Origin of the sequence: Herbaspirillum sp. NPDC101396 (genome assembly GCF_044767365.1) — a bacterium.
Taxonomy (GTDB): Bacteria; Pseudomonadota; Gammaproteobacteria; order Burkholderiales; family Burkholderiaceae_D; genus Herbaspirillum.
Genome location: NZ_JBIWNT010000004.1, coordinates 284,032 through 396,455 on the forward strand (window position 1 = coordinate 284,032; position 112,424 = coordinate 396,455).

At 61.4% G+C, this 112,424-nt stretch carries 102 protein-coding genes (2 of these 102 only partly in view); 64 read left to right on the forward strand and 38 right to left on the reverse strand.

Annotation, left to right across the window (positions count from 1 at the left end; translation table 11 throughout):
- Positions 1–558: the 5' portion of a methionine ABC transporter permease gene (locus ACIROY_RS15125; protein WP_016835964.1), read on the reverse strand. The gene continues 96 nt to the left of window position 1, outside the view; only the first 558 of its 654 coding nucleotides appear in the window; the start codon lies at positions 556–558; the stop codon falls past the left edge of the window.
- Complete coding sequence (locus tag ACIROY_RS15130) at positions 548–1,597, reverse strand: methionine ABC transporter ATP-binding protein (protein WP_402279554.1); 1,050 nt, start codon at positions 1,595–1,597, stop codon at positions 548–550. The genes ACIROY_RS15125 and ACIROY_RS15130 overlap by 11 nt, the downstream gene beginning before the upstream one ends.
- A 307-nt stretch (positions 1,598–1,904) precedes the next feature.
- Here ACIROY_RS15130 and ACIROY_RS15135 point away from each other — a divergent pair, with 307 nt between their 5' ends.
- Complete coding sequence (locus ACIROY_RS15135) at positions 1,905–2,474, forward strand: methylated-DNA--[protein]-cysteine S-methyltransferase (protein ID WP_402279552.1); 570 nt, start codon at positions 1,905–1,907, stop codon at positions 2,472–2,474.
- Between the two features lie 151 nt (positions 2,475–2,625).
- On the opposite strand, the gene groL is transcribed toward ACIROY_RS15135, so the two are convergent.
- From groL to ACIROY_RS15180, 9 genes are all read right to left on the reverse strand, one after another.
- Entirely contained in the window at positions 2,626–4,278 is a 1,653-nt protein-coding gene (gene groL, locus ACIROY_RS15140; protein ID WP_402279550.1) for a chaperonin GroEL, read from the reverse strand.
- A 117-nt stretch (positions 4,279–4,395) separates the two neighbouring features.
- On the reverse strand, positions 4,396–4,686 hold the full coding sequence (gene groES / locus ACIROY_RS15145; protein ID WP_007882171.1) for a co-chaperone GroES: 291 nt from the start codon (positions 4,684–4,686) through the stop codon (positions 4,396–4,398).
- A gap of 880 nt (positions 4,687–5,566) precedes the next feature.
- A complete protein-coding gene (locus tag ACIROY_RS15150) occupies positions 5,567–6,022 on the reverse strand; it encodes a DUF4437 domain-containing protein (RefSeq protein ID WP_402342237.1) in 456 nt (151 codons plus the stop codon).
- Between the two features lie 117 nt (positions 6,023–6,139).
- Positions 6,140–6,748 carry a heme-binding protein gene (locus tag ACIROY_RS15155; RefSeq protein ID WP_402279545.1) on the reverse strand — a complete coding sequence of 203 codons (609 nt, stop codon included), beginning with the start codon at positions 6,746–6,748 and terminating at the stop codon, positions 6,140–6,142.
- Between the two features lie 522 nt (positions 6,749–7,270).
- The gene (locus tag ACIROY_RS15160; protein ID WP_402279542.1) at positions 7,271–8,191 is read right to left on the reverse strand and encodes a LysR family transcriptional regulator; all 921 of its coding nucleotides are present in this window, start codon (positions 8,189–8,191) and stop codon (positions 7,271–7,273) included.
- Between the two features lie 115 nt (positions 8,192–8,306).
- Entirely contained in the window at positions 8,307–9,053 is a 747-nt protein-coding gene (locus ACIROY_RS15165; RefSeq protein WP_402342239.1) for an SDR family oxidoreductase, read from the reverse strand.
- 404 nt (positions 9,054–9,457) lie between these two features.
- A complete protein-coding gene (locus ACIROY_RS15170; RefSeq protein WP_402279537.1) occupies positions 9,458–9,802 on the reverse strand; it encodes a 4Fe-4S binding protein in 345 nt (114 codons plus the stop codon).
- A gap of 18 nt (positions 9,803–9,820) precedes the next feature.
- Positions 9,821–10,213: a cupin domain-containing protein gene (locus ACIROY_RS15175; RefSeq protein ID WP_116434115.1), complete on the reverse strand. Its 393-nt coding sequence runs from the start codon at positions 10,211–10,213 to the stop codon at positions 9,821–9,823.
- Between the two features lie 49 nt (positions 10,214–10,262).
- Positions 10,263–11,576: an MFS transporter gene (locus tag ACIROY_RS15180; protein WP_402279535.1), complete on the reverse strand. Its 1,314-nt coding sequence runs from the start codon at positions 11,574–11,576 to the stop codon at positions 10,263–10,265.
- A gap of 244 nt (positions 11,577–11,820) precedes the next feature.
- Here ACIROY_RS15180 and ACIROY_RS15185 point away from each other — a divergent pair, with 244 nt between their 5' ends.
- The 3 genes from ACIROY_RS15185 to ACIROY_RS15195 all read left to right on the forward strand — a co-directional run bounded on the left by ACIROY_RS15185 (position 11,821) and on the right by ACIROY_RS15195 (position 14,856).
- A complete protein-coding gene (locus ACIROY_RS15185) occupies positions 11,821–12,441 on the forward strand; it encodes a DJ-1/PfpI family protein (RefSeq protein WP_402279532.1) in 621 nt (206 codons plus the stop codon).
- On the forward strand, positions 12,399–13,100 hold the full coding sequence (locus ACIROY_RS15190; protein ID WP_402342241.1) for a helix-turn-helix domain-containing protein: 702 nt from the start codon (positions 12,399–12,401) through the stop codon (positions 13,098–13,100). The genes ACIROY_RS15185 and ACIROY_RS15190 overlap by 43 nt, the downstream gene beginning before the upstream one ends.
- A gap of 82 nt (positions 13,101–13,182) precedes the next feature.
- Entirely contained in the window at positions 13,183–14,856 is a 1,674-nt protein-coding gene (locus ACIROY_RS15195) for a methyl-accepting chemotaxis protein (RefSeq protein ID WP_402342725.1), read from the forward strand.
- A gap of 88 nt (positions 14,857–14,944) precedes the next feature.
- Here the strand turns inward: ACIROY_RS15195 and ACIROY_RS15200 are convergent, their stop codons facing one another.
- A complete protein-coding gene (locus ACIROY_RS15200) occupies positions 14,945–15,577 on the reverse strand; it encodes a helix-turn-helix domain-containing protein (protein ID WP_402279526.1) in 633 nt (210 codons plus the stop codon).
- A 458-nt stretch (positions 15,578–16,035) separates the two neighbouring features.
- On the opposite strand from ACIROY_RS15200, the gene ACIROY_RS15205 reads away from it, so the two are divergent.
- From ACIROY_RS15205 to ACIROY_RS15215, 3 genes are all read left to right on the forward strand, one after another.
- Complete coding sequence (locus tag ACIROY_RS15205; RefSeq protein WP_402342243.1) at positions 16,036–16,269, forward strand: ParD-like family protein; 234 nt, start codon at positions 16,036–16,038, stop codon at positions 16,267–16,269.
- Positions 16,269–17,063, forward strand: a complete 795-nt coding sequence (gene map / locus ACIROY_RS15210; protein WP_402342728.1) for a type I methionyl aminopeptidase — start codon at positions 16,269–16,271, stop codon at positions 17,061–17,063. Before ACIROY_RS15205 ends, map (ACIROY_RS15210) begins: the two co-directional genes overlap by 1 nt.
- Before the next feature lie 110 nt (positions 17,064–17,173).
- On the forward strand, positions 17,174–17,752 hold the full coding sequence (locus ACIROY_RS15215; RefSeq protein WP_402342245.1) for an HD family hydrolase: 579 nt from the start codon (positions 17,174–17,176) through the stop codon (positions 17,750–17,752).
- Positions 17,753–17,802: 50 nt separating this feature from the next.
- On the opposite strand, the gene ACIROY_RS15220 is transcribed toward ACIROY_RS15215, so the two are convergent.
- Positions 17,803–18,810 (reverse strand): AraC family transcriptional regulator, encoded by a 1,008-nt coding sequence (locus ACIROY_RS15220; protein ID WP_402342731.1) that lies wholly within the window; start codon positions 18,808–18,810, stop codon positions 17,803–17,805.
- Between the two features lie 228 nt (positions 18,811–19,038).
- On the opposite strand from ACIROY_RS15220, the gene ACIROY_RS15225 reads away from it, so the two are divergent.
- The 4 genes from ACIROY_RS15225 (at position 19,039) to ACIROY_RS15240 (ending at position 22,995) form a co-directional block, all read left to right on the forward strand.
- The gene (locus tag ACIROY_RS15225) at positions 19,039–19,995 is read left to right on the forward strand and encodes a 3-keto-5-aminohexanoate cleavage protein (protein ID WP_402342247.1); all 957 of its coding nucleotides are present in this window, start codon (positions 19,039–19,041) and stop codon (positions 19,993–19,995) included.
- A 57-nt stretch (positions 19,996–20,052) separates the two neighbouring features.
- Positions 20,053–21,363, forward strand: coding sequence for an MFS transporter (locus ACIROY_RS15230; protein WP_402279512.1), 1,311 nt, complete (start codon positions 20,053–20,055; stop codon positions 21,361–21,363).
- A gap of 27 nt (positions 21,364–21,390) precedes the next feature.
- On the forward strand, positions 21,391–22,131 hold the full coding sequence (gene fabG, locus ACIROY_RS15235) for a 3-oxoacyl-ACP reductase FabG (RefSeq protein WP_402279509.1): 741 nt from the start codon (positions 21,391–21,393) through the stop codon (positions 22,129–22,131).
- 72 nt (positions 22,132–22,203) lie between these two features.
- Complete coding sequence (locus tag ACIROY_RS15240) at positions 22,204–22,995, forward strand: SDR family oxidoreductase (protein ID WP_402342249.1); 792 nt, start codon at positions 22,204–22,206, stop codon at positions 22,993–22,995.
- 22 nt (positions 22,996–23,017) lie between these two features.
- Here the strand turns inward: ACIROY_RS15240 and ACIROY_RS15245 are convergent, their stop codons facing one another.
- Entirely contained in the window at positions 23,018–23,917 is a 900-nt protein-coding gene (locus tag ACIROY_RS15245) for a LysR family transcriptional regulator (protein WP_402342251.1), read from the reverse strand.
- Between the two features lie 154 nt (positions 23,918–24,071).
- On the opposite strand from ACIROY_RS15245, the gene leuB reads away from it, so the two are divergent.
- The 11 genes from leuB (at position 24,072) to ACIROY_RS15300 (ending at position 35,718) form a co-directional block, all read left to right on the forward strand.
- Complete coding sequence (leuB, locus tag ACIROY_RS15250; protein WP_402342253.1) at positions 24,072–25,151, forward strand: 3-isopropylmalate dehydrogenase; 1,080 nt, start codon at positions 24,072–24,074, stop codon at positions 25,149–25,151.
- A 116-nt stretch (positions 25,152–25,267) separates the two neighbouring features.
- Positions 25,268–26,146, forward strand: coding sequence for an ABC transporter ATP-binding protein (locus ACIROY_RS15255; protein ID WP_402342255.1), 879 nt, complete (start codon positions 25,268–25,270; stop codon positions 26,144–26,146).
- Positions 26,147–26,249: 103 nt separating this feature from the next.
- Positions 26,250–27,023 (forward strand): ABC transporter permease, encoded by a 774-nt coding sequence (locus ACIROY_RS15260; RefSeq protein WP_402342257.1) that lies wholly within the window; start codon positions 26,250–26,252, stop codon positions 27,021–27,023.
- Between the two features lie 66 nt (positions 27,024–27,089).
- Entirely contained in the window at positions 27,090–28,454 is a 1,365-nt protein-coding gene (leuC, locus tag ACIROY_RS15265; protein ID WP_402342259.1) for a 3-isopropylmalate dehydratase large subunit, read from the forward strand.
- A gap of 2 nt (positions 28,455–28,456) precedes the next feature.
- Positions 28,457–29,038 carry a 3-isopropylmalate dehydratase small subunit gene (gene leuD, locus ACIROY_RS15270; RefSeq protein WP_402342261.1) on the forward strand — a complete coding sequence of 194 codons (582 nt, stop codon included), beginning with the start codon at positions 28,457–28,459 and terminating at the stop codon, positions 29,036–29,038.
- A 59-nt stretch (positions 29,039–29,097) separates the two neighbouring features.
- On the forward strand, positions 29,098–30,129 hold the full coding sequence (locus ACIROY_RS15275; RefSeq protein WP_402342263.1) for an ABC transporter substrate-binding protein: 1,032 nt from the start codon (positions 29,098–29,100) through the stop codon (positions 30,127–30,129).
- 51 nt (positions 30,130–30,180) lie between these two features.
- Positions 30,181–30,957, forward strand: coding sequence for an aldolase/citrate lyase family protein (locus tag ACIROY_RS15280; RefSeq protein WP_402342265.1), 777 nt, complete (start codon positions 30,181–30,183; stop codon positions 30,955–30,957).
- Entirely contained in the window at positions 30,957–32,012 is a 1,056-nt protein-coding gene (locus tag ACIROY_RS15285; protein ID WP_402342267.1) for an amidohydrolase family protein, read from the forward strand. Before ACIROY_RS15280 ends, ACIROY_RS15285 begins: the two co-directional genes overlap by 1 nt.
- A 59-nt stretch (positions 32,013–32,071) precedes the next feature.
- Entirely contained in the window at positions 32,072–33,115 is a 1,044-nt protein-coding gene (locus ACIROY_RS15290; RefSeq protein ID WP_402342269.1) for an ABC transporter substrate-binding protein, read from the forward strand.
- Positions 33,116–33,132: 17 nt separating this feature from the next.
- A complete protein-coding gene (locus ACIROY_RS15295; RefSeq protein ID WP_402342271.1) occupies positions 33,133–34,164 on the forward strand; it encodes an amidohydrolase family protein in 1,032 nt (343 codons plus the stop codon).
- A 72-nt stretch (positions 34,165–34,236) separates the two neighbouring features.
- Complete coding sequence (locus ACIROY_RS15300) at positions 34,237–35,718, forward strand: NAD-dependent succinate-semialdehyde dehydrogenase (RefSeq protein ID WP_402342273.1); 1,482 nt, start codon at positions 34,237–34,239, stop codon at positions 35,716–35,718.
- Between the two features lie 85 nt (positions 35,719–35,803).
- Here the strand turns inward: ACIROY_RS15300 and ACIROY_RS15305 are convergent, their stop codons facing one another.
- Positions 35,804–36,553: an SDR family oxidoreductase gene (locus ACIROY_RS15305; RefSeq protein ID WP_402279501.1), complete on the reverse strand. Its 750-nt coding sequence runs from the start codon at positions 36,551–36,553 to the stop codon at positions 35,804–35,806.
- Between the two features lie 180 nt (positions 36,554–36,733).
- On the opposite strand from ACIROY_RS15305, the gene ACIROY_RS15310 reads away from it, so the two are divergent.
- Positions 36,734–37,642, forward strand: a complete 909-nt coding sequence (locus ACIROY_RS15310; protein WP_402342275.1) for a LysR family transcriptional regulator — start codon at positions 36,734–36,736, stop codon at positions 37,640–37,642.
- 65 nt (positions 37,643–37,707) lie between these two features.
- On the opposite strand, the gene ACIROY_RS15315 is transcribed toward ACIROY_RS15310, so the two are convergent.
- The 3 genes from ACIROY_RS15315 to ACIROY_RS15325 all read right to left on the reverse strand — a co-directional run bounded on the left by ACIROY_RS15315 (position 37,708) and on the right by ACIROY_RS15325 (position 40,866).
- Positions 37,708–38,937, reverse strand: coding sequence for an MFS transporter (locus tag ACIROY_RS15315; protein WP_402342277.1), 1,230 nt, complete (start codon positions 38,935–38,937; stop codon positions 37,708–37,710).
- Between the two features lie 105 nt (positions 38,938–39,042).
- The gene (locus tag ACIROY_RS15320) at positions 39,043–39,621 is read right to left on the reverse strand and encodes a TetR/AcrR family transcriptional regulator (RefSeq protein ID WP_402279494.1); all 579 of its coding nucleotides are present in this window, start codon (positions 39,619–39,621) and stop codon (positions 39,043–39,045) included.
- Positions 39,622–39,741: 120 nt separating this feature from the next.
- Complete coding sequence (locus ACIROY_RS15325; RefSeq protein WP_402342279.1) at positions 39,742–40,866, reverse strand: NAD(P)/FAD-dependent oxidoreductase; 1,125 nt, start codon at positions 40,864–40,866, stop codon at positions 39,742–39,744.
- Positions 40,867–41,114: 248 nt separating this feature from the next.
- On the opposite strand from ACIROY_RS15325, the gene ACIROY_RS15330 reads away from it, so the two are divergent.
- Both ACIROY_RS15330 and ACIROY_RS15335 read left to right on the forward strand, forming a co-directional pair.
- Positions 41,115–42,707: a methyl-accepting chemotaxis protein gene (locus ACIROY_RS15330; protein ID WP_402342281.1), complete on the forward strand. Its 1,593-nt coding sequence runs from the start codon at positions 41,115–41,117 to the stop codon at positions 42,705–42,707.
- Between the two features lie 21 nt (positions 42,708–42,728).
- Entirely contained in the window at positions 42,729–44,243 is a 1,515-nt protein-coding gene (locus tag ACIROY_RS15335) for a diguanylate cyclase (RefSeq protein ID WP_402279489.1), read from the forward strand.
- A gap of 57 nt (positions 44,244–44,300) precedes the next feature.
- Here the strand turns inward: ACIROY_RS15335 and ACIROY_RS15340 are convergent, their stop codons facing one another.
- The 4 genes from ACIROY_RS15340 to ACIROY_RS15355 form a co-directional block, all read right to left on the reverse strand.
- On the reverse strand, positions 44,301–44,618 hold the full coding sequence (locus ACIROY_RS15340; protein WP_402279486.1) for a hypothetical protein: 318 nt from the start codon (positions 44,616–44,618) through the stop codon (positions 44,301–44,303).
- 141 nt (positions 44,619–44,759) lie between these two features.
- Entirely contained in the window at positions 44,760–45,716 is a 957-nt protein-coding gene (locus ACIROY_RS15345) for a chemotaxis protein (RefSeq protein ID WP_402279484.1), read from the reverse strand.
- 49 nt (positions 45,717–45,765) lie between these two features.
- Entirely contained in the window at positions 45,766–47,502 is a 1,737-nt protein-coding gene (locus ACIROY_RS15350; RefSeq protein ID WP_402342283.1) for a methyl-accepting chemotaxis protein, read from the reverse strand.
- 304 nt (positions 47,503–47,806) lie between these two features.
- Positions 47,807–48,478, reverse strand: coding sequence for a DUF1120 domain-containing protein (locus ACIROY_RS15355; RefSeq protein ID WP_402342285.1), 672 nt, complete (start codon positions 48,476–48,478; stop codon positions 47,807–47,809).
- 272 nt (positions 48,479–48,750) lie between these two features.
- Between ACIROY_RS15355 and map (ACIROY_RS15360) the strand changes: the two genes are divergently transcribed.
- Both map (ACIROY_RS15360) and ACIROY_RS15365 read left to right on the forward strand, forming a co-directional pair.
- Positions 48,751–49,518: a type I methionyl aminopeptidase gene (gene map, locus ACIROY_RS15360; RefSeq protein ID WP_402279478.1), complete on the forward strand. Its 768-nt coding sequence runs from the start codon at positions 48,751–48,753 to the stop codon at positions 49,516–49,518.
- A 192-nt stretch (positions 49,519–49,710) separates the two neighbouring features.
- Entirely contained in the window at positions 49,711–50,793 is a 1,083-nt protein-coding gene (locus ACIROY_RS15365; protein ID WP_402342287.1) for a calcium:proton antiporter, read from the forward strand.
- A gap of 26 nt (positions 50,794–50,819) precedes the next feature.
- Here the strand turns inward: ACIROY_RS15365 and ACIROY_RS15370 are convergent, their stop codons facing one another.
- Together ACIROY_RS15370 and ACIROY_RS15375 are read right to left on the reverse strand one after the other, a co-directional pair.
- Positions 50,820–51,050 (reverse strand): DUF3820 family protein, encoded by a 231-nt coding sequence (locus ACIROY_RS15370; RefSeq protein ID WP_402279474.1) that lies wholly within the window; start codon positions 51,048–51,050, stop codon positions 50,820–50,822.
- A gap of 13 nt (positions 51,051–51,063) precedes the next feature.
- Complete coding sequence (locus ACIROY_RS15375) at positions 51,064–52,611, reverse strand: diguanylate cyclase (RefSeq protein WP_402279471.1); 1,548 nt, start codon at positions 52,609–52,611, stop codon at positions 51,064–51,066.
- Positions 52,612–52,844: 233 nt separating this feature from the next.
- On the opposite strand from ACIROY_RS15375, the gene ACIROY_RS15380 reads away from it, so the two are divergent.
- Together ACIROY_RS15380 and ppk2 are read left to right on the forward strand one after the other, a co-directional pair.
- Entirely contained in the window at positions 52,845–53,042 is a 198-nt protein-coding gene (locus tag ACIROY_RS15380) for an oxidoreductase-like domain-containing protein (RefSeq protein WP_402342289.1), read from the forward strand.
- 131 nt (positions 53,043–53,173) lie between these two features.
- Positions 53,174–54,082 carry a polyphosphate kinase 2 gene (gene ppk2 / locus ACIROY_RS15385; protein WP_402279468.1) on the forward strand — a complete coding sequence of 303 codons (909 nt, stop codon included), beginning with the start codon at positions 53,174–53,176 and terminating at the stop codon, positions 54,080–54,082.
- A 122-nt stretch (positions 54,083–54,204) separates the two neighbouring features.
- On the opposite strand, the gene ACIROY_RS15390 is transcribed toward ppk2, so the two are convergent.
- A complete protein-coding gene (locus tag ACIROY_RS15390; protein WP_402279466.1) occupies positions 54,205–54,729 on the reverse strand; it encodes a hypothetical protein in 525 nt (174 codons plus the stop codon).
- A 313-nt stretch (positions 54,730–55,042) separates the two neighbouring features.
- On the opposite strand from ACIROY_RS15390, the gene ACIROY_RS15395 reads away from it, so the two are divergent.
- Genes ACIROY_RS15395 through ACIROY_RS15410 form a run of 4 tightly spaced genes read left to right on the forward strand, consistent with a single transcriptional unit; the run spans position 55,043 to position 58,001 of the window.
- On the forward strand, positions 55,043–55,522 hold the full coding sequence (locus tag ACIROY_RS15395; protein WP_402342291.1) for a FecR domain-containing protein: 480 nt from the start codon (positions 55,043–55,045) through the stop codon (positions 55,520–55,522).
- On the forward strand, positions 55,515–56,141 hold the full coding sequence (locus ACIROY_RS15400; protein ID WP_402342293.1) for an OmpA family protein: 627 nt from the start codon (positions 55,515–55,517) through the stop codon (positions 56,139–56,141). The genes ACIROY_RS15395 and ACIROY_RS15400 overlap by 8 nt, the downstream gene beginning before the upstream one ends.
- Before the next feature lie 18 nt (positions 56,142–56,159).
- Positions 56,160–57,158 (forward strand): NAD(P)-dependent oxidoreductase, encoded by a 999-nt coding sequence (locus ACIROY_RS15405; RefSeq protein ID WP_402342295.1) that lies wholly within the window; start codon positions 56,160–56,162, stop codon positions 57,156–57,158.
- A gap of 18 nt (positions 57,159–57,176) precedes the next feature.
- Complete coding sequence (locus ACIROY_RS15410) at positions 57,177–58,001, forward strand: amidohydrolase family protein (RefSeq protein WP_402342297.1); 825 nt, start codon at positions 57,177–57,179, stop codon at positions 57,999–58,001.
- Here ACIROY_RS15410 and ACIROY_RS15415 read toward each other — a convergent pair.
- Positions 57,989–58,933 carry an SDR family oxidoreductase gene (locus ACIROY_RS15415; protein ID WP_402342298.1) on the reverse strand — a complete coding sequence of 315 codons (945 nt, stop codon included), beginning with the start codon at positions 58,931–58,933 and terminating at the stop codon, positions 57,989–57,991. The two genes, ACIROY_RS15410 and ACIROY_RS15415, sit on opposite strands and share 13 nt — an antisense overlap.
- A 248-nt stretch (positions 58,934–59,181) precedes the next feature.
- Here ACIROY_RS15415 and ACIROY_RS15420 point away from each other — a divergent pair, with 248 nt between their 5' ends.
- Positions 59,182–60,315, forward strand: a complete 1,134-nt coding sequence (locus tag ACIROY_RS15420; protein WP_402279455.1) for a metallophosphoesterase — start codon at positions 59,182–59,184, stop codon at positions 60,313–60,315.
- A 352-nt stretch (positions 60,316–60,667) separates the two neighbouring features.
- On the opposite strand, the gene ACIROY_RS15425 is transcribed toward ACIROY_RS15420, so the two are convergent.
- Positions 60,668–61,639: a GlxA family transcriptional regulator gene (locus ACIROY_RS15425; protein WP_402342300.1), complete on the reverse strand. Its 972-nt coding sequence runs from the start codon at positions 61,637–61,639 to the stop codon at positions 60,668–60,670.
- 110 nt (positions 61,640–61,749) lie between these two features.
- Here ACIROY_RS15425 and ACIROY_RS15430 point away from each other — a divergent pair, with 110 nt between their 5' ends.
- Both ACIROY_RS15430 and ACIROY_RS15435 read left to right on the forward strand, forming a co-directional pair.
- Positions 61,750–63,015 (forward strand): MFS transporter, encoded by a 1,266-nt coding sequence (locus ACIROY_RS15430; protein ID WP_402342302.1) that lies wholly within the window; start codon positions 61,750–61,752, stop codon positions 63,013–63,015.
- A 57-nt stretch (positions 63,016–63,072) separates the two neighbouring features.
- Positions 63,073–63,978 (forward strand): LysR substrate-binding domain-containing protein, encoded by a 906-nt coding sequence (locus ACIROY_RS15435; RefSeq protein WP_402342304.1) that lies wholly within the window; start codon positions 63,073–63,075, stop codon positions 63,976–63,978.
- On the opposite strand, the gene ACIROY_RS15440 is transcribed toward ACIROY_RS15435, so the two are convergent.
- The 3 genes from ACIROY_RS15440 to ACIROY_RS15450 are packed head-to-tail and all read right to left on the reverse strand — an operon-like array spanning position 63,975 to position 66,367.
- On the reverse strand, positions 63,975–65,087 hold the full coding sequence (locus ACIROY_RS15440; protein ID WP_402342306.1) for an alkene reductase: 1,113 nt from the start codon (positions 65,085–65,087) through the stop codon (positions 63,975–63,977). The two genes, ACIROY_RS15435 and ACIROY_RS15440, sit on opposite strands and share 4 nt — an antisense overlap.
- A complete protein-coding gene (locus tag ACIROY_RS15445; RefSeq protein ID WP_402342308.1) occupies positions 65,084–65,788 on the reverse strand; it encodes an SDR family oxidoreductase in 705 nt (234 codons plus the stop codon). The genes ACIROY_RS15440 and ACIROY_RS15445 overlap by 4 nt, the downstream gene beginning before the upstream one ends.
- 27 nt (positions 65,789–65,815) lie before the next feature.
- On the reverse strand, positions 65,816–66,367 hold the full coding sequence (locus ACIROY_RS15450) for an ester cyclase (protein ID WP_402342310.1): 552 nt from the start codon (positions 66,365–66,367) through the stop codon (positions 65,816–65,818).
- A 168-nt stretch (positions 66,368–66,535) separates the two neighbouring features.
- Between ACIROY_RS15450 and ACIROY_RS15455 the strand changes: the two genes are divergently transcribed.
- The 3 genes from ACIROY_RS15455 to ACIROY_RS15465 all read left to right on the forward strand — a co-directional run bounded on the left by ACIROY_RS15455 (position 66,536) and on the right by ACIROY_RS15465 (position 69,321).
- Positions 66,536–67,135, forward strand: a complete 600-nt coding sequence (locus tag ACIROY_RS15455) for a TetR/AcrR family transcriptional regulator (protein WP_402342312.1) — start codon at positions 66,536–66,538, stop codon at positions 67,133–67,135.
- Between the two features lie 85 nt (positions 67,136–67,220).
- Positions 67,221–68,249, forward strand: a complete 1,029-nt coding sequence (locus ACIROY_RS15460) for an NADP-dependent oxidoreductase (protein ID WP_402279432.1) — start codon at positions 67,221–67,223, stop codon at positions 68,247–68,249.
- A gap of 55 nt (positions 68,250–68,304) precedes the next feature.
- The gene (locus ACIROY_RS15465; protein ID WP_402279430.1) at positions 68,305–69,321 is read left to right on the forward strand and encodes an LLM class flavin-dependent oxidoreductase; all 1,017 of its coding nucleotides are present in this window, start codon (positions 68,305–68,307) and stop codon (positions 69,319–69,321) included.
- Positions 69,322–69,404: 83 nt separating this feature from the next.
- Here the strand turns inward: ACIROY_RS15465 and ACIROY_RS15470 are convergent, their stop codons facing one another.
- Genes ACIROY_RS15470 through ACIROY_RS15480 form a run of 3 tightly spaced genes read right to left on the reverse strand, consistent with a single transcriptional unit; the run spans position 69,405 to position 72,418 of the window.
- A complete protein-coding gene (locus tag ACIROY_RS15470) occupies positions 69,405–70,241 on the reverse strand; it encodes a GntR family transcriptional regulator (RefSeq protein WP_402279427.1) in 837 nt (278 codons plus the stop codon).
- Positions 70,238–71,455, reverse strand: a complete 1,218-nt coding sequence (locus ACIROY_RS15475) for an amidase (RefSeq protein ID WP_402279425.1) — start codon at positions 71,453–71,455, stop codon at positions 70,238–70,240. Before ACIROY_RS15475 ends, ACIROY_RS15470 begins: the two co-directional genes overlap by 4 nt.
- Before the next feature lie 15 nt (positions 71,456–71,470).
- On the reverse strand, positions 71,471–72,418 hold the full coding sequence (locus ACIROY_RS15480) for a polysaccharide deacetylase family protein (protein WP_402279608.1): 948 nt from the start codon (positions 72,416–72,418) through the stop codon (positions 71,471–71,473).
- 255 nt (positions 72,419–72,673) lie between these two features.
- Here ACIROY_RS15480 and ACIROY_RS15485 point away from each other — a divergent pair, with 255 nt between their 5' ends.
- The 13 genes from ACIROY_RS15485 (at position 72,674) to ACIROY_RS15545 (ending at position 93,066) form a co-directional block, all read left to right on the forward strand.
- Positions 72,674–73,861: an ABC transporter substrate-binding protein gene (locus tag ACIROY_RS15485; RefSeq protein WP_402279423.1), complete on the forward strand. Its 1,188-nt coding sequence runs from the start codon at positions 72,674–72,676 to the stop codon at positions 73,859–73,861.
- 87 nt (positions 73,862–73,948) lie between these two features.
- Positions 73,949–74,827 (forward strand): branched-chain amino acid ABC transporter permease, encoded by an 879-nt coding sequence (locus tag ACIROY_RS15490; protein WP_402342314.1) that lies wholly within the window; start codon positions 73,949–73,951, stop codon positions 74,825–74,827.
- On the forward strand, positions 74,824–77,424 hold the full coding sequence (locus ACIROY_RS15495) for an ATP-binding cassette domain-containing protein (RefSeq protein WP_402342316.1): 2,601 nt from the start codon (positions 74,824–74,826) through the stop codon (positions 77,422–77,424). The genes ACIROY_RS15490 and ACIROY_RS15495 overlap by 4 nt, the downstream gene beginning before the upstream one ends.
- 10 nt (positions 77,425–77,434) lie before the next feature.
- Entirely contained in the window at positions 77,435–77,818 is a 384-nt protein-coding gene (gene hpxZ / locus ACIROY_RS15500; protein WP_402342318.1) for an oxalurate catabolism protein HpxZ, read from the forward strand.
- A gap of 29 nt (positions 77,819–77,847) precedes the next feature.
- Positions 77,848–79,437, forward strand: a complete 1,590-nt coding sequence (locus ACIROY_RS15505) for a gamma-glutamyltransferase family protein (RefSeq protein WP_402279414.1) — start codon at positions 77,848–77,850, stop codon at positions 79,435–79,437.
- A 282-nt stretch (positions 79,438–79,719) separates the two neighbouring features.
- Positions 79,720–81,867, forward strand: a complete 2,148-nt coding sequence (locus tag ACIROY_RS15510; RefSeq protein ID WP_402279412.1) for a diguanylate cyclase domain-containing protein — start codon at positions 79,720–79,722, stop codon at positions 81,865–81,867.
- 283 nt (positions 81,868–82,150) lie between these two features.
- Positions 82,151–82,240, forward strand: a complete 90-nt coding sequence (gene kdpF / locus ACIROY_RS15515) for a K(+)-transporting ATPase subunit F (protein ID WP_402279409.1) — start codon at positions 82,151–82,153, stop codon at positions 82,238–82,240.
- A 1-nt stretch (position 82,241) separates the two neighbouring features.
- Entirely contained in the window at positions 82,242–84,026 is a 1,785-nt protein-coding gene (gene kdpA, locus ACIROY_RS15520) for a potassium-transporting ATPase subunit KdpA (RefSeq protein ID WP_402342320.1), read from the forward strand.
- A 119-nt stretch (positions 84,027–84,145) separates the two neighbouring features.
- Positions 84,146–86,209, forward strand: coding sequence for a potassium-transporting ATPase subunit KdpB (gene kdpB, locus ACIROY_RS15525; RefSeq protein ID WP_402279605.1), 2,064 nt, complete (start codon positions 84,146–84,148; stop codon positions 86,207–86,209).
- A gap of 19 nt (positions 86,210–86,228) precedes the next feature.
- The gene (gene kdpC, locus ACIROY_RS15530) at positions 86,229–86,807 is read left to right on the forward strand and encodes a potassium-transporting ATPase subunit KdpC (protein WP_402342322.1); all 579 of its coding nucleotides are present in this window, start codon (positions 86,229–86,231) and stop codon (positions 86,805–86,807) included.
- A gap of 805 nt (positions 86,808–87,612) precedes the next feature.
- Entirely contained in the window at positions 87,613–90,327 is a 2,715-nt protein-coding gene (locus ACIROY_RS15535; protein WP_402342324.1) for a DUF4118 domain-containing protein, read from the forward strand.
- 5 nt (positions 90,328–90,332) lie between these two features.
- Positions 90,333–91,034, forward strand: coding sequence for a response regulator (locus ACIROY_RS15540; protein WP_402275972.1), 702 nt, complete (start codon positions 90,333–90,335; stop codon positions 91,032–91,034).
- A 115-nt stretch (positions 91,035–91,149) separates the two neighbouring features.
- Positions 91,150–93,066 carry a methyl-accepting chemotaxis protein gene (locus ACIROY_RS15545; RefSeq protein ID WP_402342326.1) on the forward strand — a complete coding sequence of 639 codons (1,917 nt, stop codon included), beginning with the start codon at positions 91,150–91,152 and terminating at the stop codon, positions 93,064–93,066.
- Here the strand turns inward: ACIROY_RS15545 and ACIROY_RS15550 are convergent.
- The 3 genes from ACIROY_RS15550 to ACIROY_RS15560 form a co-directional block, all read right to left on the reverse strand.
- Positions 93,063–93,386 (reverse strand): hypothetical protein, encoded by a 324-nt coding sequence (locus tag ACIROY_RS15550; protein WP_402275977.1) that lies wholly within the window; start codon positions 93,384–93,386, stop codon positions 93,063–93,065. The genes ACIROY_RS15545 and ACIROY_RS15550 overlap by 4 nt on opposite strands.
- Positions 93,387–93,393: 7 nt before the next feature.
- Positions 93,394–94,182 (reverse strand): TorF family putative porin, encoded by a 789-nt coding sequence (locus ACIROY_RS15555; RefSeq protein WP_402342327.1) that lies wholly within the window; start codon positions 94,180–94,182, stop codon positions 93,394–93,396.
- Between the two features lie 113 nt (positions 94,183–94,295).
- Positions 94,296–95,078 carry a GntR family transcriptional regulator gene (locus ACIROY_RS15560; protein WP_402275981.1) on the reverse strand — a complete coding sequence of 261 codons (783 nt, stop codon included), beginning with the start codon at positions 95,076–95,078 and terminating at the stop codon, positions 94,296–94,298.
- A gap of 313 nt (positions 95,079–95,391) precedes the next feature.
- On the opposite strand from ACIROY_RS15560, the gene ACIROY_RS15565 reads away from it, so the two are divergent.
- From ACIROY_RS15565 to ACIROY_RS15595, 7 genes are all read left to right on the forward strand, one after another.
- On the forward strand, positions 95,392–96,444 hold the full coding sequence (locus ACIROY_RS15565) for an ABC transporter substrate-binding protein (protein ID WP_402342329.1): 1,053 nt from the start codon (positions 95,392–95,394) through the stop codon (positions 96,442–96,444).
- A gap of 46 nt (positions 96,445–96,490) precedes the next feature.
- Positions 96,491–97,306 (forward strand): ABC transporter permease, encoded by an 816-nt coding sequence (locus ACIROY_RS15570; protein WP_402275986.1) that lies wholly within the window; start codon positions 96,491–96,493, stop codon positions 97,304–97,306.
- A gap of 20 nt (positions 97,307–97,326) precedes the next feature.
- Positions 97,327–98,118: an ABC transporter ATP-binding protein gene (locus tag ACIROY_RS15575; RefSeq protein ID WP_116434979.1), complete on the forward strand. Its 792-nt coding sequence runs from the start codon at positions 97,327–97,329 to the stop codon at positions 98,116–98,118.
- An 18-nt stretch (positions 98,119–98,136) separates the two neighbouring features.
- Complete coding sequence (locus ACIROY_RS15580; RefSeq protein WP_402275988.1) at positions 98,137–98,865, forward strand: Asp/Glu/hydantoin racemase; 729 nt, start codon at positions 98,137–98,139, stop codon at positions 98,863–98,865.
- A gap of 13 nt (positions 98,866–98,878) precedes the next feature.
- A complete protein-coding gene (hydA, locus tag ACIROY_RS15585) occupies positions 98,879–100,297 on the forward strand; it encodes a dihydropyrimidinase (RefSeq protein ID WP_402342331.1) in 1,419 nt (472 codons plus the stop codon).
- Between the two features lie 252 nt (positions 100,298–100,549).
- Entirely contained in the window at positions 100,550–101,263 is a 714-nt protein-coding gene (locus ACIROY_RS15590) for a hypothetical protein (protein ID WP_402342333.1), read from the forward strand.
- 244 nt (positions 101,264–101,507) lie between these two features.
- Positions 101,508–102,839 (forward strand): hemolysin family protein, encoded by a 1,332-nt coding sequence (locus ACIROY_RS15595; RefSeq protein ID WP_402275996.1) that lies wholly within the window; start codon positions 101,508–101,510, stop codon positions 102,837–102,839.
- A 750-nt stretch (positions 102,840–103,589) separates the two neighbouring features.
- On the opposite strand, the gene ACIROY_RS15600 is transcribed toward ACIROY_RS15595, so the two are convergent.
- Both ACIROY_RS15600 and ACIROY_RS15605 read right to left on the reverse strand, forming a co-directional pair.
- Positions 103,590–104,372, reverse strand: coding sequence for a 3-hydroxybutyrate dehydrogenase (locus ACIROY_RS15600; protein ID WP_402342335.1), 783 nt, complete (start codon positions 104,370–104,372; stop codon positions 103,590–103,592).
- Between the two features lie 47 nt (positions 104,373–104,419).
- On the reverse strand, positions 104,420–105,160 hold the full coding sequence (locus tag ACIROY_RS15605) for an acetoacetate decarboxylase (protein WP_402342337.1): 741 nt from the start codon (positions 105,158–105,160) through the stop codon (positions 104,420–104,422).
- 237 nt (positions 105,161–105,397) lie between these two features.
- Between ACIROY_RS15605 and ACIROY_RS15610 the strand changes: the two genes are divergently transcribed.
- The 5 genes from ACIROY_RS15610 to ACIROY_RS15630 all read left to right on the forward strand — a co-directional run.
- Positions 105,398–106,165, forward strand: coding sequence for a GNAT family N-acetyltransferase (locus ACIROY_RS15610; RefSeq protein ID WP_402276007.1), 768 nt, complete (start codon positions 105,398–105,400; stop codon positions 106,163–106,165).
- Entirely contained in the window at positions 106,162–107,022 is an 861-nt protein-coding gene (locus ACIROY_RS15615) for a UDP-2,3-diacylglucosamine diphosphatase (protein WP_402276010.1), read from the forward strand. Before ACIROY_RS15610 ends, ACIROY_RS15615 begins: the two co-directional genes overlap by 4 nt.
- Complete coding sequence (locus ACIROY_RS15620) at positions 107,004–108,050, forward strand: glycosyltransferase family 4 protein (protein WP_402276013.1); 1,047 nt, start codon at positions 107,004–107,006, stop codon at positions 108,048–108,050. Before ACIROY_RS15615 ends, ACIROY_RS15620 begins: the two co-directional genes overlap by 19 nt.
- A gap of 315 nt (positions 108,051–108,365) precedes the next feature.
- Entirely contained in the window at positions 108,366–110,483 is a 2,118-nt protein-coding gene (locus ACIROY_RS15625) for a methyl-accepting chemotaxis protein (RefSeq protein ID WP_402276015.1), read from the forward strand.
- 535 nt (positions 110,484–111,018) lie between these two features.
- Positions 111,019–112,424, forward strand: the 5' portion of a protein-coding gene (locus ACIROY_RS15630) for a methyl-accepting chemotaxis protein (protein ID WP_402276018.1). 331 nt of this gene lie beyond the right edge of the window; only the first 1,406 of its 1,737 coding nucleotides appear in the window; its start codon is at positions 111,019–111,021; its stop codon lies beyond the right edge, outside the window.

Here is a 112,424-nt window from a genome sequence, read left to right on the forward strand (position 1 = left end):
CGGCAGGAAGCGCTGGTAGCCGTAGCGGATGCCGAGGTCGCCCAGGCCGCCGCCGCCGATCGCACCGGCCATGGCGGAATAACCGACCAGGCTGACGAAGGTGATCGTAAGACCCGCGACGATACCAGCAAACGCTTCAGGCACCAATACCTTGTAAATGATTTGCCACGTGGTCGCGCCCATCGCTTGCGCGGCTTCGACCAGGCCGTGGTCGACTTCGCGCAAGGCGGTCTCGACCAGGCGCGCGATGAACGGCGCCGACGCGATGGTCAGCGGCACGATTGCGGCAGCAGTGCCGATCGAGGTGCCGACGAAGAAGCGCGTGAACGGAATCACGGCCACCAGCAGAATGATGAACGGCGTCGAGCGCACGGCGTTGACCAGCAGGCCGGCGATGCGGTTGAAGGCGACGTTGGGCAGGATGCCTTTGCGTTCGGTCAGATGCAGCGCGATGCCCAGCGGCACGCCGAAGACGGCGCCGAGCAGGCCGGAGATGCCGACCATCATCAGCGTTTCGCCGAACGAGCTGATAAAAAGATCAATCAGTTCAGATGACATGGTTCAGCTCCTCTACCACGACGCCTTGCGCACGCAGGTAATCCATTGCATTGGTAATGTTCTCGGCGGTGCCGTTGGCGAGGATCGCCAGCGAACCGAAGGCCTGGCCCTGGATCTCGTCGATCTGGCCGTGCAGGATATTGAAGTCCAGGTTGAAACGGCGCACCGCTTCCGACAGATGCGGCTGGTCCACGCCCGAGCCGGTGAAGGCGAAACGGAACAGATGGTCGGTACCCGCGCCGGCCTCGGTATTGGCCAGGCGCGCGCGCAGGCGCTCCAGCACGCCCTTGGGCAGTTCGTGGGCGATGACGTCGCCGATCAGGGCGCGCGTGACTTCATGTTTCGGTTCGCGGAACACGTCCAGCACTTCACCCTGTTCGATGACTTCGCCGGCTTCCATCACGGCGACGCGATCGCAGATCACCTTGATGACTTCCATCTGGTGAGTGATGAGGACGATGGTCAGGCCCAGTTCCTTGTTGATCTTGCGCAGCAGCTCGAGAATCGAGCGCGTGGTTTCCGGATCGAGCGCCGAGGTTGCTTCGTCCGACAGCAACACCTTGGGATCGTTGGCGAGCGCGCGGGCGATGCCGACGCGCTGTTTCTGACCGCCGGAAATTTGCGCCGGATAGCGATCCTTCAGGGCGGTCAGGCCGACCAGTTCCAGCAGCGGCTCAACTTTCTTGGCGATCTCTGCCTTGGACAGGCCGGCCAGTTCCAGCGGCAGCGCGATGTTGTTGTACACCGTGCGCGACGACAGCAGGTTGAAGTGCTGGAAAATCATGCCGATGTGGCGACGCGCATCGCGCAGGTCGTCGGCCGACAGCGTGGTCATGTCCTTGCCGTCGAGGATGATCTTGCCCTCGGTCGGACGATTGAGCAGGTTGATGGTGCGCACCAGCGTGCTCTTGCCGGCGCCGCTGCGGCCGATGATGCCGAAGACTTCGCCCTTGCGGATGGACAGGTCGACGTTGCGTACCGCATCGACCGTGCCGCCGCCGTTGGGGAAGCGTTGGGTGACCCCCTGTATTTCGATCATATTGCTTTCGATGTTGCTGAATTGTTGCTTCATGAAAAAGGCAGCAGGGCGGCTAAATAACCAGCCTGCTGCCGATATTTTTATATAGAGCCGTGATTTTATGAGGATTTCGTTGCAGGCGGAACTACATTTTGCATATTCCCTAATGAGAAAAAGGCATAACCAAGCGCTTTTTGGCGCGAATTGCAAAGAAGAAAGCGGATCGGCTCATGCCTGCAATTTCAATTTTGATCATTTACCAAGACCCGCCTGCATGTTTGCGCCAATGCGACTAAGATAGCCGTCCCGACCCGGAAGGAAACCATCGATGGCATATGTCTATACAACCATGAAATCGCCTGTCGGCGAGCTGACCCTGGTCGGCCGTGGCGAGCGACTGGCGGCGATCCTGTGGGAAAACGACAAGCCCACGCGGGTACGGCTGGGCGAGATGAGCCCGGACCCGGACAGCCCGGTCTTGCGCGAGACCGAACGCCAGCTCAACGAGTACTTCGCCGGCAAGCGCAAACAGTTTGAAGTCGAGCTCGATTTCACCGGCACCGATTTCCAGAAGCGGGTGTGGGCGGCGCTGCTGACCATCCCCTTCGGCGAGACCCGCAGCTACAGCGAAATTGCGGTGCAGTTGGGCGACATCAAGGCGGTGCGCGCAGTCGGCGCGGCCAACGGCAAGAATCCCATCTCCATCATCGCCCCCTGTCATCGCGTGATCGGCGCCTCGGGCGAGCTGACCGGCTTCGCCGGCGGACTCAAGGCCAAGGAGCTGCTGCTCACGCTGGAGGGCGCGCATGCCTTGCACAACAAGCCCGGCACCGCGGTCCCGCAAAAGCGCCGCAGCAAGCTGCCCGATCCGAACCAGGGTTTGCTGTTCGCCGATTGATCTGATGATCGTCCAGCGACGCAAACTCTGCGCACAATAAAAAAGGCCTCGATCGCTCGAGGCCTTTTCTTTTGCTGCATGTTGCGTACAGCTGCGTGGAAAGCGTGCTTTCCGGTGCGCCCGCATTCCGGAGAATGCAGGCGCAGCCGAATTACATCATGCCGTCCATACCGCCCATGCCGCCCATACCACCCATGCCGCCTGGCATACCGCCAGCCGACTTGTCTTCCGGCAGTTCTGCAACCAGTGCGTCGGTTGTCAGGATCAGGCCGGCGACCGAAGCGGCGTTTTGCAGTGCCGAACGGGTAACCTTGGCTGGATCCAGAACGCCCAGTTCAACCAGGTCGCCGTAGGTGCCGTTGGCAGCGTTGTAACCGTAGTTGCCAGTGCCTGCCAGGACAGCGTTGATCACGACCGAAGGTTCGTCGCCTGCGTTGAACACGATCTGGCGCAGTGGCTCTTCGACAGCGCGCAGAACGATCTTGATGCCGGCTTCCTGGTCAGGATTGTCGCCCTTCAGGTTCTTGACGTTGGCGCGAGCGCGCAGCAGTGCAACGCCGCCGCCTGGCACAACGCCTTCTTCAACAGCAGCGCGGGTTGCGTGCAGAGCATCTTCAACGCGTGCTTTCTTTTCCTTCATTTCGACTTCGGTGGCTGCGCCAACCTTGATCAGAGCAACGCCGCCTGCCAGCTTGGCAACGCGTTCTTGCAGCTTTTCGCGATCGTAGTCGGAAGTCGCTTCTTCGATTTGCGCGCGGATTTGCTTGACGCGTGCTTCGATAGCGATGGCTTCGCCGTTGCCGTCGATGATGGTGGTGTTTTCCTTGCCGATTTCGATACGCTTGGCTTGGCCCAGTTCAGCCAGAGTGGCTTTTTCCAGGGTCAGGCCGACTTCTTCGGCGATCACTTGGCCGCCGGTCAGGATAGCGATGTCTTCCAGCATTGCCTTGCGACGGTCGCCGAAGCCAGGAGCCTTGACCGCTGCAGTCTTCAGGATGCCGCGGATGTTGTTCACAACCAGCGTTGCCAGTGCTTCGCCTTCGACATCTTCAGCGATGATCAGCAGTGGACGGCCGGCCTTGGCGACTTGTTCCAGGATCGGCAGCAGGTCACGGATGTTCGAAACCTTCTTGTCGAACAGCAGGACGAATGGGTTTTCCAGAGCAACAACTTGCTTTTCTTGGTTGTTGATGAAGTAAGGCGACAGGTAGCCGCGGTCGAATTGCATACCTTCGACGATGTCCAGTTCGTTTTCCAGCGACTTGCCGTCTTCCACGGTGATGACGCCTTCTTTGCCGACTTTGTCCATTGCCTTGGCAATGATGTCGCCGATATCGGAATCCGAGTTAGCCGAGATCGAGCCGACTTGTGCGATTTCCTTGCTTGTCGTTGTTGGCTTTGCCAGCAGCTTGACTTCAGCGACGATGGCGGTGACAGCCTTGTCGATGCCGCGCTTCAGGTCGGTTGGGTTGAAACCGGCTGCAACGTACTTGAAGCCTTCGCGAACGATCGCTTGAGCCAGCACGGTAGCGGTAGTAGTACCGTCGCCTGCGTTGTCGGAAGTCTTGGAGGCAACTTCCTTAACCAGTTGCGCGCCCATGTTTTCCAGCTTGTCTTTCAGTTCGATTTCTTTCGCAACCGACACGCCGTCCTTGGTGACGGTTGGGGCGCCGAAGCTGCGCTCCAGAACCACGTTACGGCCCTTGGGACCCAAGGTTACCTTGACTGCGTTAGCCAGGATGTTGACGCCATTGACGATTTTTGCACGTGCGTCATCGCCGAAAATTACTTGTTTTGCTGCCATGTTGGATTCTCCAAAATTCGTTTGTTATTGCAATTGAATCAGCTTGATCAGCATCGATCAGACTTGTTCGCTGCCGGCGCAGGACGATTTACGTCGCGCCGCGGCAGGGCACGTCGATTATTTTTCGACGACGGCGAACAGGTCTTCTTCACGCATGACCAGCAGTTCCTGGCCGTCGATCTTCACGGCTTGGCCGGAGTACTTACCGAACAGAACGCGGTCGCCGACCTTGACTGCCAGCGGACGGACCTTGCCGTCATCCAGGATCTTGCCGTTGCCGACTGCCAGGATTTCGCCTTGATCCGGCTTTTCAGTTGCTGCGTCAGGCAGCACGATACCGGATGCGGTCTTGGTTTCTTGGTCGAGACGCTTGACGATAACGCGATCGTGCAAAGGACGAAGGCTCATGAAAACTCCTTAAAATTCAATAAGTTATAAATAAATTGCGGCATCGGCTGCAAAGTGTACTTAAGCCCTGCAGCAAGAAATCCGTGCCACATCGGAAAAGTGGGTAGGCCAGGAGGAGTTGTTAGCACTCTCCCCTAACGAGTGCTAAGTATAGGGGTGGGAAGGGGGTTTTTCAAGGGCAGGGATGATTTATATACGTCCAGACGACTGTCGGAATTCATTTAAGTCTGAACTTTTGCCACTTAACTCTGAATTTCTCGTCTCAATAGCCCTGTTTCCAGAAGGTTGATTTGCACCGAGAATTGCCCCACGTTTAGAACACAATTCTGCTGATGACCGTCAGCAGAAGATCGGAGTGATCGAGGTGGCCTTACCAGGCATTATTCGACTCTGGCACATTCGTGACCGGGTCTCATTGCGAGAGATCATCGGGGTTCAGGGATCTCACGCAGCACCGTCAGGCGGCATTCGCGCTGAAGCCAGTGAGCCGGCCTATGCAGATAGGCGTCCCGGGGGCTCTATAGAGAAATACGCACTAAAACTCTCAGCGTAGTTCATCACGCAAGCAGTGCGGTACCTTATAGCAGCTCCACTTGGCGCTGCGATCCTTGGATTCAGAGGGGCGTACGATCGGGGCGAAGCCTTCGTCAGACGCTGGGAGGTGGATCAGTTGGGGAGGGGGCAATTTCGCGAGAAAATCAAAAAAACACATGCAATCGCGTTGCGGCATTCGCCCGGCAATGGAAAGTGGACGAGTCGGAAAGAAAAATTCTACAGGCAAAGGAATACTCACAAGGCAAAATTCCCAAAAAAATAATCTGCCGGGAATTCGCTTGTGAGGTCGGTGACGACATGTGGTCGCCCAATTGTGCGTCGTTGACTATTTGCTCAACACATAGTCAAATTTGCCCGGTTGCACGAGGAAGAACAAGCAGTCGGTGTCCGAGATGCACTCCGTCACATGCGACTCTTCACCGCGTTGAAACCAGTAGGAACCTACCGGAAGCGGAACTGCTTTCCCACCGGCCTGATAGTTGGCGCCGACACCCTTCAGCACCACGGCATAGTAGTCCTCGGTGTGTGTATGCGCAGCGCTCTTGAAGCCGGCCGGTGCGCGAACGAAAGTACCGTGACGTCCGTTTGCCAAATTCCCATAGGCCGGACCCGCCTTGAGCTCCTTGCCATCCGACTTCACGCCGGTATCTACAAACTTGATGTCGCCGGCGGGAACGCTCACCGACGGGCCTTCGTGCGCAGGCTTCTTGTCCGCAGCGCTTGCGACGATGGAAACACCGAAAGCCAGCCCCATTGCAATGATTACTTTTTTCATGTTCATGATAGTGTTTGATATAAAGATGATGTTGAATGATCGTGACAGTCACGGATCATGATTGCCAATCGGCGTCGTGATTGATGAGGGTAAATACCTACCCATCCATCAGTTCACTCCGCGTTACTTATTCAGAAGCCCGGCCACTTTGGCCACACCTGCCTGGGCGCAGACTTCGTCTTTGTCACCACCAGGCGAGCCACCGACACCGAGTCCGGCAATGGTTTCTTCTCCCACCTTGAATGCCACTCCGCCAGGCAACGCCGTGACATTGGGTGTGCTTGCCAGCGACTGAGCCAGCAGAGGTGGATACTTCGACAGAACACCGATATAGCCGCTGGTCGTATCGACATGGAAGATCGGCCCCATCGTCACGACCGTGTAGGCCTTGCGGAAGCTGCTGTCCTTGGTGTGAATCACCGCATGGTCGCCGCGCAGAACAACTTGCGGCGTTCCCGATACATCGACAACCGTCGCAGTCACGTCGTAGCCATTTGCCTTGCATGTGTCCACCGCCGTTTGCGCTGCAATAATTGCCGTGCTCAACGGCAGCGTCTTGCCGCTGACCGATACCTGTGCCTGAGCCGGTGCCTGAGAGATCAGGGCGATAAGTCCCACCATAACGGTCAACGATGCGACCCCTACGCCAAGTTTTTCTTGCAGGCTGGCAGTGTCAAATCGGTTGCCCGATTTGCCGCCGGTGCCGCGTGCAGTTTTGTTTATGATTTTCATATTTCAGTTATCTCGCATGGGTTGATTTGAGCGGCAAAAGAGTCGATACACGAAACACCAACAACGCTTCTTCCTGATCGCCTAAGCTGATCGGTCGTCTTGTTTCGCTTGGTCGCTTTGCCTGAAATGAATCATGCTCTGAATCGATTTAAAACAGAATCATGCAAATGTGAGAATCATTTCCTCAGAAAATGATTAAATTGCGGGGATCTGAAAGGGGCGCAGCTCGTCGTTCTTTCTTGGACTGGCGGCACCTGATTGCATCAAGGAAGGCTGCGCATGCGCCCGCATCCGTAATGGAAAATCCGGGAGGCATAGTCGTGTTTCACCCTATTCCATAGGGTATTGATGCGCGCCATGGGAAACGCACTAGTGCCTAAGCGAGTTAGGGCTCAAATGGCTTGCAACGGCGTCTGTAAGAAATGGAGGGGAATCAACTGCGTCGGAGCAATTCGGCAGGAGGACAAACGTCGCCGGTGGTCCGGGTACACCAGCGATGTCGAGTGTGCATCGGGGGGGAATTCAATCAGAAGGAATGCGCCCGAATTCAGCAAGCAACTCGCGAAGTTGCGGTACAGCATAGTCAATGAATCTGCGCAGCTTTGCCGGCATCGCTTCCCGGGAAAGAAAAACCACATGAACCGGAATCGGCTCAACCTCAAAATCTTGCAAGACGTATTGCAATTTCCCAGCCTTTACCGCGTCGTGCACATCGTGTTCAAGGATGAAGGTCACACCGATGCCTGCGATAGCCGCATCCACTGCGGCATCCGGCGACGAAACCAGTAAGCGCGGTACATCGGAAACTGTGTATGTTTGCCCCGTATCCTGACTGCGGTAACGCCATGGAGAGAGGCTTGGACTATCGAATACGACGCAAGGAAATTTGTTCAAATCCTCCGGCGTCTCGGGCAGGCCATATTTATCCAGAAGCGCCGGGCTGGCTACGGTCACCACCCGCAATGCCCCAACCCTCGTCGCGACCAGACTGCTGTCACGCAGATTCCCGACACGGATTGCCACGTCGGCGTGTACGTCGATCAAGTCAATGACGCGATCGGACTGTACCAGCCGGATTCGAATCTCGGGATAGAGCGCGAGAAACTGATTGATGACCGGCAGCACCCGCAAACGCGCAACCTGCACGGGCGAGGTGACAACCAGTTCTCCCCGTGGGGTCGTGAATTCACCGGCGGCACGCCGCTCCAGTTCGTCCACGTCTTCGAGGATTCGCTTTGCCGCAGCGACATACTCAATGCCCGCTTCGGTCAGCGCGAGCTTCCTTGTTGTTCTGATGATCAGCCTCGTCCCGACCATCGCTTCAAGGTCGCTGACGTTCCTGGTGAGCGTGGGAGCTGATACATTCAATTTTCTGGCAGCGGCCGACAAGCTGCCTTCCTCAACCGAGGCCACCAACATCGCCATCGCTTCTAGTCGGTCCACTTGATGCACCCAGAAAAAATATGAAGAATCAATTCTAACCCCAGGTTGCCCAATTCAAGCCAGGTCCTGTCCGCCGGGACGGGCCTGGCTTGTCGCGACATAGTGTCGCTGCACATTAGAACTGTGTCAGACCACCGTCGACCACCATTTCGGTTCCAGTGGTGTACGACGAATCGTCGCTTGCCAGAAACAACGCTGTCTTGGCCAGCTCCTCAGGGCTGCCGAAACGCTTCAGTGCAACCTTGTCTGTAATGCTGGCGGCGACCTGCGACAGCACGTTGTCGGGCAGGCCGATCTTGCTGTAGAACGGAGTTGCAATTGCGCCCGGGCTGATGGCGTTGACACGGATGCCGAGCGGCGCCAGTTCGGCACCCAGGGTGCGAACCAGGGAGCGCGTTGCTGCCTTCGTGGCGGCCAGAATCGACAGGCCTGGATAACCGATGGTGTTGAGGAAGGAGGTCGTCACGATGACGCTGCCGCCCCGGCTCATCAGCGGAGCCGTCTTTTGGATCGTGAAGAATGTGCCTGTGAAATTCAACGCGAGGTTTTCGTTGATGTAGTCCTCGGTGACGGAAGCGAGAGGAGCGACTGTGGTGGCGCCGGCGTTGGCAAAGACGACGTCGATGTGGCCGAACTGCGCACGGGTTTTTTCGACTGCACGTTCGATATCCGCTACCTTGCGGATGTCGGCCTGGATCAGCAGAGCGTTGCCATTTAGCGCCTTGCCGGCTTCTGCCAGACGTTCGGCGTTCGAGCCAACCAGCACGACATTGGCGCCTTCCGCTTGGAACAGCTTTGCAGTTTCCAGTCCGATGCCTGATGTGCCGCCGGTAATAAATGCCACTTTGTTGCTGAGTTTCATGATTTTTCCTTTGAGTGATAAGTTGGATCGCAATGCAATGGCTGACGATGACGTCACTTCGTCAACTTGTTGTGTTGAATGCCTTGCTTGGAACAAATAGTAGATCTCACCACTTTTAAAGAGAATCCATTAAACCTGATTAATATCTAATCAAAATATGAGGAAGTAACCAAGATGCCGGGATCGCGGTCAATAGCGACTGGTGTGCTTGTCAGGCTGACGGAGGGCTTTGCTTTCGAGATTTTCCGGGAGCCGGTGTTAAGCCGCGCGATAGCTTGAATGCGTACACATCCGGAGCATTGCCGGGTAGGAGGATTGCGGCATCTTGCGTCAGATCTTTCCGAGTGAAAACGGCGCCTGCGAGGCGCCTGTCGTTTCAGAAGAGACCAGGAAGCGCCGCCAATTTATTGCGCTTCCGGGTCGGGGGCCGGTAGCAGGAATTCTCTTTTGTCGGTCACCGTCAGCCATGTTTGCGCATCATCCGGCACTTTTCCCTGTTGCGTAATGAGGGGCCATGTCTTCGCAAACTGGATGTTGATATCGATATAGTCGCGGTCTTTGCCGGCGAGCGTCTCTTTGGCGCGGATTGCTCCTGCGGGGCATACCAGCTCACATATTGCGCAGTTGACACAAACGGATGGATCGATCACCACAAAATTCTGTCCTGCGCGGAAAGCCTGCACAGGGCAGACTTCCACGCATTCCATGAACTTGCAGCGAATACAAGCTTCGGTGACTACATAGCTCATGACATTTCTTTCTGAAAATCAGAAACCGGCGTCAACGTCAAAAAACACATTAGGCTTGCGATACACCGCCAGGATCACGCAGCCTTCGTCGGAGCGGGTTTCGTGCAACGAACCGGGCTTGCGCCATGTGAATTCGCCGGCGCGTGCGATGCCGTCGTGATCATAGAAAGAGCCTTCCAGCACAAAGCTCTGTTCGATCTCCGGATGACGATGGAACGGGAGGGTGGTGCCCGGTTCCCATTTCAGCAGGCAAGTCAGCTCGCCGCTTTCGGCATTTTCGTACAGCGCCTTGATGCGGATGCCTTTGTGTTTGGTCGGCTTCCATTCCAGATCATCCGGCTTGACATAGGTAGACCCGTTAGGCGTTGGGGCCAGTTTTCCCTTCAAGCGGGTTTCGACGACTGCGTTCATTTTCATCTCCTTAAAAAATGCGGCTGTTCCGCGATAAGTTGAGCAACTACTACAACACTTCGTTTCTGGTTTCCCGGGCGGCCAGCGCCGCGACAAGCGTGATGACGGCCAGTACGATCAGCATGATCGAGACGCCGGCGGTCCCTCCGAAATAAGCCATCAATCCCGTCGCCAGCATCGGCGAAAGCCCGCCGCCGATGGCAGCTGCGACTTGAAAGCCGAAGGAGGCGCCGCTGTACCGCACATTGGCACCGAAGAGTTCAGGGAAATACGTCGCTTCCGGTGCAAACATGAGTCCATGGCCCAGGCTCAGCGCCACGATCATCGTGCCGATCACGATGGTCGCGTCTTTCGTATCCAGCATCGTGAAGAGCGGGAAAGCCAATAGCATCGTGATGATCGCTCCCGCTATATACATGGGGCGTCGGCCGATGTAATCGGACATCAGCCCGAACAGGGGAATCGTCACCACTTCGACGATCGCCGCATAGAGAATGCCGTCCAGGATCAGGGACTTCGGCAACGAAAGTGTGTTGGTGGCGTACAGAACGATAAAGACGGTCAATATGTAGACCCAGGACACTTCCGAAATTTTCAGTCCGATCGCCGTCAGGAATGAACGCGGGTTCTTCAGGATGGCGTCCAGAACCGGGCTCTTCGACAGTTCATTTTTTTCTTTCATGCGGAGGAAAACCGGCGACTCTTCCACCTTGCTGCGGATGAAATAGCCCACCACCACCAGCACCAGGCTCAGCAAAAACGGTATCCGCCATCCCCAAGCCATGAAGTCGGCTTCAGGCAACTTCGAGACAATGGAAAAGACTGCGGTAGCAATGAGCAATCCGAGCGGAAAGCCGACCTGAACCAGACTTCCATAAAATCCGCGTCGGTTTGGTGGTGCATGCTCCAATACCATGAGTGCTGCACCGCCCCATTCTCCGCCCAGGCCAATGCCTTGAATGAAGCGCAGGGTGATCAGAAGAACCGGCGCCCATATCCCGACCTGAGCATAGGTGGGGAGGCAGCCGATCAGAACCGTCCCCAGGCCCATGATGAACATCGTCAGCAAGAGCATCGATTTGCGACCGACCCGGTCGCCGAAGTGCCCGAAAATGGCGCCGCCCAGCGGGCGTGCAAAAAAGCCGACGGCATAGCTGCCCAGTGCCGCCAGCGTGCCGATGATTGGCGAGACGTTCGGGAAAAACAACTTGTTGAATACCAGCGCTGCCGCCATGCCATAAATAAGAAAGTCGTACCACTCGATAATCGTCCCAATCGAGCTGGCTGCTGCGATTGTGCCGATCTTCCCTTTTGTTTCTGCCTTTCCTCCGGTCACCGCGTGACTTGTTGTTGGAATTGCCATCTGTGCCTCCTTCGTGTGATTTTTTACGAAGAACCGATTCTCGATACGAGAAACTCTATCTATCAGCAGTGGAAAATATCTTATTGGGAAACAATTGTTGTAACGAAATTCACTGTTGAATACAATAAATCGTACCTATCACCCTTCTTCTCCTGGTTCAGCTAGACAGCTGATGAAACTCAATGTAGCATCAAGTATCCTAACAGTAAACATTTTAATTAAAAGTTTCATAAAGGAGATTGACATGAAAGTTGGCATTTTTATTTATCCAGATGTAGAGCCGATTGATTTGGCAACCTTCGGCGTGTTGTCGATGGCGCGTCGTGTTGATCCTGACATTCAGATCTGCACACTTGCGCCGCAGAGCGGAGAAGTTCGGCTGGCGAACGGGCTGCGGGTGATCGCCGACTACGGTGTCGACGACGCGCCGGCGCTGGATGTGATTGTCGTGACGGGAGGTCCGGGATGGCAGGCGCAGACTGTTGCGAAGAGCACGCTCGATTTCCTGAGGACGCGTGCGGCCGATACGTTGCTGGTCTCGGTGTGCACCGGCGGCATGATCATGGCCGCAGCTGGCGTTCTTGATGGAAAGAGCGCGACGACCAAGGTTGAAGTCATTGGCGCCGAGGTTTCTCCGTTGAGCGTGATGGCGTCGAAATATCCGGAGATTTCGACAGTGCATTCAAGCCTGGTCGATGAAGGAACTATCGTCACCGGCGGCGGTGTGACGCTGTGCATCGACGCGATGATGCATCTGCTCAAGACAAGAATCGACCCGAAAGTGGCGGATGAGACCGCCCGGATCATGGAGTATTCCCGGGCATGGCAGGCCAACATAACTGCGTTGCCGCCGGTTCAAGTCTGATGATGTCGGACGCTCCTCCCGCCGACGCGGCTGCCGGGCTGTCTGACGTAGAAATACGTCTGGGTACGCGCGTGTACGAACTTCGCAATGCGCGCAGTTATACGCTTGAGCAGCTGTCGGTCGAGACCGGATTTACCAAGGGATACCTTTCAAAGATAGAAAATTCGAAAGTCATTCCTCCAATCGGCACGCTGATAAAAATAGCGCAGGCGCTGCATACCGATCTGGCTGAATTGCTCGGTACGGAAGTGCTGGCCGAAAGCACCAGCGGAATCTGCGTCGTGCGCGCATGGGCACGCGAACCCAGCGTGCGCGGCGACAGCTCGTTCGGCTACGACTACATTGCGCTGGCCAACAAGCGGCGCCGCAAGACCATGGATCCCTTCATCATGGTATTTCCCTCCGATCTGTCGCACGACGTGCGATTTGAGCATGAGGGGGAGGAGTTCATTTACATACTCGAGGGGCAAGTCGAGTTCAGCTTTGTGGTTGACGGCAAGGAGCGGCAGTGGGTTCTGTCTCCGGGCGACAGCATCTATTTTGACTCGCAGACACCGCATCGCGGGCGCGGTCTGCAGGCGCAATCCAGGGCGTTGATGGTGACATCGCAGCCGGCGGATTCCGGAGGCGACAGCGCGCTTGGGATGCGGCCAAGGTAAAGAGCATGGCGGTCGGTCGATGTGCTCCATTGAATCGATCGGCCATCGTCAGACGATTCAAATTTTGGAGGAAATGGCTGTCATGAAAAATCTTACGCTAGGCGGGAAGCTGTATTTGATATTGGTGCTGATGTGGGTGGGTTTAGTGTCGTTCGGCGTCTGGTCTGCGTGGAACACGCGCAGCATTTTGACGGAAGAGCGTCGCACCAAGCTTCGCGCCAATGTCGAGATTGCAGAATCTGTAGTCAAGGGCTATGCCGCACGTGTGGATAGCGGCGAGCTCACCATGGTGGAAGCACAGAAGCGTGCCATCGCAAATATCTCAGCCATGCGCTTCAACCCGGAAGGCTATTTCGTCGTGCAGGATCAGGACTTTATCGCGCTGGTCCATGCGAATCAGAAAATTGTGGGGAAGAGCCAGCGGGATTTCAAAGATACCAATGGAAAGTACTTTATCCAGGAGCAGCGGAAACAGATCGATGCCACCGGCGAAGCGCAGGTGGATTATTCCTTCCCGCATCCGGGAGATACCGTTCCTGCACCGAAGATCACCTACGCCAAGCTCTTCAAGCCGTGGGGATGGACAATTTTTACCGGAGCGTATGTCGATAGCATCGAGCTTGTGTTCTATAGCGAACTCAAGGGCATTCTGAGCATCACGATTGCAATCGGCTTGCTGCTGACGGCGCTGACCTATCTGGTCATTCGCAACGTTGCGCGCAGCCTCGGTGGGGAGCCGTCGTACGCCGCCGAGATTGCGTCGAGAATTGCGGATGGCGACCTGGCATTCGAGATCAACGTAAAAGGCGACAACGAAAATAGTATGCTGGGCACCATGCATCGGATGCAGCGGCAATTGTCCGCGACGGTCGGCCAGATCCGCCAAGGCACGGACACGATTGAAGTCGGCGCCGGCGAGATCGCCGCAGGCAATCTTGACCTGTCTTCACGCACCGAGCAACAGGCGAGCTCTTTGGCGGAGACATCCGCCAGCATGGGGGAGCTCACTTCCGCGGTACAACAAAATACCGATAACGCGCGACAAGCGGGCGAGTTGGCCGGCAGTGCATCGCGCATCGCGGAGCGTGGCGGTGATGTGGTGAGCAAGGTGATAGAGACCATGCGTGGAATTAACGATAGTTCGCTCAAGATGGTCGACATCATCAGCGTGATCGACAGCATCGCCTTCCAGACGAACATCCTCGCACTTAATGCCGCCGTCGAAGCGGCGCGCGCCGGTGAACAAGGTCGCGGCTTTGCGGTCGTCGCGACGGAGGTCAGAACGCTGGCGCAACGCAGCGCTCAGGCGGCAAAAGAGATCAAGGGACTCATTGACGACTCCGTCGCGCGTGTCGGCAATGGCTCCGGCCTGGTGGAGAAAGCCGGAGCAACAATGAAGGAGATGATGGTTGCGGTTGACCGGGTGACGGATATCGTCGGCGATATCTCCTCTGCGTCAGAGCGACAAAGCACCTGGATTGGGCAGATCAACGATGCAATGATGCAAATGGACCAGGTCACCCAGCAAAACGCCGCGCTCGTCGAAGAGGCGGCTGCTGCTGCCGCGTCGTTGGAGGGGCAGGCGAAACGCTTGAAGCAGGCAGTCGAAATCTTCAAAACGGAGGATGCAAGATCGATGGCGGCAGCTGTATCTGCAAATGCTTCGACGCCTTCAGGGAATGCGGCTGGCGTGGGTCGCGGAGAACAATCGAAGAACAAATACCCACAGCAGAAATTGGCGCTACCGGCGAGGTAAGGCATGGGCCTGGTTCAATGGCGCGCCCGCTTTTCCCTTGAGCCGGCGCCGTTTTCCTGGGCCCCCTGCCCGGTGGAGATGCCGTGAATTACGGAATGGATGTCGGCTTGGATTTGTAGATGACGACCAGCGCCCGGGACTCGCCGTTCAGGCTGCGTCCGCGATGGGGCGAGCGGGAGTCGAAATAAACGCTGTCTCCTGGTGATAGAACCCAGGTCTTGTTGCGTCCATCGATGATCGCCTCGAATTCCACTTCTCCATCGAGGATGAACATGAACTCTTCGCCTTCATGTTCGAAGCGAATGTCGCGGTCAACCTTGGACGGAAACACCATGATGAACGGCTCCATCTGTTTGTGGTGGCGCTTGTGTGCGAGCGCGACATAGTCGTAGCCAAAAGAGCTGCCGCCTTTGATGACGGATTCCCGTTGCCAGGACCGGACGACACAGACGGTGTCTGTGTCGATGGTCGCGTCTTCCGGCTCAAGCAGGTCTGCAATATCTGTTTCCAACACCTGCGCAATTTTAAGCAAGGTGCCGATGGGGGGAATGACTTTGGAGTTCTCAATCTTCGAAAGGTAGCCTTTCGTGAAGCCTGTGGCCGTTGCCAGGTTTTCCAAGGTGTAGCCGCGGGCGCCGCGCAATCGGGAAATTCGCTTTCCAAGTTGCAGCTCGATTGCCGTAGGAATTTCTTCTTTTACTGAATCCAGTTCGTCCGTCATTCGTCGATTTATCAAAAAATAAATATTGTTTTGAAAGAATGTCTTGCAATGTGTTGTTCGAAAGTGCTGCATGTTTTAGCACCTTTTAAGTGCAATGATACTTCGATTGCGGTCAGCGGCAGTTGTTTCGGGTCAAGAGCGGGAGCGCTTGGAGATGGCGATGCCGACTTTTGATGCAAAAATTTTCTGTCTCGGTTTTAAAGTGTGGCAAAAATGACGGTAGCGGTTTGCGGTCGCGTTGAGATCGCCTGAACTCAGCGCGAGATGAATCTTCAATTCAGATTCGATGGAGTTTGGCTTTAAACAAGCCCAGTTGGGACTTGAGCGGTAGTGCGGGGTCAATGTCGCCGTGTTGAGCGATTTCGAAGTCGGTGATAGTATACGTTTAATATATGTTTAATATACGTTTCACATGCGTTTAATATGCAATTGGTAAGCATTTAATATAAAGAGTCTTCATGGGAATCGTCAAAATCACCGAGCAGATGCACACCAATCTGCGCCTGAGCAGCGGCGCAATGAGCCGTTCCATCAATTCGCAGGCCGAGCACTGGCTGCGCGTGGGCATGATGGCGGAATTGAATCCAGGTCTTTGCTACAACGAGATCTGCCAGAAACTGCGCGAGGCGGAGCAGCAGGCGCGCGTCGAAGACGAGCGCCAGGAAATCACCCTGGCGCTTGCAAAACCATGATGTTCACCGAAGTCGAGATCAAGACGCCCGCCGACATCGCCATGCTGCGCAAGTCCGGCGCGCTGGCGGCAAAGGTCCTGGAGATGATTGCGGAGCACGTGCGCCCCGGCGTCACCACCAACCAGCTGGACAAGTTGTGCCATGACTACATCGTCGACGTGCTCGACGCGGTGCCGGTCAACATCGGCTACAACGGTTATCCGAAGACGATCTGCACCTCGGTCAACCACGTCATCTGCCACGGCATTCCTTCCGACCGCGCCTTGAAGGACGGCGACATCGTCAATATCGACGTCGCCCTGACCAAGGACGGCTGGCACGGTGACACCAGCCGCATGTACTTCATCGGCGAGCCGGGCATCCTTGCCAAACGCCTGGTGACCACAACCTACGAGGCGATGCGCGCCGGCATTCTCGCCGTGAAGCCGGGCGCGACCTTGGGTGACATCGGCTATGCCATCCAATCGGTCGCGCACAAGGAAGGTTTCAGCGTGGTGCGCGAATATTGCGGCCACGGCATCGGCAGGATCTATCACGAAGACTTGCAGATCCTGCATTATGGACAACCGGGGGCCGGCCTGCCGCTGCAAACCGGCATGGTGTTCACCATCGAGCCGATGATCAACGCCGGCAAACGCCATTCGAAAGAAATGCCCGACGGCTGGACCGTCGTCACCAAGGATCATTCCCTGTCTGCGCAATGGGAACACATGGTGGCGGTGACGGAGACCGGGTTTGAAGTGTTGACGCCGTGGCCCGATGGGGTGGGGGAGTATTCAGCGCTTGCCGCATGATGTTCCGTCGCCCGGTTTATCATCGGACGCGTCAATGAAAGGCCCGGATGACCGGGCTTTTTTTTCGCTTTGTATAATCTCGAAGAACGTCATGCACCGCGAGAAAGCTTATGGAATTAACGAGACTGGAAAAGCAACTGGGCTTCTTGAGGGAAATCGACCGCTTGAAAACGGTGGTGCGGCAGTCACCGTTGCTCGACCAAAGCCGCAAGGAAAACTCCGCCGAGCATTCCTGGCACCTGGCCATGTACGCCATGCTGCTGAGCGAGTATGCCAACGGCACCGTGGATGCCAATCGCGTCATCCGCATGCTCCTGTTGCATGACATCGTCGAAATCGACGTCGGTGATTTTCCGATTCATGGCGGATCTTCTGCGGTGGTGCAGGCGGAGCAGGAGGCGAAGGCGGCGGAGCGCCTGTTCGGCTTGCTTCCCGAAGCGCAGGGCGATCAGTTTCTGGCGTTGTGGCAGGAATTCGAACACGCGGAAACCGACGACGCAAAATTCGCCAAGGCGCTGGATCGCTTCCAGCCGCTGCTCATTAATATATTTACCGGCGGCGGCACCTGGACGGAGAACGGCGTTTCATTGGAGCAGGTGCTGTCCCGCTATGGTCCCGTGATCAAGAGAGGTGCCCCGGAATTGTGGTCGGCGTGTGAGGAGTGGGTGGCGCGACACTTCGCTGAGTAAATAAGCATCCTGCAAAGTCGCGTCAATCGGTACAGGCGATCAGCGTCGCCTCACTTCCGCAACTCGCTCGGCGCCTTCCCCGTCCATCGCTTCAAGGCCCGCCTGAAGTTCGCCCCATCGCTGAATCCCAGCAGCATTGCAATATCGTCCGTACTCATCTGCGTGGTGCGCAGGTATTCCTGCGCCAGCGAGCAGCGCACGTCGTCGAAGATGGCGACGAAGGATGTTCCTTCCGCCTCCAGACGCCGGCGCAATGTCCGGCTCGTCATCTTCAGGGCGTCGGCCACGCCTTCCATGTCCGGGAACACGCCGGGTTTGCTCATCAGCACTTGGTACACCTCGCCGGCCACGCCGACCGATACTTTGGATTGTCCGATCAGGCGATCGCACATGTTCTGCAGCAGCTTCGCCGTGAGCTTGTGCGCCAGCTGCGGCTGCTGTCCCAGGATGGCGCTGTCGTAGATGAGCTCGCAGGCCTCCTGGTCGAAATAGCAGGGACAGCCGATGTAGTCGCTATAGATGTCGGCATGCGCCGGCGCCGGGTAGGAAAAGCAGGCCTTGATCGGCGGACAGCTGTGGCCGGCGACGTCTTGCAGGTGCGTGACGTGCTGGGTGAACTGCTGCTCGACGATGAATTCGCGCAGCTCGCGCGACGGGCTGGAAATGAAGGCGTCCGGAAACGACCAGACCGCCCGGTCGGGGTATTCGGTCCAGTCGATTTTCAGCGTCGGCGTGGCCAGGCGATGGTATTTCACGCCCAGCTTGAAATAGTCGCGCAGCGACAGGCACGACATCAACGCGTAGCCGTACATGCCATAGGCCGACAGGTGCAGGCGACCGCCGACCTTGAACGGCGTGGCAGGATCGGTCGACAGCGCGATGGCGTTCTTGCAGACCGTTGCGTACTGGCGCACTGACGTCAGCAGCGCGGCGTCATAAATCTGGTCCGGCCGGACGCCGCTTCCCGCCAGGCTGTCCTCCGCGGAAATGCCTTGTTCCGCCAGCACTTCGACCAGTGCCGCGATCTTGTAGGGCGCGTAAAGAGGCTCGTTGAGCATGGTGATCGGCGACAAAACGACTCCTTGAAGATTGTCCTCAAATGACTTTGTAGTGTCCGTTAAAGACCTTACTTTGGTGACTTTAACTGATTATGATCGCTCCCACAATGAAGGTGAACCGTGCGCGGCATCTTCTTAAAAATACAGGCAGGAGACAGGTCGGCGAGGCGTGTATACCCTCGTTGCCGCGGTTTGCTGTCGATTTTCAATCCGTCGAAGAATGCCAAAATGAGCAAAGTCAGCAACTCCAGCAAATCCAGCAGGAAGGTCATCATCTCGTGCGCCGTCACCGGCGCCACCCATGTTCCCTCCATGTCGGCGTACCTGCCGATCACGCCGGCGCAGATCCGCGACCAGGCGATCGAAGCGGCCGAGGCCGGCGCGGCGATCATCCATCTGCACGCTCGCAATCCCGACGACGGTCGTCCGACGCCGGACCCGGAGGTGTTCGGGCAGTTCGTTCCCGCCATCGTCAAGGCCACCGACGCCGTGATCAACATCACCACCGGCGGCAGCACCCGCATGACGCTGGCCGAGCGCCTTGCCTATCCGCGCCTGCTGCAGCCGGAGATGTGCTCGCTCAACATGGGGTCGATGAATTTTTCCATCCATCCGGTTGCCGCGAAGATCACGGACTGGGCCCACGATTGGGAAAAGGACTATGTCGAGGGCATGGAGGACATGGTCTTCAAGAACACCTTCAGCGACATCAAGAAGATCATGCTTGAACTGGGGGCGCAGGGCACGCGCTTCGAGTTCGAGTGCTATGACGTCAGCCACTTGTACAACCTGGCGCACTTTGTCGAGCAGGGCCTGGTGAAGGCGCCGTTCTTCATCCAGGCGGCGTTCGGCATCCTCGGCGGCATCGGCGCCGATCCGGAAAACATGACCGTCATGCGCGCCACCGCAGACCGCCTGTTCGGTCGCGAAAACTATCACTTCTCGGTGCTTGGCGCCGGACGGCATCAGCTGTCGCTGGTGACCATGGCCGCAATCATGGGCGGCAACGTACGCGTAGGCCTGGAAGACAGCGTCTACATCGCCAAGGGCGTGAAAGCGGAAAGCAATGCGCAGCAGGTGCGCAAGATTCGTCACATCCTCGAAGAGCTGTCGTTCGAGATCGCCACGCCGGCGGAAGCGCGCGAGATGCTGGGCCTCAAGGGCGGCGACAGGATTTCGCTCTGACCCTCGCTCTGACCCTGCTTCATCCACAACAAGAACTGAATATTTTCAGGAGACATCATGACCAATAACGCCATACCAGGCGACGCCGGTTTGCACCGGCTTGCCACACACAAGGCTTTTCTGAAGCTGATTCCCTTGATGTGCGCGATCTACTTCATGTCCTTCCTCGATCGCACCAACGTGGCGCTGGCGAAGATCCATCTGGCCGCCGACGTCGGCATCAGCGCCGCCGCATACGGACTCGGTTCGGGTATTTTCTTCATCGGCTATGCGCTGCTGGAAGTGCCCAGCAACCTGGCCGCGCATCGCTTCGGCCCGCGCCGCTGGATCTCGCGCATCGCGGTGAGCTGGGGCATCCTGTCGACCGCGATGATGTTCGTCTCGGGCGAGTGGTCGTTCTATATCCTGCGCGTCTTGCTCGGCATTGCCGAGGCGGGCCTGTTCCCGGCATTGATGTACATGGTGACGCTGTGGTTCGCGGGCAAGGACAGGCCGGTCGCGATCGGCTGGATCTACACCGCCCCGGCGCTGGCGCTGATGCTGGGCAATCCCATCGGCGGCGCGTTGATGCAGCTCGACGGCTTCGGCGGACTGCATGGCTGGCAATGGATGTTCATGATCGAAGGACTGCCCAGCGTCTTGCTCGGCATCCTGTTGTACTTCAAGCTGCCCGACCGGCCCAGCGACGCCAAGTGGCTGACGCCGGCCGAAGCGGCATCGCTGGAAAAACATGCAGTCATCGATGCGCCCCAGCACGGGAATACTTCCTCCAAGGACTGGATGGCGGCGCTGAAACGTCCAACCACGATTCTCATCGGCCTGATCTATTTCCTCAACCAGGTCGCCTTTGTCGGGCTGTATTTCTTTACGCCGGCCATGGTCAGCCAGATGCACATCAGCTCACCGCTGATCGTCGGCCTGCTCTCGGCCAGCGTCGGCATGGGCTTCCTGATCGGCGTGCTGGTGTTGCCGCGCATCCACCGGCGCGTCAGCAGCGACTCGGTTTATCTGGGTGTGCTGACCGTCGGACTCGTGCTGTGCGCGATTGCCTTCATCGCCACCGCCAGCTTCGGCGGCAAGATCGCCCTGTTCGTCGTGACGGCGTTCTTTGCCGGCGGCGTGCTGCCGTCGTACTGGTCGATCGCCATGAAGCGCATGCAGGGCGTGCAGGCCGCAGCCGGACTGGCCTTCATCAACACCATTGGCTTGCTGGGCGGCTTCGTCGGCCCTTATCTGTTCGGCATGGCCGAGACGGCCACCGGGCGCAGCGACGCCGGCTTCAACGTCATCCTTGGCGCGGCGATCCTTGGCCTGCTGCTGGTGCCGCTGCTGGCGCGCTCGATCAGGAACGAATCCTTCAATAAGTGAAATTGAAATCAAGTCAGAAAGAGTGCAATGAGATTACGTGGAAATGTGGCAATTGTGACCGGCGCCGCGCAAGGCATCGGCAAGGCGACGGCATTGAAGTTCGCACGTGAAGGCGCGACGGTCGTCGTCTGCGACCTCGACGCCGATGCGGTCGCCGCAGCGGTCGAGGAGTGCCGGGCGGCGGGAGGCGAAGCCGAAGGTTTTCAGTTGGACGTGACCTCGCGCGACAGCCTCGACGAGATGGTGGCAGCGGTAAAGCAGAAATACGGCCGCATCGACACCCTGGTCAACAACGCCGGCATCACGCGCGACGCGCGCTTGCAGAAGATGACCGCGCAGCAGTTCGAAGACGTCATCGACGTCAACCTGCGCGCCGTGTTCAACGCCTCGCAAGCGGTGGTCGACACCATGATCGAAGGCGGTGGCGGCGCCATCCTGAACGCCAGTTCGGTGGTCGGCATTTACGGCAACTACGGCCAGACCAACTACGCGGCGACCAAATTCGGCGTGATCGGTTTTACCAAGACCTGGAGCCGCGAGCTCGGGCCGAAGGGCATTCGCGTCAACGCGGTGGCGCCGGGGTTTGTCGAGACCGCGATCCTGTCCACGGTGCCTGACGAGGTCTTGCAGAAAATGCGTGACCAGGTGCCGTTGCGGCGTCTGGGCAAGCCGGAAGAAATCGCCGACATCTACGCTTTCCTGGCCAGCAATGAAGCAAGCTATATTAACGGGGCGGTGATTGAGGTGTCGGGCGGGTTGACGCTGTAACACTTTCACCAGACACTTTTTACATTCGCCGCGTCAGGCAATCGACGACGTGGCTCTCATGCGGGAATCTCCATGAAAACAGTTGATCTATTGAAGCCGGACGCAGGCCTGCGCGTCTTCATCTCCGGCGCCGCCACCGGCATCGGCGCCGCCATTGCGGAAGCCTTCCTCGATACCGGCGCGGCCGTCTACGTCTGCGACATCAATCCGGTCGCCGTCGAGGCAATCAGGAAGAAACACCCAGGCATCCATGCCGGCGTCGTCGATGTCGGCAAGCGCGAAGACGTCGACGCCGTGATGGCGGACGCGGCCGAGAAGCTCGGCGGCCTTGATCTCCTGATCAACAACGCCGGCATCGCCGGACCGACCGGCGCGGTGGAAGATATAGATGCGGACGCCTGGGACCAGACCATCAACACCAATCTGAACAGTCAGTTCTATTTCCTCAAGCGCGCCGTTCCGCTGCTGAAGAACACCTCGGACAATCCGAGCATCATCACGCTGTCCTCGGTGGCCGGACGCCTGGGCTATCAGTTCCGTACGCCCTATGCCTCGACCAAATGGGCCATCGTCGGCCTGATGAAATCGCTGGCGGTCGAACTCGGACCCAGCAACATCCGCGTCAACGCGATTCTTCCCGGCGTGGTGGAGGGCGAGCGCATGGACGGCGTCATCGCCGCCCGTGCGAAGACGCTGGGTTTGAGCTTCGACGAGATGCGCGAAGATTACGTCAAGAAGATTTCACTGCGACGACTGGTGACTACTCAGGACGTCGCGGCGATGGCCTTGTTCCTGGCATCTCCCGCAGCGCGGAATATCTCGGGGCAGGCCATCAGCGTGGACGGCAATCTGGAATATCTGTAGATCGATTTGAACCCGCGGCAACTCAGCTTGCTGCGGGACCGCTGCGCAAATGCTCGACCAGAAGCTGGGTCGGCACGTTCAGCGTGTGGTTGTAGTTATTGAAGCACAAATGCAATTCACGCTCCGCCCATTCTTCTGCGATGGGCCGCGTTTCCACTTCGGAAAAATTCCGGTGCCGCTCCAGCCAGGGCAGCGGCAGAACTGAAATTCCCATCCCCATTTCCACCATGCAGCACACCGCTTCGTTGCCGCTCACCTGCACGCGCCGGTTGATGGTGTGGCCGAGCTTTGCGGCGGCGGCCATCAGCAGTGTGTTCATCGAACTTTCGCTGCGCAGGCAGACGAACTGGTACGGCAGCATGTCGCCGAGCGTCAGCGTCGGTTGCGCCAGCAGCTCATGTCCCCGCGGCAGTACCGCCAGCAGCTTCTCCTTGCTGTAGGGCGCAGTCGACAAGCCGTGCGCCTTGTAGGGATCGCCGAAGATACCGATATCGGCCTGGCCTTCGCTGACCAGTTGGATCGCATGCGGACTCAGGCTGTCAGTCAATTCGATTTCGATACCGGGATGCAGCGCGGAAAACGCCTGCAGTTGTTGCGGGAGGTATTGCGTGACGACCGCAATGCTGGCGGCAATGCGCACCGTGCCGCGCACGCCTTCGGACAAGTCGGACATCTCGGCTTCGAGTTGCTGGATATTGCGCCGGATGGTGTTTGCGTGGCGCAGCAGTACTTCGGCTGCGCGGGTCGGTTCGAGTCCGGTGGGGCGTCGCTCGAACAGCAGGATGTCGAGCGAGGATTCGAGATCGGACATGCGCTTGCTGATTGCCGAAGCGGCGATGTGTTCGCGTGCAGCGGCGCGTGCCAGGCTTTTTGTTTCCATGACGGCGACAAACAGTTGCAGCGTGTAAAGATCGAGTCTCATGGGATCCCGGAGGTGACGTGGAGCGGAGGAGGGCCATCGCGAATTGGAAGCGCCCCATCGTGAAACGTTGATTGCTCCAGTTGAGTGCGCATTTTAGTATTTGCCTGACAAAAAATACAAGGCGAATCACTCGCGTTGAATCATGGAGACTTCAATGAAAGCAGCAAAGATAGCAGTATTGCCGGGCGACGGTGTCGGTCAGGAAGTTGTGCCGGAAGCGGTCAAGGTATTGCAGGCAGCGGCCAAGGGCCGCTTCGAACTCGATCTGGAATACGGCACCATCGGCATGAGCGGTGTGGAAGCCACCGGCAAGCCCTTGCCGGACGCTACGCTGGCGCTGGCCAAGACGGCCGACGCGATCCTGTTCGGCTCCGTGGGCGGTCCCGCCTATGAGCAATGGCTGCGCAAGAACAAGGTCCGTTCCGGTTTGCTGCAGTTGCGTCTGGAACTTGGCCTCAACGCCAACCTGCGTCCGGTGCGCCTGATCCCGGAGCTGGCATCGGCGTCCACACTCAAGCCGGAAGTCATCGACGGCCTCGATCTGCTGATCATCCGGGAACTGTCGAGCGACATCTATTTCGGCGAACCGCGCGGTCCGGTGGCCAATGCCAGCGGCGAGCGCGAATCGGTCAACACCATGCGCTACACCGAATCGGAAGTGCGGGCGATTGCGCACGTCGCCTTCCAGGCCGCGCGAGGTCGCAGCAAGCGCGTGTGCTCTGTGGACAAGGCCAACGTGCTGGAAACCATGCAGCTGTGGCGCGACGTGATGACCGAAGTTGGCGCTGAATATCCCGACATCGAGCTGTCGCACCTCTACATCGATGCTGCCGCCATGGCGCTCTTGCGCGCTCCCACGCGTTTCGATGTGATCGTCACCGGCAACATGTTCGGCGACATCCTGTCCGACGAAGCCGCGATGCTGGTCGGCTCGCTCGGCATGATGCCGTCGGCGTCGCTGTCGCCCAGCGGCAAGGGGCTGTACGAACCCATTCACGGATCGGCGCCGGACATTGCCGGCCGCAACATCGTTAATCCGCTGGCTACAATCCTGTCGGCGGCGATGCTGCTGCGCTACAGCCTTCAGCGCGAGGATGATGCGCAACGTGTGGAAAATGCCGTGCGCAGCGTGGTGAGCTCGGGACTGCGCACCGCCGACATCATGGAACCGGGATGCCGTCAGATCGGCACGCGCGAGATGGGCGATGCGGTGGCGGCAGCCATCGCCAGGTAACGCACCGCAGGTTGTTGCAGGTCCGTAACGATGGCTGGATTTTGCTATCCAGCGCGGCCTCGCCATGGCGCAACCTGCACTCTCCGCAATCTTCGCAATCTTTGCAAGAGATGATCATGACCCATTTCGTCTTACAGGATGCGGCGCCGCCGCGCGTGTCCGACATACCAACCGCAACCGCGCCTGCGGTTTCCGCTACTACCGCTGCGCTGTTGTTCGAGAACGTCAGCTGTACGTTCTCGCGTCCCGGCAAGGAAAGCCAGACCGTGGTCAACAAGGCCACGCTGTCGGTGGCGCCGGGCGAGTTCGTCTCCGTGGTCGGGCCGACCGGCTGCGGCAAATCGACGCTGCTCAACATGGCCGCCGGGTTGCTGTTCCCATCCGCCGGCCGTGTCCTGAGCTTCGGGAAGGACATCACCGGCATCAATCGCAACGCCACCTATCTGTTCCAAGGCGAGGCGCTGATGCCGTGGCGACGCGCCATCGACAATATCTCGGCCGGATTGCAGTTCGCCGGCGTGCCGGCCAAGGAGGCGGACGAACGCGCGCATCTCTGGCTTGAGCGCGTCGGCCTGAGCGGGCACGGCCACAAGTTTCCCTACGAAATGTCGGGCGGCATGCGCAAGCGGGTGGCGATGGCGCAGGCGCTGATTCTTGAGACGCCGGTGATCCTGATGGACGAGCCGTTCAGCGCACTCGATATCCAGACGCGCCAGCTCATGGAGTCCGAGTTGCTCGCACTGTGGCAGGCCAACCGCAAGTCGGTGCTGTTCATCACGCATGACCTGGACGAAGCCATCGCGCTGTCGGATCGCGTGGTGGTGTTGTCGGCCGGACCCGGAACGCGTCCTATCGCCGAATTTCCCATCGACTTGCCGCGTCCGCGGGAAGTTTCCGAGATACGCAACACTGAACGTTTTGTCCAACTGCATACGCAGATCTGGGACGTTCTTCGCAGCGAGGTATTAAAAGGCTATGAACAAAGCAAACGCTGAATTGATGGCGAGCCATCATTTGAACGAAGTGGATGCTGAAGCTGAAACAGCATCGGCCTCCACCCCCACTTTCCTACGTCATGAGCGCGCGCCGCGTGACCTCATGTGGCTTTGGCGCTTGCTGCTGCTGGCTGCGATGCTGGGCATCTGGCAGGGGCTGGTGACGCTGGGCATACTGCCGGTGTTCTTCTTCGGCGATCCGCTACCGGTGTTCGTGCAGATCTGGCACTGGTTCCAGAGCGGTGAAATATGGCCGCATCTGTGGGTCACGCTGATCGAGACGGTGCTGTCCTTCGTGGTCGGCATGGTGACGGCGGTGGCGTGTGGTTTGCTGCTGTCGCTCAACGACTTCCTGGCGCGCCTGCTGGATCCGTTCATCAAGGCTGCCAACGCCGCGCCGCGCGTGATCTTTGCGCCGATCTTCGCCCTCTGGTTCGGACTCGGCATCTGGTCCAAGGTGGCGCTGGGGACGACACTGGTGTTTTTCATCGTCTTCTTCAACGTGTTCCAGGGCGTACGCGAAGTCAGCCCGGTGGTCTTGTCCAATGTCCGCATGCTGGGCGCCAATCGCCGGCAACTGCTGCGCCACCTCTACCTGCCGTCGGCTGCGAGCTGGATGTTCTCCAGCCTGCACAACGCCGTGGGCATGGCCTTCGTCGGAGCGGTGGTGGGCGAGTACCTGGGTTCGGCGCGCGGCATCGGCTACCTGATCCTGGAAGCCGAAGGTACCTTCAACATCAATGCGGTGATCGCCGGGATCTTCGTGCTGACGACCTTCGCGCTGGTCATCGATACCTTCGTCACACGCATCGAGCGCCGCCTGCTGGTCTGGCAGCCCAGCAACGGCAATACCCAAAAAGCGCGTGCGGAAAGCTAGGAGAAATTTGTGTCGGAAATAGTGAAACGAACCTTGTTTGAAAAAATCTGGAGCCGGCATGAGGTCATGCGCGACGATACCGGCCAGAGTCTGCTGTACATCGACCGCAATCTGATCCATGAGGGTTCGCGCAATCCGTTCCAGGTGCTGGCGGCGAAGAAGCTGCCGGTGCGCCGGCCGGACCGAACCTTCGCCACGCCGGACCATTACGCGCCCAGTTCAGGCCGCACGCTGGATGACGTCGACGGCCCGGAACGCCGAAACATGGTGGCCTCGCTGACCGAGAACACCCGGCGCGAAGGCATCGTCATGTTCGGCATGGACGATCCGCGCCACGGCATCACGCACGTGGTGGGGCCGGAGCAGGGCTTGAGCCTGCCGGGCATGACCATCGTCTGCGGCGACAGCCATACCTCGACGCATGGCGCGCTGGGTGCGCTGGCCTTCGGCGTGGGAGCGTCCGACGTGGCGCATGCGCTGGCGACGCAAACAGTGTGGCAACGCATGCCGCGCACCCTGCGGGTGACGATCGACGGTGCGCTCGGTTACGGCGTGACGGCCAAGGACGTGGCGCTGGCGCTGATTGCGCAGATCGGCGCCGCCGGCGCCACCGGCCATGTGATCGAATACGCCGGCAGCACCATCGCCGCGATGTCGATGGAGGGACGCCTGACGCTGTGCAACCTGTCGATCGAAGCCGGCGGACGGGCCGGCATCATCGCGCCCGACGAGACGACGTTTGCCTACGTCAAGGGCCGGCCGTTCGCGCCGCAAGGCGAAGAGTGGACACGGAGTCTGGCGGAATGGCGTGAGTTGCGCAGCGACCCGGGTGCGACCTTCGATACGGAAGTGACGCTCGACGGCGCCGCCATCGCACCCATGGTCACCTGGGGCAACAGCGTGGAAGACGCCTTGCCTATTAGCGGCAGCGTGCCCGATCCGGCCGGCATTGCCGATGCCGAACGCCGCACCGTGGTGGAGAACACCTTGGCCTATATGGGATTGCACGGCCGCGAGTTGCTTGCCGGCGTGAAGATCGACTACGTCTTCATCGGCTCCTGCACCAACGGCCGCATCGAGGATCTGCGCGCTGCAGCCGCCATCGCCCGGGGACGCCACGTCGCACCCTCCGTGCGTGCGCTGGTAGTGCCGGGGTCGGCGCTGGTGAAGGCGGCGGCGGAAGCGGAAGGGCTGGACCGGATTTTCATCAACGCCGGTTTCGAGTGGCGCGAAGCGGCATGTTCGATGTGCCTTGCGACCAACGGCGACGTGGTGCCGCCGGGACTGCGTTGCGCCTCGACCTCGAACCGCAATTTCGTCGGCCGTCAGGGGCCCGATTCGCGCACCCATCTGATGAGCCCGGCGATGGCCGCGGCCGCAGCAGTGACGGGACAATTGACCGATGTCCGCACTCTTTTGCGGGAGGCATGATCATGCAAGCATTCATCCATCTCGACGCCGTAGCCTTGCCGGTGGCGGCGTCGAATGTCAACACCGACCAGATCATTCCGGCGCGCTTCCTGCGCAAGCAGCGCGCGGACGGTTTCGGCCAGTACCTGTTCCATGATTTGCGGTTCGGCGAAGACGGTCGCGAGCTGGCGGAGTTTCCCATGAACCAGGATGTCTATCGGGCACCGGGCGTCATCGTGGCGCGCAAGAACTTCGGCTGCGGATCGTCGCGCGAAATGGCGGTGTGGGCGATTTCCGACTTCGGCGTGCGCGCCATCGTCGCGCCCAGCTTCGCCGACATTTTCTTCAACAACTGCGTGCGCAACGGCATCCTGTGCGTGGTGTTGCCGGAGCAGGATGTCGAGGACATCCTGGCGCTGCTGGAAGCGCAACCGGGAACGCGACTGCAGCTCGATCTGGAAGGCCAGAAGCTCGTCGTCGAAAACGGCGGACAATACAGTTTTCCGGTCGACCCGTTCAACAAGAAGTGCCTGTTGCAAGGCCTCGACAGCATTGATTACACCTTGCGTTTTGCCGACCGTATCGCAGAGTACGAGGCGCGCTGAGTTCAGCAACGCGCAGCAAAGAACTGCGCGGCAACCATCATCCATGGAGACGATTCATCATGAAAAAACTACTATGCATACTGAGCGCCGGCCTGGCGTTGCAGGGAATGGCCAGTGCTTCCCAGGCGCAAGGAATGCTTGAGAAAAGGCACCTCGCGATCGCCACCACCGGTTCGGTGATTTCCTATTACCCGATCGAGATCGCCCTGGCCAAGGGTTACTTCAAGGACGAGGGACTGGACGTCGAGCGCAGCATGTACTCCGGCGGACCGCAGACTTTGCAGGCGCTGCTGGGCGGCAGCGCCGACATGGTGGTCAGCGCCTATTCCAACACGCTGACGATGGCCGCCAAGGGTCAGCGCTTGCAGGCCTTCGTGCTGATGATCAAGTATCCGGCGTTTGTCCTCGCCATCTCCAGGGCGGGGCAGGAGAAGTACACCTCGCTCAAAAGCCTGGCTGGCATGAAGATCGGCGTGACCTCGCCTGGTTCCAGCACCAACATGATCCTGAACACGATTGCCCAGCGTAACGGCGTCGATCCCAAGTCGTATTCGGTGATCGGCGTGGGCGCCATGTCGGGCGCGGTGGCGGCGGTCAAGCAAAACCGCGTCGATGCGCTGGTAGGCATCGATCCTACCATCAGCATGCTGGAAGAAGACAAGCAGATCAAAATCGTCGCCGACATGCGCACCGGCCCCGGCACCCAGGCGGCGATCGGCAGCGCGACGTATCCCGAGGGCTCGGTGATCTCGACCACCGATTTCATCAAGAAGAATCCGAACACCGTGCAAGCCGTGGTGAACGCCATGCTGCGCGCCGAGAAATTCCTCGAAACCGCCACCGCCGCGCAGATCGCCGACGCCTTGCCGAAGTCCTATCAGGTCGGCGAGCGCGACATGTTCCTCAAGGCCATCGAGCATACCCGCACGGTCTATTCGACGGACGGTCGTTACGACCTGGAAGGCGCCAAGGCGGTGCTCGGCGTATTGGCCAATTCGGAGCCGTCGGTGGCGGCTGCGCAAAGCCGTATCGATCTGCAATCGACGTACACCAACAAGTTCGTCGACGCGGCTGTGGTCAAAAAACCTTGAGTATTTTTTATTCCTTTCGTTCTTTATCCATCATCACTCTGGAGATGTGAAATGCAAGCCGGCAACCCATTCAAGGACGCCATCACGGCGCGAGCTCCGCAGCGTCAAATCGGACTGTGGCTCAGCATGGCCAACGGCATCGCGGCCGAAATCTGCGCCACCGCCGGTTTCGACTGGTTCCTGATCGACGGCGAGCATGCGCCCAACGACATCAACACGATCCTGTCGCAGTTGCAGGCGCTCGCCGCTTATCCGGTGGAAGCGGTGGTGCGTCCGCCGATCGGCGATGTGACGATCGTCAAGCGCCTGCTCGATATCGGCGTGCGCACCTTGCTGGTGCCGATGGTCGACAGCGCCGAACAGGCGCATGAACTGGTATCGATGATGCGCTATCCGCCGCAAGGCATCCGCGGCGTCGGCGCACGCATGGCGCGCGCATCGGGTTTCGGCGCCCGCACCAACTATATTGCGACCGCCAATGCCGACATGTGTCTGCTGGTGCAGATCGAGTCGGTGGAAGCACTGGATCAGATCGAGGCGATTGCCGCCGTGGAAGGCGTCGACGGCATGTTCGTCGGACCTTCTGATCTGGCGGCGTCGATGGGCCATCCCGGCAATCTGGCGCATCCGGATGTACGTGCGGCGGTGGACGGCGCGCTGCGTCGGATTAGGGCGGCTGGCAAGCCGACCGGCATCGTGGCGTTCGCGCAGACGGATATCCAGCGCTTCATCGATCTCGACACGACGTTCATCGCCGTGGGCGCGGATGCGGCCATCCTGGCCGACGGCAGCCGGGCGCTGGTCAAACAGTACAAGGACGGCAAGTAATGCAAACAGCCGGCGCCGCGAAGACAACCGCGTCGCCGCATGCGGCAGTGCGGCCGGAATGGCTGGCGCTGCGCCGGGAAGAGATCATTGAGCCGGAGCTGCGCATCGTCGATCCGCATCACCATTTGTGGGACCGTCCCGGCGCGCGCTATCTGCCGCTGGATCTGGTGGAGGACGTCAACAGCGGCCATCGCATTGCCGCGACGGTCTACGTGCAAAGCCGCTCAATGCTGCGTACGCATGGCGAGCCGGCATTTGCTCCGCTGGGAGAAGTGGAGTTCGCCAACGGTGCGGCGGCGATGGGTTCCTCCGGCGTCTACGGCGAGACACGTCTATGTGCGGGCATTGTCGGCGGCGCGGATCTGGCGCTGGGCGACGCCGTGCTGCCGGTGCTGGAAGCCATGCTCACGGTCTCGAGCGGACGCCTGTGCGGCATTCGCAACGCGGTGGCGTGGCATCCCGATCCGGCAGTCGGTTCAACCACGGCCCGCACGGTGCCGGGCATGCTGTGCAATCCCGCGTTCGTGCGCGGCGCGTCGTATCTGGCGCGCTTCGGGCTGGCGCTGGATGTGTGGGCGTATCACACGCAGCTTGACGACGTGTATGCGCTGGCGCGATCGATTCCCGAGGTGACGGTGGTAATCGATCACTTCGGCGGGCCGGTCGGCGTCGGGTCTGACAAGGTGGCGCGCAGCGGGATGCCGGCGCACTGGCGCAAGGCTATGCAGCGCCTCGCCGGCTTGCCGAATACGCGCGTCAAACTGGGCGGAGCCGGCATGCCGGTGCTGGGCTTCGGTTTCGACCGGGAAGAAATGCCGCCGGCGTCGCAAGTACTGGCGCAGGTGATGCGGCCGTATGTGGAAATGTGCGTGGAAGACTTCGGCGCCGCGCGCTGCATGTTTGAAAGCAATTTCCCGGTCGACAAAGGCATGTTCAGTTATCACGTCATATGGAATGCCTTCAAGCGCCTGATGCAGGGGCAGGGCGCATCTCAGGAGGAAAAGAACGCGTTGTTCAGCGCCACGGCGCTGGAGACGTATCGCCTGGCAATCTGAATCACTCATCCATACATCCATAACAATGCGCTCGTCTGAAGCGCTCAGGAGACAAGACCATGACCAAGTTCGCTCAAGGATCTGCATTACGGAAAATGTTGTTGGCGGCAGTCTGCTGCGCCTTCGGCGTCGCCCAGGTCGCGCATGCCGTCGACAACCTGGAAAAGAAACGCGTCGAGGTCGCCACCGTCGGCGCCGTGATGGGTTACCTGCCGGTGGACATCGCCATCACCAAGGGCTATTTCAAGGATGAAGGCCTGGAGGTCGAGCGCAGCATGTTTCCGGGCGGCCCCAAGGTCTTGCAGGCGATGATGGGCGGTACCGCCGACTTCGGCTCCAGCGCCTATTCGAATACGCTGACGATGGCGGCCAAGGGACAGAAGGTCGTGGCCGTCACGCTGATGGCGCGCTATCCGGGTTACGTGGTCGGCATCTCCACCAAGAGTGCGACGAAGTTCAAGACGATCAAGGACATGAAAGGAATGAAGATGGGGGTGACTGCGCCCGGTTCCAGCAACAACCTGGTGCTGAACTACATCGCCTCGGCGGCAGGCGTCGAGACCGGCAGTTTTTCTGCAATCGGCGTCGGCGCTGAAGCACGCGCTGCGGCCGCCGTGCGCCAGGGGCAGGTGGATGGCCTGATCAGCGTCGATCCGGTCATCACCATGCTGACCGAGAGTCGCGACCTCAAAGTAGTGGCCGACATGCGTACCGCCGAAGGCACCCGCGCCGCGCTCGGCACCGATCAGTATCCAGAGGCGGCGATCCTGACCACGGCCGAGTTCATTGCCAAAAATCCCAATACCGTGCAGGCTTTCGTGAATGCCATCGTGCGCGCGGAAAAATTCCTCAAGACGGCGATGCCGGAAGAAGTCGCCGATGCCTTGCCGGTGGCGTACCAGCTCGGCAACCGGCCGGTGTTTTTGCAGGCGTACAAGAACTCGCATGCGACGTTTTCCGAAGACGGACGCTTTGATCCTTCCGGTCCGCCTGCGGTGCTCAATATTCTGTCCGGCTTCGACAAGGAACTGGCCGCCGCGAAAGATCGCATCAACGTGCCGGCGACGTATACCAATCGCTTTGTCGATGCCGTACCCAAGTAACCCCTGAAGGAAACAACGTGCACAACGTCAGCATGCCCCATTGTCCGGTCCGCCCCGAATGGCTGGCGCTGCGCCGGGAAGAAATTCTCGAACCGGCCCTGCCCATCATCGACCCGCATCATCATCTGTGGGACCGGACCGGTAGCCGCTATCTGGTGCACGAGCTGTATGACGATCTCAACAGCGGGCACAACGTGCGCGCCACGGTGTTCATCCAGAATCGCGCGATGCTGCGCGCCGATGGGCCCGCCGAAATGGCGCCGCTGGGGGAGGTCGAGTTCGCCAACGGCGCCGCGGCGTTCGGCGCCAGCGCATTGTATGGCGCGGCGCGCGTGTGCGCGGGCATCGTTGCCGGCGCCGACCTGACCTTGGGTGAGCGCATCGAACCGGTGCTCGAAGCGATGCAGCGCACGGCCGGCGAGCGCTTGCGCGGCGTGCGCAACGCCGTGGTGTGGCATGCGAGTCCCGATGTGCGCTCAAGCACCGTATCGCCGCCGCGCGGCTTGCTCGGCGACGCGGCGTTCCGGCGCGGCACGGCGGTGCTGGAACGCTTCGGCCTGTCGTTGGACATCTGGTCCTATCACACGCAATTGGATGAAATTGCCGATCTGGCGCGCGCCCGGCCGGGCTTGTGCGTGATCGTGAACCACTTCGGCGGTCCCGTCGGCGTCGGACCGCATGCGGCTGATATGGCGGCAACGCTGGCCGACTGGCGCGCCGGGATGCAGCAGCTGGCGAGCTTGCCGAACGTCGTCGTCAAGCTGGGCGGCGGCGGCATGCCGGTGCTGGGCTTCGGCTTCAACCGCGCAGAAACGCCGCCGGCGTCGGTAATGCTGGCCGAAGCGTGGCGTACGTATTTCGAAGTGTGTGTGGAGCTGTTCGGCAGCGAGCGCTGCATGTTCGAAAGCAATTTTCCGGTGGACAAGGGCATGTTCAGCTATGCGGTGCTGTGGAATGCCTTCAAGCGCCTGGCGGCCGGCGCATCCGCGACCGACAGGACAGCGCTGTTCAGCGGCACGGCTGCCCGCGTGTATCGATTGACGGTGTGATCCGCAGCGGATCGCGTCACAATAATTTTCGGCGATTGAGTTCGGTAGTCGCCTCCATCCAAAGGAACTGAAATGAAAGAGTTGCAGGCAACATTGGTGCGCCCCGATCTGATCCGCGCGCACAATCTCATCAACGGAAAATGGCAGCCGGCTGCATCCGGCAAGCAGTTCGCCATTTCCGACCCGGCCACCGGCAAGGTGATCGCGCAGGTGCCTGACAGCGGCCCGGATGACGCGCGCGCCGCCGCCGATGCAGCTGCCGCCGCATTCCCCGCATGGAAACAGGCACTGCCGCGCGAGCGCAGCGATATCCTGCGCAAATGGCATGCGGCGATTCTCGCCAACGGTGAAGACCTGGCGCGCCTGATCTCGCTCGAGCAAGGCAAGCCGGTGGGAGAGGGCCGCGGCGAAGTCGCGTACGGCGCCTCCTACGTCTTGTGGTTTGCTGAAGAGGCGGCGCGCATTTACGGCGATGTGATTCCCCAGCAGCAGCGCGGCAAGCGCATGACGGCGCTGAAGGAGCCGGTCGGCGTGGTGGCGGCGATCACGCCGTGGAATTTCCCGCTGGCGATGATCGCACGCAAGATTGCACCGGCGCTGGCCGCCGGTTGCACGGTCGTGGCCAAGCCGGCCGAAGACACGCCGTTGACGGCGCTGGCGCTGGCCTTGCTGGCGCAGGAAGCCGGCGTGCCGCCTGGCGTGATCAACCTCGTCACCACCTCGCGCGAACAGGCGCCGGGGGCGGTCGGCGACTGGCTGGCCGATGAGCGCGTGCGCAAGATTTCATTTACCGGATCGACGCCGGTCGGCAAATATCTGGCGCGCGAATCCGCCAACACGCTCAAGAAACTGTCGATGGAACTGGGCGGCAATGCGCCCTTCATCGTGTTCGACGACGCCGATCTCGATGCCGCGGTCAGCGGCCTGCTGACCTCGAAGTTCCGCAATGCCGGCCAGACCTGCGTCTGCCCCAACCGCGTCTACGTGCAGTCGGGTGTGTACGAGCGTTTTGCCGAGTTGCTCAGCAAGCGAGTGGCGGCATTGGAGGTAGCGCCGGCAACCGACGAGTCGGCCCAGATCGGTCCGCTCATCAACGACCGCGCGGTGGACAAGGTGGCGCGCCACGTCGATGACGCAGTGACTCATGGCGCGCGCCTGCTAACGGGCGGAAAGCGTCTGCCTGCGCTCGGTCCCAACTTCTTCGAGCCGACCGTGCTCGCCGACGCTACTGCGGACATGCTGCTGTTTCGCGAAGAGACCTTCGGACCGGTGGTGCCGCTGTTCCGCTTCTACGACGAAGCCGAAGGCGTGCGCGCGGCCAACGACACCGCGTTCGGACTGGCCACCTATTTCTACAGCCAGGACGTGCGCCGCATCGATCGCGTCTCGCGTCAGCTTGAAGCGGGCATCGTCGGCATCAACGAAGGCGCGATATCGAGTGCCGCCGCACCGTTCGGCGGCGTCAAGGAATCCGGTTATGGCCGCGAAGGATCGCGCTACGGGCTGGATGACTACACTATCGTCAAATATTTGTGCCAGGGCGGGCTGCAATAAGCCGGGTTCGTTTTCCCTACGGCTTGCGGCCCGGATGGTCTCCGGGCCGCTGCTGTTGCACTAGCTTTTTATTTCATCTTTCCCATCACACCTGCGCCATGCCGCCGTCAACAAACAGTTCAACGCCGTTGACGAAGCTGGCCGCATCCGACGCGAGGAAGGCCACGGCCTTGCCGACTTCCTGCGGTTCACCCAAACGTCCCAGCGGGATTTGCGACGACAGGTAGTCGAACAGGCCCTGGCGCGCTTCATCCGGCACCAGGCCGCCCAGGCCGGGAGTGCGGATCGGACCGGGGCTGACTACGTTGACGCGGATGGCGCGGTCCTTCAGGTCCAGCGCCCATGAGCGGGCGAAGTTGCGCACGGCTGCCTTGCTGGCGCTGTACACGCTGAAGTTGGCGGTGCCCTGGATCGACACGGTCGAGGCGGTCAGGATCACCGATGCGCCGTTGCTCAGCAAAGGCAGCGCCTTCTGCACGGTGAACAGCACGCCGCGCACGTTGGTGCCGAAGATGCGATCGAAATGTTCTTCGGTAATTGCGCCCAGCGGCATCATGTCGCCGCCGCCTGCGTTGGCGAACAGGATGTCGAGCTTGCCGGCGCTCTTGGCGATCTGGGCGTAGACCGCGTCCAGGTCGGCCAGCACTGACGCATCCGCGCGGATGCCGGTGGCAGCGGCGCCAATGGCTGTCACCGCGGCGTCGAGTTCGGCCTGACGGCGACCTGTGATGAAGACGCGGGCGCCCTGCGCGGCCAGTTCCTGCGCCGTTGCCAGGCCGATGCCTGTGGTGCCGCCGGTGACCAGGGCGATCTTGCCGTTGAGTTGCTTGTCCATGATTGTTTCCTTTTGATAAGTGAAATTAAGTTGATCGAACATTTTTCCGTGCGCTTCCGTTTGGTGTTTTGCGGAAGGCATGGGTGTACTTTAGCCACAAGCCTTTATGAGAAAAAGTAGGTAAAATCGAAATGACTATCCATGTGTGTGGATAATGAAATCGACTTAAAGGAATGTGCGATGGATCAGTTGTCGGCGATGCGATGTTTTGCGCGCGTGGTGGAGACGGGGAATTTCACGCGCGCGGCGGATTCGCTGGAGATGCCCAATGCGACCCTGAGCAAGCAGGTGCAGGAACTTGAGGCGCATCTGGGCGTGCGCCTGTTGCAGCGGACCACCCGGCGGGTGACGGTGACGTCCGAAGGACGCGATTACTATGAAAAAGCCACCCGCATCCTGCACGACCTGGAGGACATCGACACCTCGTTCAGCGTCTCCCGCAGCAAGCCGCGCGGGAACCTGCGGATCGATATCGGCAGTTCGACCGCAAGCGACGTGCTGATTCCGGCGCTGCCGGATTTCATGGCACGCTATCCGGACATCCGCATCGACCTCGGCGTGTCGGACCGCTCGGTGGACCTGATCAGCGACAACGTCGACTGCGTCCTCCGCGGCGGACCTTTGGACAGTTCCTCGCTGGTCGCGCGCCATATCGGCAGCGCCGGCTTTGTCACCTGCGCGACGCCGGCGTACCTGAAACAGTTCGGTGTCCCGGCTTATCCGGATGAGTTGAAAAACGGCCATCGCCTGGTCAGCTACGTATCTTCGCAGAACGGCCGCGCCGTGCCGTTCCGCTTCGAGTACAAAGGCGAAAAGACCGAGATCAAGGTCGAACACCGGGTTGGCGTCAACGAGAGCAATGCGCATCTGGCGGCGGGACTGGCGGGGTTGGGGATTATCCAGACCTTCAGCTATGCCGCCGGCGCGGCGCTCAAGGACGGTTCATTGGTGGAGATACTGAAGAAATGGCGTCCGGCGCCTTATCCATTCCACGTCGTGTACCCGCAGAACCGGCATGTGACGCACCGCCTGCGGGTGTTCATCGATTGGCTGGTGGAATGCTTTCCGGAGAAAGTCGGCGTCAGCTAACGCGGACATAAAAAAGCCCGCGCCGGCAAATACGGCGCGGGCTTTCAGTCAACGCGATCGCAGGTTCAGGCCACCGATGCCGCCGTCCGGCGCGTCGCGCTGCGCTTGAGCAGCCATGCAGCGAACACGAAGGCGGCCGCGACCAGGCCCAGGTTCTGCGCCGAACCGTCGGCCACCGTCAGCGCACCGGCGCTGGCGCCGATCGAGAAGCCCAGGTACATGAACGAGGCATTGAGCGACATCGCGATCGGCGCCAGCTTGATGCCCGCGATGCTGATCAGATTGGTCTGCTGCGCCGGATAGAACGCCCAGCCGGAAATGCCCCACACGATCACGCTGAGGAACACCGGCAGCACCGCCAGGTTGGCCGGCAGCAGGTAGGCGATCGCGGTCAGCGTCAGGAAAGCCGCGATCAGGAACATCAGCGCCGGACCGGTCACGCGGCGGAAGCCCACGCGGTCGGCGATCTTGCCGCCGGCCATGACGCCGATCGCAGCCGAGATGCCCCAGGCGAACAAGACGTAGCCGACGTGGGTGCCGTGGATGCCGGTGACCTGATTCAGATACAGCGCGAAATACGTGTACATGGTGTACGCACCGGTGGCCCACAACAGCGTGGTCAGCAGGGCGCGCAGCACGGCCGGGTCACGCGCGGCCAGCACGCGTTCACGCAGGCTGGCGACCGGAAGATTGTTGCCGATGCCGCGCGGCAGTCCCAGCATCAGGCCCAGCGTCGCGATCGCCGCCAGCAGTGCCACGCCGGCGAAGGTCATGCGCCAGCTCAGGGTGTCCGCGATCACGGTCCCCAGCGGCGCGGCCAACGCCACGGCCACGGTAATTCCCCCGCTCACCAGCGCCAGCGCACCGCCGCGTTTTTCCGGCGCGACCAGCGCACCGGCCAGGGCCAGGGCATTGGGCACGTACAAGCCGGCGGCGAAGGCCAGCAGGATGCGCGCGGTCATCAGCGACCAGTAGCCGGTGGCTTGCCAGGCCAGCAGGTTAGCCAAGGTGAAGGCTGTCATCGCACCGATCAGCAGGCCGCGGCGGCTCAGGGTGCCGGTCAGTGCGGTCAGGATCGGCGAGCTGATGGCGTAAGCAGCGGTGAACGCCACCACCAGTTGGCCGGCGACCGCAACACTGACGCCGAGGTCCTTGGCGACCGTCGGCAAGATGCCGGCGATCATGAAGCCTTCGGCGCCGACGGCGAAGGTGCCCAGCGCCATCCAGTACAAGGGCGCATTGCCGGACCCGGAGGCGGGGACCGGAGCCGGAGCAGGAAGAGAAGATGTGTTCATGAAATTCTCGCTATAAGAAATGAATTGAAATGACCGGTCGTCTTAAACTTGGTGAAAAAAATGCCGCTTGCTATGAAGCGGCTTGCTGCAAATATTCGGTATTGCTCAGATCAGGACTTTATTGAAAATCACATCCATGAACTGATTGAAGGCATCCGGGCTGCGCTCCACCCGCACCCGCAAGGTTGCGCCTTCCCACGCATTGAGCACGAAGCCGGCCAGCGTCTTGGGGCTTAGCTGGCTGGCAATGCTGCCATCCTGCTGGCCGGCGGCAATCGCGTATTCGAGCGCCGCGCTCCAGTTGCCGTAAATTTTCAGCAACTGTTCGCGGATCACCGGGCTTTGCTCCGACAATTCCGCAGTCATGTTGCCGATCATGCAGCCATGCTGGAAACCACGGTCGACGAGGCGCTGGTTGAGCGCCGTGAAATAACCGCGCAGACGCTCCAGCGCAGGCAGGCTGTCATCGGACAGTATCTCGCGCAGGGTGCTGCGACGGGAGGCGTAGTCGCTGACGATTTCCGCCGCCAGGGCTTCCTTGCTGGCGAAATGGTTGTAAAACGATCCCTTCGGCACGCCGGCCTCGACCGTGATGTCTTGCACGCTCGAGGCGTTGAAGCCACGTTCCAACAGGAGTTTGAGCGCGGCGTCGAAAATCTGGTCACGGGTATTTGGCTTGGACATGTAGCGATAATATGACCGGTCGTCTTAAAAGTCAACGAGAGCTGCCTGACTGTGGCGAAAACGCCATGCCAGGCCGGTTTGCTGCGTACGGGAGACGCCTTTTTATTGTGTCAGAGGAAACTATTTCACTGCGGCTGCGGCAACTTCCCGCGCAATTGCCAGCGACGAAGTCAGCCCCGGCGACTCGATGCCGAACAGGTTGATCAGTCCCGGGAAACCGTGCTGCACCGGCGTGCTGATGATGAAATCCTGCTCCGGACCGCCGCGCGCCAGCTTCGGTCGCACGCCGGCATAGCTCGGCTGCAGTGCGGCGTCGGCCAAGCCGGGCCAGTAGCGCCGTATCGCGGCGTAGAAACCGTCCGCGCGGCGCGCGTCAACCGCGTAGTCGATGGCGTGCTCGTCTTCAATGTCCAGCCATTCGACGTCGGGACCGAAGCGCGCCTGGCCGGCCAGGTCCAGCGTCAGGTGCACGCCCAGGCCGCCTTCTTCCGGCAGCGGATAGATCAGCCGTGAAAACGGCGTCTTGCCGCTCAGCGAAAAATAATTTCCCTTGGCGAAGTACGGCGTTGGCACGTGTGCCGACGGCAAGCCTTCGAAGCGACGCGCCAGCCGCGGCGCTGACAGCCCTGCGGCATTGATGACCAGGGTCGCGGACAACTGTATTTCTTCGCCGTCGGCGGTTACCGCGTCGAGCGCGATGCCGTCGGGGGTTCTGCGCGCGACGACGACTTCCGTCTGCAGCGCCAGCACTGCGCCGGCGGCTTCGGCGTCGGCCAGCAGCTGCTGCATCAGCGCATGACTGTCGACGATGCCGGTGGAGGGCGATAGCAGCGCCGCCGTGCAGTGCAGGGCCGGCTCCAGTTCGCGCGCATGCGCCGCATCGATGGGCCGCAGATCATGTACGCCGTTCTGCGCGGCATGGGCGGCGACGCCCTGCAAGCGCGCGGCCTGATCGGCGCCGGTTGCCACCAGCAGCTTGCCGCAGCGCCTGTGGGCCACCTGGCGTTCTTCGCAATAGCGGTACAGCAGGGCGCGTCCTTCCACGCACAGCTTCGCTTTGAGAGAGCCGGGCCGGTAGTAGATGCCGGCGTGGATCACCTCGCTGTTGCGCGAGCTGGTGCCGCTGCCGATGGCGTTGCCGGCTTCGACGATGATCACGTCGCGCCCGGCCAGCGCCAACTCGCGCGCAATCGCCAGGCCGACCACGCCGGCGCCGATGACGATGCAATCGATATGGTCGCTCATGTGCGGAAACGCAGAAAATGGATGTTCACGGTGATGTTGCAGGTAAATTGCTTTTTGTCGAAAGACGCTATCGTACTATCGTATTGCGGCGCCGTTCCATCCGCGCCATGACATTCCTGCAAACGGGATTTCCTCCGGTGCGGGGCTGGTCTACAATCGGCCATCGACAAAAAATCAGAATAAACGTCGACGCGAGACCACAACAAGAGACCACAACAACAAGTCGCACTCAGGAAGGGTCGTCAGTCATGTACAGCTTTCTGCCGCTTGCTTATCAAATCGACAAACTCGCCCGCAGATTGGCGGGCAGTTTTCCCGGTGTTTTCTCCGTCGACGAGCGCGAGTTGCTGGTCGTCGGGACGGAGTCCACGCCGGTCCTGCGCAACGGCGCCGATGTGCTCAACCTCAACTTCGGCGCGATCGACAGTTTCTCGGCCGCGACGGGGGGCAGCGCGACGATCTTCGTCCAGCGCGGCAAAGACTTCGTGCGCGTCTCGACGTCGGTTAAAAAGGAAAACGGCGAACGCGCGATCGGCACCTTGCTCGATCATGCCCACGCCGGCTATCGCGACTTGCTGGCCGGGCGCAGCTATACCGGCTTCGCTCAGCTGTTCGGCCGCCAGTACATGACGCGCTACGATCCGGTGCGTGATGCACGGGGACGCGTAGCGGCGGTGCTGTACGTCGGCATCGATGTCAGCAGGCGCTTCCAGGTAGGCATTGGTGCGCGCCTGGGCATGCTGGCCTTCGGCATCGCCGGCGTGGTGCTGGGTGCGTATGTCTGGGCGAGCGTTGCCGCCGTGTCGGCGCTGCCGCCTGCAACCGCGCCTGCGGTGATGGCGGCGCTGCTGCTGCGCCATGGCGCGATCGCGCTGGGCTTGCTGGCGCTGGGCATGGGCGGCTTCTACTGGCTGGCGCAACGCATGGTGACGCGGCCGCTGGTCGACGCCACGGCCGCCGCACAGCAACTGGCGAAGGGCGATCTCACCACCATGATCCACGTAGGCCGGCGCGATGAAATCGGCCAGCTGACGCAAGCCATCAACGGCGTCGCACAAGGGCTGGCAACCATCGTCGGCGCCGTGCGCGCGAGCGCCGAACGCATCAACGTCGCCGCGCACGAAATCGCCGCCGGCAACAACGACCTGTCGGCGCGCGCGGAAGCGCAGGCCGGCGCGCTCGAACAGGTGCGCGCCACCATGGAAAATTTCAGCGCCGGCATCCGCAACAACGCGGGTCACACACAGCAGGCGGGCAATCTGGTCGACAACGCTTCCACGCATGCAGGCGAAGGCGGTAAGGTGGTCGGCTCGGTGGTGGCGACGATGGGCGCGATACGCGCCAGTTCGCACAAGGTCGCCGACATCATCGGCGTGATCGACGGCATCGCCTTCCAGACCAATATCCTCGCGCTCAACGCCGCGGTGGAAGCGGCGCGCGCAGGCGAGCAAGGCCGCGGCTTTGCGGTGGTCGCGACCGAAGTCCGCCAGCTCGCGCAACGCTCGGCCGCCGCCGCCCGCGAGATCAAGGACCTGATCGCCGAATCGGTAACCAACGTCGACCACGGCGACCGGCTCGCGGGGCAGGCCGGCGGCGCCATGTCCGGCATTGAGACGTCCATCGGCAGCGTGGCGGAGATCATGCGTGACATTGCAACCGCCGGCGCCGGCCAGACCGAAGACATCGGCGAAGTCACGCGCGCGGTCGGCGACATCGATCAGATGACACAGCAAAATGCCGCGCTCATCGAACAAGCCGCGACCGCCACCGAGAGCCTGCGCCACGAAGCGGAGAAGCTGGTCGGACAGGTCGGCGCTTTCAAACTGGCGCAGCGCGGCTGATGCCCATTGACCCGGAGACCCATGGCTCATTACAAACGATCATCCACGGCGCTGCTGGCAGCGGCCTTCGTGCTGCTGGCCTGCGCGGCAATCATCGGTCTCGACATCTGGCGCACCTGGCAGGCGCGCGTGATCGAAGAGCGCGAAGCAGGCGTCTCCGTCTCCAACATGGCGCGGGCGCTGGCGCAGCATGCCGACGACACGATCAAGGAAGCCGACACCGTCCTGGTGAGTTTGCTGGAACGCCTCAGTGTCGACGGCACCGGACCGGCGGCGCTGGAACGCTTGCATCGCCTGCTGGCGGTACAGGTCAAAGAGCTGCCGCAACTCAACGGCATCTTCGTCTACGACAGCCAGGGGCGCTGGGTGGTCAATTCGCAGCCGCGGCTGGACAACACGCAAAATAATGGCGACCGCGAGTACTTCATCTATCACCGCGATCATCCCGACGACGGCCCCTACATCGGTCCGCCGGTGCGCAGCCGTTCCACCGGGAAGTGGATCGCCACCGTAACCCGCCGCGTCAACAATGCCGACGGCAGCTTTGGCGGCGTGGTGCTGGCGACGGTGGACATGGCCTACTTCCAGCGGTTCTACGACAGTTTCAACATCGGCAAGTCGGGCGCCATCCTGCTGGCGCTCAACCGCGGCACCATCGTGTTCCGCCGTCCGCTGCGCGAAGACTCGATAGGCAAGAGCATGGCCGACGCCGCCATCTTCCGCGACCATGCGGCGAAGAACGCCAGCGGCCTGGCTGTCATCCGGTCGTCGCAGGACGGCGTGGAACGCATCAACGGCTACCGCCATCTGCAGACTTATCCGCTGTTCGTGTCGGTGGCGCTGTCGCGCGACGAGGTCTTTGCCGAATGGCGCGCCGACGCCTACATGCACATGATCGGCGTGCTGATCCTGGTGACGGGTTTTGCAATCATGGGGCGGCGCATGGTGGCGCAGATCGACCAGCGCTCGATCGCCGAGAATGAATCCAACGAAGCGCGTGCGCAGGTGGAAAAACTGAATCTGACCCTGGAGCGGCTGGCGCTGCAGGATGGACTTACCGGCCTCGCCAACCGGCGCCAGTTCGACGTCGCGCTGGCGCGCGAAATGAGCCGCGCGGTGCGCAGCGGCAAGAGCCTGGCCTTGATCATGATCGACGTCGACCGCTTCAAGCTGTACAACGATTTGTATGGGCACTTGTCGGGCGATGAATGCCTGCGCAAGGTCGGAAAGGCTATCCTTTCCGGCGAACGCCGGCCCGACGACCTGGCGGCGCGCTACGGTGGCGAAGAGTTCGCCATCATCCTGCCCGATTGCGATGCCGCCGGCGCGGCGGCGATCGCCGAACAGATCCGGCAGTCCGTGCGTGCGCAGCAGATCGAGCATGCAGCGAACCCGGACGGCATCGTGACCGTCAGTCTCGGCGTCGGTTGCTTGCCTGAAGTAAAACGGGAAATGTCGGTGCGCGATCTGATCGGTGCAGCGGATCAGTCGCTGTATCGCGCGAAAGGCGAGGGCAGGGATCGCGTCGTGGTGTAGGAAGTTGATGCAGTGGGGCAGTCTGCGGCGAATCCAGGGATCCGCCGCGGCAGGCAATCAGCGGGCGACGCTGGATTTTTCCGGCTTGACGGATTCCTGCTCCATCACTTCACCGGCAACCACCTGCATTTCGTCATCAAGCTCGGCGGCGTCGACCGGCGTCTTGACGGCGTTGCGATTGAGCACATAGATCTCTGCATTGCGCACTTTCGGCGCTTGATCCGGGACGACATTCTGGACCTGGTACATCGCGAGATCATTTTCCCATTTCTTTTCACGGTAAAAAAAGTACAGCAGGAAAACCAGGCCGACGCTCAGGTAGGAGACGACGGCGAGGAACATGTCTTGCTGGAACAGGTTGGTGATGAAATCCATGGCTATCTGTGCTCTCTGAGGATGGGATTGGGGTTGGGCGATAGAGCAATGATAATGAACGACTCCTGTGACCGGTATCGGGGAATTCCCTATTCCTTGCCGGCAGCGCTTTTCGGCGACGCGGCAAGGGCTGGTTGACGACTAATGCATCAGCGTTTTCCTGAGCGTGGCGGCAAGCTCTTCAATGGCGAACTTGGCGACGTAACCGTTGGCGCCGACGCTGCGTACGTGGTCCTCGTTGGCCGAGCCCGACAGCGATGAATGGATCACCACCGGGATGCCCTTGTAGCGCTGGTCCGCCTTGATGTTGCGGGTCAGCGTGAAACCGTCCATCTCCGGCATTTCCAGATCGGTCAGCATCAGCGCCACCTTGTCGGCGATCTGCTTGCCTTCGCGCTGCGCTTCGGCGCCCAGCACCTGCAATTTCTCCCAGGCTTCCTTGCCGCTCTTGGTCATGATGTACGGTACGCCCAGCGTGGTCAGGCCGTCTTCGATCAGCGCGCGCGCCACCTTGGAATCGTCCGCCGCCAGCACGATGGCGCCGGGCTTGACCAGGCTCTTCAGTTCGCCGTCGTGGCCGTTGTCCAACGCCTGTTTGACCGGAGAGGTCAGGTTCAGGATTTGTTCCACGTCCAGCACCTGCACCAGGCGGCTGCCGTCGACGTCGGAATCGAGGCGTGCGATGCTGGTGACGAGGTCGCCGCCGGCGCTGGCCTCGGCCGACAGCACCTGGCTCCAGTCGAGGCGCACGATCTCTTCCACCGATTCCACCGCGAACGCCTGGGTGTGGCGCGCGTATTCGGTGATCAGCAGGATGTTCAGACCGGTCTTGGGTTTGCAACCCGTCACGGCAGGCAAGTCGATGACCGAAATCACCTGACCGCGGATGTTGACCATGCCCAGCATCGGCGACCTGGTGCCGGCGGCCGTGGTGATCGGCACCATCGGCACGATCTCGCGAATCTTGAAGACATTGATGCCGAACAGCTCGCCCGGACCATCGCCGCCGGCATTGCCGAGGCGGAACAGCAGCAATTCGAATTTGTTGCTGGCCGTCAGGTTCGTGCGCTCGTCGATCTCTTTTTGGAATGCATCCATGGATACCTCAGGTGTCAGTTGGGTTGCGGGTTCTACGTGGCGTTTCAGATCAGAATTGTTCCCAGGAGCCAGTCTCATCGTTGGCTGCGACGGGAGGTTTCAGCGCCGGTCGGTTTTCCTTGCGGATCACGGCGGCGGCAACGGGTTTGACCGGTTTGACCGATTTCAGTCCCGGCGCGCGGGCCGGCGTGATGTCGATGGTGCGCGTCGGCGCCGCCGGCTTGCTCAGCGCGGCGCGCTCGTCGAGCTTGAATACGCTGACGACTTCCGACAGGCGGCCGGCCTGCTCCTGCATCGACTGCGCGGCGGCGGCGGCTTGCTCGACCAGCGCGGCGTTCTGTTGCGTGACTTCGTCCATCTGCGTGATGGCGAGGTTGATCTGCTCGATGCCCTGGCTTTGCTCGTGGCTGGCGGCGGTGATTTCGCTGACGATGTCGGTCACGCGGCGCACGCTGTTGACGACTTCTTCCATGGTGGTGCCGGCCTGTTCAACCAGTTTGCTGCCGACGTCGACCTTGGAGACCGAGTCGTCGATGAGAATCTTGATTTCCTTGGCGGCGGCGGCCGAACGCTGCGCCAGGCTGCGCACTTCCGAAGCCACCACGGCGAAGCCGCGGCCCTGTTCGCCGGCGCGTGCCGCTTCGACCGCGGCGTTCAAGGCCAGGATGTTGGTCTGGAAGGCAATGCCGTCGATCACGCCGATGATATCGACGATCTTCTTCGACGAATCGTTGATCGACCCCATGGTGTCGACCACCTGGCCGACTACGTTGCCGCCGGCGACCGCGACTTCCGAGGCCGTCACGGCGAGTTGATTGGCCTGACGGGCGTTGTCGGCGTTCTGCTTGACGGTCGAGGTCAGTTCTTCCATGGCCGAGGCGGTTTCTTCCAAGGAACCGGCCTGTTGTTCGGTACGCGAGGACAAGTCCATGTTGCCGCTGGCGATTTCGTTGGACGCAGTGGCGATGGTGTCGGTGCCGGTGCGCACTTCGCCCACGATCTTGAGGAGATTGTCGTTCATGCCGCGCAGCGCATCGAGCAGCTGTCCGGTTTCGTCCTTGCTCTCGGCGCGGATCGTGGCGGTCAGATCGCCGCCGGCGACGCGCTGGGCCACATTCACGGCGTCGGTCAACGGGCGCGAGATCACGCGGGAAATCCACACCGCCAGTGTCATCGCCGCCGCCATGCAGATCAGCAGCATGGCGATGATCCATGTACGCGCGCTGGCATAGGTGACGTCGGCATCGGCGCTGGACTTCTCTGCGCCTTTCTCGTTGACTTCGACCAGTTTTTCAACCTGGTCGAGCAGGCTGCGATAGACCTTGGTCGATTCTCCCTTGAGCAAGGTGCGGGCGTCTTCATTCTTGTTGGCGCGCGAGATGTCGAGGATTTTCTTGTGTTCACCCAGGAAGATGGCGATGGATTTTTCCACGTCGGGGAAAAGTGCCTTTTCTTCCGGTTCGCTGATCTGCCCGAGATAATCCTTTTGCTGTTTCGCCAGCACGGCAATCTGCTTGTTGGCGTTGTTTTCGATTTCTTCGAATTCTTGCGGCGTCGACGCCAGGATATGTTGCAACTCGAAGCTGCGGATGCGCGACAAGGTCAGCTTCAGCTGCGACAGCGTGCGGATGCTCGGCAGCCAGTTGGTGGCGATTTCGGTCGAGGCCTGGTTGACGCGGCCCAGTTCGCGGATCGCGAATGCACCGAGGGCAGCTTCGAGGGCAACCACAATGAAAAAGACTGAAATCAGTTTTCTTGAGATTTTCAGATCGTAGAACCACTGCATATTTTTCTCCTGCGTAGGGGACGGGGATATTGCATATAGGCATGCCGCCTACGGCGACACGTCTGAATCTGGCCATCAGGCAGGGAACCGGCGCAGTGTCGACGTTCGTGTCTGTCGACGCCGGACCGGTGGAAATTCCGCTATGCCCGATGTATGACCAGACTATCGAATCGACATACTCTCCGGTATCAGTGTTTTCCTGATAGCTGAGAGGCAACAAAAGGGAGGACGGCGGAAAAGGCGGGACGTGAATGAAAAAAGCCCGCTTGCGGGAGCAAGCGGGCCGGATGATGACTGGAAGAAATTACAGGTACTGCACTTCGATCGTGGCCGAGCCGTCGAGGTCGATGTTCTGCGTCAGCGGCAGGTTGGCGCCCTTGTCCAGCACGGCGGTCACGCCCAGGTTGCCGGACATGGTCTTGTACGAACCCGGTGTGGTCGAACCGCTGGTGGCGAACGCCTGGCGGCCGGTGCCGTCGGCGTTGAAGCGGCCGTAGGTCGACTTGGCCCAGGTGCCGTTGTTGGCGGCGTCGGCGACGATGTCCGGTGTGGCGCCGTCGGCGGTGAACGAACCGACGATGGTGCGCACGCTGTAAGCGCCGATGTTCTTGCCACCCGCTGCACCCAGACCGTAGGCATGCTTGTCGCCCAGGTTGGAGTTGATGGCAGTCATCAGGCCGGGGACGACGGTGGACGCCTTGTTGTCGATGGCGCGCACAGCAACTTTGGTTGCCGCGTCGCAAGTGACGGTGAAGGCGATGGTTTTTTCAGCCAGCACGTTCGGCGCGGTGGCGCTCAGGCCCTTGGCGGCGATGGTGCCGTAGTCGACCACGTTGGTGCCGGTGAAGGCCGGAGTACAGGCCGATGGGCGAATCACGCCTTTGACCTTCAGTTCAGCGGTGTCGGCGGCTTGCGCAGCGAAGGACACCAGCAGGGAAGCAGCCAGGGCGGAGAAGAGAGTGATTTGCTTGTTCATGATCGTTTCCTTAAGTAGTCAGAATGAGTTGAAGTTCGTGTGAATTCGTTTTGCCTGAGCGCCTTGTATTTGCTTAAGCAGTGAAGCCATTCTGACGATTTAAGGATCGGATTTATATGAGAAAACTCTCAAAAAACAGCGTGGTGAAAAAACGAGACAACAGGCGCGAGGATCGTGCCGGCACCTGTCTTGCACAGCGGAAACGCTGCGGTTGCCGGCCTGATCGGGGATAATAGAGGCCTTTATTCTCTTTACTCTCAACAAGGAACGTCGTGGCAGTCTCCATCAAAACCGAAAAACAGATCGCCATGATGCGCGTGGCAGGCGGCCTTGCGGCGGACGTACTGGAGATGATCGGCGAATATGTCGTACCCGGCGTGTCGACCGAAGAACTCGACCGCCGCTGCCACGATTACATCCGCAAGGTGCAGAAAGCCACGCCGGCCAACGTCGGCTATCACGGTTTCCCGAAGACCCTGTGCACCTCGATCAACAGCGTGGTCTGCCATGGCATTCCCAGTACCAAGGATGTGCTCAAGGACGGCGACATCGTCAATATCGACGTCACGGTGATCAAGGACGGTTGGCACGGCGACACCAGTCGCATGTATTTTGTCGGAACGCCCAGGCCGGAAGCGGCGCGGCTGGTGCAGACCACGCTCGATGCCATGCTGGCCGGCATTGCCGTGGTGCGGCCGGGCGCTCGCTTGGGCGATGTCGGCCACGCCATTCAGACGCTGGCCGAGGGTGCGGGCTATTCGGTGGTGCGCGAATACTGCGGTCACGGCATCGGCAAGGTGTATCACGAAGAACCGCAGGTGCTGCATTACGGCACGCGCAATTCCGGCCTGCTGCTGCGCGAGGGCATGACCTTCACGATCGAGCCGATGATCAATCTCGGCGCGCGCGCCGTGCAGCAACTGGCCGACGGCTGGACCGTGGTCACGCGCGACGGCTCGCTCTCGGCGCAGTGGGAACACATGATCGCGGTGACCGCCGACGGCGCCGACATCCTGACGCGCTGGCCTTCCGCCAGGTAATTTCCCGTCCGATCGTCGTTCCATCCGAAGCTGCGCTGACAGTTACGGAAGAGGCTGACGCGCGCATCGGTTATCATTTCTTGCCGCGCGGCATTCGCGCCTTGTGCTTCGTGTATTTTTCTGCGCGCCGTCGCTCCGGCCCGCTTGCCCGCAACTTCCATCCACCGTCCTGACAACGATACTTATCCGCCCATGAAAATTTCCCCGTCGCTGCCGCTGTGGTCCATCGTTTCGCCCATCCTTGGCTGGCTGGTGTATGCCGTCAACGGTCTGCAACCCGGCAGCTGGTTCGTCGCCTTGCTGGTGATCGGCCTGATGGCCAGCGTGCTGGCGGCGGTGTATCACGCCGAAGTGGTGGCGCACAAGGTCGGCGAGCCGTTCGGCACGCTGGTGCTGGCGCTGGCGGTGACGCTGATCGAGGTGGCGTTGATCGTGTCGCTGATGCTGGCGGGAGGCGAGGCGACTACGGGACTGGCGCGCGATACGGTGTTTGCGGCGATCATGATCATTCTCAATGGCATCGTCGGCATCTGCCTGCTGGTGGGCGCGAGCCAGCATCGCGAGCAGTCGTTCGGCCAGCACGGTGTCAGCGCTTCGCTGGCGACACTGGCGGCGATTGCCGTATTGACGCTGGTCTTGCCGAACTACACCCTGACCAAGGTCGGACCGTATTACAGCGCCAGCCAGCTGGCGTTCATCGCGGTGATCTCATTGGTGCTGTACGGTACCTTCGTGCTGGTGCAGACGGTGCGCCACCGTGACTATTTCCTGCCTCCGAACGCCGCCGGCGATGCGGAAGCGCATGCCGAGCCGCCATCCAACAAGGTCGCCATTACCGCTGCCGTGCTGCTGCTGGCGTGCCTGGGCGCCGTGGTGCTGCTGGCCAAGGCGCTGGCGCCGACGCTGGAAGCCGGCCTCGACAATCTGGGCGCGCCGAAATCGGTAGTCGGCATCATCATTGCCGCCATCGTGTTGCTGCCGGAAGGACTGGCGGCAGTGCGCGCGGCGCGCGCCAATCGCTTGCAGACCAGCCTCAACCTGGCGATCGGCTCGGCGCTGGCCAGCATCGGGCTAACCATTCCTGCAGTGGCGGTGGTGTCGCTGGCGACCGGCTGGACCTTGTCGCTCGGACTGGACATCAAGTCGACGGTACTGCTGATGCTGTCGTTCATCGTCGCCGCCTTCTCGTTGAGCACAGGTCGCACGACGGTCATGCAGGGCATGGTGCACCTGGTGATTTTTGCGGTGTATCTGTTTACGACGATCGTGCCGTAACTCGTGCTGTAACGCACTCGATCCGATCAGCGTCGCAGATTGGCGGCGTCCTTGCGCAGCGGATCGAGCAGCTGGCGCAATGCGTTGTGGTCCAGCTCGTACATCAGGGCCAGCAAACTGCCCAGTTCGCCGCGCGGAAACCCTTCGCGCGCGAACCAGCCCAGGTAATGGCCGGGCAGGTCGGCCAGCAGCCGGCCCTGGTATTTTCCATACGGCATTTCCATGCTGACCAGCTTGAGCAGAGATTCCTGATCCATCGCAGCGGTCTCGTTATGGAAACGCGCTGTCGATCTTGACGTCGTCACGCCGTTCGACGCAATTGCGTCCCTTGGCCTTGGCGACATACAGCGCGCGGTCGGCTTCTTCCACCAACTCTTCCGGTTCGCCCGATTCCTGCGACGGCTCGATCATGGCCACGCCGGCGCTGACTGTCACGACGGTCAGCGGGCTGGCCGCATGCAGGATGTCCAGCGCGACGATGTCGGCGCGGATGCGTTCGGCAATCAGCGCCGCCGACTCCAGGGTGGTTTGCGGCAGCAGCACCACCAGTTCTTCGCCGCCGTAGCGCGCCACCAGGTCGCCGGTGCGTTGCGGCACCTGCTTGAGCAGCGTGGCGATACGGCGCAGGCAATCGTCGCCGGCGCGGTGGCCGTAGATGTCGTTGTACTGTTTGAACCAGTCGACGTCGAGCATGATCAGCGCCACGCAGTCCTTGTTGCGCAGCGCACGCGCAAACTCCTGACTGAGTGCGATATCGAAATGGCGCCGGTTAGCGAGGCCGGTCAGGCCGTCCTCCAGCGCCAGGTTCTGCAAATGGCGGTTGAGCTGGTCGAGGTTGTCGCGCGCGACGCGCAGCTCGGCTTCGGTTTCCAGACGCAGCTTGATCTGGCGCAGCAGCCAGTTGCCCAGCAGCGCCAGGATCACGATCAGCAGCAGGATGGCGGCGGTGTGGTGCAGCGTGTCGTCGACCCAGCTGTCGAGCACTTCTTCCTTGGACAGCGCAATCGCCACGAACAGCGGGAACTGGCTGAAGTGCCGGTAGGCGTTGATCCTGTCCTTGCCGTCGACGGTGGACGGCGCGGTGTGCGTACCGTGATGGAACTTGGTGACGTAATCGCGGAAGATCGGTACCTTGTTCAGGTTGTAGCCGACGTACTTGTCGAAGAACGGCCGGCGCGCCAGCAGCGTGCCGTCGTTGAGTCCCAGGATGATGAGGCCGTTGTCTCCGATGTTGAAGGTGTTGTAGAAGTTGCGGAAATAGTCGATGTCGATCGCCGCCAGCACTACGCCACGGAAACGGCCGTCGGGGTAATCGAAGCGGCGCGACACGGTCAGGCGCCAGGCGCCGGCCGGGTTCTTGATCAGCGGTCCGATGTAGGGACCGCGTTCGGGATGGTCTCGATGATATTGGAAATACTTGCGGTCGCTGATATTGCCGCTGAATGGCGTGACGTTGGAGTCGACTACCGGATTGCCGTGAGCGTCGAGGATGAATACGCCGGCCAGCTGGCTGACTTCCGCCACGCGCTTTTGCAGCAGGCTGTGCAGGCGCGGTTTCTGGGCGTCGTCGACGCCGTCGGCTTCCAGCCGTTCCACCACGCCGGAGAGGATGATGTCGGCGGCCTTAAGCGTATCGTCGCCATGCTGCGCCAGCGCTCGCGCCATGTTGACGATGTTGGCTTCGGTATCGTTGAGATGTTCCGCGCGCGCCTTCCACGCCTGCCAGCCGTTGACGGACAACAGCGACACGCAGACGATGACGAAAAATACCTTTGCCCGGAATACCAACGGCGCGGTTTCGCCTGGTTCCCGGGACATGATTTTCTTCAATCGCTGCAAGACGGTCATAACGGATGTTGTGTTTATTATCGATGCGAAGGCGTGGGGCGCCGGCACCTTTATGCTACTAGAAATACGCTCGAAATTCGCGGTAGTTTGTTCTTGTCCGGCAAATATTCGGGCCCGGCGCGACATTGTGCAATCGCGCATTGTCGCAGGGAAAGAATACCTCGCGGTTCTATAATCGGACAGTCCTCATTTTCATACCCGCCATGCCGACTTCCCGCGCCGACGATCCGCAACCCACCCCGCCCATCGAACCGGCGCTGGAAGATTGCTGCCAGAGCGGCTGCGATCCCTGCATCTTCGACATTTACCAAGATGCGCTGGAGCGCTACCGCCTTGCGTTGCAGGAGTGGCAGGCGCGCCAGCCGCCGCCAAAGCCTGTTCGGAAACGTTCTCCGCGGTAATGGATTTTTCGTTGTCACCCGAGGGTCATAATCCTCAGGTATGTTCCAACGGTGCCGACCGCAGCCGGTCGCCGCCTATTCAGGCTATTCAGGCTATTCAGGCTATTCAGGCATCCTCTGATGGAGAAAAAATGAACGACGAAGAACTGGTGCGCCGCATTCATCGCGAGCTTGCCGACAGCTACGATGAAGAGCTGGAACTGGAAATCGAAGACCGCACGATCGAGCAACTGGCCGGCGGCGTCGACGCCGTCAGCGAACAGGACAAGGCCGACCGCCGCCTGTATTTCCGCGAGCTGTTCCGCCTGCAGGCCGAACTGGTCAAGTTGCAGGACTGGGTGGTCGCCACCGGGCACAAGGTGGTGATCCTGTTTGAAGGCCGCGATGCGGCAGGCAAAGGCGGCGTCATCAAGCGCATCACCCAGCGCCTCAACCCGCGCGTATGCCGCGTCGCCGCGCTGCCGGCGCCGAACGACCGCGAACGCACGCAATGGTATTTCCAGCGCTATGTATCGCACCTGCCGGCCGCCGGGGAAATCGTGCTGTTCGACCGCAGCTGGTACAACCGCGCCGGCGTCGAGCGCGTGATGGGCTTTTGCAGCGACGATCAGTACGAAGAATTCTTCCGTTCCGCGCCGGAATTCGAACGCATGCTGGTGCGTTCCGGCATCCAGCTGATCAAGTACTGGTTCTCGATTACGGACGAAGAGCAGCACATGCGCTTCCTCAGTCGCATCCACGATCCGCTCAAGCAGTGGAAACTGAGCCCGATGGATCTGGAGTCGCGCCGCCGCTGGGAGGACTACACCCGCGCCAAGGAAGTCATGCTCGAGCGCACCCACATCGCCGAAGCGCCATGGTGGGTGGTGCAGGCCGTCGACAAGAAGAAAGCGCGTCTGAACTGCATCCATCATCTGTTGAACCAGATGCCGTACGGCGAAGTTGAGCACGCGCCGATTTCGTTGCCGGAGCGCGAGCGCCACGACGATTACTTCCGCCGTGAAGTGTCGAGCGAGATCCTGGTGCCGGAAATTTACTGACCGTCATCGCAATCAGTCGCGCATGAAAAACGGGAGCCCAAGGGCTCCCGTTTTTCATTGATGCCGACCAAGCCGACCAAGCCGACCAAGCCGACCATGCCGGTCAGCTCAGAAGTACCGGTTCAGAAATACTTTTTGACGATTTCGCCGAAAGCCTGTTCGGCCGGCATGCCGCCGCGCATCAGCGTGGTGATTTCTTCCGAGTGCTCGCCGATGGTGTCCGGCAGGGTCGCGCGGTTGGCCTTGAAGTATTCGTACTTGTCGCTGTCGACCTGGTCCTTGGCGCGTGTCGCGGCGCTCGGCGCACGCGTGGTGCTGGCGCGCTTGACGCCGCCGGTGCTCAGCGTGCGGGTGGTCTTGCTGCCGCCGACCTTGGCCAGCCTGACCTGATCCAGGGTGAACACGCCGGTGGCGTTGCCCGGCGCGAATTCGCCTTCTTCCGGATGATGCAGGTGATGGTTGCCGTCGAAGGCCATTTTCTTGCCGGCAGTGTTGGTCAATTGATAACGCGGACCGTTGCCGGACGTGACCAGCGCGAACTGGACGCGCTCGCCGTAAATGCCCATCTGGGTGAGGACGCCTGTCAGGTAGGGCGCTTTCAGGGTGTCGATGTTGCCATTCCAGCGTTTGCTTCTTGTCGTAGTCAAAATATGTACTTCCGTAATGATGGCGGCCGCGCGCAAAAGAGATCGTGGGGGAAACGGCAATCCCGGGCGGCCGGCCTTGAAAAAACAGCGTGACCTGCCATTATCCTCTTCTCGCGCCGAGATTGACAGCGCGATGCAGCAATTTTTGCCGCAGGGGATCGCGGCAAAAACGCGAAATCCCCGCCCAGAGCGCCTTTCAGCCTCGCGATTGGTGTACGGCAATGCTTCCATGGGGCAATAACGGCGCTATAATGCGCCAACTCCGCGCTCGCAGAGGCGCCCACAAAGAAACACACCAAAAAAACGGGGAATCATGGGATCGGGAAATCACACATATCGCGTCTTCGTGTCGGCCGCCTTGTTCATCTGTTTAGGCTGCGCCGGCAACGTCGCGCACGCGCAAGTGCAGGACTATGTCCAGGCCGGCATCGTCAAAGTCGTCAGCGGCAACGTCCAACTGCTGCGCCGTGACCAGCCTTCGGCCGCCCGTGTCGGCGACCGCGTCTTTTCCGGCGACCGCGTGGTCACCGCCGAGGGCGGCGCCATCGGCATCACGCTGCGCGACGACACCTTGCTGTCGCTTGGCCCCAAGAGCAACTTCCTGCTGGAACAATACAATTTCGACACCAGCTCGGGCGAAGGCAATGTTGCCGTGCGCGTGGTCAAGGGCACGCTGCGCTACGTCACCGGCCTGATCGGCAAGCATGCGCCGGAACGCCAGCAAGTCCTGACGCCGACGGCCACCATCGGCATTCGCGGCACCGACTTTATCGTGGAGGTGGCCGATGAATAAGTTGACAGAAAATAAGCTGATCGAAAAGCTCACCCGCTTGCTGGCGCCGGGTGCGCTGCTGCTGCTGCTGGCCGCCTGCGCCGGACCGAAGGAACGCTTCGTGTTGTTGCCGCAAGCGGACGGCTCGTCCAGCAGCATCGTAGTCAAGTCCGGCGGCGGGGAGACCGCATTGGCCACGCCGTACGCCTCGGTCGAGACGCAGGCAGGCAAGGCCGGCAAGACGGTCACGCTGAGCGAAGCCGACATCAACAAGCGCTACGCACCGGTGATGGAAAACCTGCCAATGCGTCCGCGCACCTATGTGCTGCAGTTCGAACTCGGGCGTGATCGCCTGACGCCGGCCTCGCGCAAATTCCTCGACCAGGCAATTGATGAGTTCAAGCAGTTCCCGGCTGGTGAATTCCTCGTGATCGGTCACGCCGACAACATCGGCAGCGACGCCTTCAACGACACGCTGTCGGTGCGTCGCGCCAAGCTGGTCGAGAGCGAACTGATACGTGCTAAAGTCAATCTGATCAGCATCGAAGTGATTGGCAAGGGCTCGCGCGAACCGCGCTTCCCGGCCAAGAAAGGCGTGCCGGAGCCGCGCAACCGCTACGTCGAGATCAAGCTGCGCTGAAAAAACAAATTCAGAGACATGGCCGACATCTACCTCGCGTACTCCCCCGAGACGCGTGCGAACTACTATGGCGACAAACCGCTGGCGCTGTTGCAGGCGCTGGGAACGGTACGCCTGAATGACAGCGAAACGCCGCTGACCCCGACCGACCTGGTGCGCGCCGCCGCCGGCTGCGACATCATCGTCGCGCCGCGCATCCCGGCGGCCACCGCCGAGGTCTTCGATCAACTGCCGCAACTGGCCGCCTATTGCCGTGGTGCGGTCGATATCCGTACCATCGACGTCGCCGCCGCCAGTCGTAACGGCGTGCTGGTCACACGCGCCACGCCGGGTTTCGCCGCCTCGGTGGCGGAATGGGTGCTGGCCGCCATGTTCGATCTCAGCCGCGGCATCAGCGACGCTGCGCTGGCTTATCGCAACGGTATCGTGCCCGCCGTGAGGATGGGCCGCGAATTGCGCGGCGCCACGCTGGGCGTGGCCGGCTACGGCACCATCGGCCAATACCTGTGCCGCGTCGCGCAGGCGCTGGGCATGAAGATCGCCGTTGCCGATCCGTATGCAAACATCACCGAGCCGGCGCATGTGGCGACCAGCTTCGACGCCATGCTGGCGCAATCCGATTATGTAGTTTGCCTGGCCCCGGCCACGGCCGAAACGGCGCAGCTGTTCAACGCCGCAGCATTTGCAAAGATGCAGGCATCGGCCTTCTTCATCAACGCGTCGCGCGGCGAGCTGGTCGATGAAGCGGCGCTGCTGCAGGCGCTTAATCATGGCGTCATCGCCGCCGCCGCAATCGACGTCGGCATGGCGCCGGACCAGATGCCATCGCCGCTGCTGGCGCGCCATCCGCGTGTGATCGCCACGCCGCACATCGGCGGCCTGACGCCGCAGGCAGCCGAACACCAGGCCATGGACACGGTCAACCAGGTGGCGGCAATTCTTGCCGGTCGTTTGCCCGAGGGCGCGGTCAATGCCGACCAGGCGCACCGGCTGGCGCGGTTCAGCGCAGCACAATAAGATCAGCGGAGACAGTTCATGACTTCCAACGTGATATCGGGCGGCGCCTGCGACTGCCACATCCACATTTACGATTACACGCGCTTTGAACTGATGCCGACGGCGCCTTCCAGGCCGCCGCAATCGCTGTGGTCCGATTACCGGCGCGAACAGCAGGCGCTCGGCCTGACCCGCGCGGTGATCGTGCAGCCGACCGGCTACGGCTTCGACAACCGCTGCACGCTCGATGCGCTGGGACAGGCGCAGGGCAGTGCGCGCGCCATCGTCACGGTGCCTGCGGAGATTGCCGAAAGCGAACTTGCCGCGCTGGACCGGGCCGGTGTGCGCGGCGTGCGTTTCATGATGGTGGCCAATGGCGGCGGCGTGATGCGCTGGGACATGCTGGAACCGATTGCCGCCAAAATTGCGCCGTTCGGCTGGAACATCAACCTGCAGATCGACGGCCGCGATTTTGAACACTACGAAGACGTGCTGAAGTCCTTGCCGTGCCGCATCGTGATCGACCACAACGGCAAATTCCTCAAGCCGGTGGCGCCCGATCATCCCGCCATGCAAAGCCTGTTGCGCCTGTTGGATACGGGACGTTGCTGGATCAAGTTGTCGGCGCCATACGAGACCTCGCAAACCGGCGCACCGGATTATGCAGACGTCAGCGCGCTGGCCCAAACCTTTGCGCGCGAGTTTCCCGAGCGCTGCCTGTGGGCCAGCAACTGGCCACATCCCGGCCGCAATCCGCAGCCATCCAATCGTGCCTTGCTCGACCTGTTGCCGGCATGGGCGCCGTCGGCCGAAGTGCGCACGCGCATCCTGGTCGACAACCCAGCGGTGCTTTACGGATTCTGAGCGAAGCTGAAAATGGCGGCCGGCGCAATCGCCGTATCTTCATCGAAACTGTCGGGATCATCCAGCGGCCATGCCAGCGACAAGGGCGTCAACTGCACGCCGAAACGTGCGGCGGTGTTTTCCGTAGCATGCGGCGCACAGTTGCGCGTCATCAGGCCGGCCATGGTGGCCGACACGCCGCGCTGCGCTGAAAACTGTTCCACGCTCACACAGCGCAGCGGCACCTGGCGACCATTGACCAGTTGCGCCAGCTCAGCCAGGCTGTAGTCTTCCGGACCGCCCAATTCGTAGACTCCGGCATCGCCTTCGCCCAGCGCGGCGGCTTCGGCGATGGTAGCGACGTCGCCGAGGTTGATGGGGCGGCAACGTTGCTCGCCGTCGCCGGCCAGCAATACCGTTTCGCCCGGCACGCGTTGCTGCAGCGACAACTCGAACGGCAAGGGATGCGGACTGCCGCGCACCACCGGACCGATGCGAAAGATCACGCTGTTGTGCAGCCGCGCCAGCATGCGTTCTGCCAGACCTTTGGCCTTGAGATGCCAGTTGTCCGCTTCGGCGTCGGCGTCGACATGCGAAAAATACACCACGCGCGTGTGGCGCGTACCGACCGCCGCAGCGATGCGCTCGGCTGTATCCACCATGCCTTGCTGATACGCTTTCCAGTCCTCTGAACAGGAGCCGGAGGTGCCGGTCAGCAACACCACCGCATCGGCTTCGGCGATGACCTCAAAGCTGCGTTCGCTGTGAGTCCAGTGGGCCACGGTTTCATCGGCCGTCAGCCGCACCGGTTCGCGCACCAAGGCGGTGACGTGGACGTCGGCATCGCGCAGCAGCAACAGCAACAAGCGGCCGGTGGGACTGTTGGCGCCGGCCACGACGACACGGCGTACCGGTGCAATGGATGTAGCTGATGGAATCTTTGACTTGTTCATGACTTCCCCTGTTCGCAACAATGCAGACATGCAGGTGAAGACGTACGGGCGAGCGGAATATTGTGCACTGGTGAAAATATTTTTTACTGCTTTGCATTGCGCGGTAAAACGATGACAATCCGGTCAGCATTCATGCCGACAACTGAGTTGCAGTCATTCAGCCTGCCGTCAGCTACGTAAAAACCGCCATTGAAAACACCGCATGCATACCAACATGCACGCCAACACATCTCCCTTTGCGAGGCCCCATGCCGTCACGTTTCACCATCGTATTCGTCCTCTCCGTCATGGGCGCGCTGCATGCTCTGATAGGTTGGCGCCTGTTGCCGGCGCTCGGCATTGATGCGGCCTGGCAGGGCGTCGGCGCGCTGTTGCTGGTGCTGTCGTTTGTGCTGATCCCGGCCGGCCTGCTGGCGCGGGGGATCAAGCAGCAACCGCTGTCGGACCGGCTGGCCTGGGTCGGCATGCTGGTCATGGGCCTGTTCTCTTCCCTGTTGCTGCTGACCATCGTGCGCGAGCTGGCCTTGCTGGTGTTGTCCCTGCTGCACGTCGTCACGCCCGAGATTATCGAAAGCTCGGCGCGCGCCGTGATCGGTTGCGCCTTGCTGCTGACCGTGGTGGGTTACATGAACGCACGGCGGCTGGCCGAAGTGGTCAACATCGATGTGCCGATCGCCGACCTGCCGCACGCGTTGCAGGGTTTCACCATCGTGCAGATCAGCGACATCCACGTCGGTCCCACGATCAAGAAGCGCTACCTGCGCGCCATCGTCGACAAGGTCAATGAACTCAAGGCGGACCTGGTGGCGATCACCGGCGACCTGGTCGACGGCAGTGTGCAGCAACTCTCAGAACACACTGCGCCGCTGGCGCAATTGCGTGCACGTCACGGCGCTTATTTCGTCACCGGCAATCATGAGTATTATTCCAACGCGCCGGCCTGGATTGCGGAAGTGCGCCGACTCGGTTTGACCGTGCTGTTGAACGAACACGTGGTGCTCGATCATGGCGGTTCACCGCTGGTGCTGGCGGGGGTCACCGATTTCACCGCGCATCATTTCGATGAGAGCCAGCGTAGTGATCCGCACGCAGCAATTCGCAATGCGCCGGTGAGTGCTGCCAAGGTGTTGTTGGCGCATCAGCCGCGGTCGGCTGCTGCGGCGGCGGATGCGGGGTTTGATTTGCAGTTGTCGGGGCATACGCACGGGGGGCAGTTCTTTCCGTGGAATTTCTTTGTGCCGTTGCAGCAGCCTTATGTTGCGGGGTTGAACCGGTTGCGGAATTTGTGGGTTTATACCAGTCGTGGGACTGGATATTGGGGGCCGCCCAAGCGCTTGTTGGCGCCTTCGGAGATTACTCGGTTGAGGTTGGTTCGGGCGTGAGTGCCTTGTCCGTTTTTTCGTAACTGAAGCTGTTTTTTCTTCGGACTACCGGGGTTGCCGGGGGCGGCCCGGCAGCCGCTCACTTTTCTTGTCTCGCCAAGAAAAGTAAGCAAAAGAAGGCGACCGCGATTCGCCGCCCCGCTTTGCGGGGTGCCCGTTGGCGCCGCGCTCAAATCGGGAAGGGAAACAAACTCGCTGCGCTCAGACAAGTTTCCCTTCTTTTTCCGATTTGAGCACGTCGCCAACGGCGACTCATAAGCGGAATTCCTTTTTCGGCTCGCTTCGCATTGCCTGGGTGGCTCGCCTTCGGCATCGTGATAGTTGCCCTCTGGCTTTTCGCGTTTCTTTTACTTCAAAGATACAGAGCCTCCTGCCTTTTTTGCGCGCGCCTGATCGCCTGCGGCGGATAGCCGAACACGCGCAGGAACGCGCGCCGCATGCGTTCCGGGTCGTCGAAGCCTACTGCTCTGGCGATGCTTTCCAGCGATTCTTCTCCAGCTTCCACCCTTGGCCGCGCGGCTTCGGCGCGCAGTTTTTCGATGGCCTTGGCGGGTGTCTGGCCGGTCTCGGCGCTGAAGGCGCGGTCGAACTGGCGGCGGCTCAGGCAGGCTATTTCGGCCAGACGTTCCGCCGTCAGCGACTCGTGCAGATGGTTACGCGCATAGCTCAAGGTCTCGCGGATTCTTCCCGAGGGCGGGTCCATTTCCAGCAGATTGGAAAACTGCGACTGGCCGCCCGGACGGCGGTGATACACCACCAGTTCCCTTGCCACCGCGCGCGCCAATTCCACCCCGAGGTCTTCTTCGATCAGCGCCAGCGCGAGGTCGATGCCGGCCGAGATGCCGGCGGAGGTCCAGACGTCGCCGTCCTTGATGAAGATCTTGTCGCTGTCGACTTGCACCGACGGATGCATGCGCTGCAAGCGCGTCGCCATGCGCCAGTGCGTGGTGGCGCGCTTTCCCTCCAGCAGGCCGGCCGCCGCCAGCACGAAGGCGCCGGTGCAGACGCTGGCCACGCGGCGCGCCTTGCCTGCTGCATGGCGCGTGTATTCCAGCAAAGTCTCCGACAGCACGCCCTCGCGCGGTCCGGCGCCGCCGGCCACGATCAGCGTGTCGAAGGCGGCGCGATCCAGCGGATGCGTGACGACTGCCGTGCCGGACGCGCTTTCCAGCATGCCGCCTTGCTCCGACATCACGCGCAATTGGTACGGCCTGCTTTTGCCGTCACCTTCATGGAGACGGTTGGCGACGTCGAAGGCGGTCAGCGGACCGGTGAAGTCGAGCAGGCTGCAATCGAGGAACAGCAGGAATCCAATTTTGCGCATGAGAGAGGTGCGTCCAACAAGCAGGTTGTCCAAAAAGGAGGTTTTTATGTCATTTTGGACGCATGGTGGCACGGCACACTGAGGCTGTCAAATTACCTTGGAGTCGCTTCATGAACCCTGCAACACAACCGGACGCGGGCGCGCCCGTCCTGCGCAAGGACAGCCATCGCTGGAAAATCCTCGGTATCGGCGTGCTCGCCAACGCCAGCTTTTCAGCGGCCTTTGCCGGCATTCCGGTGACGGCGATTTTCATGCGCGCCGATTACCGGCTCGACAATACCCAACTCGGCTTGGCGCTGGGCTCGCTCGGATTGGGCGTGGCCGTGAGCGAATTGCCGTGGGGCGTGTTGACCGATCGCTGGGGCGACCGGCGCGTGCTGTTGTGCGGATTGATTTCGACCGCGCTGGCGCTGGCGGTGATGGCCGCCTGCGTCGCGCCCGGCGGCGCCGGCATTCCACCGCTGTGGCTGCTGGCGCTGGGCTTGCTGACGGTCGGCCTGCTCGGCGGCAGCGTCAATGGTTCCAGCGGCCGCGCGGTGATGGGCTGGTTCCGTGAAGGCGAACGCGGCCTGGCGATGAGCATCCGTCAGACCGCGGTGCCGGTCGGCGGCGGCGTCGGCGCGCTGGTACTGCCGTCGCTCGCTGCGGCGTATGGTTTCGCCGCCGTGTATGGCTTGCTGGCATTGTTCTGCCTGCTCAGCGCAGGAATGGCGTGGCTGTGGCTGCATGAGCCACCGGCGACGCCGTCATCCGTGACCGCTGCACCGCCGGATCGCAGCGCCCTGCGCAACATCGAAGTCTGGCGCGTGGCGATGGCGATCGGCATCCTGTGTTTTCCGCAAGTGTCGGTGCTGACCTTCGCCACCATCTTCCTGCACGACATCGGTCACGCGGGATTGGGACTGATCAGTGCGACCATGGCGGCGATCCAGATCGGCGCGGCGGTGATGCGCGTGTGGAGCGGTCGCTGGACTGACCGCCATGGCAATCGCCGTCGCTATCTGCGTGCCTGCAGCGCGCTCAGCGTGGCGTTGTACATCGCGCTCGGTACGGCGGCCGCACTGGCTCCTGCCGTGTGGCCGCAGTGGGTGCTGGCGGCGATCGCGCTGCTGTTGGTGGCGGGCGGTGTGTGCGCGTCGGCCTGGCATGGCGTGGCCTACACCGAGCTGGCGACGCTGGCCGGGCCACGCCAGGTCGGCACGGCGCTGGGACTGGGCAATACCTGCGTGTTCCTGGTGTTCTTCCTGGCGGCGCAGGCGGTGCCGGCCTTGCTGGCGTGGCAATCGTGGCCGGCCGTGTGGCTGGCGGGCGCCGCCGGCGCTTTGATCGCGTGGCCGATTTTCCTGAAGCCGTTGCATCGGAATCGTGCCGGTTGATGTAATAATCGGCGGTTTCAGCCACTACTTTCTTGCGCCATGGATCGTCTGAGCGACATGCGTCTGTTCTTGAGCGCCGCTTCCGCCGGCAGCTTTTCCGCCGCCGGGCGCAAGGCGGGACTGTCGCCGGCGGCTTCCAGCGCGGCCATGCAAAGGCTGGAGCAGTCGCTCGGCGTCAAGCTGTTCGAGCGCACCACGCGCCAGTTGCGGCTCACGGAAGAAGGGCGGCTGTACCAGTATTACTGCCAGCAAGCCATCGACGCCATCACCGAAGCCGAGCATCAGCTGCAGGCCGGCAAGAAACTGGTGCAAGGCACGGTGCGCATCTCGGCTCCATCCGATCTGGGCCGCAATCTGCTGCAGGATTACCTGCTGGAATTTTCACAACAGTATCCCGACGTGCGTTTCGTGCTGGCGCTGACCGATTCGCACGCCAACCTGGTGCTCGACGATGTCGACGTCGCCATCCGCTACGGCAAGCTGGTCGACAGCAGCATGGTGGCGCGCACGCTGGTGCCGAATCGCCGCGTGATCTGCGTGGCGCCGGGCTGCGACGACCATTTCGGTCCGTTGCAGGAATTGTCGCAACTTGCACAGCGACCTGCGCTGGTGCTGACGACCTCGGCCGGGCCGATGAACGTCTGGCAGTTCCAGAGCGGCAAGCGCGTCGAGACCATCCAGCTCGAGCACTATCATGAAACCAACGACGGCGAGATCCTGCGCAAGTGGGCGGTGCAGGGACGCGGCTACGCGTACAAGTCGGCGCTCGACATCGTCGCCGACGTGCGGGCGGATCGCCTGCGCATCGTCTTGCGCGACAAGCTGTCGGCGCCGGCGCCGCTGCATGCCCTGTATCACCGCAACCAGCACCAGCCGCCGCGCGTCAAGCTGCTGCTGGATTTCCTGCAGGAGCGCTTCGCCACGGCGGCGACAGAACTCGACGAGCTGGGTCTCGGACTCTAAGCCGGCGAATAATCGGTATACCCGCGCCGGTCGCCGCCGAACAGCGAGGCGCCGTCGAGATCAGCCAGCGCCAGATTCTCTTGCAAGCGCTTCGGCAAGTCCGGATTGGCGACAAACGGTCGGCCGAAGGCCACCAGGTCGGCCAGTCCATCGGACAGAATTTTCCCCGCACGTTCCTTGTCGTAGCGTCCGGCCACGATGATGCGGCCCGAGTAGGCGGCGCGCAGCCGATGGCGGAAGTCTTCCGGAATCGTCGGCGCATCGTCCCAGTCGGCTTCCGACAAGTGGATGTAGGCGACGTTCTGTTTTTCCAGTTCGGCGGCGGCATGCAAAATCGTATCGACGATTGCCGGATCGGCCATGTCCTTGAATGTGATGTACGGAGCGAGACGCACGCCGACGCGGTGCGCGCCGATTTCCTCCGACACCGCCGCCACCACTTCGCGCAGGAAGCGCACGCGGTTGTCAACGCTGCCGCCGTACTGATCAGTGCGATGATTGGACACGGTGCGCAGGAACTGATCGATCAGGTAGCCGTTGCCGCCGTGCAGTTCGATGCCGTCGAAACCGGCCGCCATCGCATTGGCTGCAGCCTGGCGGAAGTCGCCGACGATGCCGCCGATTTCGTCCACCGTCAGTGCGCGCGGCATGGGCGTATCGACCATGCGGCCGACGCCGTCGTCACCCACGATCCACACTTGCGTGCCGCGCGGCTGGATTGCCGATGGCGCCACCGGCGCAGCGCCGTCATGGAACACCGGATGTGATACCCGGCCGACATGCCACAGCTGCACGAAGATGCGTCCGCCGGTTTTGTGCACGGCATTGGTGACCAGCTTCCAGCCGTCGATCTGTTCCTGTGTATGGATGCCGGGCGTAAACGAATAGCCCTGGCTCTGTTTCGATATCTGTGTCGCCTCAGTCACGATCAGGCCGGCTGCGGCGCGCTGCGCGTAATAGTCGGCCATCATCTGGTTGGGGATGTTGCCCGGCTGCGAGGAGCGTGCGCGTGTCATCGGCGCCATCACAATGCGGTTCGACAAAGCGACCGATCCCAGCTGCAGGGGCGTGAACAGGGCCGAGTCTTTCAGGAGTGCGTGATTGCTCATGATACTAATCCTCCACCTTCGACATCAATCACGGCGCCGCTGACGAAGCCGTTTTCCATTGCAAACATATAAGCCTGTGCCATATCCTGCGGTGTACCCACGCGGCCGACCGGCAAGCCCTTGCCGATACGCGCCATGGCGGCCACGCGCGATTCGGCGCCTGCTTCGCCCCACAATTCGGTATCGACCACGCCCGGACTGACCACGTTGACACGGCGCGGCGCCAATTCCCTGGCGAGACTTTTCGCGGTCGCGTCGACGGCCGCATTGAGGCCGCTCTTGAGCAGGCTGCCGGGACCGAACTTGCGCGACAGCAGGCCCGAGGTCAGTGTGACGGAGGCGTTCGGCGACAGATACGGCAGCGCCGCCTGGATCGCGAACAGCGAGCCGAACAGCTTGACGTTGAAGGCCAGTTCCAGTTCGTCGCGGGTGAGCTCGGTCAGCTTGGGTGAGCCGACGCGTGCACCGGCGGTCAGGATCAGATGGTCGATCTTGCCGATGGCGGCGAATGCTTGCGTGAGTGCAGTGCTATCGGTGACGTCGGCCACGGCAGCGCGGATGTTGTCGCCGGCCTTGGCCGAACGGCCGATCACGGTGACGACGGCGCCGCGCGCTGCCGCTTCTTGCGCGACGGCGCGGCCGATGCCGGAGGTGCCGCCGATGACGACGACTTGCTGTTGTTGCAGTGTGGTGTCGGACATGATGTTCTTTCGGATGGTGGAATGAAATTACTGCGGGATGGCGCCGAGTTGCTGCATCAGCGTCAGGTTGTCTTCCAGATGCCAGTTCTCGGCGATGCGGCCGTCCTGGATCCGGTACAAGTCATGCGCCTGGAAATCGATGGCCTGGCCCTTGCCTTGCAGTTGGCCGAACACACCGGTGAAGTGGCCGCGAAAACGCAAATGCACCGCGACGCGATCGCCGGCCACCGTCATGTCCTGCACTTCCGCGCTGAGGTCGGGTACGGCTTTTCGGAAACCTTCCGACGCCTGCAAAGGACCGTTGACGCCTTGCGGACGTCCGGCAGGCAGGGTGCGGTCGACGAAGGCCGGGCTCAGCGCCTGGCGTGCAAATTGCGCGTCGCCGGTATTCCAGAACGCCGCGTAGCGACGCGCCGCCAGCACCCGCGCGTCGGTGTCGGTACTGGCCGGCGACGTATCGATGGCGACGTGTTGCGGTGCAGGCAGTGATGCTTCGGCCGTTGCGCCGCTACTGATGCCGCCGAAGCCGCCGGCGGCCAGCGCCAGCGTCAGCGCAGATTGCCATTTCTTGTTGTGCATGAGGGTTCTCCCGGTGTCGATAAAGTGATTGCATTGTCGGCCGGGGGGCTTGTTCTGGGAATGCGTCCCGCGCTTGAATCATCTTCTTGATATTTTTGAAAATGGGCAGAAATCCCGGTTTTGGCAGGCTTTAGACGACTGGTCTAATTTTTCGGTAAAATAGCCTGCATGAGAGATACCTACGCCGACACCAAACTCAGCATCCTGCAGGCAGGCCGCCGCCTGATCGCCCAGAAGGGCTTCACCGGCGTGGGTCTCAACGAGTTGCTGAGCGCCGCCGACATTCCCAAGGGCTCGTTCTATCACTACTTCGGTTCGAAGGAGCGGTACGGCCGCGAGCTGATCGAGCAATACGTCGACGAGTACCTGCTGACGCTGGACAAGACATTCGACGCGGACGGCAACGCGAACTCGACCGCACGCGAGCGTCTTTTGACCTACTGGGGCTACTGGCTGGAGACGCAATGCTGCGAAATCGCCGAGCACAAATGCCTGGTGGTCAAGCTCAGCGCTGAAGTGGCCGACCTGTCCGACGACATGCGCGTGGCATTGCACAGCGGCACCGAAGCCTTCATCGCGCGCATTGCCGACGTCATCCGCACGGGCGTGGCCGAAGGTTCGCTGCACACCGTGCTGGAGCCTTACCGCACCGCGCAGATGCTGTACCAGATGTGGCTGGGCGCAAGCCTGCTCAGCAAACTCAGCCGCGACCGCGAGGCGCTGGAGAGCGCCATGGATGTCACCCGGCGCGTGCTGGTGGCGCCCTGATTGCGCACTGATTTCACTGCGCTGAAAAATTCAATTCTTTCGCCGCATGCCACCCGGCAGGCGGCCTCTCCTTCAAAGGAAAACCATGTCCCAATCCGCTACCGTCAATCGCCGCATCGTGCTGGCGTCGCGCCCGACCGGCTCGCCCGCGCCGGAACATTTCCGCCTGGAAGAAACCGCCGTGCCGACGCCGGGGCCGGGCCAGTTCCTGCTGCGCGCCGATTATCTTTCGCTGGATCCCTACATGCGCGGCCGCATGAGCGACGCGCCGTCCTATGCGCCGCACGTTGAAATCGACGCCGTCATGACCGGCGGCACCGTCTCGCGCGTGGTGGCGTCGCAGCATCCCGACTACCAGGAAGGCGATCTCGTCATGGCCTACACCGGCTGGCAGGACTATGCCCTCTCGGACGGCACAGGCGCCACCAAGCTGGACAAGAACATGCCGCGTCCGTCATATGCGCTCGGCCTGTTCGGCATGCCGGGCTTCACCGCCTATGCCGGCCTGCTCGACATCGGCCAGCCGAAGGAGGGCGAGACCGTGGTGGTCGCCGCCGCCACCGGCGCGGTCGGCTCGGTGGTCGGCCAGATCGCCAAACTGAAAGGTTGTCGCGTGGTCGGCATCGCCGGCGGCGCCGAGAAGTGCCGCTACGCCGTGGAAGAACTGGGCTTCGACGCCTGCATCGATCATCGCGGCGACGACCTGCCGCAACAATTGAAAGACGCCTGTCCCAAGGGCATCGACGTGTACTTTGAAAACGTCGGCGGCAAGGTCTTCGAAGCCGTTCTGCCGCTGCTCAACGTGCATGCGCGCGTGCCGCTGTGCGGCCTGATCGCGCAATACAGCGGCGTTGCCCCGAACGCGGCCCTGTTGGGCACGCTGCCGCGCAACCTGCTGACCAAACGCATCCGCATGCAGGGCTTCATCATTTTCGATTACTACCAGCGCGCCGGCTATTTCGCCGAGTTCTTCAAGGACATGAGCGCCTGGGTTGCCGCCGGCAAGATCAAGTACCGCGAAGACGTGGTGCAGGGATTGGAGAACGCGCCGCAAGCCTTCATGGGCCTGCTCGAAGGCAAGAACTTCGGCAAGCTGGTTGTTCAGATCGCCTAGTGCAAATCGCGTAACTATTTTCAGACGCCCATTACGGGAGTCAGCAAGGACCACCATGATTCCGTTTTCCGTACTCGACCTGTCGCCGATCAACCAGGGCAGCACCGCCGCCCAGGCCTTCCACAACAGCAAGGAGCTGGCGCAGAAGGCTGAAGCGCTCGGCTACAACCGCTACTGGCTGGCCGAACATCACAACATGACCGGCATCGCCAGCGCCGCCACGTCGGTGGTGATTTCACACATCGCCGCCAATACCAAGACCATCCGCGTCGGCGCGGGCGGCATCATGCTGCCGAACCATTCGCCGCTGGTGATCGCCGAGCAGTTCGGCACGCTGGAGTCGCTCTATCCCGGCCGCATCGACCTCGGCCTTGGCCGTGCGCCCGGTTCCGACCAGCGCACCGCACGCGCCTTGCGCCGCCACCTCGGCGACAGCGCCGATACCTTCCCGCAGGACGTGGTCGAGCTGCAGGAATATTTCAAGGAAGCCTCGCCGTACCAGTCGGTGCGCGCCGTGCCGGGCTACGGCCTGAACGTACCGCTGTGGCTGCTCGGCTCCAGCATGTTCAGCGCACAGCTGGCGGCGGAAATGGGTTTGCCGTTTGCGTTCGCCTCGCACTTCGCGCCGGGTTTCATGAAGTCGGCCGTCGAAATTTATCGTTCCCGCTTCAAGCCGTCAGACGCCTTGAAGCGTCCGCACGTGATGCTCGGCCTGAACGTGTTCGCCGCCGAGACCGACCGTGAAGGCGAGCGGCTGTTCACGTCCCTGCAGCAGCAATTTGTCAACCTGGTGCGCGGCGTGCCGGGCCAGCTAAATCCACCGCGCGAGAGCATGGAAGACTACTGGCGTCCGGAAGAGAAGTCCCACGTCGAGCGTTCGTTGTCCTGCGCCATCGTCGGTTCGCCCGAGACCGTGCGCGCCGGCTTGCAGAACTTCATCGACGACACCGGCGCCGATGAATTGATGATCACCGCGCAGATCTACGACCATGCAGCGCGTTTGCGGTCGTTCGAGATCGTGGCTGAGGCGCGCGAGGCGTTGACGCCGAAGGTGCCGACGCTGGAGTTTTGACGTAGCAGGGAAGTTGAAGGCAGGAGACACGAAGGCCGGGACCATGAAAATGGCCCGGCCTTTTTTCATTCAATGATGGATCTTCATTCCATCCCGAGCATGCGCGCTAAACTATTGGCCGACTTTTCGCTGACCAGCTGGATGCGTTGCTCCAGCACCAGCAAGTGTTCTTCCATGGCCGCGATGGCGCCGGCGGCGTCGCCTTTTTCGATGAAGTCGACGATGCTGGTGTGTTCGTCGTGTTCGCAGGCGGCGTAGCCGGACGGTTCGTGCAGGGCGACGATCAGGGAGCAGCGCGACACCAGTTCGCTCAGGTAGCGTTGCAGGATGGGATTGCGGCACAGCTCCGCCACGCGCAGGTGGAACGCCGAGGCCAGCCGCGCCCAGTCGGTCTGGGCGTAATTGTGCATGGCTGCATGTTCTTCCTTGAGCTGGCGGCGCAGTTTGGCGAGGTCGGCCTTGGTGGCGTTCTTCACGGCCAGCGCCAGCACAGCGGACTCCAGTGAACGGCGCGCTTCGAAAATCTCGCGGGTTTCTTCCGGCGTCGGCATGGCGACGATGGCGCCGCGGTTCGGGCGCAGTTCGACGATATGCTCATGCGCCAGCTTTTGCAGCGCCTTCTGCACCACCGTACGACCGACGCCGAACAGTTCGCACAAGGCGGCTTCGGGCAGCTTGGTGCCGGGCGTCAGGCGCTGGCTCATGACGCTGGTGAAGACGCTTTGGTAAATGCGCTGGATGATGTCGTCGCCATCGTCCGCATGTGCGGCATCGACGGAGGCGTCGGCCAGCGCGTCGTGACGGACCTTGGGACGGCCGGTGCGTGCTGCTGCGGTCGGTGCGGCCGCTGCTGCCTTAAGGGACTTGAGCGCCGGCTTGCCGGCTTTCTTTGCGGTGCTGCGGAGAGGCATATCGTTCATCGTGTTCTGCGAATTTCCTGCAATTGATTCCACAAGGCCGTCGCCAGCCGTATCAGCGCCAGGTCGCTGCCGGCCGGGCCCAGCAATGATACGCCGATCGGCAGGCCCGCGTCTGTAGAAAACGGCAGGCTGACCTGCGGCAAACCGGCCAGTCCGGCGATGCACGTGATGCGGAAGCTGCGCGTGCGCACCTCGTCGACCTCGGCGCCACTCGCGCTGAGCAGCGGCGCCACGCTTGCCGCCGACGGAATGATCGCCACGCCGTCTTCACCCAGCAAGTCGGATACCTGCTTGCGGATGGTGTCCTGGCGTTGCACCGCCATGGCGGCGTCATGCGTATTGACGTCGGCGGCGAACTGCCAGCGCGCCGCCACCGCAGGGCTGAAGTCGGGCCGATTGGCTGCGATCCACGCGCCGTGGACTTGCCAGCCGTCGTAAGCGGACGCGGTGACATAGGTGCGCCGCCATTCTTCCAGCATGCCGGGAGCCGCCAGCGTATGGCGCGTGCGCGCGCCGTCGAACGCCATGAAGACCTGCTCGACCCGCTCATGGAATACGGTATCGGCCTGCGCCAGCACGTCGGTGAGCAGCAGCGCGCGCCTGAAACTGTGTTTTGCCTGTCGAGGCAATAGAACGCGGCCGACGCGCTCGAACACCTCTGCATCTTGCGCGAACCAGGTCGCGGTATCGAACGCCGGCTGCAGCGGCACCATCGCCTCGCGCGGCAGCAGGCCGTGCGTAGTGCGCAAGCCCCACACGCCGCAATAGCTGGCCGGCACGCGGGTCGAGCCGCCGGTGTCGGTGCCCAGCGCGAAGTCGCACAGGCCGGCCGCGACCGCCGCCACCGAACCGCTGGAAGAACCGCCCGGCACCCGGTCCGGCGCGCGCGTATTGAGCGGGGTGCCGTAGTGGATGTTGTCGCCGTGGATGCTGTAGGCCAGTTCATCAGTGACGGTCTTGCCGACCAGCGTGGCGCCGGCGGCCAGCAGCGTCGTGATGAGCGGGCTGGTTTTCTGCGGCAGCGCATGCGTGGCCAGCCAGACCGGATTGCCCGCGCCGGTGGGATGGCCGGCGACGTCGAACACGTCCTTGGCCGCGAAGCGCAGGCCGCGCAGTTCGCCCTCGGCGGCGCCGGAGACCACGAAGCGGCCGTGCGGCACCCAGGCGCCTGCATAGTTGTCGTGCGATGCATCGTTCCTGGTCTGAGCGTTCATGTGGACGTTCATGCGTCACCCCTGCGCCAGCGCAACCGCCGGTTGCGACTTCAGCACTTCCAGTCCGTCGACGTGGTCGCAGATCGCGCCCGGCGTGGTGAACCAGACCTCGCTGCGGTCGCGCGCGGCGGCGATGTGTTCCAGTGCGCGGCGCAGGTGGCGCAGACGGTAGGGCTGGCCGACCAGGTAAGGATGCAGCGCGATGCCCATCACCAGCGGCTGGCGGCGCGACTGCTCGAGCATTTCGTCGAAGTTGTCGACGATGAGCTGGGCGAAATCCTTGCCGTCCATCTGGCGCGCCACGATCATCGGGATGTCGTTGACCTCCTGCGGATAGGGGATCGACCACAGCGTCTTGCCGCTGCGCGTCTGCATGTGCGTGGGCTGGTCGTCGTGGCACCAGTTGAGGTTGTAGCGGTAGCCGCTTTCCAGCAACAGGTCGGGCGTAGCCAGGCTTTCCGAAATCCAGGGCGACAACCAGCCGGTCGGCGTCCGCCCGCTGTGCTGCTGCATGCGCTCGCGGCAGAATTGCAGCAGCGCCAGTTCGGCGGCTTCGTCGAGCGTGCCCTGTTGATGGGCGTTGGTGTGGCCGTGGCCGATCAGCTCGTCGCCGCGCGCGACGAAGGCTGCGATCAGCTCCGGGCAATGGTCGTAGAGCGCCGTGTTGGCAAGCACCCCGGCCGGCAGGCCGAGGCTGTCGAACAGTTCCAGGCAGCGCCAGGCGCCGACGCGGTTGCCGTATTCGCGCCAGGCGTAATTGAGCACGTCGGGTTCGGCGGCGGCCGGGCCCAGACGCGCGCCCAGGCCTTCACCGAAGGCGAAGTGCTCGATGTTGAAGCCGAGGTACACCGCCAGGCCGGCGCCGTTGGGCCAGCGGTAATGCGGACGCTGCGTGATGGCCGAATAGCCGAAGCGACCGTGCACCGGCAATACGCCGAGGCGGTCAGGTTGATCCGGCTGCATGGCGCTGATCGATGATGGTGCGGCGTGCATCATTTTATTCATCTCTTTCCACTTTCTGCACTTTGTCCGTGCATTATTGATTGCAATATTGAATTTATATTTGCGTCAATAAAAGTGATTTATTGCTTCTAATACGAGATACATATTGTCGGCAAAAACTATTTTTTATTGTGGCAGTTGGCATAGCCCTTGCATAAGTCATGCCGGGAACAAAGCAAAACCAACCACTCATCAATTCAGATCCGGGAGAGCCACATGATCCACTTCACTCGTCGCACCGCAATCGCCGCCGCCCTGGCGACCTTGGCCGCAGCCAGCCTGTCGCCGCTGGCGCTGGCCGCCGACCCCATCAAGATCGGCCTGGTCACGGCCCTGTCCGGCCAGTCGGCGCAATCGGGCGAAGCCATCACGCGCGGCCTGACGGTCGCCATCGACGAGATCAATGCCAAGGGCGGCCTGCTCGGCGGCCGCAAGCTGGAGCTGGTCCGCCGCGACGACGAAGGAAATCCGGCCAAGGGCGTGGTCGCAGCGCGCGAACTGATCTTCAAGGAAAAAGTGGCGATGATCTTCGGGGGCCTTGATACGCCGGTATCCATGGCCATCGTGCCCATCATCAACGCCGAGAAGGTGCCGTTCATGGGCCCCTGGGCCGCCGGCACCGGCGTCACCAAGAACGGCGCCAACCCCAACTACGCTTTCCGCGTCTCGGCAGTGGACGAACTGGTCGACAAGGCCATGCTGACCTACGCGCAGAAGACCTTCAAGGCCAGCAAGGCCGGCCTGATCCTGGTCAACAACCCATGGGGCGAATCGAACGAGAAGGGCATCGTCGCCGCGCTGGCCGAGAAATCCATGAAGCCGGCCGGCATCGAGAAGTTCGAGGCCAGCGACGTCGACATCGTGCCGCAGCTGACGCGTCTGAAAGTAGCCGGCGCCGATACCCTGTTTTTGGTCGGCAACGTCGGCCCGTCGGCGCAGGTGGTGAAGTCGCTCGACCGCATGGGCTGGAAGGTGCCGGTGGTTTCGCACTGGGGCCCGGCCGGCGGACGCTTCACTGAACTGGCCGGACCGAATGCAAAGAACGTCCACTTCGTCCAGACCTTCAGCTTCTTCGGCAAGCTGACGCCGGTCGGCGACAAGGTGGTCAGGGATCTCAAGGCCAAGTATCCGAACATCAAGGGACCGGACGACATCACCCCGGCGGTCGGCGTCGCCAATGCCTACGACGGCATGCAGCTGGCTGCGCTGGCGATCGCCAAGGCGGGCTCCACCAACGGCGATGCGATCCGCGAAGGTTTCTACAAGATCGATCGCTATGAAGGCCTGATCAAGACCTATGTCAAACCGTTCTCGCCGGCCGTGCACGACGCGCTGCAATCCGACGACTATGTGTGGGCGCAGTTCATCGACAACCGCATCCTGCCGGTAGGATTGACACAGTAAGCCGTCCTCGGTTTCGGGGATGACGAACCTGCCCGGGCGACGCAAGCTGCAGCGCCCGGGCGACAAGATTCAATCAGGGAGAACAAGATGTTGCTGTTGTCGGCGCTGATCAGCGGGTTGGGACTGGGAAGCATGTATGGCCTGATGGCGCTGGGTTTTTACATCACCTATGCGGTATCGGGTACGGTCAATTTTGCGCAGGGCAGTTCCATGATGCTGGGTGCGGTCCTGTGCTTCACGTTTTCGCAGACGCTGGGCTGGCCGATGTGGTCGGCCGTGATGCTGGCGCTGGCTGTATGTGCGCTGTACGGTCTGGTGGTGGAAGTGCTGGCGGTACGTCCGTTCGCCAACCGCGGTTCCAACGCCTGGCTGATGTCGACCGTGGCCTTGGGCATCGTGCTCGACAACGTCGTCATGCATACCTTCGGCAAGGAGCCGCGCAGCCTGCAGTCGCCGTTGGCCTTGTCGTCGATTGAAATCGGCGGCGTCGGCCTGGGCGTGTATCCGCTGCAGCTTCTTATTCCGGTAGTCGGTCTGGTGCTGGCGGCGGTGTTGCATCGCATCTCGCGCCGCACGCGCTGGGGCATCGCCATGCTCGCGGTGGTGCAAAATCGCGACGCCGCAAGGCTGATGGGCATTCCCATCGTACGCGCCGTCGCAGTCTCCTTCGCCTTGTCGACGCTGCTGGCGGGCATCGCCGGCGTGCTGATCGCGCCGCTGTTCAACGTCAACGCCGACATGGGTACGCTGTTCGGCCTCAAGGCGTTTGCCGTCGCCATCCTCGGCGGCATCACCAGTGCCTGGGGCGTGATGATCGCCGGCCTGCTGTTCGGCGTGGCGGAAGCGATGATCACCTCCACACTCGGTTCCGGCTACACGCAGATCATCACCTTCGCACTGGTGATCGTGGTGCTGGCCATTCGTCCCAACGGCCTGTTCGGTCGCGCACAGGTGAAAAAAGTATGACGACCATTCCTCCTTCTTCCGTGGTGGCTGCAGCAAAAACGGCAGCAAAAACAGCGGCATCTGCATCGCCGCCGCCGCGCCGCCTGCTCGGGCTGGCCGGACCGTTGCCGCTGGCGGCGGGTCTTGCCGCGCTGGTGGCGGTGTGCTGCCTGGCGCTCACCGTCAACAGTTATTACGTGTTCGTGCTGACCGGCATCGCCTTGATGGCGATCGTCGGCATCGGCCTGAACGTGCTGCTCGGCCTGACCGGACAGGTCTCGTTCGGGCACATCGGCTTCTACGCCATCGGCGCCTATACGGTGGCGATACTGACCACCAAATTCGGCGTCAGCTTCTGGCTGGCGTGGCCGCTGGCGGCGCTGATCGCCGCTGCGCTGGGCGCTTTGCTGGCGCTGCCGGCCCTGCGCGTGAAAGGGCCGTACCTGGCGATGATCACGATTGCCTTCAGCTTCATCGTGCAGCACGCCATCATTGAAATGCGCGGACTCACCGGCGGCCAGAACGGCATCATGGGCATCGCCGCGCCGGGCTTCGGCGGTCTGGTGCAAGGCGAACGCGGCATCGCGCTGCTGGCGATCTGCAGCGCCGCCATTCTGCTTGCAGCGTTCTGCTGGCTGGCGCGCGGCACCTGGGGCGCCGCCATGCGCGCGGTGAAGGACAGCGAGACCGCCTCCGAATCGATCGGCCTCAATCCGCTCGTGATCAAGACCGTGGCCTTCGCCGTGTCGGCCATGCTGGCCGGTCTGGCGGGCGGTTTGTTTGCGCCGTTGTCGACCTTCGTCACGCCGGACACCTTCGGCTTCATGCAATCGATCCTGTTCGTGCTGGTGGTAGTGGTCGGCGGCGCGGGCGCGACGATGGGACCGCTGATCGGCGCCGTCATCGTCGGCGTGCTGCCGGAGTTGTTGTCCAGTCTGGAAGATTACCGGCTGCTGTTTTTCGGCGGCCTGCTGTTGCTGGTGCTGTGGATTGCGCCGGATGGCGTGACCGGCATGCTGCGTCAGCTGGCGGCAAAAATGGGGAGCAAGAAAATCCCCGGTGCAGCGACCGCTACTCCCTCCTATGACGACCTGCCGCAGCGATTGCAGGAGGCGGTGTTGCCGCAGCGTGATCGCCGCACTCTGCGGGCAGAAGGATTGACGATGATCTTCGGCGGCGTGCGCGCGGTCGGCGATCTCAGCTTCGACGTGCCGGCCGCCGCCATCACGAGCCTGATCGGCCCCAACGGCGCAGGAAAAACCACCGCGCTGAACATGCTAAGCGGGTTCTACAAGCCCTCTATCGGCGGCTTCTCGTTGCAAGGTGCCGCGCTTGCAGGCTTGCCGGCCTTCCGCATCGCCCGCCATGGCGTCGCACGCACGTATCAGACCTCGCAACTGTTCGGCTCGCTGACGGTGGAAGACAACGTCGCACTGGCCATGGGCAAGGGCAAGCTCGGCGGCCTGCTCAACGCCGGCAGTTTCGGCGCGGCGGAGATTCGTGCGCGCAGCAGGCAACTGCTGGCGTATTGCGGCTACGAAGGGGCGGTCGATATTGCATCGGCCGATCTGGCCCACGTCGATCGCCGGCTGGTGGAAATCGCCCGCGCGCTGGCAACCGATCCCGAGGTGCTGCTGCTGGATGAGCCGGCCGCCGGCCTGTCGCGCGAAGACAAGGAAAAGCTCGCGCGCCTGCTGCAACGCATCGCCGCAGCCGGCATCAGCGTGGTGCTGGTGGAGCACGACATGTCGCTGGTCATGGACATCTCGCACCGCATCGTGGTGCTGGATGCCGGCCAGCGCCTGGCGCTGGGCACACCGCAGGAGATCCAGGACAATCCGGCGGTGCGCCAGGCTTATCTCGGCGAAGCGATGCAGGCCGAAGCGCGTATTCGCGGCAGCCGTTCCGGCCAGGAGTTGCTCGGCGTCGGCGAACTGATCGCCGGCTATGGCGCCGAACCGGTCCTGCACGGCATCAACCTTCAAGTAAAGCAGGGTGAAATGGTGGCGCTGCTGGGCGCCAACGGCGCCGGCAAATCGACGCTGATGCGTGCGCTGGCGGGACTCCATCGTCCGGTGCGCGGCGGCATCCACGTCGGCGGCGTCAATCTGATGCACCTGCGCGCGGAAGAGATCGTCAAGCACGGCGTGGTGCTGGTGCCGGAAGGTCGCCAGGTGTTCGCCGAGCTGAGCGTGCTCGACAACATCCGCCTCGGCGCCTTCCTGTATCCGCAGGACATGGACCGCCGCGTCGAGGAAATGCTGACACGCTTCCCGCGCCTGCGCGAGCGCTTGCATCATCGCGCCGGCCTGTTGTCGGGCGGCGAGCAGCAGATGCTGGCGGTCGCGCGCGGCCTGATGTCGCGTCCGCGCATCCTGTTGCTGGACGAGCCGTCGCTGGGCCTGGCGCCCAAGGTCATCGCAGAACTGTTCGCCGCGCTCGACGGCCTGCGCGATGAAGACATGACCATCCTGCTGGTCGATCAGATGGCGGCACTGGCGCTGGCCTTGGCCGATCGCGCCTACGTCATCGAAGGCGGACGCGTGGTGGCCGAAGGCACCGCCGCCGAGATCGCCGCCAACGATGCGCTGGCCAAGGCTTATCTGGGCGGGCACTAAGAAAGTATCTATGGAATACGAGATCAACCTGCCCGACGTCGTCGCCGAAGTGACCGCCGCCTTTGAGCGCTATGAGGTGGCGCTGGTCAACAACGACGTCGCCGTCCTCGACGAACTGTTCTGGAACAGTCCGCACACCTTGCGCTACGGTGCGACCGAAAACCTGATCGGTTACGATACCATCCAGGCGTTCCGCAACAGCCGCTCGCCGAAGAACCTGGCGCGCGACTTGCATGCGACCGTGATCACTACGTACGGCCCCGACTACGCCACCGCCAACACCGAGTTCAGCAAGAGCGGTGAAGCGCGCACCGGGCGCCAGAGCCACACCTGGCTGCGCTTGCCGCAAGGATGGCGCATCGTGGCGGCGCACGTGTCGTGGATGGACAATTAATCGAAGACAGACAGTTTCAGGAGCCCTCTATGTTGTACAGCAAGACCTGTATCGGCGGCATGGTGACCGCACCGCATCACCTGGCGGCGCAAGCCGGTGCCGCCGTGCTGCGCGAAGGCGGTAACGCGGTGGAGGCGATGGTCGCCGCCGCTGCCGCCATCGCCGTGGTGTATCCGCACATGAACGGCATCGGCGGCGATGGCTTCTGGGTCATCAGCGAACCGGGCCGCGAACCGGTGGCGATCCAGGCCTGCGGCCAGTCGGCCGCGCTGGCGACCAAGGATTTTTATGCGCAGCACGGCGACGCGGCGATTCCGACGCGCGGTCCGCGCGCGGCGCTGACCGTGGCAGGCGCAGTCGGCGGCTGGGCAGCAGCGCTGGAGGCCGTCAAAGATTGGGACGGCGGCAAGCGCCTGCCATTGTCGCGCTTGCTGGCCGATGCGATTCATCACGCCAGGGCCGGCGTGCCGGTCACACGCTCGCAGGTTGAACTCACGCAGGACAAATGGGAAGAGCTGAAGGACCAGCCCGGTTTCGCCGCCACCTATGCAGCACAAGGCGCACCGTCGCTGGGCGACATCCTGAAACAACCGGCGCTGGCGGCGACCCTGTCGCGCCTGACCGAAGCCGGCCTCGACGATTTCTATCGCGGTGAACTGGCGCAGCAATTCGCCGCCGGTCTCGAACAGGCCGGCAGCCCGTTGCGCGCCGCCGACCTCGCCGCTTATCGCGCGCAGGTCGTCAAGCCGCTGATGGTGCAGATGCAATCCGGCCGTATCTATAATCTGCCGCCGCCGACGCAGGGCGTGTCGGCGCTGATGATCCTGGGCCTGTTCGATCGCCTCGGCGTCAAGCAGGCGGATGGCTTCGAACACATCCACGGCCTGGTGGAAGCCACCAAGCGCGCCTTCATCCTGCGCAACAAGCACGTCACCGATCGTGCCCACATGTCGGTCGATGCCGCCGACTGGCTGTCGCCTGAGGCGCTCGACCGCGAGGCCGCGCAGATCGACATGCAGCGCGCGGCGCCGTGGCCGCATGTGCCCAAGCCGGGCGACACCATCTGGATGGGCGCGGCCGATGCGCAGGGACGCGTGGTCAGTTATATCCAGAGCATTTTCTGGGAGTTCGGCAGCGGCGTGATCGCCGGCGACACCGGTGTGGTGTGGCAAAACCGCGGCGCGAGTTTTACGCTCGACGACGGCGCCAACCAGTTGCAGCCGGGCAAGCTGCCGTTCCATACGCTCAATCCTTCGCTGGCGCGTCTCAACGACGGCCGCACGCTGGCCTACGGCACCATGGGCGGCGAAGGCCAGCCGCAGACGCAGGCCGCAGTGTTCAGCCGCCACATTCTGTTCGGTCAGAACATGCAGGCTGCAGTCAGTGCGCCGCGCTGGTTGCTGGGCCGCACCTGGGGCACGGTGTCGACCAACCTCAAGCTTGAGGGACGCATCCCGGCCGACGTGATCGAGGCGCTCCGGCGCGCCGGCCATGATGTCGAAGTGACGGCCGATTACACCGACATGATGGGTCACGCGGGCGCCGTTTGCGTGCATCCGAACGGCCTGATCGAAGGCGCCACCGATCCGCGCGCCGATGGTATTTGCGCCGGCGTTTGATTCTCTTCCGACGCGCTTCCGACTCCCTCCGACGGACTGCCGGGACGGCCCTTGCGCCCGACCCGGCAGTTTTTGCAACAGATTGCCTGTTTATATGGATAAAAGCTTGTCTGACAGACAAGCTTTCAGTCTTATTCCCGCGTCAAGTATTGCTCCCGATGCAATTGACCAGCTAATATTTCGGTATTCCCAATAAAAGAATCAGAGGGAGCGCCCGGGAGGAAGGCAAGCAAGGCCATTTCCGTTCTTTCGGTGTCACGTCGAACAGCAGCCGGAGCCATCTTGAGCATTAAAAAACTCTCATCGACATTGAGTCTGTCCTCATGGGTCACGATAGGAGTGGTGCTGTCGGTGCTGATCACGACGGCGTCGGTGCTGGCGTTGGTGGATCAATTCACGCGCAGCTATGCGCGTCACGAAGCCGAGGCGCGGCTCAATCAACTGGCCTGGCAAATGCAGGACGCGCTCGACCGCAGCATGGCGGAGCGCTACATCGACGTGAAGCTGCTGTCGCAACGTCCGTCGATCCGCGAGGCCAAGGATCCGGCGCGCATGCGCGCCGTCTTCAACGAATTGCAAAGAAACGTTCCCAATTACGCCTGGATCGGCTTCGCCACGCCGGACGGCAACGTGCTGGCCGCCGCCAACGGTTTGCTGGAAGGCCAGAGCGTCGAGCAGCGGCCGTGGTACCAGAAGGCGCAAAAGGATTTCTTCGTCGGCGACTATCATCCCGCCGTGCTGCTGGAAAAGAAGCTGCCGGTCATGAGCGATCCATGGCGCTTCGTCGACATCGCCACGCCGATCATGGGACCGGACGGCCAGTTCCAGGGCGTACTGGGCGTACACCTGAGCTGGACCTGGGCGCGCGACCTGGCCAAGAAGCTGCTCAACCCGGCCAATGACCGCTACGACGTCGAGATCATGATCGTGCGCGAAGACGGCACCGTGCTGCTCGGTCCGCGCGAACTCGAAGAAAAGAAAATCGCCTCCGACAGCTTCAAGGCCTCGCTGCGCCTGCCGTCGGGATCGATGCGCGAACTCGGCGAAGACGGCCAGCATTACCTGACCGGTTTTGCGCGCACCGGCCTCAACAGCGAATACACCGAAATGAAATGGAGCGTGCTGGTGCGTCAGCCCGAACAGGTCGCCATGTCCGGCTTCAAGGACCTGGAGCGCCAGGTGCTGTTCGTCGGCTGCATCGTAGGCTTGCTGCTGATGACGCTGGCGTTCTTCATGACGCGCCGGCTGGTGGCGCCGATGAATGCGCTGAGCGCCGCATTGGAACGACGCGCCACCGGCGACCACAGCGCCGAGATTCCCATCGTCGGTACCTATTACGAAATCCAGCTGCTCTCGACCACGCTGTCGACCATGGTCCAGCGCGAAGAAAACTACCTGCGCGAAGTGCGCTCGCTCAACGAAGGCCTGGAGCAACGCGTCGAAGACCGCACCCGGCGCCTGCACGAAACCGCCATCGCCCTGCAGCAGTCCCTCGACAACCAGCGCGAAAACCAGATCCGCCTGGAAGAAAGCGAAACCGAACTGCGTGCGATCCTGCAAAACGCCCACGACGCCTTCATCGCCATCGACGAAGACGGCATGGTGCTGGAATGGAATCGCCAGGCCGAGCAACTGCTGGGCTGGGCCCACAAGGAAGCCGTCGGCAAGGAACTGGCCGAACTGATCATTCCGTTTGAGCAGCGCGAGCTGCACCGGCGCGGCATGACCCATTTCCTCAACACCGGCGAAGGCGTGGTGATCAACAACCGCATCGAGATCAACGCGTTGCGCCGCGACGGCAACGAACTGCCGGTCGAAATGACAGTCGGCTATGTGCGCCGCCGCGCCGGCCACCTGTTCATCGCCTTCCTGCATGACATCACCGAGCGCCAGGCCTTCCGCAACTCGCTGCAGGAAATGGCGCTGACCGACATCCTGACCGGCCTGCCGAATCGCCGCGCCTTTACCGAAAAGCTGCCCGAGGCGATGGCGCGCGCCATCCGCGAACCGCAGCAGATGGGTCTGCTGTTCATGGATGTCGACGGTTTCAAGAGCATCAACGACAAGTACGGTCATGAAGCCGGCGACGAACTGCTGGTCAAGTTTGCCGAACGCCTGATCGATGCGGTGCGCGACGTCGACACCGTGGCGCGCCTGGCCGGCGACGAATTCACCGTCATCCTCGAGCGCCTGCACGGCCCGGCCGACGCCATGGGCGTAGCGGAAAAAATCCTGGTGTCGATGCGCCGGCCGTTCATCCTCACGGCCGCGACCGTCAATGTCTCCACCAGTATCGGCATCGCGATCTACGAACCGGGCCAGCACATCGACCAGGACGCGCTGGTGGCGCAGGCCGACAAGGCCATGTACGCCGCCAAACGCGCCGGCAAGAACCGGGTCGAATGGAATACCGAGGAAAGCTCGGTCTGATCTGAACCTTGTTCCCTGCAGTAATATCTTCCTGCATCACCATTCACTTAATTCCTGTCCCGATCAGCACGCGCCGCCCCGAGCGGCGCGTTCTTGTTTACACAAAATTTATACCGTCCTCCGATAGTTTTATCCGGATTTAACGTCCTTCCCCCTATCGTTTGCTCCGTAAGCATTCATCAAGGGAGTAGGACATGGATTTTCTATATATCGGCGGCTTGCTGGCTTGCAGCATCGTCATGTGGGCATTTGTCGTCGCCTGCAAGAAGCTGGAGGACATGCAATGACCGTCATGCAAATACTGGGGCTGGCCGTATCGGTCGGCCTGTTGGCGTATCTCGTTTACGCCCTGATCAAGCCGGAGGCCTTCTGACATGACTGCCTCGATTACCCAACTGGCGATCTATCTGGTCGTCCTGCTCGTGCTGTCGGTGCCGGTGGGCTGGTACATCGCCCGCGTGATGGAAGGCAAGTCTGCCGTCAACCGCGTGTTCGGCGGCATTGAACATTTCTTCTATCGTCTGTGCGGCATCCGTTCCGACGCCGACATGGGCTGGAAGCAATACGCGCTGTCGTTGCTGCTGTTTAATATCGTCGGCATGTTCGTCGTCTACGCGCTGCAACGCCTGCAATTCTGGCTGCCGCTGAATCCGGCCGGCATGGTCAATGTCAGCGCCGACTCCTCGTTCAACACCGCAGTGAGCTTCGTCACCAACACCAACTGGCAGGGCTACGTCGGCGAAAGCACGATGAGCTATCTGACCCAGATGCTGGCGCTGTCGGTGCAGAACTTTGTCTCGGCCGCCACAGGCATCGCCGTCGCCTTTGCGCTGATCCGCGGCTTCGCGCGTCACAGCAGCAAGAGCATCGGCAACTTCTGGATCGACATGACACGCTCCAGCCTGTACGTGCTGCTGCCGTTGTCGGTACTGGTCGCCGTCGTGCTGATGAGCCAGGGCGTGATCCAGAACTTCAAGTCCTATGTCGAAGTGTCGACGCTGGAAACCACTTCCTACACCGTGCCGCGCCTGGATCCGCAAGGCCAGCCGCTCAAGGACGAGAAGGGGGCACCGCTGGTCGATGAGATGAAGACCAGCAAGCAAACCTTGCCGATGGGCCCTGTTGCCTCGCAGGAAGCGATCAAGATGGTTGGCACCAACGGCGGCGGTTTCTTCAACGCCAACTCGGCGCATCCATACGAGAACCCGACGCCGCTGTCCAACTTCGTGCAGATGCTGGCGATCCTGATCATTCCCGCCGCGCTGTGCACCAGCTTCGGCATGCTGGTCGGCGACCGCCGCCAGGGCTGGGCGATCCTGGCTGCGATGACGCTGTTGTTCATCGTCATGACGCTGACCGTGATGTACTTCGAGCAGCAGCCCAATCCCGCGCTGGCCGTCGCGCATGCAACGCAGAGCAACGGCATGATGGAAGGCAAGGAAACTCGTTTCGGCATCATCGCATCGAGCCTGTTTGCGGCGATCACCACGGCGGCATCCTGCGGCGCCGTCAACGCCATGCACGACTCGCTGTCGCCGTTGGGCGGACTGGTGCCGATGCTGCAGATGCAGCTCGGTGAAGTGGTCTACGGCGGCGTCGGCGCAGGTCTGTACGGCATGCTGATCTTTGCGGTGCTGGCGGTGTTCATCGCCGGCCTGATGATCGGCCGCACGCCGGAATACCTGGGCAAGAAGATCGGCGTGTTCGACATGAAGATGATGTCCATCGCCATCCTGATGACGCCGGCGCTGGTGCTGGTGCTGACGGCGATTTCGGTGATGGTGGAAAGCGGCCTGGCCGGCATCGCCAACCCCGGCGCCCATGGCTTCTCGGAAATCCTCTACGCCTTCAGCTCGGCCGCCAACAACAACGGCAGCGCCTTTGCCGGCTTGTCGGCCAACACGCCTTATTACAACGTCATGACCGGTATCGCCATGTGGCTGGGCCGCTTCGGCATCATCGTGCCAGTGCTCGCCATGGCCGGTTCGCTGGCCGGCAAGAAGCGCCTGGCGGCCACATCCGGCACCTTGCCCACGCATGGTCCGCTGTTCGTCGCGCTGCTGATCGGCGCGGTGATCCTGGTCGGCGCACTGACGTATGTCCCGGCGCTGGCGCTGGGTCCGGTGATCGAGCATCTGCAGATGATGGCGATTCACTAATGTCTGAATTGGAGAAAAACATGGCAAATAGTCCTGCCAAAAAAGTTGTTGTCCCTGCCGGTAGCGTACCTGCTGCCGCGACGCCTGCCTCATCGGGTGCGCAATCCGCAACCAAATGGATGTTCGATCCGGCCATCGTCAAACCGGCCGTGATCGACTCGTTCCGCAAACTGTCGCCGCGCGCCCAATGGCGCAATCCGGTGATGTTCGTGGTGTACCTGGGCAGCATCCTGACCACGCTGCTCTATCTGCAGGCGCTCAACGGCAAAGGTGAGGCGCCGTCCGGCTTCATCCTCGCCGTGACGGTGTGGTTATGGTTCACGGTGCTGTTCGCCAACTTCGCCGAAGCATTGGCGGAGGGCCGCAGCAAGGCGCAGGCGGCATCGCTGCGCAGCGCCAAGAAAAGTGTGGTGGCCAAGAAGCTGCAACGCGCCAATCGCAATGATCGCTGTGAACTGGTCGAAGGCAGCTCGCTGCGCAAGGGCGACCTGGTCCTGATCGAAGCGGGTGACTACGTCCCGGCCGACGGCGAAGTGGTCGAAGGCGTCGCCACCGTCGACGAGAGCGCCATCACCGGTGAGTCTGCGCCGGTGATCCGCGAGTCGGGCGGCGACTTTACCGCCGTCACCGGCGGCACCCGCGTGCTGTCGGACTGGATCATCGTGCGCGTCACGGTGAACCCCGGCGAAGCCTTCCTCGATCGCATGATCGCCATGGTGGAAAGCGCCAAGCGCCAGAAGACGCCCAATGAGATCGCGCTGACCCTGCTGCTGGTTGCGCTGACCATCGTGTTCCTGCTGGTGACGGTGACCCTGCTGCCGTTCTCGGTGTTCAGCGTCAACGTCGCACAGAGTGGTGCGCCGGTTACCGTGACCGCGCTGATCGCCTTGCTGGTGTGTCTGATCCCGACCACCATCGGCGGCCTGCTGTCGGCCATCGGCGTGGCCGGCATGAGCCGCATGATGCAGGCCAACGTGATCGCGACCTCGGGCCGTGCGGTGGAAGCCGCCGGCGATGTCGACGTACTGCTGCTGGACAAGACCGGCACCATCACACTCGGCAATCGCCAGGCCTCGGCCTTCCTGCCAGCCAACGGCGTGAGCGAACAAGAGTTGGCCGACATCGCCCAGCTCGCTTCCTTGGCCGATGAAACACCGGAAGGCCGCAGCATCGTGGTGCTGGCCAAGAAGCGCTTCAATCTGCGTGAACGCGAAATGGCCAGCCTCGGCGCGGTCTTCATCCCGTTCACTGCGCAGACGCGTCTGTCCGGTGTCGACATCGGCCATCGCCAGATTCGCAAAGGAGCCGCCGACGCCATCCGCAAGCTGGCCGAGCAAGCCGGTCAACAAGTACCGGGTGAAGTCGCCGCCGCCGTCGACATCGTCGCCCGTCGCGGCAGCACGCCTTTGGTGGTGGCTGAGACCGACGCCTCCAGCGGTTCGATCCGTGTACTCGGCGTGATCGAGTTGAAGGACATCGTCAAGGGCGGCATCAAGGAGCGCTTCTCCGAGCTGCGCCGCATGGGCATCAAGACCATCATGATCACCGGCGACAACCGTCTCACTGCAGCGGCGATCGCAGCGGAGGCGGGCGTCGACGACTTCCTCGCCGAAGCCACGCCGGAAAACAAGCTCTCGCTGATTCGCCAGCACCAGGCCGAGGGCAAGCTGGTGGCGATGACCGGCGACGGCACCAACGATGCGCCGGCACTGGCGCAGGCCGACGTCGCGGTGGCCATGAACACCGGCACGCAGGCGGCGAAAGAGGCCGGCAACATGGTCGACCTGGATTCCAATCCGACCAAGCTGATCGAGATCGTCGAGATCGGCAAGCAGATGCTGATGACGCGCGGCAGCCTGACCACCTTCAGTATCGCCAACGACGTCGCCAAGTATTTCGCGATCATCCCGGCGATGTTCGCGACCACCTATCCGCAACTGGCGGCGCTGGACGTGATGCATCTGAACAATCCGTCGTCGGCGATTTTGTCGGCGGTGATTTTCAATGCGCTGGTGATCGTCGTGTTGATCCCGCTGGCCTTGCGTGGCGTGCGTTATCGGGCGCTGGGCGCGGCTGTGCTGTTGCGTCGCAATCTGTTGATTTACGGTCTGGGCGGTCTGGTCGTGCCGTTTGTCGGCATCAAGCTGATTGACGTGTTGCTTGGCGTCTTTGGCCTGGCTTAATTTTGTTGAAGGAATTGTCATGAAAACTTATCTGCGTCCCGCGGTCTCGCTGTTCATCCTGATGTCGCTCATCCTGGGCGGCTTGTACCCGGCGGTCATCACGCTGGTCGGCCAGGCCTTCTTCCCGGCCCAGGCCAACGGCAGCGTCATTGTGCGCGACGGCGTGCCGGTCGGCTCCGAGCTGATCGGCCAGAACTTCACCGAGCCGAAATACTTCTGGGGCCGTCTGTCCAGTTCGGGCACTTTCCCGTACAACGGCGGGGCTTCGGGCGGCAGCAACTTCGGTCCTCTGAATCCTGCCCTGGTCGATGCGGCCAAGGCGCGTGAGGAGGCGTTGCGCGCAGCTGATCCTGGCGCCGGCCGGGAGATTCCTCTGGACTTGCTGACTTCATCCGGCAGTGGGCTGGATCCGCATATCAGTCCGGCTGCTGCGGAGTATCAGGCGGCACGGGTGGCGAAGGTGCGGGGCTTGTCTTTGGAGCAGGTTCGCGCGCTGGTCAAGGTGCAGACTGAGGCGCCGCAGTGGGGCTTGTTCGGCGAACCGAGGGTCAACGTGTTGAAGCTGAATCTGGCGTTGGATGCGGTCAGCAAAACCTGACATGTTCTGTTTTGTTGTTCTTTGCTTGCTTGCGGTTGTTTTTTGGTAGCTTCTGTCGTTTGTTCTTCTGTAGCTTTGGCTGTTAGTTCTTCGGACGACCAAGCCGGGGGTAGCCCGGCAGCTACTCACTTTTCTTGCTTCGCCAAGAAAAGTAAGCAAAAGAAGGTGACCGCAAGTTCGCAGCCCCTTCGGGGTTCCCGGCGTCGTCAGGCACAAATCGGGAGGGGAAATAAACTCGCTACGCTCAGACAAATTTCCCCTCTTTATCCGATTTGCACCTGCCGCCACCGGCTGCTCGCAAGCGGGAATTCCAGACTGGCTTGCTGCGCATCGCCAGGGGACCGAGATGGAGTGAAGGTCTGTGTTCTTCGCTATCGTCGCAACAACGATGCAATTGGCTACGATTAAAGGTAACAATTGCGATGCCGAAGGCGAGCGACCCTTGGCGATGCGTAGCGAGCCAGTCTGGCCGGTCCGCTTATGAGTCGCCGTTGGTGACGCGCACAAATCGGATAAAGAAGGGAAACTTGTCTGAGCGAAGCGAGTTTGTTTCCCTTCCCGATTTGTGCGTGGCATCAACGGGTACCCCGCGCAGCGGGGCGGCGAATCGCGGTCGCCTTCTTTGGCTTACTTTTCTTTGGCGAAGCAAAGAAAGTGAGTAGCTGCCGGGCTACCCCCGGCAAGGGTTGATCGAAGAGAAAACAGAATCAGCTACAGGCAAAGGCCAGTCGGAACAAAACACAGCACACGACCACACGAACCCAACCCGCTAAAAAAGCCCATTTCCAACTACAATACCCCCACCATGCCCACCCGCCCCAACCCCGACGACCTCCTCGACCGCGTCATGCGCGACGAAGACCGTCAGGCGCGCGGCCGGCTCAAGATCTTCTTCGGCTCCTCCGCCGGCGTGGGCAAAACCTACGCCATGCTGGCCGCCGCCAGAAACCTGCAGGAACAAGGCGAGCAAGTCCTCGCCGGCATCGTCGAAACCCACGGCCGCGCCGATACCGAAGCCATGCTCGAAGGGATCGAACGCCTGCCCCTGCGCAGCATCCAATACCGCGACCGCACGCTGCATGAATTCGACCTCGACGCCGCGCTCGAACGCAAACCGACCTTCATCCTGGTCGACGAACTGGCGCACTCCAATGTCCCCGGCTCGCGCCACGCCAAACGCTGGCAAGACATCGAAGAGCTGCTGCACGCCGGCATCCATGTCTACACCACCGTCAACGTCCAGCACATCGAAAGCCTCAACGACGTGGTCGGCCAGATCACCGGCATCCGCGTGCACGAGACGATTCCGGATCATGTCTTTGACGAGGCCGACGACGTCACGTTGGTGGACTTGCCGCCCGACGAACTGCTGCAACGCCTCAAGGAAGGCAAGGTCTACCTGCCGCAACAGGCCGAGAAAGCCGGGCGTAATTTTTTCCGCAAGGGCAATCTGCTGGCGCTGCGCGAAATCGCCCTGCGCCGCACCGCCGATCGCGTCGACGCCGACATGCGCGAGTACCGCGCCGATCGCTCCATCGTCCAGCTGTGGCAGACCAAGGAACGCATCGTGGTGGCCATCGGTGCGCGCGCCGACGAAGACAAGCTGGTGCGCGCCGCCGCACGGCTGGCGGCCAAGCTGCAGGCAGACTGGCTGGCGGTGCACGTGGATGCGCCGAGCTGGCCGCGGGTGACGCTGGCCGGGCGCGAACGCATATTGAAGAACCTCAAGCTGGCGCAATCATTGGGCGCGGAAACCGCCAGCATCACCGGCGAAGACGTGGCGCAGGCGCTGGTGCAGTTCGCGCGCAGCCGCAATGCAGGCAAGCTGGTGATCGGCCAGTCGCACGGCGGCGGCTGGACGCAGTGGAAACGATGGTGGCGCAAGAATCTGGCCGAACGTATCGCCGCAAACGGACAGGACATCGACGTCTATACCGTGGCGCGTCCGGTGGAATCGAAGCGCGACGACAGCGTCAGGCCTCCGGTGGAAGAAGCACGCGACGACAGCGGCCGTCTGCGCCGCCGCCGCGGCTATCTGTGGGCCACCGTCAGCTGCGCCGTGACCACGGGGCTGGCCTGGTGGCTGATCGCCTATCTGCATCCGGCCAACGTGATCATGCTGTACCTGGTCGGCGTGATGATCGTCGCGGTGCGCTACGGGCGCTCGGCGTCGGCACTGGCGTCGATCATGAGCGTGCTGGCGTTCGATTTCTTTTTCGTGGCGCCGCGCTTTTCCATCAGCGTCTCGGACGCGCAATATCTGATTACCCTGCTGGTGATGCTGGCGGTGTCGCTGTTCATCAGTTCATTGGCCTCGCGCATGCGGCATCAGGCCAACGTCGCCATGCTGCGCGAGGCGCGCGCCGGCAACCTGTACATGCTCGGCAAGGAACTGGCGGCGGTGCTGACGCTGGAGCAGATCCTGGAAATCGGCCGCCGCCATCTCGGCGCGGTGTTCGGCGCCAAGACGGCGTTCTGTTTGCCCGATAGCGGCGAAAACGTGCGCGTGGCCGCGCCGGAAGAACACGACGCCCATGCCCTGCAAGATGTCGACCTGGGCGTGGCGCAATGGGTCTACGACAACGACCAGGCGGCGGGGCGCGGCACCGCCACCTTGCCGGCGGCGCAGGCGCTGTACCTGCCGCTGAACGCGACCATGCGCACGCGCGGCGTGCTGGCGTTCGTGGCCGAAGATCCGCTTCAGCTGGCCTTGCCGGAGAATCGGCAAATGCTGGAAATCTTCTGCTCGCAGATCGCCATGGCGATCGAGCGCTTGCACTACGCCGAGGTGGCGCAGGATGCGCTGGTGACGATGGAGTCGGAGCGCCTGCGCAACTCCCTGCTGTCGGCCATCTCGCATGACCTGCGTACGCCCCTGACCTCGCTGGTGGGCAGCGCCGAAGCGCTGGCGCGGCAGCCGTCGCTGGGCGCCGACGAGCGCGAGATGGCCGTCACCATCAGCGAGCAATCGCAACGCATGTCGGGACTGGTGGAAAACCTGCTCGACATGGCGCGCCTGCAATCGGGCGGCATTACGCTCAACCGCCAATGGAATTCGATCGAAGAAGTGGTCGGCACCGCCTTGCGCCTGCTCAACAAGACGCTCGGCGAACGCCGCGTGGAGACGCATCTGCCGGCCGACTTGCCGCTGGTGCGTTTCGACGCGGTGCTGATCGAGCGCGTGTTCGCCAATCTGATCGAGAACGCCGTCAAGTACGCACCGGCCGGCGAGATCATCATGGTCGATGCAAGAGCCAATGCAGGCATGATGGAAATCAGCGTGATCGACCGCGGTCCGGGCTTCCCGCAAGGCATGGAAGAGCGCGCGTTTGAAAAATTCACACGCGGCGATACGGAATCAAGCACGCCAGGGGTCGGCCTGGGATTGGCGATTTGCCGCGCGATTATTGATGCCCACGGTGGTGCGATACGCGCGCTGCCCGGCGACGGCGGCCGCGGCGCGCGCGTCTGCTTCACTTTGCCTTTGGACAAACCTCCGGCCCTGCCGGAAGAGGAATAACGATCATGTTGGATCACGCAGGCAATATCGTGTTCGTCGAGGACGACGCCCACATCCGCAAGCTGGTGCGTAGCGCGCTTGAACAGGAAGGCTTCATCGTGCACGAGGCGCGCACCGCGCGTGAAGGCATGGTGGAAGCGGGCACCCGCAAACCGGATCTGGTCATCGTCGATCTCGGCCTGCCCGACCAGGACGGCAAGCAGGTCATCGCCGACATCCGCTCGTGGAGTGACGTGCCGATCGTGATCCTGTCGGCACGTACGCAAGAGGCGGAAAAAGTCGCCGCTCTCGATGCCGGCGCCGACGATTACCTGACCAAGCCCTTCGGCGTGCCGGAATTGCTGGCGCGCATCCGTGCCCAGTTGCGCCGGCGCAGCCAGGCCAGCGCGGCGACCGGACGTTTTCGTCTCGGCGATCTGCTGATCGACCTGCCGGCGCGCACGGCCAGCAAAGGCGGCGAGGCGGTGCACCTGACCCAGATCGAACATCGCCTGATCGCCACGCTGCTGCGCGACGCCGGCCGCGTGATCACGCACCGCACCTTGCTGGCGGCGGGATGGGGACCGTCGCATACCGAAGATCATCACTACCTGCGCATCTACATGCAGCGCCTGCGCCAGAAGCTGGAAGACGACCCGGCACAGCCCAAGCACATCGTCACCGAAATCGGCGTCGGCTATCGCATCGTCAACGCTGAACCGGCCTGATACCGCTGTTTTCAGTGACGCAAAATTACCCTGATTTACACTGATTCGGCTCGCACGCTCCCGATTCCTCCTGATTTGATAGACTGTCCCGCTAATAAAAAAACGGGAGGGTTTCATGACGCGGTTCTTGCAGCGTTTCAAGCTGTGGCAACGCATGGGGTTGTTGGGCGTATTGGGAGTATTGCTGGTGGGGCCGCCGCTTTATCTGTATGTGGATGGCGCTGACAAAAGCATCGCTGTGTCGCGCCTCGAACAGAGAGGCCTTGAGCCCGGTGTCAAAACGCTCAAGGCGCTGCAGCTGGTGCAGAGCCATCGCGGTTTGTCGACGGCCTTCCTCACTTCCGGCCAAATGGTTGATCAGCTCGGTGAAAGCACGCGCCTGGGCACGCTCGCGATGGACGCGCTGGCGCAGTCTCTGCAAGCCGGCAGTCCTGCTGAAGCGGCGCTGCTGCAGAAAATCCGTACGGAATGGGACGACCTGTCCAAAGCCGTGAGCCGGCGCGGCGTAACCTTGTCCGACAGTTTCGAGCGTCACAGCCAGCTATGCCTGAGCCTGCTGCTGCTCAGCGAAAAAATCGCCGACCGCTATCACCTCAGCCTGGATTCCGATCCGGGCGTGTACTACCTCGTGCATGCGGTGTATTTCGACTTGCCGCAACTGGCTGAATACCTGGGCCAGGTGCGCGGCGCCGGCGTGCGCTACCTGATCGCCGGCCAGATCGACGATGATGCGCGCGTGAACCTGCACAGCCTGATTGCCGGCACGCGCCAGCACGGACGCACCTCACTGCGCTATTTCGAAAAAGTCTATGGCGCCGTGCCGGCGCTGAAGGCGGAACTCGGCGCCAGCTCGGAGGCGTCGACCATCGCCAGCCGCAGTTCGCTGAACCTGTCGCGCGATGAGATCGCTGCCGCCGACACCTTGACGATGACGCCGGCCGCCTACTACGACGCGATGAGCGTTGCAGTCGATCAGCAATATCGCACCGCCTTCCTGGCGTCCGACCGCCTGCAGAAAATGATCGCCGACCGCATCGCTGCACAGGAGCGACAACGCGACCAACTGACCGGCGGCGTGCTGCTGATCGCCTTGCTGGCGGCGTTGTCGGGCTGGCTGATCTGCCGCAGCCTGGTGCGCCAGCTGGGCGGCGAGCCGGCCGATGTGATCGAGGTGTTGAGCAAGGTGGCGCAGGGCGATTTCACGCAGTGCATCGAGGTCGCGCGCAATGACGATTTCAGCTTGGTGTTTCACATGAAGGATATGGTCGACACCTTGTCGGCGGTGGTGGCCGACGTATCGGAAGGCGCCGGCGTGCTGGCCGATGCCTCGCGCGAGATCAGCAGTACTGCGCAAGCCTTGTCGCAGGGCGCCAGTGAACAGGCCGCCGGCATCGAGATGACCAGCGCCTCGCTGGAAGAAATGTCGACGTCGATTTCGCGCAATGCCGCCAATGCACGCGTCACCGATGCGCTCGCGGGCAAAACCGCCGACGGCGCCGGCGATGGCGGCAATGCGGTGTTGTCGACCGTTTCGGCCATGAAGCGCATCGCAAAGATGGTGGAAGTGATCGATGACATTGCTTATCAAACCAATCTGTTGTCGCTTAACGCAGCGATCGAAGCGGCCAGCAGCGGCGGCCAGAGCCGCGGCTTTGCGGTGGTGTCGGCGGAGATCCGCAAGCTGGCCGAACGCAGCCAGGATGCGGCGCAGGAAATCGGCGACGTGGCCGGAACCAGCGTCGCGCTGGCCGAACAAGCCAGCCGTCTGCTGGAAAACCTGGTGCCGGAAATTCGCCGCGCATCGGAACTGGTGCAAGAGATTTCCCATTCCTGCACCGAGCAGTCGGCCGGCGTCAGCCAGATCAATTCCGCCGTGGTGCAACTGAGCATGACGGTGCAGCAGAATGCAGCCGGGTCGGAGCAACTGGCGGCGACCGCCGAAGAGATGAGCGCGCAGGCCGAGAAGCTGAGCAGGTCGATTGCCTTTTTCAAGCTACCGCATGACGAAGCTATGGTCGCTGAACAAACCTAAAGATCCCCCCAGATATCGATCTGGCGGCGGATCGTGCCGGCATGGCCGTCGCAGATGATCAGCACTTCCTTGCTGCCGTTGCGCATGACGAAGCGGAAATACTCTGCCTCGTTGCGCTGCACGAAACTTTCACTCTCAATCTTGCCGGCGCCGGCCATGACTTCCATGGCGGCGCGCCGGCATGCCGGCAATTGCTTCCTTGCTTCGATGGACGGGCCGTAGTCTTCCGGCGAGCGGTACGGCACCACCGCATGCGCGGCGGGCAGCAGCGCTGAACTTAAGAGCAATACGCCCAAGGCCGTTGAAATTTTCCCGTCCATGTCAGCCTCAGAAGGTGCGCGACACCGACAGCACCAGCTGGTCGCGGCCGAGGTTCTTGCCCTTGACCGTGTAGCCGGCGTCCTTGGCGTTGGTGCCGGTGTAGTAGGCCGCCAGCACGTAGCCGGAGAAGTCGCGGTTCAGGCCCAGCTTCCAGTCGGTGTACGACAGGTTGGAGGAGTTCGGGCCGGTATAGCGCTGATGGCCGACATGCGCAACGCCGTTGATGCCGGCGACCAGCTCGTGCGTCAGTCCCAGGTCGATGTAGCTGGAGCCGCGCGTGTCGGCGCTGCCGAACGTGTTGCCGACGGCGTAGGAATAACGCAGCGTGATCCACTTGGCGTCAAGGCCGAGATACAGCTCATTGGTGTCGGCCTTGGTGAAGCCGTTGGGGAAGCTGCCCGGATAGGCGTAGTGGAGGAAGCCGATGTCGCCGGTCAGGGTGTCGTTGAAGCCATATTTGAAGCCGCCGTAGATGTCGGCTTCCAGGCTGGCCGATGCGCCCGGCGTGGCGTCACTGATCCAGCTGATGTTGGACGCCCAGATGCCGGCGTACAGGCCGCTCTCGTGCGAGAGGTCGAAGCCGCCTTGCACGGCAGGCTTTTCATTGGTCTGGGTCAGACCGCGGAAAACGTATTGGCTGTAGAGGCCGATGTTCGCGGTGGAGGTGAAAGCAGGCGCAGGTGCAGTTGCAGTTGCGTCGCCATTCTCTGCCGCGGCGGCGGGCAGCACGTGCAGCAGGGCAGTTGCCGCCACGGCGATGGAAACGAAACGGAACGGCGCAAATCGGGATGTCATTTTCTTGTACTCCACAAATCAGGTTGATGTGGGCTACAAGATAAGAAATGCGGCGTCTAATTCTTATAAAACTTTATGCTGCGCGGATAAACGCACCATAAAAATCGCCGGAATTACATCGCGCTCAGCACCGCTTCCAGATCGTCGTCTTCGGCCGGCGGCGTCGACATGTCGAGCACCGCTTCGATGTGGTTCAGATGCTCGATCATCGCCGCCACGGCTTTCTCGACCTTGCCGGCGGCGATGGCGTCGATGATGTCGCCGTGCTCGTCATGGGTACACGCCGGCACGGTAGGAGAGTCGTACAGCACGATGATCAGGCAGGTCAGCGACGCCAGCTCGCGCATCATCTTGCTCATGACCGGGTTCTCGACCATGTCGGCGATGCGAATGTGGAACTCTCCCGACAGCCTGATGATCGCGCGGCGGTCATTGGCTTCGCGCGCCTGCGCCTCCAGCGCGACGTGGGCGCGCAGTTGGGCGATATGGTCGGGCCGGGTGTGTTCGCACAGATGGCGCAGCAGCGCCGGCTCGATCAGGCGGCGTGCCGAAAAGATCGCGCGCGCTTCGCTCGGCGTCGGGCTGGCGATGAAGGCGCCGCGATTCGGGATCGTGGTGATCAGTCCTTCGTGGCTCAGCCGCGCCAGCACTTCGCGCACGCGCGTACGGTTGACGTTGAAGATGCCGGCCAGCTTTTCTTCCACCAGCTTGGTGCCCGGCGTGAGGCGATGCTCCATGATCGACGTGAGGATGCGCTCATAGATGACGTCGCCGGCCATCGGCCGCGCGCTCACGGCTTGGGCGGGCAGGGGGCTGTTGTCCGCGCTCTTGTTCAGTTTGCTTGCGGTCTTCTTGCGGCCGGGTCTGATGGCGGCGGTGTTGGTGGTGCTGGTCATTGCATTGTCCTGAGGCGATGTATTTTGTGGGGATATATTGTCACAATTAATAAAAACTTTCCCGACATTTATAAAATAATTTGTCGCACCGGTTTGGTTCGATTTCTCCCGTTTTGCACCAGCCTGGATTTTATTTCCTGCTTCCATGCGGTGAATAAAGGCTACTTCACTCTGAAATTCAATTGAAACTGTCCTGGCACAGGTATTGCATTGTTTGTCGCAATCAGTATTTTAAATTGTCACAATCTTAATTGCGGTCCATGCTCATTGCTTCGATGAGTTCCATCTTTGAGTTACTTACGGGAGAGTCACCATGCACTATCAAGTATCCGGCGCACAAAAAAACCTGCCGCGTTCGTCCGTCATGCGCGCCGCCGTCGTGGCCGCCGGGCTGGCCTTCAGCCTGGCTTTCGCCGGCGCAGCCCAAGCCCAGGCCAAGCCGAAGTTCAAGCTGGCCTACGCCAAGTGCGCGCACTGCATGTCGATGGCGCTGGTGCCTGAACTGGCGAAAAACGTCGACATCGAAGGCATCAACTTCACCGCCGGCAGCGACGCGCTGACCGCACTGGTGTCCAAGAGCGTGGACATCGCCCAGGTGACTTACCTGTCCTTCGTCAGCGGCCTCGACAAGGGTTTCGACCTGGTGGCGGTGTCGGGCCAGGTCAACGGCGGCTCCGAAATGCTGGTAGGCAAGGACATGGCGCTGGCTTCCGACGACTGGGCCGGCCTGAAGAAGCTGATCGCCGACTACAAGGCGCAGGGCAAACCGTTCCGCATCGCAGCTTCGCGCGGCAATGCGCAGGACCTGCACATGCGCGGCGAGCTGGCCCTGAACGGCATCAATCCGAGCAAGGACGTGCAGTTCGTCAACATCCCGAATCCGTCCGACCACGCCGCAGCCCTGCAGCGCGGTGAAGTCGAGCTGATCTGCTCGGTCGAACCGTTCGCCTCGCAAATCCGCATGACCGGCGTCGGCAAGCATTTTGCATTCCCCTACAAGCAGGCAGCCGGCCGCCTGACCAACCTGATCGTGACGCGCTCGGATGTGATCAAGGAACATCCGGCCGAAGTGAAGGAAACCGTCGCCGCCGTGGTGCGCCTGGTGGACAACCTGCAAAAGGACAAGGGCGCCTGGGTTGCCAGCATCGTCAAGGGCACCGGTCTGGACAAGACCGTCGCCACCGAAGCGCTGAAGAACTCCTATCCCGACTTCAAGATGTACCGCGCGCAGACGCAAGCCATCGGCGCGATGATGAAAGACCTCAAGTACATCTCCACCGACGTCTCGGCGCAGATCGACAAGAACATGGACTACAGCTTCCTGATGGAAGTCACCAAGAAGCCCAAGTCCGAACTGGGCTATTGATTCAGGCGCAATACGGATTTAACCGGATAGAAAGCAGGTGATCACAATGAATGGTTTGATGCGCTCCTTGTCGGAGGCGAAGTGGCGGTTCGCCGTACCGATTTTTCTGGTGTTGTTCTGGGAAGCGTTTTCCCGTTCGGGAGCGATCCCTGCTTCCTTGCTGCCGGCGCCGTCGCGGGTGTTCGCGACCTGGATGGACTGGATCTTCGGTTATAGCGAAGCAGCCCAGGACAGCAGCGGCCGCTGGATCTTCGACGCCATGGCCAGCTGCATGCGGGTCACGGCCGGCTATCTGATCGCGGCGATTTCCGGCATTGCGCTGGGCGTGGCGATCGGCTGGTGGCGCTGGGTGGAGAAAGCCATCGAGCCGACCGTGCAGATGCTGCGGCCGATTCCGCCGGTGTCGTGGATTCCGCTGGCGATCATCTGGTTCGGCATTGCCAACAAGCCGGCGATTTTCCTGGTGTTCCTGGGCGCGTTCTTTCCCATCCTGATGAACACCGTGCACGGCGTCAAAACCTCCGACCGCAATCTGTTGCGTGCAGCGGCGATGGCCGGCGCCAACCAGAGCCAGTTGCTGCGTTTCGTGATCCTGCCGGCGGCGATGCCGAGCATCTTCGCGGGTCTGCGCATCGGCATCGGCAGCGCCTGGATGCTGACGGTGACGGCGGAGATGGTGGCGGTCAAGAGCGGTCTCGGTTACGCGCTGTGGGATTCGTATTACTTCCTGCGCTACGACCTGGTGATCGCGGCCATGATCAGCATCGGTTTGCTCGGCTACCTGGCCGACCTGATCCTGAAACTGATCATGAATTCGGTACTGCGCTGGCAGCACGTGGCGACGGTGCAGGGCAAGGCATAAGACTGAGCAAGGAGAACAACATGGCATTCATCGAACTGAACAATATCGTCAAGGTCTTCAAGGACAAGAAGCGTGGCACCGACATGCTCGCCATCGACAACGTCACGCTGAGCCTGGAGAAGAAGGAATTCCTCTGCCTGCTCGGCCCGTCCGGTTGCGGCAAGTCGACGCTGCTGAACATGATCGCCGGCTTCGAGCATCCGACCTCGGGCAGCGTGATCGTGGACGGCAAGCCGATCAGCGCTCCCGGCGCCGACCGCGGCATGGTGTTCCAGCAGGCCAACCTGATGCCGTGGCTGCCGGTGTGGGACAACATCGCGTTCTCGCTCAAGCTGCAAGGCAAGAGCGCCGCCGAACGCCGCGCCGCCGCTCAGCCATTTATCGAAACGGTGAAGCTCAAGGGCTTTGAAAATCACTTCCCGGCCGAGCTATCGGGCGGCATGGCGCAGCGTGTCGGCATCGCCCGCGCGCTGTTGCAGAATCCGTCGGTGATCCTGATGGACGAGCCGTTCGCTGCGCTCGATGCGCAGACCAAGATGGAAATGCAGGAAGAGCTGGTCACGCTGTGGCAGCGTTATGAGGGTACGATCGTGTTCGTCACGCACAGCGTCGATGAAGCGCTGGTGCTGGCGACCAAGGTAGCCGTCATGACGCATCGCCCTGGCCGCATCCGCGACCTCATCGACATCGACCTGGCGCGGCCGCGCGACACCACGAGCGCTGAGTTCAACCAATACAAACGCCATGTGCTGAGCCTGATCCGAGAAGAATCCGCGCTCGCCCATGCCGACGCAGTCAAAATCGCCGCATAGAATTTCAAGGAAATCATCATGACTCAACGTACTCTGCTCGGCATGCTGACGCCGTCCTCCAACACCACGCTGGAGCCGGTCACCACCGCAATGATCGCCGACATCCCGGAAGCCAGCGCGCACTTCGGCCGCTTCCGCGTGACCGAGATCGCCCTGTCGAACCAGGCGCTGGCGCAATTCGACGACAGCGAAATCCTGCGTGCGGCCGAACTGCTGTCGCACGCCAAGGTGCAAAGCATAGGCTGGAACGGAACCTCGTCGGGCTGGCTCGGTTTCGACGCCGACGAACGCCTGTGCAAGCGCATCACCGAAGCGACCGGCATTCCGGCCTGCACCTCGGTGCTGGCATTGAATGAGATTTTCGACATCACCGGCGTCAAGCGCTTCGGCCTGGTGACGCCTTACCTGGACGACGTGCAGGCGGCGATCATCAAGAACTATGCGGCATCCGGCATGGAATGCATCGCCGAGCGTCATCTGCGGAAGCAGGACAATTTCTCTTTCTCCGAAGTCGGCGCCGACGAGCTGCGCGCCATGGTGCGCGAGGTCGCCAAGGAAAAGCCGCAGGCCATCACCATCTTCTGCACCAACCTGCGCGGCGCGCCGCTGGTCGAAGAGCTGGAACGCGAAGTCGGCATCCCGATCTACGACACTATCTCCACCGTGGTGTGGAAGTCGCTCAAACAGGCCGGGTCAGACCCGTCGCGCATCCGCAATTGGGGCAGTTTGTTCCGCGATGTTGTTTAGGGCGGAGCCGAACATGGAAGACTTTGATCTGGTAATCCGCAACGGCACCGTCGCCACCGCATCCGACATCATGCAATGCGATGTCGGCGTCGTCGGCGGCAAGGTTGTGGCGCTGGGGCGTAATCTTGCGCCCGGCAAGAAAGAAATCGATGCCGCCGGCAAGCTGGTGCTGCCGGGCGGCGTCGACAGTCATTGCCATCTCGACCAGCCAATGGAAGAGGGGCTGGAGATGGCCGACGATTTTCGCAGCGGCACGATCTCGGCGGCATGCGGCGGCACCACGACGGTGATTCCGTTTGCGGCACAAGCCAAGGGCCAGTCGTTGCGTGCGGCAGTGGAGGATTACCATCGCCGCGCCGAAGGCAAGGCCGTGATCGACTACGCCTTTCACATGATCGTCAGCGACCCGACCGAAAAGGTCCTGAAGGAAGAGTTGCCGCAACTGATCAGCGAAGGCTATACCTCGTTCAAGATCTACATGACCTATGACGATCTCAAATTGAATGATCGTCAGATCATCGACGTGCTGGCCATCGCGCGGCGTGAAGGCGCCATGGTGATGATCCATGCCGAAAACGCCGACTGCATTGCGTGGCTCACCGAGCAACTGGAAGACGCCGGATTGACCGCGCCCAAGTATCACGCGACCTCACGGCCGATGCTGGTCGAGCGCGAAGCGACGCATCGTGCGATCGCGCTGTCCGAACTGGTCGACGTGCCGATCCTGATTGTGCACGTCTCGGGCAAGGAAGCCATCGAGCAGATCCGCTGGGCGCATGGTCACGGCCTGCGCATCTATGCCGAGACTTGCCCGCAGTATTTCATGCTGACTGCCGACGATCTCGATCAGGAGGGCTATCACGGCGCCAAATGCATCTGCAGCCCGCCGCCGCGCGACAAGGAAAACCAGCAGCACATCTGGGACGGCCTGGCCAACGGCTTGTTCACGGTGTTCTCGTCGGACCATGCGCCGTTCCGCTACGCCGATCCCAAGGGCAAGATGCCGGGTGGGAAGGAAGTGCCGTTCCGCTATATCCCGAACGGCACGCCGGGACTGGAGACGCGTCTGCCCTTGCTGTTCTCGGAGGGCGTCGGCAAGGGCCGCATCGACCTCAACCGCTTCGTCGCACTGACGGCGACCGACCCGGCCAAGATGTATGGCTTGTATCCGCAGAAGGGCACCATCGCCATCGGCGGCGATGCCGACATCGCCATCTGGGATCCGCACAAGGAGGTCGTGATCGCCAATGCCGACCTGCATCACAACGTCGACTACACGCCATATGAAGGCGTGGCGGTGACCGGCTGGCCGGTGACCACGCTGTCGCGCGGCGAGGTGGTGTATGACGGCAAGGATCCGCAGGGAGCCATCGGTCGCGGTGAGTTTCTCAAGTGCGGTTTGCCGGATCCGGCGCGTCCGCGCAAGCGCTGAGCGGGTGCCGCAGGGCAATCCTTGCTCGTAAACGATAAGCACTCTCAATTCAGTATTTCTTCGACGTGCTGGTCGCACTTCCGTGTATGGCCAGTGTGACCAGCGCATGTCTTTGTGGTTATTCTGCCCACGTATTTCGAAATCTCCGGCTCGCATTCGTTTTCCGATTGCTCGCGCCGGAAGCATGGTGCTAGCATCACGCCGGACGCAACGTCTTCCTGATTGCGTCAGATTTTTGAAGACGGGTAATCCATGAAAAAACAAATCATCATTGCAGCCGTGGCCGTCCACGGATTGCTGGGGATGCAGTCGGCGTTCGCCGCCGGCGCAATGAACGTCGACGACGCGCAAGTGCTCGGCGCCGACAAATGCCAGCTCGAAGCCTGGGGCAAATTCAATCGCGACGGCACCGAGCGCTGGCTCAATCCGTCATGCAACCTGACCGGCAACCTGGAAGTCTCATGGGGTAATTCCTGGCAGCGCGACGGTACCGGCATGTACCTGGCCAATAGCCAGTTGCAAGGCAAGACCGTGTTCCGCGAAATGTCGCCGGACAGCTATGGCGTCGGCATGCTGGCCGGCGTGGTGCGCCAGACCGACAGCGGCGACGATGGGCGCAAGCGTTCGTGGAATGTCTATTCCAAGCTGCTGACTTCGTTCTCGTTCAAGGACGACGCGTTCCTGTTGCACACCAACCTGGGCGCGATTCGCAAAGGCAAGGAGCAGACCACGCGCCTGACCTGGGGTCTCGGCAATGAGACGAAGCTGATCGACCGGCTCTCGTTCATCGGCGAAGTGTTCGGCGAGAACAAGGGCAAGCCGTCCTACCAGGCCGGCGTGCGGGCGGCGCTGGTGCCGGAACACGTCGAACTCGACCTCACCTATGGCAATACCTTCGGCGCCGACACGCGCGGCCGCTATGTCGTGCTCGGACTGCGTTTCATCACGCCTGAACTGAAACGCTGAGGCGCTTTTTCTTTTGCCGGATTGACATGGTTTCCTGACAAGAGCTCTTGTCGCGCGTCGTCTCGTGGTAAATTACGTCTTGTGCTTGCAGCAACATGCAAGAGCAGCTAACAAAACCTTCGCAGTTTTCCCCGCTTGCGATTTCTTCATTGCGCTTCCGCGGCCCGGCCCGTCGGACTTCGCGCTGTTTTGTTAGCTGTTCTTCGGCAGGCGCACTTTCTTTACTACTCAATAGGTACCCTCGTTGGAAAACATATTGCTGATCGTCGCGGCCCTCTTTCTGGTCGCGCTGAACGGTTTTTTCGTCGCAGCAGAATTCGGTCTGGTCAAACTGCGCCAGACCCGCATCAGAGCCATCGTCAAGACGCAAGGTTTGCGCGGACGCATACTGGCGACTGTCCATAATCAACTCGACGCTTACCTGTCGGCCTGCCAGCTCGGCATCACGCTGGCGTCGCTGGGCCTCGGCTGGATCGGCGAACCCGCCTTTGCCAGCCTGCTCGAACCCTTGTTCGCCTTGCTCGGCGTGAGTTCGCCCGAACTGATCCACGGCGTCTCCTTCGTGTTCGCCTTCGTGATCATTTCCTTCCTTCATATCGTGGTCGGCGAGCTGGCGCCGAAGTCGATGGCGATCCGCAACCCGGAGCGCATCGGCCTGTGGTGCGCGATGCCGCTGTACGGTTTTTACTGGACCATGTATCCGGCAATCTGGCTGCTGAACCTGAGCGCCAACTGGGTGCTGCGCATTACCGGCCTGGGCGGCGTGCATGGGCATGATTCGCACTATTCCTCCGACGAACTCAAGCTGATCCTGCGCTCCGGCGGCAAGACCGGCAAGTTCACGCCGCAGGAGTGGAGCGTGCTGGCGCAGTCGCTCGATTTCGGCGACCTCAAGGTGATGGACCTGATGCGTCCGGCCAACGAGATCGTCGCGCTGAGCGCGGCCAATACGCATGAAGAAAACATGCAGATCATTTATCGCAACCGTTTCAGCCGCTATCCGTTTTTCGATGCCGAGCAGCAGGAGGTGCTGGGCCTGCTGCATCTGAAGGACGTCTTCATTGCGCAGCAGGACGGCAAGGCCATCGTCGACCTGCGCCAGTACCTGCGTCCGGTCCAATACATTTCACCGAGCCTGTCGGCGCAAGAGCTGCTGCGCCGCTTCCGCACCGGTTCGCCGCACTTCGCGATCATCGGCCGCAAGGGGCAGACACCCTTGGGCTTCGTCACGCTCGACAATCTGCTGAGCGTGCTGGTGGGCGAGATTCGTGACGAGTTTCGTCATACTTCCAATGAGTGGACGCGGCAGGATGACGGGACTTTGCTGGGCAAGGGCAGTCTGCCTATCGTGACGCTGGAGCACATGCTGGGCATTGACCTCGAATACGACGAGACGGTCGATTCGGTCGGCGGACTGGTCATGGAGAAGCTGGGCGAGGTGCCGAAAGAAGGGCAGAAGGTCGAGTTTCATGCTTTTGACATTGTGGTCAAGAAGATGAAGGGGCCGAAGATTTTGTTGGTGAAGGTTTATCCGAAGATGCAGGATGGGGAGTGGGTGGGGGAGATGGAGGGATAGGTTTTTCTCTCTGTGTTTTGTTCCGACTTGCTTGCTGTGCGTTTCTGATGCTGTTCTTTCTTCGATCAACGCTTGCCGGGGGTAGCCCGGCGGCTACTCACTTTCTTTGCTTCGCCAAAGAAAGTAAGCAAAGAAAGGCGACCGCGATTCGCCGCCCCGCTGCGCGGGGTTCCCGTTGATGCCACGCACAAATCGGGAAGGGAAACAAACTCGCTACGCTCAGACAAGTTTCCCTTCTTTTTCCGATTTGTGCGCGTCACCAACGGCGACTCATAAGCGGAATTCTTCTTCGGCTCGCTTCGCATTGCCTTGGGGGGTTCGCCTTCGGCATCGTGATTCTTATTCTTTCGTTTTTTTTAATGATGGCGAAGAACTTCGACCGTCGTTCCATCTCCGTCGCCCTGGCGATGCGAAGCGAGCCAGTCTGGAAGTCCGCTTGCGAGTAGCCGGTGGCGGCAGGTGCAAATCGGATAAAGAGGGGAAACTTGTCTGAGCGCAGCGAGTTTGTTTCCCCTCCCGATTTGTGCCTGACGACGCCGGGAACCCCCGAAGGGGGCTACGAACCAGCGGTCGCTTCTTTTGCTTACTTTTCTTGGCGAGACAAGAAAAGTGAGTAGCCGCCGGGCTACCCCCGGCAGGGTAGTCCGAAGAACAAACAATAGAAGCTACCTACAAACAGAAGTCGGAACAACAGAACAAAAAAAGCCGCCAATAAAGGCGGCCTCTTCATCATCCAGTAAGCGAATCAGCTTACTGCATAAACCACCCATGGCTAACCACCACCGACTGCCCGGTAAGCGCATTGGTAGGAAACGCCGCGAGGAATACCGCCGTCTGCGCCACATCCGCCGTCGTGGTGAATTCACCGTCCACGGTATCTTTCAACATCACCTTCTTGATCACGTCGTCTTCGCTGATATTCAGTTCCTTGGCCTGCTCGGGAATCTGCTTCTCCACCAGCGGCGTACGGACGAAGCCCGGACAGATCACGTTCGAGCGGATCTTGTCCTTCGCGCCTTCCTTGGCGACCACTTTGGCCAGGCCGATCAGGCCGTGCTTGGCGGTGACGTACGGCGCCTTCAGCGGCGAGGCTTCGTGCGAATGCACCGAACCCATGTAGATGATCGAGCCACCCTTGCCGGCCTTGATCATCGCGCGCATTGCGGCGCGGGTGGTCAGGTAGGCGCCGTCGAGGTGGATCGCCAGCATCTTGCGCCAGTTTTCCAGCGTGCTGTCGACGATCGGAGCGATGATTTGGATGCCGGCGTTGCTGATCAGGATGTCGAGCGTGCCGTAGGCAGCCACCGCGTCGGCGATACCCTTGTCGACCTGCGCTTCGTCGACCACGTTCATGGCGACGGCCATTGCGGTGCCGCCGCTCTTGTTGATCTCTTCGGCAGCGGCCTTGGCAGCGTCCAGCGCCAGATCGGCGATGACGACCTTGGCGCCGGCCTTGGCGTATTCAATGGCGATTTCTTTGCCGATACCGCTGGCTGCGCCTGTGATCAGAGCGACTTTATCTTTGAGTACCATGACGTTCCTTTTTGTTAAGCAAAAATATTAAACAAAATACTAAAAAACTATTTAGCAAGATAATCGTAAGCGACCGTGCCCAGCGGCAAAGTCAGGTCAGACAAGATGTGCACCGCGGAGATGACTTCCAGCACCGGCAGGTCGGCAATCGGCGCCAGTGCATGCGAATGCAGGTCGAGCGCGCCGGGACCGGTCCAGGCGCCCTTGATGGTGATGTCGGACAGACTGTACTGTACCAGTTCGCAGATGCGCGGTGTGCCGTCGACGTGGGGAATGATCTTCAGCAGGAAACTGGGTGACCCCAGCGTCTTCGCCACCCCCTCGTGGTCGAGCGCGCGATGCTTGAATCCCATGGTGCCGGTGGCGATGCGGAAGTCGCTGTAATCCAGCGTGCCGACCAGCGTGTCGGTGTGCACCCGCAGCTCGGGCGTGCCGAGTTTTTTCGGGAAACCCCACAGCTCGCGTCCGCCCGCAATCGGCGGATGGTCGTTGAGGTACATGCTGTGCACATAACCGCCGGCGACGCCGTTGAGCGTGACCGGAATCACCTGTCCCGACTCGCAATAATGACCGAAGCCGGTTGAGTCGGGCATGTTGATGAATTCGAACTTGACGATCGGCTCGACGAATTGCAATGGCGCGGGAATGATCTTCCTGAGCGCATCCGGATCGGTGCGGTAGGTGATGATCAGGAACTCGCGATCGACGAAGCGATAAGGCCCGCGCGGGAACGCCGGGTTGTGGAGGGGCATGGCGAAAGCATTGCGACGGATTTCGTCTTCAGTCATGGCGTCTTTCTCTGCGGGGGATGGAAGTGAAGCGAGGCGGTAATTCGCTCTTGCCAGTTCGAGGGAAACGATTGCATAAAGTTCACCTCTTTACCGACTCTTGTCGCCCTGTAAAGCTTGCTGGAGGCTGACAGCCGCACTGGTGTTGCTATCGCGCCATGCTGTGTTCAGGTGTCATTGGCCTGAAATAATCGGCAGTTACGCTCTGCACCGTTGTCAACTGAAAAAGGACGATGCATGAGACTGCTTTCCACCCCGGCAGATGCTAACCCCAGTTCTTCCAAACTGTCCCTGAGTCTGGCCACCACGCCGGAAGAAGTTCGCGAAGTACAGCGTCTGCGCTACAAGGTCTTCATCGAAACGATGAACCTGTCGGCGCTGGCCAATGCAGAAGGTCTCGACAAGGACGAATTCGACGACTACTGCGACCATCTGATCGTGCGCGACAACAAGACCCTGAGCGTGGTCGGCACCTACCGCGTGATGAGCCCGCATGCCGCACGCCGCATGGGCAAGTTCTACTCGGAACAGGAATTTGACCTGAGCCGCCTCGACAATATCCGCAACGTCATCTGCGAAGCCGGCCGCGCCTGCATCCATCCGGATTACCGCAGTGGCGCCGTCATCATGCTGCTGTGGGCCGGCATCGCCGACTTCATGCGCAAAGAGCGCTGCGATTACCTGATGGGTTGCGCCAGCGTCAGCCTGGCCGACGGCGGCCACAATGCGGCGGCGCTGTATCACGCCTTCCGTGAAAACAACATGGCGCCGCAAGAGTACAGCGTCACGCCGCACACCGCCTTCCCGATCGAAGAGCGCGAAGCCGGCCACCAGCCGCAAGTGCCGCCGCTGTTGCGCGGCTACTTGCGCAGCGGCGCCTGGGTCTGCGGCGAACCGGCCTGGGATCCTGATTTCCATTCGGCTGATTTCTTCCTGCTGCTGCCGTTGGCCAAGCTGGATGGCCGCTACGCCCGCCATTACCTGAAAGAATCGAGAGCCGCATGAAATCACGCGATCAATTTCTGGATGCCAACGGTATAGACGCCGCTCTGGGAACGAAACGCGATCCTCTCCATTTCCGCACCATCTGGATCTCGGACGTGCATCTCGGCACGCCGGGATGCCAGGCGCAACGACTGCTGGAATTCCTGCGCGCCACCGAGTCCGAGACGCTGTACCTGGTCGGCGACATCATCGACGGCTGGCAGCTAAAACGCCGCTGGTACTGGGAACAAAGCCACAACAACGTGGTGCAGACGGTGCTCAAGAAAGCCAAGAAGGGCACCAATGTCATTTTCGTGCCGGGCAATCACGACGAAGTCATCCGTCAATTCATCGACCTCGACTTCGGCGGCATCAAGATCCGCGACGAACTGGTGCACACCACGGCGAATGGCAAGCGCATGCTGGTGATCCATGGCGACCGCTTCGACGGCGTCATCGCCTGCGCCAAGTGGCTTGCCTACGTCGGCGACAATCTGTACACCATGATCCTCAAGTTCAACCAGTGGTTCAACAGCTGGCGCGCACGTGCCGGCTTGCCGTACTGGTCGCTGTCGCAATACCTCAAGGGCAAGGTCAAGAACGCGGTCAACTACATCACCTCGTTTGAAGATGCGCTGGCTGCCGAAGCCTCCAAGAAAGGCCTCGACGGCGTCATCTGCGGCCACATCCACAAACCGGAAATCCGCGACATCAACGGCATCACCTACTGCAACGACGGCGACTGGGTGGAAAGCCTGTCGGCCTTGGTGGAAGATGAAGCCGGCGAATTGCGCCTGGTGACCTGGGGCGAAATCATGCAATTGAAGAAGAGTTCGAAATTAGCCGGAGTAGAAGATTTATGCGCATTGCCATCGTAAGCGACGCGGGCGAACCGCAAGTCAATGGCGTAGTCAACACTCTGCGGGCAACGCAACAATGCCTGCGCAACAAAGGCCACGAAGTACTGATGCTGGCACCGCGCGATTTCCGCACGTTCGCCTGCCCGACTTATCCCGAAATACGGCTGGCCTACAAGCCGTATGCCAAGATCGCCGCCGCGCTGGACGCTTTCAAGCCGGACTGCATCCACATCTCCACTGAAGGTCCGATGGGTCTGGCGGCACGCCGCTATTGCCTCAGGAACAAGCTCGATTTCACCACCGCGTATCACACGCGTTTCCCGGAATACCTGAGCGCACGCAAGCTGTTGCCAAAGGCGCTGACCTATCGGTTGATGCGCTGGTTCCACGGTCCGTCCAAAGCGATCATGGTGCCGACGCCGAAGATGAAGGAATCGTTGGAAAAGAATGGTTTCCGCAACGTCGCCCTGTGGGGCCGCGGCGTCGACACCGAGCATTTCAGGCCGGCGGCGGAAGACCATGCCTGCATCGTGCGACCGCTGTTCCTGTATGTCGGACGCGTCGCCGTCGAAAAGAACATCGAAGCCTTCCTCAAGCTCGATCTGCCCGGTTCCAAATGGGTGATCGGCGACGGTCCGCAACGCGAGGAGCTCGAACAGCGTTATCCGGAGGTGCGCTTCCTCGGCGCCAAAGGCCATGACGAATTGCCGGCGTATTACAACTGCGCCGACGTGTTCGTGTTCCCCAGCCGCACCGACACCTTCGGACTGGTGCTGGCCGAAGCCATGGCTTGCGGCGTACCGGTCGCGGCGTATCCGGTCGAGGGACCGATCGATGTCGTGGCCAACGGATTCTCCGGCGCTTTGAACGAAGAACTCGACGTCGCCTGCATGGACGCCATGCAGCTGTCGCGCGACGACGTGCGTGCGCATGCAATGACGTATTCGTGGGATGCTGCCACCCAGCAATTTCTGCAGCATCTGCACTATGCCCGCAGCGCGACCCCGGTGGAGTTGGGCGATGCCGTCCTGCATGATTCCCGATAAGTCCGCTCCGGATTTCCCCCTCGGCATGCGCTGATCCTCAGTAACGCCATCTCCGCCATGGGGCTGGCGTTGCTGTTTCGATACGCCCGAACAAGCGGGCTTTTCACGATCTCCTTTCCTCATGCTCCCCTGCAGCCCCCACCGGCGCGGTCCGGTATGTTTTTTGCGTACCGGCTGGCGGGTCAAGTTGCTTGCAATACGGCCGTTTCCATATAAAACACATAAAGTGCGCAAGATGAAGTCCGCTTCATTGTCCTGTTGTCCGATGTAGTCATTTGCCGGCGATGCTTTACGGAAACATCATTGGGGGGAGTCATGAAAAATCTGTTTGCCAGATTGCAGCTGTGGAAAAAATTCGCTCTGCTTGGCGTTATCGGTCTCGCCTTGTTCGGCGTGCCGACCACGTTGTACATCATCAGCGCAGAAGGCGTGATCGCTCACAAGACCCTGGAAATGAAAGGCGTGGTGCCGGCGCGCGCCTTGCTGCGTTCCATGCAGCTGATGCAGCAGCATCGCGGCATGTCGGCGGTCCTGTTGGGAGGCAATGCCACGGTCGCCGCGCAACGGCAGGCCAAGGCGCAGGAAGTCGGCCAGGCGCTACAGAACCTGCAGACGCAACTCAAGGACGGCGGTGCGCGCAATCCGGCAATCGGACAGAGTCTCGCCACCGTCGTGACAGCGTGGAATGCCTTGCGCGACGGCGTCGCTGCGGGGCAGGTGACCGGGCCGCAGAGTTTCAGCGGACATAGCGATAACATCGCGAAGCTGTTTGAGATCAACGACCTCATCCTCGACGACTTCAGGCTCAGTCTCGATCCCGACCTCGACAGTTCGAAGCTGATCACCGGCGGTTTCGTGGCGCTTCCGCTGTTGACCGAGGAGCTTGGGAAGATGCGCGCGCGGGGTTCCGCCATACTCGGAAAAAAGGTCGCCACAGCCGACGACAAACTGGCGATCATCAGCCCTCGCCAGGGTGCCGTCGAGCGCCTGAGGCAAGCCGATCAGTTGTTCCAGCAAGCCTTCCTGATCAACGCCTCGCTCAAGAGCGTGCTCGGCGCGACAGTGGACGACGCCAGGAAGCAGGCTGCCGCCGTCATCGCCCTGGCCGATGAAAAGGTCCTGAAGACGGAGAACCTGGAGTTTCCACCGCAGGAATATTTCGGCAAATTCACCGAAGCCATTGACGCCCAGTTCAAGGTCGTCGACGCAGTCATCGGCAGCCTCGAAAACACACTCGGCCAGCAGACCGCGCAATTGCGCCGCATGGAAATCTGGCTGCTCGGCGGCATCGGCGCGCTGGCCCTGTTTGCCGCCTGGGTCGGCTACATGCTGTCGCGTTCGATCACCGTGCCGATGTCGGAATCGGTGGCGATGGCGCAGCGTGTGGCTTCCTGCGACCTCACTTCGCGTGCAGTGGTGACGGGCAGCGATGAGTCGGCGCAGCTGCTGCACGCGCTCAACGACATGACCGGCAGCCTGGTGCACATCGTCAGCGACGTACGCACCAGCATCGACGTGATTCATGTGGCGTCGAAAGAAATCGCCACGGGCAACGCCGACTTGTCCAGCCGCACCGAATCGCAGGCCTCGAGCCTGGAGGAAACCGCCAGTTCGATGGAAGAACTGACGTCCACCGTACGCCAGAATGCCGACAACGCGCGCCAGGCCAATTCGCTGGTGACCTCGGCTTCCGAGCTGGCGGTCAAAGGTGGCAAGGTGGTCGGCGACGTGGTGCAGACCATGGGTTCGATCAAGGAGAGTTCAAGCAAGATCGTCGACATCATCAGCGTGATCGACGGCATCGCTTTCCAGACCAACATCCTGGCATTGAACGCGGCGGTGGAAGCGGCGCGCGCCGGCGAGCAGGGACGCGGCTTCGCCGTGGTGGCGTCGGAAGTGCGCAGTCTCGCGCAACGGTCGGCGTCCGCGGCGAAGGAGATCAAGGAACTGATCAGCGACTCGGTCGGCAAGGTCGACGCCGGCGGCAAGCTGGTCGATGAAGCCGGCGCAACGATGGGCGAGATCGTGACCTCGGTCAAACACGTTGCCGACATCATGGGCGAGATCACGGCGGCCAGCCAGGAGCAGAGCACCGGTATCGAAGAAGTCAATCGCGCCATCACGCAGATGGATGAAATCACGCAGCAGAACGCCGCGCTGGTGGAGCAGGCCGCTGCTGCCGCCGAGAGTTTGCAGGAACAGGCTGACGTGCTGGCCAAGGCAGTCAGCGTGTTCCGCATCACGCCCGCGGAAGCGCAGCATAAGCCGGTGATTTCCTTGCCGGCGCCCTCGCGTCCGCCTTCGTCCTCCGCCCCGGCGAAGTTGCCGGCAGCGGCAAAAACCTCGGCGCTGAAAGCCACCGGCAAGCCTGCGCCGCGAACGGTGTCCAAACCGGTGGAAGCCGGCGGCGCCAATGAATGGGAAGAATTCTAAACGCTGTTGCAAGCGCAGCATGTTGCGCTGACCAAGGAAAAACGAATGAGCTCGCAAGGTCCGCCGTGCGGGCTTTTTTCATGCATTTTTGCCCGCGTGATGCGCCGCTTTCGTGCGTCCTGATTGCGTTTAAGACAACTATGCGATAAAAGTATAGTTGCATGCGCACAAAGCATTAGCCTTGTTTTCGGCGCTTATCTAAGATGCGGCACAGTACAAAGGACAATGAAACGCCGGAACAGACCACGCGCGCAGACGCGGCATTCACGACGATACGGGGCAGCCGAGGCAGAGATATCTCGCCTTGGCGCACCGCGTTTTCCCGATCAATAAATATTGCTTCACGCCAAGAAAAATCGGGATGAAACCCGTACAATAAAAAATATGCAGGCAGGCATGAATCCTGCTGACGAAACAAGGTAGACCGTGCGCCGGTGCAACCGGGTTCGATCTGCCGACGACAGCAAGTAGTGGATATATCCAGCGATTTGCATCTTCAGGGACGGCAGTTTTTTATCAGGGGAAGTTGAGCGTTATGATTTCAAATATCAAAATTGGTGCACGTCTTGCACTGGGATTCTGTCTCGTTTTGCTCTGCGCAGCGGCGATCCTGCTCAACGGCCTGTGGCGCATGACCGAGATGGAACGCAGCAGCGCCTACATCATCGACCAGAAGGTCGCCAGCATGACCGCAGCGATGAGCATGCGCGAATCCGGCAGCGCCTTGGCGCTGGCATTGCGCAAGGTGGTGACGCCTACCGACGCCGCCGAAGGCCAGCAGGAAAACCAGCGCCTGGCCAAGATCCTGCAAGCCTATGCGGGCTATGAAGGCCAGCTCACCAAACTGACTTCCACCGACAAGGGCAAGACGCTGCTGACGGCGTCCGCCGCTGAACGCAAGGTGCTGTTCCCGATCGTCGAGAAAATTCGTGAAATGGTCGGCGGCGGCAATTACTTCGACGCCGCCCAACTCCTCAAGAGCGATTTCCTGCCGTCCTACGACAAGTGGATGGCCAGCGTGGCCGCACTCGCCGCGTATCAGCAGGAAGACATGTCGGCAGCTTATGTCGACTTCCAAAGCAGCTATCGCAGCGGCCAGATCGGCATGATCGTGATCGGACTGGTGACGCTGTTGCTGGGCGCCTTCTTCACCTGGTCGATTACCCGCACCATCACGGCGCCGCTGCTACGCGCCGGCAAGATCACCGAAACCATCGCCAGCGGCGACCTGACCCAGACCGTGGAAGAAAAGAGCCACGACGAAGCGGGCCAGCTGGTGCATTCGCTCAATACGATGCAGACCAAGTTGGCGGCGACCGTCAATGAAATCAAGCAGAGTGCGGCCATCATCGCAGTGGCGTCGCAAGAAATCGCCACCGGCAACGCCGACCTGTCGAACCGTACTGAATCGCAGGCATCCAGCCTGGAAGAAACCGCCAGCTCGATGGAGCAACTGACCTCGACAGTCAAGCAGAACGCCGAGAATGCACACCAGGCCAACCAGCTGGTGATGTCGGCCTCCGACTATGCAGTCAAGGGCGGCAAGGTGGTCGGCGACGTGGTGCAGACCATGGGTTCGATCAAGGAAAGCTCGCGCAAGATCGTCGACATCATCGGGGTCATCGATGGCATCGCGTTTCAGACCAATATTCTCGCGTTGAATGCTGCGGTTGAAGCCGCGCGCGCCGGTGAGCAAGGTCGCGGCTTTGCCGTGGTCGCGTCCGAAGTTCGCAGCCTGGCGCAACGTTCGGCTTCGGCCGCCAAGGAAATCAAGACTCTGATCGGCGACTCGGTCAGCAAGGTCGACGCCGGCGGCAAGCTGGTCGATGAAGCTGGCGTGACCATGAGCGAGATCGTGACGTCGGTCAAGCACGTGGCCGACATCATGGGCGAGATCACCGCCGCCAGCAAGGAACAGAGCGCGGGCATTGCCGAAGTCAA

What these genes read in the sequence shown, in the direction of transcription:
- ACIROY_RS15275 (WP_402342263.1), top strand. Translation starts at nt 29,098, where the DNA reads ATGAAAAAACTACTATGCATACTGAGCGCCGGCCTGGCGTTGCAGGGA.
- ACIROY_RS15190 (WP_402342241.1), top strand. Translation starts at nt 12,399, where the DNA reads ATGGCAGGCCAACATAACTGCGTTGCCGCCGGTTCAAGTCTGATGATG.
- ACIROY_RS15540 (WP_402275972.1), top strand. Translation starts at nt 90,333, where the DNA reads ATGTTGGATCACGCAGGCAATATCGTGTTCGTCGAGGACGACGCCCAC.
- fabG (WP_402279509.1), top strand. Translation starts at nt 21,391, where the DNA reads ATGAGATTACGTGGAAATGTGGCAATTGTGACCGGCGCCGCGCAAGGC.
- ACIROY_RS15345 (WP_402279484.1), bottom strand. Translation starts at nt 45,716, where the DNA reads ATGGATGCATTCCAAAAAGAGATCGACGAGCGCACGAACCTGACGGCC.
- kdpA (WP_402342320.1), top strand. Translation starts at nt 82,242, where the DNA reads ATGACTGCCTCGATTACCCAACTGGCGATCTATCTGGTCGTCCTGCTC.
- ACIROY_RS15355 (WP_402342285.1), bottom strand. Translation starts at nt 48,478, where the DNA reads ATGAACAAGCAAATCACTCTCTTCTCCGCCCTGGCTGCTTCCCTGCTG.
- ACIROY_RS15280 (WP_402342265.1), top strand. Translation starts at nt 30,181, where the DNA reads ATGCAAGCCGGCAACCCATTCAAGGACGCCATCACGGCGCGAGCTCCG.
- ACIROY_RS15310 (WP_402342275.1), top strand. Translation starts at nt 36,734, where the DNA reads ATGGATCAGTTGTCGGCGATGCGATGTTTTGCGCGCGTGGTGGAGACG.
- ACIROY_RS15555 (WP_402342327.1), bottom strand. Translation starts at nt 94,182, where the DNA reads ATGACATCCCGATTTGCGCCGTTCCGTTTCGTTTCCATCGCCGTGGCG.
- ACIROY_RS15395 (WP_402342291.1), top strand. Translation starts at nt 55,043, where the DNA reads ATGGGATCGGGAAATCACACATATCGCGTCTTCGTGTCGGCCGCCTTG.
- ACIROY_RS15605 (WP_402342337.1), bottom strand. Translation starts at nt 105,160, where the DNA reads ATGACTGAAGACGAAATCCGTCGCAATGCTTTCGCCATGCCCCTCCAC.
- ACIROY_RS15185 (WP_402279532.1), top strand. Translation starts at nt 11,821, where the DNA reads ATGAAAGTTGGCATTTTTATTTATCCAGATGTAGAGCCGATTGATTTG.
- groL (WP_402279550.1), bottom strand. Translation starts at nt 4,278, where the DNA reads ATGGCAGCAAAACAAGTAATTTTCGGCGATGACGCACGTGCAAAAATC.
- ACIROY_RS15205 (WP_402342243.1), top strand. Translation starts at nt 16,036, where the DNA reads ATGGGAATCGTCAAAATCACCGAGCAGATGCACACCAATCTGCGCCTG.
- ACIROY_RS15240 (WP_402342249.1), top strand. Translation starts at nt 22,204, where the DNA reads ATGAAAACAGTTGATCTATTGAAGCCGGACGCAGGCCTGCGCGTCTTC.
- kdpC (WP_402342322.1), top strand. Translation starts at nt 86,229, where the DNA reads ATGAAAACTTATCTGCGTCCCGCGGTCTCGCTGTTCATCCTGATGTCG.
- ACIROY_RS15625 (WP_402276015.1), top strand. Translation starts at nt 108,366, where the DNA reads ATGAAAAATCTGTTTGCCAGATTGCAGCTGTGGAAAAAATTCGCTCTG.
- ACIROY_RS15610 (WP_402276007.1), top strand. Translation starts at nt 105,398, where the DNA reads ATGAGACTGCTTTCCACCCCGGCAGATGCTAACCCCAGTTCTTCCAAA.
- ACIROY_RS15305 (WP_402279501.1), bottom strand. Translation starts at nt 36,553, where the DNA reads ATGGACAAGCAACTCAACGGCAAGATCGCCCTGGTCACCGGCGGCACC.
- ACIROY_RS15550 (WP_402275977.1), bottom strand. Translation starts at nt 93,386, where the DNA reads ATGGACGGGAAAATTTCAACGGCCTTGGGCGTATTGCTCTTAAGTTCA.
- kdpF (WP_402279409.1), top strand. Translation starts at nt 82,151, where the DNA reads ATGACCGTCATGCAAATACTGGGGCTGGCCGTATCGGTCGGCCTGTTG.
- ACIROY_RS15380 (WP_402342289.1), top strand. Translation starts at nt 52,845, where the DNA reads ATGCCGACTTCCCGCGCCGACGATCCGCAACCCACCCCGCCCATCGAA.
- ACIROY_RS15600 (WP_402342335.1), bottom strand. Translation starts at nt 104,372, where the DNA reads ATGGTACTCAAAGATAAAGTCGCTCTGATCACAGGCGCAGCCAGCGGT.
- ACIROY_RS15335 (WP_402279489.1), top strand. Translation starts at nt 42,729, where the DNA reads ATGGCTCATTACAAACGATCATCCACGGCGCTGCTGGCAGCGGCCTTC.
- ACIROY_RS15575 (WP_116434979.1), top strand. Translation starts at nt 97,327, where the DNA reads ATGGCATTCATCGAACTGAACAATATCGTCAAGGTCTTCAAGGACAAG.
- ACIROY_RS15565 (WP_402342329.1), top strand. Translation starts at nt 95,392, where the DNA reads ATGCACTATCAAGTATCCGGCGCACAAAAAAACCTGCCGCGTTCGTCC.
- ACIROY_RS15560 (WP_402275981.1), bottom strand. Translation starts at nt 95,078, where the DNA reads ATGACCAGCACCACCAACACCGCCGCCATCAGACCCGGCCGCAAGAAG.
- ppk2 (WP_402279468.1), top strand. Translation starts at nt 53,174, where the DNA reads ATGAACGACGAAGAACTGGTGCGCCGCATTCATCGCGAGCTTGCCGAC.
- ACIROY_RS15375 (WP_402279471.1), bottom strand. Translation starts at nt 52,611, where the DNA reads ATGTCCCGGGAACCAGGCGAAACCGCGCCGTTGGTATTCCGGGCAAAG.
- ACIROY_RS15470 (WP_402279427.1), bottom strand. Translation starts at nt 70,241, where the DNA reads ATGAACGATATGCCTCTCCGCAGCACCGCAAAGAAAGCCGGCAAGCCG.
- ACIROY_RS15225 (WP_402342247.1), top strand. Translation starts at nt 19,039, where the DNA reads ATGAGCAAAGTCAGCAACTCCAGCAAATCCAGCAGGAAGGTCATCATC.
- ACIROY_RS15410 (WP_402342297.1), top strand. Translation starts at nt 57,177, where the DNA reads ATGACTTCCAACGTGATATCGGGCGGCGCCTGCGACTGCCACATCCAC.
- ACIROY_RS15425 (WP_402342300.1), bottom strand. Translation starts at nt 61,639, where the DNA reads ATGCGCAAAATTGGATTCCTGCTGTTCCTCGATTGCAGCCTGCTCGAC.
- ACIROY_RS15315 (WP_402342277.1), bottom strand. Translation starts at nt 38,937, where the DNA reads ATGAACACATCTTCTCTTCCTGCTCCGGCTCCGGTCCCCGCCTCCGGG.
- ACIROY_RS15430 (WP_402342302.1), top strand. Translation starts at nt 61,750, where the DNA reads ATGAACCCTGCAACACAACCGGACGCGGGCGCGCCCGTCCTGCGCAAG.
- ACIROY_RS15400 (WP_402342293.1), top strand. Translation starts at nt 55,515, where the DNA reads ATGAATAAGTTGACAGAAAATAAGCTGATCGAAAAGCTCACCCGCTTG.
- ACIROY_RS15450 (WP_402342310.1), bottom strand. Translation starts at nt 66,367, where the DNA reads ATGCACAACAAGAAATGGCAATCTGCGCTGACGCTGGCGCTGGCCGCC.
- ACIROY_RS15150 (WP_402342237.1), bottom strand. Translation starts at nt 6,022, where the DNA reads ATGAACATGAAAAAAGTAATCATTGCAATGGGGCTGGCTTTCGGTGTT.
- ACIROY_RS15170 (WP_402279537.1), bottom strand. Translation starts at nt 9,802, where the DNA reads ATGAGCTATGTAGTCACCGAAGCTTGTATTCGCTGCAAGTTCATGGAA.
- ACIROY_RS15285 (WP_402342267.1), top strand. Translation starts at nt 30,957, where the DNA reads ATGCAAACAGCCGGCGCCGCGAAGACAACCGCGTCGCCGCATGCGGCA.
- ACIROY_RS15495 (WP_402342316.1), top strand. Translation starts at nt 74,824, where the DNA reads ATGACGACCATTCCTCCTTCTTCCGTGGTGGCTGCAGCAAAAACGGCA.
- ACIROY_RS15200 (WP_402279526.1), bottom strand. Translation starts at nt 15,577, where the DNA reads ATGACGGACGAACTGGATTCAGTAAAAGAAGAAATTCCTACGGCAATC.
- ACIROY_RS15350 (WP_402342283.1), bottom strand. Translation starts at nt 47,502, where the DNA reads ATGCAGTGGTTCTACGATCTGAAAATCTCAAGAAAACTGATTTCAGTC.
- map (WP_402342728.1), top strand. Translation starts at nt 16,269, where the DNA reads ATGTTCACCGAAGTCGAGATCAAGACGCCCGCCGACATCGCCATGCTG.
- ACIROY_RS15370 (WP_402279474.1), bottom strand. Translation starts at nt 51,050, where the DNA reads ATGGATCAGGAATCTCTGCTCAAGCTGGTCAGCATGGAAATGCCGTAT.
- ACIROY_RS15460 (WP_402279432.1), top strand. Translation starts at nt 67,221, where the DNA reads ATGTCCCAATCCGCTACCGTCAATCGCCGCATCGTGCTGGCGTCGCGC.
- ACIROY_RS15130 (WP_402279554.1), bottom strand. Translation starts at nt 1,597, where the DNA reads ATGATCGAAATACAGGGGGTCACCCAACGCTTCCCCAACGGCGGCGGC.
- leuC (WP_402342259.1), top strand. Translation starts at nt 27,090, where the DNA reads ATGCGCGACGATACCGGCCAGAGTCTGCTGTACATCGACCGCAATCTG.
- ACIROY_RS15440 (WP_402342306.1), bottom strand. Translation starts at nt 65,087, where the DNA reads ATGAGCAATCACGCACTCCTGAAAGACTCGGCCCTGTTCACGCCCCTG.
- hydA (WP_402342331.1), top strand. Translation starts at nt 98,879, where the DNA reads ATGGAAGACTTTGATCTGGTAATCCGCAACGGCACCGTCGCCACCGCA.
- leuB (WP_402342253.1), top strand. Translation starts at nt 24,072, where the DNA reads ATGAAAGCAGCAAAGATAGCAGTATTGCCGGGCGACGGTGTCGGTCAG.
- kdpB (WP_402279605.1), top strand. Translation starts at nt 84,146, where the DNA reads ATGTTCGATCCGGCCATCGTCAAACCGGCCGTGATCGACTCGTTCCGC.
- ACIROY_RS15300 (WP_402342273.1), top strand. Translation starts at nt 34,237, where the DNA reads ATGAAAGAGTTGCAGGCAACATTGGTGCGCCCCGATCTGATCCGCGCG.
- ACIROY_RS15320 (WP_402279494.1), bottom strand. Translation starts at nt 39,621, where the DNA reads ATGTCCAAGCCAAATACCCGTGACCAGATTTTCGACGCCGCGCTCAAA.
- ACIROY_RS15175 (WP_116434115.1), bottom strand. Translation starts at nt 10,213, where the DNA reads ATGAACGCAGTCGTCGAAACCCGCTTGAAGGGAAAACTGGCCCCAACG.
- ACIROY_RS15365 (WP_402342287.1), top strand. Translation starts at nt 49,711, where the DNA reads ATGAAAATTTCCCCGTCGCTGCCGCTGTGGTCCATCGTTTCGCCCATC.
- ACIROY_RS15220 (WP_402342731.1), bottom strand. Translation starts at nt 18,810, where the DNA reads ATGCTCAACGAGCCTCTTTACGCGCCCTACAAGATCGCGGCACTGGTC.
- ACIROY_RS15180 (WP_402279535.1), bottom strand. Translation starts at nt 11,576, where the DNA reads ATGGCAATTCCAACAACAAGTCACGCGGTGACCGGAGGAAAGGCAGAA.
- ACIROY_RS15475 (WP_402279425.1), bottom strand. Translation starts at nt 71,455, where the DNA reads ATGAACGCTCAGACCAGGAACGATGCATCGCACGACAACTATGCAGGC.
- ACIROY_RS15290 (WP_402342269.1), top strand. Translation starts at nt 32,072, where the DNA reads ATGACCAAGTTCGCTCAAGGATCTGCATTACGGAAAATGTTGTTGGCG.
- ACIROY_RS15415 (WP_402342298.1), bottom strand. Translation starts at nt 58,933, where the DNA reads ATGAACAAGTCAAAGATTCCATCAGCTACATCCATTGCACCGGTACGC.
- ACIROY_RS15435 (WP_402342304.1), top strand. Translation starts at nt 63,073, where the DNA reads ATGCGTCTGTTCTTGAGCGCCGCTTCCGCCGGCAGCTTTTCCGCCGCC.
- ACIROY_RS15215 (WP_402342245.1), top strand. Translation starts at nt 17,174, where the DNA reads ATGGAATTAACGAGACTGGAAAAGCAACTGGGCTTCTTGAGGGAAATC.
- ACIROY_RS15485 (WP_402279423.1), top strand. Translation starts at nt 72,674, where the DNA reads ATGATCCACTTCACTCGTCGCACCGCAATCGCCGCCGCCCTGGCGACC.
- ACIROY_RS15155 (WP_402279545.1), bottom strand. Translation starts at nt 6,748, where the DNA reads ATGAAAATCATAAACAAAACTGCACGCGGCACCGGCGGCAAATCGGGC.
- ACIROY_RS15590 (WP_402342333.1), top strand. Translation starts at nt 100,550, where the DNA reads ATGAAAAAACAAATCATCATTGCAGCCGTGGCCGTCCACGGATTGCTG.
- ACIROY_RS15620 (WP_402276013.1), top strand. Translation starts at nt 107,004, where the DNA reads ATGCGCATTGCCATCGTAAGCGACGCGGGCGAACCGCAAGTCAATGGC.
- ACIROY_RS15465 (WP_402279430.1), top strand. Translation starts at nt 68,305, where the DNA reads ATGATTCCGTTTTCCGTACTCGACCTGTCGCCGATCAACCAGGGCAGC.
- leuD (WP_402342261.1), top strand. Translation starts at nt 28,457, where the DNA reads ATGCAAGCATTCATCCATCTCGACGCCGTAGCCTTGCCGGTGGCGGCG.
- ACIROY_RS15165 (WP_402342239.1), bottom strand. Translation starts at nt 9,053, where the DNA reads ATGAAACTCAGCAACAAAGTGGCATTTATTACCGGCGGCACATCAGGC.
- ACIROY_RS15340 (WP_402279486.1), bottom strand. Translation starts at nt 44,618, where the DNA reads ATGGATTTCATCACCAACCTGTTCCAGCAAGACATGTTCCTCGCCGTC.
- ACIROY_RS15330 (WP_402342281.1), top strand. Translation starts at nt 41,115, where the DNA reads ATGTACAGCTTTCTGCCGCTTGCTTATCAAATCGACAAACTCGCCCGC.
- ACIROY_RS15445 (WP_402342308.1), bottom strand. Translation starts at nt 65,788, where the DNA reads ATGTCCGACACCACACTGCAACAACAGCAAGTCGTCGTCATCGGCGGC.
- ACIROY_RS15325 (WP_402342279.1), bottom strand. Translation starts at nt 40,866, where the DNA reads ATGAGCGACCATATCGATTGCATCGTCATCGGCGCCGGCGTGGTCGGC.
- ACIROY_RS15195 (WP_402342725.1), top strand. Translation starts at nt 13,183, where the DNA reads ATGAAAAATCTTACGCTAGGCGGGAAGCTGTATTTGATATTGGTGCTG.
- ACIROY_RS15420 (WP_402279455.1), top strand. Translation starts at nt 59,182, where the DNA reads ATGCCGTCACGTTTCACCATCGTATTCGTCCTCTCCGTCATGGGCGCG.
- ACIROY_RS15615 (WP_402276010.1), top strand. Translation starts at nt 106,162, where the DNA reads ATGAAATCACGCGATCAATTTCTGGATGCCAACGGTATAGACGCCGCT.
- ACIROY_RS15505 (WP_402279414.1), top strand. Translation starts at nt 77,848, where the DNA reads ATGTTGTACAGCAAGACCTGTATCGGCGGCATGGTGACCGCACCGCAT.
- ACIROY_RS15535 (WP_402342324.1), top strand. Translation starts at nt 87,613, where the DNA reads ATGCCCACCCGCCCCAACCCCGACGACCTCCTCGACCGCGTCATGCGC.
- groES (WP_007882171.1), bottom strand. Translation starts at nt 4,686, where the DNA reads ATGAGCCTTCGTCCTTTGCACGATCGCGTTATCGTCAAGCGTCTCGAC.
- ACIROY_RS15480 (WP_402279608.1), bottom strand. Translation starts at nt 72,418, where the DNA reads ATGCAGCCGGATCAACCTGACCGCCTCGGCGTATTGCCGGTGCACGGT.
- ACIROY_RS15245 (WP_402342251.1), bottom strand. Translation starts at nt 23,917, where the DNA reads ATGAGACTCGATCTTTACACGCTGCAACTGTTTGTCGCCGTCATGGAA.
- ACIROY_RS15490 (WP_402342314.1), top strand. Translation starts at nt 73,949, where the DNA reads ATGTTGCTGTTGTCGGCGCTGATCAGCGGGTTGGGACTGGGAAGCATG.
- ACIROY_RS15405 (WP_402342295.1), top strand. Translation starts at nt 56,160, where the DNA reads ATGGCCGACATCTACCTCGCGTACTCCCCCGAGACGCGTGCGAACTAC.
- hpxZ (WP_402342318.1), top strand. Translation starts at nt 77,435, where the DNA reads ATGGAATACGAGATCAACCTGCCCGACGTCGTCGCCGAAGTGACCGCC.
- ACIROY_RS15545 (WP_402342326.1), top strand. Translation starts at nt 91,150, where the DNA reads ATGACGCGGTTCTTGCAGCGTTTCAAGCTGTGGCAACGCATGGGGTTG.
- ACIROY_RS15570 (WP_402275986.1), top strand. Translation starts at nt 96,491, where the DNA reads ATGAATGGTTTGATGCGCTCCTTGTCGGAGGCGAAGTGGCGGTTCGCC.
- ACIROY_RS15580 (WP_402275988.1), top strand. Translation starts at nt 98,137, where the DNA reads ATGACTCAACGTACTCTGCTCGGCATGCTGACGCCGTCCTCCAACACC.
- ACIROY_RS15455 (WP_402342312.1), top strand. Translation starts at nt 66,536, where the DNA reads ATGAGAGATACCTACGCCGACACCAAACTCAGCATCCTGCAGGCAGGC.
- ACIROY_RS15135 (WP_402279552.1), top strand. Translation starts at nt 1,905, where the DNA reads ATGGCATATGTCTATACAACCATGAAATCGCCTGTCGGCGAGCTGACC.
- ACIROY_RS15255 (WP_402342255.1), top strand. Translation starts at nt 25,268, where the DNA reads ATGACCCATTTCGTCTTACAGGATGCGGCGCCGCCGCGCGTGTCCGAC.
- ACIROY_RS15230 (WP_402279512.1), top strand. Translation starts at nt 20,053, where the DNA reads ATGACCAATAACGCCATACCAGGCGACGCCGGTTTGCACCGGCTTGCC.
- ACIROY_RS15260 (WP_402342257.1), top strand. Translation starts at nt 26,250, where the DNA reads ATGTGGCTTTGGCGCTTGCTGCTGCTGGCTGCGATGCTGGGCATCTGG.